We start from the raw sequence: 111,468 nt of genomic DNA, 5'->3' as shown, positions 1-111,468 counted from the left end.
CGGGCGAGATCGCCCGCGAGGTCGACGGGGACGACTTCCGCCTCTACGAGCTGATCTGGCAGCGGACCGTCGCCTCGCAGATGGCCGACGCCCGCGGCACCACCGTGTCCGTACGGATCAACGGCACCGCGGCGACCGGCGAGGACGTCGTGTTCGCCAGCTCCGGCCGCACGATCACCTTCCCCGGCTTCCTCAAGGCCTACGTCGAGACGATCGAGGAGGGCTCGGGCGGCCAGGCGGACGACGCCGAGTCCCGGCTGCCGCAGCTCACCGAGGGCCAGGACCTCACCGCCGCCGAGCTCACGCCCGAGGGCCACTCGACGAACCCACCGGCCCGGTTCACCGAGCCGAGCCTGGTGAGCAAGCTCGAGGAGCTGGGGATCGGCCGGCCGTCCACGTACGCGTCGATCATCAAGACGATCCAGGACCGCGGGTACGTCTGGAAGAAGGGCTCGGCGCTCGTGCCCTCGTGGGTGGCGTTCGCCGTCGTCGGGCTGCTGGAGCACCACTTCGGCCGGCTCGTCGACTACGACTTCACCGCCGCGATGGAGGACGAGCTCGACGCCATCTCGTCGGGCAACCTCACCCGCAACGCCTGGCTGACCGGCTTCTACTTCGGCGACGGCGGGGGCTCCGAGGGCTCGGTGGCGCGGGCGGGCGGGTTGAAGAAGCTCGTCGGCGTGAACCTCGAGGAGATCGACGCCCGGGAGATCAACTCGATCCCGCTGTTCACCGACTCGCAGGGCCGCGAGGCCGTGGTGCGGGTCGGGCGGTACGGGCCGTACATGGAGCGTCCGACCGGCGAGGTCGACGCCGAGGGCAGGCCGAAGACGCAGCGCGCGAACCTGCCCGAGGACCTGCCGCCGGACGAGCTCACTGAGGAGATCGCCGAGAAGCTCTTCTCGGTGCCGCAGGAGGGCCGCTCACTGGGCACGGACCCGGTGACCGGGCACGAGATCGTCGCCAAGGAGGGGCGGTTCGGGCCGTACGTCACCGAGCTGCTGCCGGAGGATGCGCCGAAGAAGACCAAGCCGCGTACGGGCTCGCTCTTCAAGGACATGTCCCTGGAGACGATCACGCTCGACGACGCGCTGAAGCTGCTGTCCCTGCCGCGCCTGGTCGGCACCGACCCGGAGTCCGGCGAGGAGATCACCGCGCAGAACGGCCGGTACGGGCCCTACCTGAAGAAGGGCACGGACTCGCGGTCGCTGGCCGGCGAGGAGCAGCTGTTCACCGTCACGCTCGACGAGGCGGTGGAGATCTACAAGCAGCCGAAGCAGCGCGGCCGGCGCACCGCCGCCGCGACCCCACCGCTGCGCGAGCTGGGCGAGGACGCCTCGACGGGCAAGAAGATGGTGATCAAGGACGGCCGGTTCGGCCCCTACGTCACGGACGGCGAGACCAACGCCTCGCTCCGCAAGGGCGACTCGGTCGAGGAGATCACGGACGAGCGCGCCTCCGAGCTGCTCGCCGAGCGCCGCGCCAAGGCCCCGGCCAAGAAGAAGGCGCCGGCCCGCAAGCCGGCCGCGAAGAAGGCCCCGGCGAAGAAGGCCCCGGCCAAGTGATCCGGTGAGCGGCGACAGTCGCTCCCGCGGCTATCGCCACTCGCGACCACCGGCTGCACGAACGGCACTTTCGCTCACTAGGACTGAGCGAGAGTGCCGTTCGTGCGTTCCCGGTCCTTCTGCACGAGCGGCGCTGTCGCTCACTAGATGTGAGCGAGAGTGCCGTTCGCTCAGGTCAGCAGGGCCTTCACGGCGGCGGAGAGGCGCTTGCCGTCGGCGCGGCCCTGCGCAGCGGCCTGGGCCTTCTTCATGACCTGCCCCATCTGCCGGGGGCCGGGCTTCTCGCCGGTCTCGGCCTCGACGTCGGTCACGGCCTGCTGCGCGAGGGCGGCCAGCTCGTCGTCGCCCAGCTGCTGCGGCAGGTAGCGGGCCAGGACCTCGCCCTCGGCCTTCTCCTGCGCGGCGAGCTCCTCGCGGCCGGCGGCGGAGAACGCCTCGGCGGACTCGGCCCGCTTCTTGGCCTCCTTGCGGATCACGCCGAGCACCTCGTCGTCGGAGAGCTCCCGGTGCGCCTCGCCGGCGACCTCGGCGTTGCCGATCGCGGTCAGGGTCATCCGCAGGGTGCCCTTCACCAGCTCGTCGCGGGACTTCATCGCCGCGGTCAGGTCCTTCCGCAGCTGCTCCTTGAGGGTGCTCACGGGCGTGCACGCTAGTCGAACGGGGAGGGTCCGTACCCTGGGACACGTGAACAGCCTCGCCCGCCTGGCCATCGGCGCCGTGACCACCGGAGCCGCGGGGATCGCCTACGCGGCCGGGTACGAGCGACGTCGGTGGACGCTGCGCGAGGCCACCGTGCCGGTCCTGCCCGAGGGCAGCCGGCCGCTGCGGATCCTGCACGTCTCGGACCTGCACCTCACGCCGGGCCAGGAGAGCAAGAAGCGGTGGGTCGCCGAGCTCGCCGCGCTGGAGCCGGACCTCGTCGTGGACACCGGGGACAACCTGGCGCACCCGCGGGCCGTGCCGGGCGTGCTGGCCGCGCTCGGGCCGCTGCTGGAGAAGCCGGGCCTGTTCGTGTTCGGCAGCAACGACTACTTCGGTCCCACCCCCAAGAACCCCGCCCGCTACCTGCGCAGCTCGGACCGCCGGATCCACGGCGAGCCGCTGCCGTGGCGGGACCTGCGGGCGGCGTTCGTCGAGCGCGGTTGGCAGGACGCGACGCACCAGCGGCTGTTCCTCGACGTCGACCGCCGCCGGATCGGCGTCGTCGGGGTCGACGACCCGCACCTGTCGCTGGACCGCTACGACAGCGTCTCCGGCCCGATGACGGCCGATCTGCGGCTCGGGCTGACCCACTCCCCCGAGCCGCGGGTGCTCGACGGCATGGCGGCCGACGGCGTCGACCTCGTCCTGGCCGGCCACACGCACGGCGGGCAGCTTCGCCTGCCCGGGTACGGCGCGCTCGTCACCAACTGCGGGATCGACCGCTCGCGCGCCCGCGGCGCCTCCCGCTGGGGCGCCCACACCTGGCTGCACGTCTCGGCGGGGATGGGCACCTCGCCCTACGCGCCGGTGCGCTTCGCGTGCCCGCCGGAGGCGAGCCTGCTGACCCTCGTGCCCCGCCCGGCCGCCGCCGACGCCGCAAGGGCCACCCCCGCGCAGGCCGCCGGAACGGTCGGGTAGAGTTCACCACGGCTCGGCGGGAAGCCGCGGGCCCTCGGGGTGTGGCGCAGCTTGGTAGCGCGCTTCGTTCGGGACGAAGAGGTCGCAGGTTCAAATCCTGTCACCCCGACCAGAATTCGAAGGCCCAGGTCGACAGACCTGGGCCTTCGTCGTTCCCGCGGCTCTCCGGTCGCCGGACGAGGTACCGGTCGACCTCGTGCAGCGGAAATGCCCTCGGCATCCGCGCTCGCGTCCGGCATCGTCGGGGCCGATGGCGAACAAGGTGGACCTGAAGCGGGAGCTGCCGTGCTACACGGCCACGCGCGACTCGCCGGAGATCGTGGACGTGCCGGATCTCCGGTACCTGATGATCGACGGCCACGGCGACCCGAACACGCCGGTGTACGAGGCCGCGGTCGCGGCGCTCTATCCCCTCGCCTACGCGCTCAAGTTCGCCAGCAAGAAGGATCTCGGTCGCGACCACGTCGTCATGCCGCTCGAAGGCCTCTGGTGGGCCGACGAGATGGACCTGTTCACGACGGTCCGGGACAAGTCCCGCTGGCACTGGACCCTCATGATCATGGTCCCGGACTGGATCACGGGTGAGATGTTCGACGCGGCCGTCGCACGGGTGCGCGCGAAGGAGCCACCCGCGCGGCTGGACGAGGTCCGCATGGAGACCCTGGCCGAGGGACGCTGCGTCCAGGCGCTCCACGTCGGTGCGTACGACGACGAAGCGGAGCTGTTGCGGCACATGCACCACGAGTTCATTCCGCAGCACGGCCTGACCATGGTCGGCAGGCACCACGAGATCTACCTGAGCGACCCGCGGCGCGCCGCCCCGTCGAAGCTCCGGACGATCCTCCGCCAGCCGGTGGCCGAGGCCTCCTGACCGACCGTGGTCTCTCCGCAACCACGAGGAGAGGCGCAGATGGGCGACGACGTGATGGCCCGGGTGACCGCCGCCGTGCAGCGTGGGCAGGCCGGCGATCGAGAGACCGCCCGGCGGCAGTTGGAGGCGGCGTGGGCGGAGGTCGAGCAGGCCGGAGGTGACGACTTCCACCGCTGCGTGATCGCGCACTTCCTGGCCGACCTGCAGAAGGACGACCGCGACGAGCTGATGTGGGACGAGCGCGCTCTGGCCGCGGTCGACGGCGTGACCGACGAGCGGGCGCAGCAGTTCGACCGGTCGTTGCAGGTTCGGAGCTTCCTGCCGTCGCTGTACCTGAGCGTCGCCGACGACCACCGCCGGCTCGGTGACGCGGCCCGCGCCGGCGAGCTGCTCGAGAAGGCGCGAGCCACGTCCGACGCGCTGGGCGACGACGCCTACGGCGAGCTGGTCAGGGGCGCTCTGGAGAAGATCGACCGGGCACTGGCCGAGGGCTCCACCGAGCGACTGCCGAGCACCTGACTTCGCGCGCTCGGCCGCCGCGTCTCGTCAGCAATGAGGACGGCCCGGGCGGAGCATCCTCCGCCCGGGCCGTCCCGCCCCGCAGCCCCTCGTGCCCGGTCAGCCCAGCGCGTCGGCGGGGGTGAACTTCTCGCGGTGGATGTGGCGGGGGGCCATGCGGCGGCGTTTGAAGGCCTTCACCCCTGCCTCCACCATCGCGGGCGGGCCGCAGAGCCAGCCCGACCAGCCCCTGGCGGTGGGGATGTCCTCGACGAAGGCGTCCGTCGGGAACCCCGAGCGGTGCTCCGGCGTCGGCTCGTCCGACAGCACCGGCACGAAGCGGAACCCGGGGTACTGCTCCCCGAGCTCGGCGAAGCGGTCGAGATCGTAGAGGTCCGCCGCACCCCGCACGCCGTGGTAGAGCACCACCTCGCGCGAGGGGTGCCGGGCCAGCGCGGTGCGGGCGATCCCGATCAGGGGGGCGAGGCCGGTGCCGCCACCGATGAGGACCATCGGGCCGCCGTCGTCGTCGGACTCGGGCGGGAGGTGGAAGTCGCCGAGCGGGCCGACGGCCCGGACCTCGTCGCCGACGGCGACGCCGTCGAACAGCCAGCCCTCGGTCGCCACCCCGCCCGGCACCCGCCGGACGTGCAGCTCGAGCACCTTGTCCTCGTCGGCCGTGTTGGCCAGCGAGTACTGCCGCCGCGCCCCCGACCCCGGCACGACCAGCTCGACGTACTGCCCCGCCGAGAAGGCCAGCGGCTCGGGCAGCCCCAGCAGGATCCGGCGCGTGTCGCGGGCGATGTCCGCGACCTCCAGCACCGTCGCCGCGAGATCGCGCAGCGGGTGGGTGGTCCGGGCCGAGCCGGCCCCGCCCACCTCGACGTCGGACAGCGGGCGCGCCTGGCACGCCAGGGCCATGCCCGCCGCCCGCTCCTCCGCGGTCAGGGTGTCGGACGGGGAGTCGCGGTGGTCGACCTCCCCGCCGACGACCTGCAGCTTGCAGGTGCCGCAGGTCCCCTGGTTGCAGGAGTTCGGCATCCACAGCCCGGCGCGCAGGCAGGCGTCGAGCAGGCTCTGGTCGGCGGCGCACTCGACCCGGCGACCGCCGACGGTCACCGCGAAGCCCATCTCAGACCTCCCAGGTGACGTGCAGGCTCGTCGGTCCGCGGAAGCCCCAGCCCCAGAACTCGACGCCCTCGCGGGTGTCGCGCTCGAGGTTCGGGATCGCCTCGAACAGCTCCTCCAGCGCGATCCGCATGACGTGGTTCGCGAAGTAGATGCCGGCGCACGCGTGGCTGCCGGCGCCGAAGGCGAGGTGCGGCAGCGGCGGACGGTGGAGGTCGTAGGTCGACGGCGCGTCGTACACGCCGGTGTCGTGGTTGGCCGACCCGTAGGACAGCATCACCGGCGTGCCGGCGGGGATGTCGACGCCCGCGACGGTGACGTCCGTGGTGGAGATGCGTGCCGTGGCCGACCAGATCGGCGAGGTCCAGCGCATGCCCTCGGAGATCGCCCGCGGGATCAGGACCGGGTCGTCGACGACCTCCTCCATCTGCTCGGGCCGGCTGAACAGGCCGACGAGCGTGGAGGCCATGCCGTGGCCAGGCTCCTGCATCGCGCCGAGCAGGTAGACGTAGATCGTCGGGTAGATGTACTCGCGGTCGCGGGTCTGCCCTGGCGGCATGCCGTCGTGCAGCCAGTGCGAGATCGCGCTGTCGTCCGGCTCGACGATCCACTTGTCGATCAGCGGGTCGACGACCGCGCGGATCTCGGCCTTCGCCTCGTCGCCCTCGCGGAAGCCCTCGGGGTTGGCGAACTCGCCGTCCTCGGTCATGGCGGCGTTGGTGAAGGAGCGGTTGAGCTTGGCGAACCACTCGCGGAGCGTGTCGGAGTCGACCGACTGCAGGCCGAGGAGGTCGCCGAGCGAGCGCACGCTGACCGGCTCGCAGTACTGCGAGACGAGCTCGGCGTGCCCGTCGTTCTCGAACTGCTCGAGGTAGCGGCGGGCGATGGGGCGGACCAGTTCGTCGATCCAGCGGTCGACCTCGACGGGCTGCAGCGCCGGCTCGACCATCGACCGCAGGTCCGCGTGGATGTCGCCGTTGACGCCGATGATCGCGGGGTGCCCGAAGGTCCGCCCGCCGGCCGGGGTGATCACGCCCTCGAAGTCGGGGCTGGTCGCCACCTCGCGGCAGACCTCGGCGGTGGAGGCGACGTACGACCCGAGCACCGGGACGTAGGCCAGCGGGGCCTCGGCCCGCAGCCGCTCGTAGGTCTTGTACGGGTTGCGCTCGAGCTCGGTCATGGTGACGTCGTCGAGCCAGGACAGATCGGGCTTCTCGGTGGTCGTCATCGACCGTCTCCTCCCACAGCGGTGTCCGGGATGGCGTGTCCGGGATGGGACGCGAAGGTAGGCAGCGACGACGGCCGCGGCGACACGCGTCGCGCGGCGCCGGTACGGATCGCGCGGCGAGTTCGTGAGGTCACTCTCGGGTAGGCTCACCTGCATGTCCGCACGGCGCCGTGCAGCTCCCCGGGACTGGGACCAGGCCTCCCGTGCCGTGGCGCAGGCGTACTTCCCGCACGAGCTGACGTTGCTCGGCGGGGGCCGGGAGCCGCGCCTCACGCTGCGCACGCTCGATCTCGGCGCCGTGCTCGTCGGGCACGTCGGCTGGGGGGCGGACGTCCGGATCGAGTGCGACTACCCGGGCTCCTACGAGATCAACCTGCCGTTGACCGGGCACCTGGAGAGCCGCGGGCGGCACGGGCCCGTGGTCTCGCTGCCCGGCCAGGCCACGGTCTTCCGCGCCGACACGCCGTCGCTGATCAGCCACTGGGACGGCACCTGCACCGTGCTCGGGGTGAAGTTCGACCAGGCCTGGCTCGACCGCGAGGCCGAGCGGGTGCTGGGCGACGACCGCGTGACGGTCCGCAGCCTGCTGCCGGACCAGCTGGACCTGGCCGCGGGCCCGGGGCGGGCGTGGCGCCAGCTCGTCGGGAGCATGGCCGCCCACCTGCACGATCCCGATCTCTTCGGCGGCTGCGGTCCGGTGAAGGACCAGTTGGCCGGGGCGATCGCCGCCGGGTTCCTGCTGGCCAGCTGCCCCGGTGCCGGGGACGGGGCGCCGGCGCGGCCGCGGATCGTCGCGCGCGTGGTCGACCGGCTGCACGACGACCCGGGGCGGGCCTGGACCGCGGGCGACATGGCGGCGGTGGCCGGCACGAGCGTGCGGCGGCTGCAGGAGGGCTTCCGGGAGTGGGTCGGGTGCACGCCGACCGAGTACCTGTGCGGGATCCGCCTGCAGCGCGCCCGGGCCGACCTGCTCGCCGATCCCGCGCTCACCACCAGCGAGGCGGCCGCGCGGTGGGGTTTCTCCAGCGCGAGCCGCTTCGCCGCCGCCTACCGCCGCCGCTACGGCCACCCGCCCTCGCAGGCCCGCGGCTAGGCTAGGCCCCCTGGAGGTCCCCGGTCTCCAGCAGCGTCTTCAGATCCGCCAGCAGCCGCGGCCAACCCTGCCCCACCATCTCGACGACCCGGCTGCCGGGCTCGAAGTCCGAGTGCACGACCGTCAGCCGGACGACGTCGCCCTCCGGGTCGATCTCGAAGGTCACCCGCGAGCGGCGCTCGCCGGCGATGCGGGCGCGGGTCTCCTCGTCGATCCCGGCGGCCGCGGCCCACTCCGGGGTGAAGGTGTGCCAGGTGTAGGCGAGCCGGCGCGGCGGGTCCGCCTCCAGCACCACCTGCTCGGGGTCGACGGTCTCGCGGCCGTTCTCCTCCCACACCATCGGCGCCCCCTTCCGCCACTCGGTGCGGAACGCCACGCCCCAGTACCGGCGGGTGAAGGCGGGATCGGTGAGCGCCTCCCACAGGCGCTCCGGGGTGGTGCGGACGTAGGTCGTGTACGTGAACTCGGTCGGTGACACGGGTGCTCCCTCCAGCGCCGCGCGGAGGTCGGCGACGGCCCGGACGCGCTCCCGGGCGTACCGGCCGATCCAGCGCTCGGCGATCAGGTCGATGGGTGCGGCGTCGAGATGGTGCAGCTTCTCCCGTCCCCGGCGCCGGGTCGTGACGAGACCGGCGGCCTCCAGCACCGCGAGGTGCTTGGTCACCGCCTGCCGGGTCATGTCGAGCCCCGCGGACAGCTCGCGCAGCGTCTGCCCGTTGCGCAGCCGCAGCCGGTCCAGGAGCGCGCGGCGGTGCGGATCGGCGAGCGCGCGGAACACCTCGTCCATCTCGCACCTCCCTCGGGCAACCCGACGGTTGCCTTTATAGGCAACCGATGAGTTGCCTGTCAAGGGGCGGTATCAGGAGCGCGCCGCACCCGCTCGGCTCCGGCAAGGAGGGGAGTGACGATGGCCGACATCCGGTACGGGCACCACACCGCGGAGATCGACGGGGACTTCGTGGTCTTCGTGATCGGGGCGCGTCTGTCGCTGCGCCACCCGATCCGCACGTTCCTCGACCTCGGCGGGCGCCGGGGCATGGGGGCGATGCTGAAGGAGCTCAGCCGCGACCCCGGGAAGGGCCTGCTCGGCTACCAGACGGCGGGGCTGCTGATCGTGCAGTACTGGCGCTCGTTCGAGCACCTGGAGGCCTTCGCGCGCGATCCCGGGGACCTGCACCGGGCGGCCTGGCTGAACTACTACCGGCGCGCCACCCGGCACGAGGGCGCCGGGATCTGGCACGAGACCTACCTGGTCCGCGCCGGCGAGTACGAGGCGATCTACCACAACATGCCACCGCACGGCCTGGCCACGGCGGGGCGGATGGTGCCGCTGAAGGAGTCCTCGACGGCCCGGCTGCGGCTACGCCGGGCCGCCGCGAGCTGACCGGGAACCCACGACGGGGGCGGGCCGCACCGGCCCGGCCCCCTGTCGTCGGCGAGGGACGTCAGCCCTTCTCGGACAGCTCCTTCTCGTACTTCGCGGTCATGTGGTCGACGGCGGCGAGCTGGGTCGCGGCGTGCGCCTCGCGAGTGTCGAGGGCGCGCTGCTTCGCGGCGAGCGTGCTCTCGGCCTGGCCCTGGAAGTGCGGGAACACCTGCTGGGCGATGAGCTCGTAGGAGCGCTTGGTGGCCTCCGGGTTCGCCCAGTCGTGCCCCAGGAGCAGCATGCAGCCGAAGCCGCCGTTGCTCTGGTCCCACAGCCGCTGGACCTGGGCGCGGGCGTCCTCGACCGTGCCGATCGCGCCGATCCCGGCCTCGTTGATGAAGTCAATCATGCCCTTGATGTCCGTCGAGTCGCCGACGTCCATCTGCGGGAAGGCGGCGACCTTCTGGAAGTAGTTGAACCAGGGCACGATGCCGAACTCCACGTCCCGGTACGCCTGCTCCTTGGTCTCGGCGATGTGCATCAGCCCGACCAGGCGCCAGCCCGAGCGGTTCGGGGTCGGCTGGCCGAAGTGCGCGGCCCGCTCCTCGACGACGCCCCAGTGGTGGGCCAGGGCGTCGAAGCCGTCCTGGGTGAGGGTGGCGCCGATCGACAGCAGGCCGGCGCCGTAGCGGCCGGCGAGTCGCGGGCCGGTGGGCGAGGCGACCGCGGCGACAGCGATGTCGAAGCACGGGTCGGTGAAGGGCCGCAGCTGGAGCTGGGCGTCGATCAGGTTGTGCGTCTTGGTCTGCTGCGTCACGGACTCGCCGCGCAGCAGCCGCACGATGATGTCGAGGTTGACGTCGAGCAGCTCGCGCGTGTCGGTCGGGTTCAGCCCGATCATCGCGGAGTCGGTCGGCAGCGAGCCCGGACCGACGCCCAGCATCGTCCGGCCGCGGGTCAGGTGGTCGAGCATGACCATGCGGTCCGCCACCCACAGCGGGTTGTGGTAGGCGATCGAGGTCACGCCCGTGCCCAGCTTGATGTTGCGGGTGCGCTCGGCCGCGGCCGCGATGAAGATCTCCGGCGAGGCGATGATCTCGCTGCCCGCCGAGTGGTGCTCGCCGATCCAGGCCTCGTCGTAGCCCAACCGGTCCAGGTGCGTGACGAAGTCGAGGTCGCGCTGCAGGGCGAGCGTCGGGTTCTGCCCGGGCACGTGGAAGGGGGCGAGGAAGGTGCCGAACCGCAGTCGGGTCACGGGGATGCTCCTGATCGTCGTCGATCCTCACTGCTCGCACCGCGCAGGTGGCGCGGGGAGGGGCACCGTCGATCGTGCGACGCGTCACGCGGGGCGCCGTGTCCGAAAACCGGACACCCCGCATCACGCAGGAGACGACACCCGGGCGAGGGACGGCGTGCCGAACCTCGGCGCGGAGCGTGACCACGGAGTGACCGACACGATGGACACCCGTCCCAGACGGGTGTCTTGATCGTCTACTACTGTCGCCGCCCATGGGACATCGCGAGGACCTGCTGGACGGCGCCGCCGACTGCCTGTACGAGAAGGGCTTCGGCCGGACGACCGCGCGGGACGTCGTCGCCGTCTCCGGCACCAACCTCGCCTCCATCGGCTACCACTTCGGCTCGAAGGAGGCCCTGCTCACCGAGGCCGCGGTGCGCAGCGCCGCGGAGTGGGCGGAGGCCCTCGACGGCGCGTTCGCCGAGGTCGACCCGACCGCGTCGCCGGAGGAGCGGGTCGCGCAGACCTGGACCGCCGTGGTCGACCTGTTCACCCGTGAGCGACGGCTGTGGGTCACCTACGTGGAGTCGCTCGCCGAGTCCGCGCGCTCGCCCCGGTTGCACGACGCGCTGGTGGGCGCACAGCGCCGGACCCGCGAGGAGCTGGCCTCGATGTTCCACGCCCTGCCGGAGGACGCGGCGGAGGCCGACCACCGCGCCCGCGTGCTCGGCGGCTTCTACCAGGCCCTGCTCACCGGGCTGATGGTGCAGTGGGTCGTGGACCCGGAGGACGCCCCGTCCGGCGCCGACGTCGCCGAGGCGATCGGAATGCTCGTCGGCTCCCCCGAGCTGGCCGCGCACTGACCCTGCCATCGGCCGGTTCAGGCGCCGGGCCGCGGCCGCCCGATCCCGAACGCGTAGAGCACCCCGAGCGCGGCGAGCGGCGGCAGCCCGGTCCACAGGAACCACGGGTAGAGCAGCTCGCCGGTGGTGATCGAGACGATCCCCCACGCCACCAGGTTCACCACCGCGATCGTGGTGAAGATGATCGTGAGGACCCGCATCGCCGTGCCGCCGCCGGTGTCGGAGAAGACCCGCCGCCGGGCACCCGGCTCGGGCAGCCGGGCCGGGACCGCCGGCAGGTCCCGGACCAGCCGGTCCAGCTCCCCGCGGGTCCTCGCCTCCCACACGTCCCGGGAGCGGGTGTCGTACTCGCCCAGGTCCAGCAGGCCCTCGCCCTGCGCCCACTGCAGGTGCCGCGCGGCCCGGGCACGGTCGGCGTCGGAGACACGCATGTCCTCAGGGCGCACGGGCTCGCTCACGCCTCCATGCTGCCCGTCCGGGCGGTGTGACGGATCAGGGATCGCCCGGATGCGCGGCGCGATCCATGCTGTGCGCATGACGGGCCCCACCTCCCCGGACCCCCGCCCCGCCACCCGCTCCGCCGGCACCCGCTCCCCGACGACCGCTGCCTTCGACCACCTTCCCCGACCCGACGCCGTCGCCGCCCTGCTCGCGGTCTGCTCCTCCCCCGCGTGGGCCGAGGCCGTGGTCGACGGCCGGCCCTACGACGAGCTCGACGCCCTCCTCGCCGCCGCCGACGCCGAGCTGGACCGGCTCGACGCGGGCGGGATCTCCGACGCCCTGGCCGGGCACCCGCGCATCGGCGAGCGGGCGATCCACTCGGCCACCTCCGCCCGTGAGCAGGCCGGGATGTCCGCGGCCCCGGACGAGGTCCGCGCCGCCGTGGCCGAGGGCAACGCCGAGTACGAGCGCCGCTTCGGGCACGTCTACCTCGTGTGCGCCTCCGGCCGCAGCGCCGACGAGCTGCTGGCCGTGCTGCGCGAGCGGCTGGGCAACACCCCCGAGGAGGAGGCCCGGCGCACCCGCGCCGAGCTGGCCGCGATCAACCGCCTGCGGCTCACCGGGCTCATCGTGCAGGATCGGTGAGGTGAGTACGGCAGTCCCGGGCCACCCCGCCGCGCCCGTTCCCGAACGGCTCTTCGACGACGAGCGCGAGCAGCGCTGGCGCGCCCGCTTCACCGCGGTCCGCATGTCCCGGCCCGCCTGGGCGCTCGACGCGCCGGACCGCAGCGTGTACTCGTCGAACGCCAGCGGCACCACCCAGGTGCACACCTGGGACCGGGCGACGGGCCTGCACCGGCAGGTCACCGACCGGCCCGCCGGCACCCACTTCGCCACCCTCCCGCCGGACGGCGAGCACGTCTGGTGGTTCGCCGACACGGACGGCGACGAGTTCGGCCACTGGGTCGCCGAGCCGTTCGCGGGGCTGCCCGCCGGGGACGAGCCCGCGAACCCGTTGCCGGGCGTCGAGGACGGCTACCCCGCGGGCCTCGACATCGGCCGGGAGCTCGTCGTCGTCGGCACCTCGACGGACGACGGGACCAGCATCTGGCTGCACCGCCGCGGCTCCACCGAACCCGCGACCCGGATCTACCACCACGCCGAGGACGCCGGCGTCGGCGGCCTCTCCGAGGACGAGACCCTGGTCGCGATCAGCCACTCCGAGCACGGCGACTCCCGACACCCCGCCCTGCGCGTCACGACCGTCGACGGCGGGCTCGTCGCCGAGAAGTCGGACGGGCCGGGCAAGGGCCTGAGCCCGATCGCCTTCGCACCGGTGCGCGGCGACCAGCGGCTGCTGGTGGGCCACGAGCGCCGCGGCCGCGAGGAGCTGCTGATCTGGGACGTCGTCGCGGACACCGAGACCGAGCTCGACCTGGGCCTGCCCGGCGAGGTCGACGCGGACTTCTACCCCGACGCCTCGGCGCTGCTGGTCTGGCACACCCACGCCGCCCGCACCCGGCTGCACCGCTACGACCTGGCCACCGGCGAGCTGACCGAGCTCCCGACCGCGCCGGGCTGCATCGGGTCGGCCGACGTCCGGCCCGACGGGACGGTGGAGTACTCGAGCTCCTCGGCCGCCACGCCGTCGGCCGTGCGGGCGCTGCACCCGGACGGCACGGACCGGCGCCTGCTCACCCCGCCCGGGGAGCCCGCGCCGGACTCCGTCGCGGTCGAGGACCTGTGGGTGGACGGGCCGGGCGGGAAGGTCCACGCCCTCGTCGCCCGACCGGCCGGAGAGGGCCCCTTCCCCGCGGTGTTCGCGCTGCACGGCGGCCCGCACGCCGCGGACGAGGACCGCTTCTCCGCCGCCCGCGCGGCGTGGGTCGACGCCGGATTCGCCGTCGTCGAGGTCAACTACCGCGGCTCGACGGGCTACGGCTCGGCCTGGCGGGACGCGATCGAGGGCAGGCCGGGCCTGACCGAGCTGGAGGACGTCGCCGCGGTGCACGACGCCGTCGTCGCCGCCGGGCTGGCCGATCCCGCCCGCACGGTGGTCGAGGGCTGGTCGTGGGGCGGCTACCTGGCGTTGCTGGCCGCGGGCACGCAGCCCGAGCGGTGGGCCGCCGCGCTCGCCGGGGTGCCGGTCGCGGACTACCTCGCCGCGTACGCGGACGAGATGGAGCAGCTGCGCGCCTTCGACCGCGCCCTGTTCGGGGGATCACCCGAGGAGGTGCCGGAGCGCTACCGGCAGGCGTCGCCGCTGACCTACGTCGGCGAGGTGCGCGCCCCGGTGCTGGTGCTGGCCGGGGAGAACGACCCGCGCTGCCCGATCCGGCAGATCGACAACTACCTCGACGCGCTGCGCGAGCGCGGTGACCTGCCCTACGAGGTCGCGCGGTTCGACGCCGGGCACGGCTCGCTCGTCGTCGCCGAGACGCTGCGGCACGTGGCCACCGAGATCGACTTCGCGCGGCGGGCGCTGGAGAGGATCACAGTCGCGCGCACCTAGGCGTCACGCCCGTGTAGCGAACCCGTAATGCGTCGCCGCCACGATGGGGTCGATTCGGCAAGGAGGCGGTCACGGTGGCGCTATGGCGCGTGCACGTGGAGCTGGAGGATCGACCCGGCCGGCTCGGCGAGCTGGCCACCGCGGTCGGCCGCTCCGGGTGCAACATCCTCTCGCTGCACGTGGTGGGGGAACCGGCCGACGACGGGTCGGTCACGGACGAGCTGCTGGTCAAGATCCCGGACGGGATCGAACCGGCGAGCATGGTCGCCGCGGTGGAGCAGGCCGGGATCCCGTGCACCCTGCTCGTGCGGGCGGACGCGACGGAGCTCGCGGACACCGCCACCACCGCGCTCGCCCTGGCCCGGATGGTCGCGGCCGATCCGGGCAGCGCGCCCCAGGCCGTCGCCACGCTGCTGCGGGCGCGGATCGTGGAGCCCGGTGCGCCGGTCCGCGGCGGGCACGTGCACACGCTCCGGGTCGGCACCTCGCAGGTGCACCTGGGCCGCTCCTGGCCCTTCACCGCCACCGAGCTGTCCCGGGCCGCCGCGCTGCTCGAGCTCGCGGCCCAGCTCTCCCTCAGCGGGGCACCGTCGCGGATGATCACGCAGCTGGACCCGATCCTGCTGCTGGTCGACGGTTCGGAGGTCCGGGTGCGCACCGCCACCCCGACGGACCTCCCGCTGGTCGCGGCCCTGCACGCCCGCTGCTCGCCGGAGACGCGCAGCGCCCGGTTCCTCTCCTCCTCCCCGCGGCTGGACCCGGACGAGCTGGACACGCTCGTCGGGGCGCCGCACACGGTCTTCGGGCGCGGGGCGCAGCGCACGGTCCTCGCGCTCACCACGGACGGCGGCAGCGCGGTCGGGATGGTCAACGTCGAGCGCACGGCCGCCGCCGCGGCCTCCTTCGCCGTGGTCGTGGAGGACGCCTGGCAGGAGCGCGGGCTGGGCACCGCGCTGGTGCGCCGCGCCGCGGAGGTGGCCGTGGAGCAGGGCAGCGAGGAGCTGGTGGCGACCACGCACACGCAGAACATGCGGGTGGTCAAGCTGCTGCGCCGGGCCGGCCTGCGCCCGACCGCGGAGATCACCGGCGGGATGTTGCACGTCCGGGCCCCGCTCAGCCCGGTCGTCACCCGCGTCGGCTAGCCGTGAGCGGCAACTGCCGCTCCAGGGCAGTTGCCACGCACGTCCGTCAGAGCAGGTCGAGGACCTTCTCCGGCGGACGACCGACCACGGCCCGGTCCCCGACGACGACGATCGGCCGCTCGATCAGGATCGGGTACGCGGCCAGGGCGTCGATCAGGGTGTCCCGGTCCGCGTCGGCGAGCCCGAGCTCCTTGTAGAGCTTCTCGCCGGTCCGCACGATCGCCCGCGGGTCGTCCGTGCCCAGCTGCGCCAGCACGCGTTCCAGGGCGGCCCGGTCGGGCGCGTCGTCGAGGTAGCGCACGACGGCCGGGTCCACGCCGCGCTCGGTGAGCAGCGCCAGCGCACCGCGGCTCTTCGAGCAGCGCGGGTTGTGCCAGATCGTCACGGGGTCCTGAGGCCCGGCATCGGTCATGCGCCGAGCCTAGATTGGCGCCCATGACGCCTCCCACCACCGGCGTGCTGGTCTTCGACGGCCGCTGCGGCTTCTGCACCCGCACGGTCGGCTGGCTGCGCCTGCTCGACCGGGACGCGCGGATCACCACGCTCCCCTACCAGCAGGCGGGGGCCCCGGAACGGGCCGGCGCGACGACCGCGGCCTGCGCCGACCGGGTCCACTTCGCCGCCGACGGGCGGACGGTCACGGGGGCGGCGGCGGTCAACGCGGCGCTGGCGGTCGCGCTGCGCACGGACCTGCCCGAGCGGCTCTACTCCCGGACCGCCCCGGTGCAGGACCGCGTGTACGGGTGGATCGCGCGGCACCGCGGCCGGCTCCCGGGCACCACGCCCTGGTGCGAGCGCCATCCCGAGGTGTGCGGGCCCTGACGCGGGTCAGCCCCCGCACCCCGGGAGGAGGTGCGGGGGCCGACCGCCGTGGTGGGAACCGCGCCCGTACGTCCACTCGACCACGTCTTCTGGACACAGTCAAGTTTCCGACCCGGCCCGGGATCCGTCGCACCACCTGAAGCCACGCTGAGTAAGCGAACCGGTGGCGGCCGGTGCTCGGGCAGACTGGTCCGCGATGAGCGAGCCGAGCGAGTCCCCGACCCCGCACCGCTCCGGCGGGTCGCGGTGAGCGCGCCCCCGGGGCCCCACCCGCCCGCCGTCCCCGCTGCCCGCAAGCGCTCCGGCCCGCCGCCTCCGCGCATCCCCGAGCCCGGTCACGGCGGCGGTCGCCGGGCCCGGCGCGGCTCGGGCGGGCGGATCGTCGGCGCGGTCCTGCTCGCGCTCGCCGCGTCCGTCTTCACCGTGCCGGACCTGTGGTTCGGACTCGACCGGTGGAGCCCGTTCACCCAGATCGTCGCGTTCCGGGCGATCCTGCTGGTGGCCGTGACCGTCGTCGCGCTCGCGCTGGTGCTGGTCACGTTCGGGATGCGCCGTGCCTGGCCGTTCCCGCTGGCCATGCTGGTCGTGGTCGCCGTCACGGCGTCGACGATGGTGCCCCGGCTCTCCGCCGACCCGCTCCCGACGGCGGGCACCCCGGTGAAGGTGCTGTCCTTCAACGTCTACACGGGCGACGCGGACGTGCGCGCCCTCGCCGACGTGATCCGTCGCGAGCGGCCGGACCTGATCGCCCTGCCCGAGGCCGGGGAGCGCTACCGGCAGAAGCTCGCGCCGCTCGTCGAGGACCTCGGCTACCGCACGGAGGCGTCCGTCGACCGCCGCTCGCAGGACGTCAACGGTGTGGTCGCGGCGGTGTCGCCGCGGTTCGGCGACGTGACCTTCGACGTCGGCCGGATCACGCCGGACTCGCCCTTCCCGTACGTCCGGGTCTCCGGCGGGGAGATGGGCGACCTGACCTTCGTCGCCTTCCACTCGGTCGCGCCCACCGCGGGCTCGGTCGCCCAGTGGCGGCAGGACCTCGGCGGCGTGGCGCAGTGGTGCTCGGCGGCCTCGCCCGCGATCGTGGCCGGCGACTTCAACGCGACGCTCGACCACTCCGTCCTGCGCGAGGCGACCGCGAACTGCGGCGACGCCGCCTCGCAGCGCGGCTCGGCGCTCACCGCGACCTGGCCCGCCTCGCTCCCGCGCTGGCTGGGCACGGAGATCGACCACGTGTTCGCCAACCGGGGCGCGACGGCCGAGTCCTTCGAGGTGCTGGACCTGCCCGGCAGTGACCACCGGGCGGTCCTCACGACGTTGCGGCTGACCTGACCTCGGCCGCATCGTCGCCGACGAACACCTCGTCGAGTACGAACTGCTCGATGTCGAGCACGAACCCCCGGACCCGCGTCTCCGGGTGCAGGAACGGGTCGTGCCGCAACTGTGCGATTCCCCGCGCGACGCTCTGCGCCACGTCCTTGAACGCGAAGGTGCGCCACGACGGGCGCATCCCCGTCTCCTCGGCGAGCTCCTCGGTGAACTCCTCGTCGGAGAAGGTGTTGAGGCCGCAACCGCTGTGCTGGACGAGCAGCACGTCGCGGGTGTGCAGTTTGCGCTGGCTGATGGTCAGCGAGCGGATGACGTCGTCGGTGACGACGCCACCGGCGTTCCGCAGCACGTGCACCTCGCCGAGCTTCAGCCCGAACAGGGCGAACACGTCGATGCGCGAGTCCATGCAGGTGACCACCGCCGTGTGCAGGGCTGGCGGAACCGCCAGGCCCTCCGCGTTGGCCTTCGCCAGGCGCCCGCCACCGGCTTCGTACCGCGTCAGCAGCTCGTCGTAGCTCACGGCGCCAATACTCTCGGACGGACCGGGCCACCGGCAGGTCGGGACGGCCCCATGGGGCGCATCTCACGCTCCGGACGGACGAACGGCACCCTCGCTCACTAGATGTGAGCGAGAGTGCCGTTCGTTCAGTGGATCAGCCAGGGATCAGACCTGGTCGGCGATGGTCTCCGCGATCTCGTAGGTGTTCAGCGCGGCGCCCTTGCGCAGGTTGTCGCCGCAGACGAACAGCTCGAGGGTGTTCGGGAAGTCCAGCGCCTGCCGGACCCGGCCGACGTGCGTCGGGTCCTGCCCGACGACGGCGGCGGGCGTGGGCCACACGCCGGCGGCCGGGTCGTCCTCGAGCACGATCGTGGGCTGCGTGGACAGCACCTTGTGCGCCGCCTCGACGGTGACCTCGCGGGAGAAGGTGGCGTGCACCGCCAGCGCGTGGGTGGTGATCACCGGCACGCGCACGCAGGTCGCCGACACCCGCAGGTCCGGGATGCCCAGGATCTTGCGGGACTCGTTGCGGACCTTCAGCTCCTCGGACGACCAGCCGTCGTCCTTGAGCGAGCCGGCCCACGGGACCACGTTCAGCGCCAGCGGCGCGGGGAAGGGCGAGTCGCCGAGGTCCGCGACCGCGGCGGCCACGTCCCCGGCCTTCTTGCCGACGTCCTTTCCCGCCACCGCGGACAGCTCGGCCTGCAGCCGGTCGATACCGGGCTGCCCGGCGCCCGACGCCGCCTGGTATGAGGCCACGACCAGCGCCTCGAGCCCGAACTCGCGGTGCAGCGCGCCCATCGCGGCCATCATCGACAGCGTGGTGCAGTTGGGGTTCGCGATGATCCCCTTGGGCCGGTTCGCGGCGGCCTCGGCGTTGACCTCCGGCACCACCAGCGGCACCTCGGGGTCCATCCGGAAGGCGCCGGAGTTGTCCACGGCCACCGCGCCGCGGGAGGCGGCGACCGGGGCCCACTCGGCGGAGATCTCGTCCGGCACGTCGAACAGGGCGATGTCGACGCCGTCGAACACCTCGGGGGCGAGGGCCTGCACGGTGACGTCCTCACCGCGGACCTTCAGCACCTTGCCGGCGGACCGCGCGGAGGCGATCAGCCGGATCTCGCTCCACGGCACGGACTCGCGGGCGTCGATGATCTCGATCATGGTGGTGCCGACGGCACCGGTGGCGCCGACGATGGCGAGCACAGGTCCGGCCATGGTTCAGCGCCCCGTCCCGGCCGCGACGACGGCCTCTTCCTCGGAGTCGAGCTCGAACGCGGCGTGCAGCGCGCGGACGGCCTCGTCGAGCTGGTCCGACTTGCAGATCACCGAGATCCGGATCTCGGAGGTGTTCATGGTCTCGATGTTGATCCCGGCGTCCGAGAGGGCTTCGCAGAACTTGGCCGTGACGCCGGGGTGGTTGCGCATGCCGGCGCCGACCAGCGAGACCTTGCCGACCTCGTTGTCGTAGATCAGCTCGGCGTAACCGATCTGCTCCTTCGACTTCTCCAGCGCCGCGACGGCGGCGGGGCCGTCCGAGCGGGGCAGGGTGAAGGTGATGTCGGTCTTCTTGTCCGACGCGTTGGAGATGTTCTGCAGCACCATGTCGATGTTGATCTCGGCATCGGCCACGACGCGGAAGATCCGGGCGGCCATGCCGGGGGTGTCCGGCACGCCCGTCACGGTGATCTTGCCCTCGGACCGGTCGTGCGCGACCCCGGTGATGATGGGGTTCTCCAACGGAATCTCCTCGATCGAGCCGGCGACGAGCGTGCCGGGCTTCTCGTTGTAGCTGCTGCGGACGCGCAGCGGGACGTTGTAGCGGCGGGCGTACTCGACGGCCCGCAGGTGCAGCACCTTGGCGCCGCACGCGGCGAGCTCGAGCATCTCCTCGTAGGTGACGGTCTCGAGGTGCCGGGCCTTCGGCGCGATCCGCGGGTCGGCGGAGAAGATGCCGTCGACGTCCGTGTAGATCTCGCAGACGTCCGCGTCGAGCGCCGCGGCCAGCGCGACGGCGGTGGTGTCCGAGCCGCCGCGGCCGAGCGTGGTGATGTCCTTCGAGTCCTCGTTCATGCCCTGGAACCCGGCGACGAGCACGATCTGCCCCTCGGCCAGCGCGCTGCGCAGCCGGTGCGGGTTCACCTCGACGATCCGCGCGTCGCCGTGCTTGTTGGTGGTGAGCATGCCGGCCTGGGAGCCGGTGAACGAGCGGGCCTCGGCACCGAGCGAGTGGATCGCCATCGCGACGAGGGCGTTGGAGATGCGCTCGCCCGCGGTGAGCAGCATGTCCATCTCGCGCGGCGGCGGGGCTCCGGTGGAGACCTGCTCGGCGAGGTCCGTCAGCTCGTCCGTCGTGTCGCCCATCGCGGACACGACGACGACGACGTCGTGACCCTCCTTGCGGGTGCGGACGATGCGCTCGGCGACCTTCTTGATCCGCTCCGCGCTCTCGACCGACGATCCGCCGTACTTCTGCACGACGAGGGCCACTCCGACCTCCTGTCCGGCGCCGGTCCGGCGCCCTGGTCCTCCGCCTCGGGCGTGTTGCACCGCTCTCCGGGCGCTGGTCGGAAGCCGAGGGTACCGGCTGCGACGTGCAGGGTTAACGTGTTTGACCGATGCCACAGAGGCCCACGCCACGTTTGGGCCCGGGACCTGTGGGCACGGCACGCGGCTGGCGCCGGGGAACCACCCCCTCGGGTGCCGGTGCGGGGCCCGGCGCGGGGGCGGAGCCGGCAGGAGATCATGCACCGATGAGCGCAGCGGGCGGCGACGGGGGCGCGGAGGTGGTCCGGGGTCCGGATCCGCTGTCCGCCGAGGTCCCGACCGAGCCGCTCGGACGGATCCGGGCCCGCCGCGGTGCGATCTCCCGGGCGGTTCCCCGGGCGGTCCCGTGGGCCCGGGTCGGGCGCGCCCTCCTCCCGGCCGCGCTCTTCCTCGGCGTCCGCGCGGTGGGGATCGTGGTGCTCGCCATGGTGGCGACCCGGCAGGATACCCGGCTCGGCGAGGAGCTCGGCTCGTGGGACGGGCAGTGGTTCCTCGGCCTGGCCCAGGGCGGCTACGACGGGGTCCCCGCCGGGCTGACCGACGCCTACGGTCACCGCAGCGGCGAGACCCCGCTCGCGTTCTTCCCCGGCTACCCGGCCACCGTGGCCGTCGTCCGGTTCCTCACCGGCCTGCCGCTGCTGCCCGCCGCGCTGACGGCAACGACGCTCGCCGGGATCGTGGCCGCCTACGGCGTCGCCAGGCTCGGCGAGCTGGTGCCGGGCGGATCCCGGCGGGCGGGCCTGGTCCTGGTCGTGCTGTTCGCGAGCACGCCGCTGGCGGTCGTGTTCTCCATGGCCTACTCCGAGGCGCTGTTCTGCGCGGCAGCCGCGTGGTCGCTGGTGTTCCTGCTGCGCCGGCAGTGGGTCGCCGCGGGGCTCGCGGCGGCCGCGGCCGGGCTCGTCCGACCCACGGCGGCGGCGCTGGTCGCGGCGGTCGGACTGGCCGCGCTCGCCGCCGTCGTCGCCCGGCGGGAGGGCGCGCGTCCCTGGTGCGCGATCCCCCTCGCGGCGGCCGGACTGCTCGGCTACCTCGGCTACGTCGCGACCCGCACCGGCTCGCTCACCGGTTGGTTCGTGCTGCAGCAGCGCGGCTGGGACTCCCGGTTCGACGGCGGCCGGGCGACCGCCGAGTTCGCCGCCGACGCGCTCGCCGACGCCCGCTCGGTCATGGAGGTCGCGACCGTCGGGATCCTGCTCGGCGCGATCGCGCTGCTCGCGGTCTCGGTGGCGCAGGCCGTCCACGGCCGGCTGCCGTGGCCGCTCGTCGCCTACTCGGCGGTGGTGCTGCTGATGGACGTGGGCAGCAACGGCCTCATGGGGTCCAAGGCGCGGCTGCTCGTGCCGGCGTTCACGCTCCTGCTGCCGGTGGCCGTGGGCCTGTACAGGCGCAGGCCGGGCACCCGGGTGGCCGTGCTGGTGGCCGCGGTGCTGGTCTCGGCCTGGTTCGGGGCGTACGCGCTGGCCGACTGGCCCTACGCGATCTGAGGACCGCCCGCCGACCCGTCGCCGGGGCTGCGGGACATCGGCTTCGTTTCGTCCGCACGCCGGAGGGGGCCGAGCGGCTGCCGGCGGACCACCGGATCTTCGCCGAGATCCTCGACCGGCCCGAGGCCGAGCTGGAGCGGTACCGCCGACCGGACATCCACCATCTCCGGGGCTACACGCCGCTGGGTGCCGAGACCGCCGCGGCATACTTCCTGGAGCGGCTCCGCCGCGTCGGGCTCGACCGTCCGCCCGCGGGCGACACCTCGGTCGGGCTCAGCCGATCCGGCGGATCAGCCGGGTGAGGACGGCGGTGATGATCCCCCAGATGATCGCGGCGGTGCCGTAGTTCAGGGTCACGGCGAGCTTCGGCTCCGCGGGCAGGAACAGGTTCCCGAGCCCGAGGTTGAAGTACTCCGCGAGGTCGCCGACGAAGATCGTGAAGCTGTTCTCCGGGTTCGCGTCGAGCAGGGTCAGCACGATGTGGATCACCAGGACGGCCACGATCAGCATCCCGACGATCCGGACCAGGGAGGCCAGCAGGCCTGCCCCGCGACGCACGGTCGTTCCCACCGCCATTGTGTTCCCTCCACGGCACGAGTTCCGCGCATCTTCTCAGACCGGGGGCCGTTCGGCGGGGTCGGCGCGCTCCCCCTAACGGGTGGCCGCACGTCACCGGGTGTGGCCGCGGTCATCGCGACGGGGGGCGGGGTTGCCGTGGCCCCGGGGAGGGGGGTTACAGTCGAATGCATGGCGCGCCTGCTCCTTCGCCGCCGCGGCGGGGTCTGACCGACCGGCCCCTCGTCGCGGGTTCTGGCGTGCCGCCGGTCGACACCTCCCGGTAGCACCCCCGAAGGAGCACGATCCCCGTGTCCATGTCGCCCGACGCCTACACCGCCTCCTCGGCCAGCAGGATCCGCACGCCCTCCGTACCGGCGCCCGCGGGCCAGCCCGTGTGGAACCCCCAGAAGGGCTCCCATATGCCGATCGGGCGGTACAAGCCGTTCCACGAACTGGTGGAGCCGGTCTCGCTGCCCGACCGCACCTGGCCCGACACGCGGATCACGAAGGCGCCGCTGTGGTGCGCCGTCGACCTGCGGGACGGCAACCAGGCCCTGATCGACCCGATGAGCCCGGCGCGCAAGCGCCGCATGTTCGACCTGCTGGTCCGCATGGGCTACAAGGAGATCGAGGTCGGCTTCCCGGCCGCGAGCCAGACCGACTTCGACTTCGTCCGCGAGATCATCGAGCAGGACGCGATCCCGGAGGACGTCCGGATCCAGGTCCTCACCCAGGCCCGTCCCGAGCTGATCGAGCGCACCTTCCAGGCCTGCGAGGGCGCCCCGCGCGCCGTCGTGCACCTGTACAACTCCACCTCGGTGCTGCAGCGCCGGGTGGTGTTCCGCTCGGACCGCGCCGGCATCACCAAGATCGCCACGGACGGCGCGGAGCTGGTCCAGCAGTTCGGCGAGAAGTACCCGGACACCGACTGGCGGTTCCAGTACTCGCCGGAGTCCTACACGGGCACCGAGCTGGAGTACGCCGTCGAGGTGTGCAACGCCGTCAGCGAGATCTGGCGGCCCACGCCCGAGAACCCGATGATCGTCAACCTGCCGGCGACCGTCGAGATGGCCACCCCGAACGTCTACGCGGACAGCATCGAGTGGATGCACCGCAACCTGGCGCGCCGCGAGGGGATCATCCTGTCGCTGCACCCGCACAACGACCGGGGCACGGGCGTCGCGGCCGCCGAGCTGGGCTACCAGGCCGGCGCGGACCGCATCGAGGGCTGCCTGTTCGGCAACGGCGAGCGCACCGGCAACGTCGACCTGGTCACCCTGGGCATGAACCTGTTCACCCAGGGCATCGACCCGCAGATCGACTTCTCGGACATCGACGAGATCCGCCGCACCGTCGAGTACTGCAACCAGCTGCCCGTGCACGAGCGGCACCCGTGGGGCGGCGACCTGGTCTACACCGCCTTCTCCGGCAGCCACCAGGACGCGATCAACAAGGGCTTCGACGCCATGAAGGCCGAGGCCGCCGAGGCCGGGCACACGGTCGACGAGCACCCGTGGGAGGTGCCGTACCTGCCGGTCGACCCGAAGGACATCGGCCGGACCTACGAGGCCGTCATCCGGGTGAACTCGCAGTCCGGCAAGGGCGGCGTCGCCTACATCATGAAGACCGAGCACCAGCTGGACCTGCCGCGCCGGCTGCAGATGGAGTTCTCGAAGGTCGTCCAGGAGGTCACCGACTCCGAGGGCGGCGAGGTCTCGCCCAAGGAGATGCGGGACGTCTTCGAGACCGAGTACCTGACCCGCGAGACCCCGCTCAAGCTGATCCGCCACCGGCTGACCAGCGACGGCGAGGGCCGGGACGAGATCGTCGCGACCGTCCGGGTCGAGAGCGAGCTGCACGAGATCACCGGCAGCGGCAACGGCCCGCTCGCGGCCTTCGTCGACGCCCTGGCCGGAATCGGGTTCGACGTCCGGGTCCTCGACTACCACGAGCACGCGATGGGCGGCGGCGATGACGCCCGCGCGGCCGCGTACGTCGAGTGCGCCATCGAGGACACCGTCCTCTGGGGCGTCGGGATCGACTTCTCGATCGTCGCCGCCTCCTTCAAGGCGCTGGTCTCGGCGATCAACCGCGCCCTGCGCTGACCCCGTGAGTGCGAACTGCCGCGAGAAGGGCAGTTCGCACTCACGACCCCGCCCCACCTGCGGCTTTGTTCATGTCGCGGGTCGGGCGGTCGTGCGACGCCGTACCAGGCACGCCGACGTCGGGCCGGGCCACCGCTGCGCAGGGGCGCATCGCGGGCCGTAGGGCGAGTCCGGCCGGTCAGGCGGCGCCGTAGGCGGTGAAGGCGGTGTGCAGGACGAAGGCCCTGGGGTCGTCGGTGTCGAGCCGCGCCCGCGCGTCCTGGACCGCGTCGGCCATGGTCGCGCCGCGGGCGAGCATCCGGTGCAGGTCCAGCGAGAAACCCACGGTCTCGGCGTCCCCGATCGGGGCGGTGCTGGCGGCCACCGCCGCGGTTCCCCGGGACATCAACGCACCGACCAGGCCGAGTACCTCGTCACCCTCGACCGGGACGCCCGCCGCGGACTGGCAGGCGGCGAGGACGGCCCGCCGCGGTGCGGCCCCGGTCGTCGAGCTGGTGCAGCGTCAGGTCGCCGTCGGCCAGCCGGAGCGCGGAGAAGATCGGGTTGTCCGTCCGCAGCAGACCGTGGCAGGCGAGGTGCACGAGATCCGCTCCACCGAGCGCCTCGGCGACCGCGCCGACCGTCGCGGATGGCGGGACGAGCACTCCTGCAGCCGGATGTTCCGCAGCCAGCGCACGGACCTCCGCGTCGGCGCCGGGCAGGCCGGGGCCCACGACGAGGACGGTGGACCCTCCGGCCGGCCCGCTGCGGGCTGTCCGGGCCCACAGCGACATGGAGGGGGCGACGGCGGTCGGCCCCGGATGGAGCGCGGACCACGGCACGTCGCGCGTGACCGGATCGGGGATCACCACGAGCGGATCGCGCGGGTCCACACCGAGCGGCGTGACCAGGACCGCCCGGAGTCGGTGGAGCGTGTGCTGGGCGGCCGCGCGCGCCGCGACGTGGGCCGTGCGCCCGCGAGCGGGTCGGCACAGCCGACGGAGAGCGGACCCGAGCGCTTCCGTCTCGATCTGGATCTCGCGGGGGTCGCCGAGGTGGACGAGCCTGGTCCGCCGCGCCTCGAGCACGACGGCGAAGACCCGCTCGCCGTCCGTGCCGTACCCGACCAACGGCCGGCCTCCGAGCAGCCGGCGGACCTCCGGCACCCCGACGGGTGTGGATCGGCTCGGGTGCCCGCCGGGGACGCGCCAGGCGGCTCGCCGCACTCGGCTCTCCAGCTCGCTCTGCTCGGCCAGCAGCGCCATCGGCTCCGGCTCCCCCTCGCGGCGGAGCCGGGCCAACTCGGCCTGCACCGCGGCGAGCGCAGCCTGGTGCGGGGCGATCGCCTCGCCGGACGGTGGCGCCGACGTCAGCAGGGCGGCGGCCCGGGTGCGCTCCAGCCAGGCCAGCACGTCGGCCGGGGAGGCCGAGCGCAGGAGGGCGCCCAGCCCGAGCCGGCCCAACTCGGCGCCGTGCCCGGTGGCCAGGGCCCGCAGCTCCGTCGAGCCCAGGGTGTCCCGGTGCCGGCCGAGGTCGGTCAGCCCGGCGCGGGCGTGCCGGACGACCCCGCCGTCGTCCCCCACCGCCGCGGCCGCGTGCGCGCCCGCGACCCGGCCCTGCAGCCGCACCAGCACCGCACCCCGCCGCGCCCCGTCGCGCGCGGCCACGAGGTGATCGACGGCGGCCCGCTTCCGGCCCAGCGCCAGCGCGACCCGCCCCGCCACCAGGTGGGCGTCGACCACGGAGGACCGCTGGCTCCCGCGTTCCAGCTCCCGGACGGCGCGACGGGCCGCGGAGAGCTCCGCCGGGCCGGCTCGTCCGGACTCGAGGAGCACGGCGATCCGCGTGATCTCGGCACGTGCCACCCAACCAGGGCGTCGCTGCGCGCGGAACTCCGCGGCGGCGGCCGCCGCCGGGCCGAGCGCCGATTCCGGGTCCCGGCTGCGGGCCGCGACCTGCGCGAGGCGCAGCAGCGCCTCGGCACCCATCAACCCGACCCCGCCCTCCCGCAGCGCGGCTCCGGCCCGCTCGGCCAGCGCCCGCGCCTCCGCCGTCAACCGAAGGTCGAGCAGCGTGTCCAGCTGCTCGAGGTAGAGCTCGGCCGGGGCCAGCCCCACCTCCCGGTAGCGCCTCTCGGCGCGGTCGAACTGCCGCAGGCTCTCCGCGAGCAGGCCTGCGCGGGCGAGCACCCAGCCGCGGCTGCAGGCCACCAACGCGCCGAGCGCCGGACCGGCCAGCGCCTCGGCGCGGTCGAGAAGCTCCAGCGCCGTGTCCGGCCGGGCGAGCTGGGCCTCCAGCAGGGCGAGGTTGTTGGTGACCTTGGCCTCGGTCTCCCGGGACGTCCGGGAGTCGGCGAGGATCCGTCGGCAGACGCGGGCCGCCTCGCGCAGCCGCCCGACGTTGTAGAGGACGGAGGCCCGCTGCAGCTCGAGCTCCGGGTCACCGCCCGGCCCGGCCCGCTCCGCCGCGTCGAGATCCCGGGCCGCCGCCCCGAACCGGCCACGCTCCAGCTGGACGACCGCCCGGGACACGAGCACCTCGTGCAGTCGCTCGGGCAGACCGGCCGCGCGGGCCAGCCGGACGGCCTCGTCGAGCAACCGCTTCGCGCCGTCGTGTGCCATCCGCGAGCGCTCGTAGACGGCCTGTGCACGGAGCGCCACCACCAGCGCCTCCCGCGCCACCGCGTGCCGTCTCGCCTCCGCCACGAGCGTCGTCGCCGCGGGGCCCACCGACCCCGGGTCCGCCACGACGTCCGCGTGCAGGCTCTCGGCACGTATCACGAGTTCCGCTGGCCCGTCCTGATTCATGACACCGCCTGCCCCCGGGGTGGAGGCAGGATAACGACGGCCCGTACGCGGAGGCATCGATGCGATTGGGTAACCACGATCCGCGCTGGTTCGACGGCGAGTTCGTCGTCCGTGAGGAGGAGGTGGCGTTCGAGCGTTCAGCGGACCAGCGGCTGGAGGACCGCAAGGGGGTGACGGCGCAGGCCGCCTACTTCACCGATGCCGGTGTCGGTGCCTACCAGGCCGCGCTGCTGCGCGAGATCAACGAGCGCGCCGGGCGGCGGGACGAGGGCCAGGTCGCCTGCACCGTCTGCCGTGGCGGCCGCGAGGTCCTCGCCGCGCCCGACGAGCTGCTGCTGCGCAGTGAGCAGCTCACCCCGGAGACCACCGTCGTGTTGATGAGCCTCGGGTTCGCCGCCGACCGCGCCGGGACGGTGCTCGGCGGCCGGGTGGCCGTGGTCCGCGCCCTGGAGCCGGTGCCCCCCGAGCGGCTCGACGAGACGCTGCTGGTCCTGCAGGCACGCGGGGTGCAGGCGTCCCTGAACCACCTCACCCCGCTCGGTCCGTGGGCGAAGGGCCAGGGCGGCCCGGAGCCGACCGAGGGCGGGGTCAGGTGGGAACCCGACGCCGTCGACGGCCCACCGTTGGTGGCCGTGGTCGACACCGGGGTCTCCGTCGCCGAACGTCAGGACAAGTGGCTGGCAGGTCTGGCCGACACCGACAACACCGACCCGCTGGACGTGTTCGGGGGCGACGGCAGACTCGACTTCGCCGCGGGCCACGGAACCTTTGCGACGGGAATCGTCCAGCAGGTGGCGGGCGCAGCGCCGGTCCGGGTGTACCGGGCGCTCAACTCGGACGGCATCGGCACGGAGGTCGACGTCGCGAGCGCGGTCCTGAAGGCGGCCGATGACGGCGCGAAGATCATAAATCTGTCGCTGGGCACGCGCACCCTCGACGACCAGCCGCCCGTTGCCATCGACGTCGCGCTGGAGCACCTCCCCGCCGACGTCGTCGTGGTGGCCGCCGCCGGCAACTACGGCGACGAACGGCCGGTCTGGCCCGCCGCGTTCAGCCGCGTCGTGTCGGTCGCCGCGCTGACCGCGACCGGCCAGGGCGCGTCCTGGTCCACCCGCGGGTTCTGGGTGGACCTCTCGGTGGTGGGCGAGGGGATCGTGTCCACGTACGTCAAGGGCACCGAGTCGGCGATCATCGACCCGTTCCCGGACACCTTCGATCCGGCCGGTTGGGCCGTGTGGAGCGGAACCTCGTTCGCCGCCCCGCAGATCTCGGGCCTGCTCGCCCGGCTCGTGCTCGGTCGCGGGGTGTCCGCGCAGGAGGCGCTGCGCGCGATCACCGCTGCCGGTATCCGGCGACCCGACTACGGTCGCGCCCTGCGCATCCTGCCCGGCACGTGAGCGATCGGACCGCCCCGTTCAGATGGCGAGCGGGGCGGTCCGCACCGGATCGGAGCCGGGCACCCTGACCGCGAGCGCGACCGGCACCCGTGCTTCCGGCAGATCGACGGCGAACCTGCCCAGCTCGTCGGCCGGCACGGTCACCGTCCGATCACCCACGACGACGTCGACGTCGGCGGGGGTCGGCGGGGCGAGACGGCCGACCAGGCGACGGCGGTCCGCACTCGGGAGGACCTCGATCTCGATCTCGAGGTCCTCCGACTCGAACGCCAGGGCGCGCGGGCCGTGGCCCGACCGGACGGCGGCCTGCTCGTCGTCGAGCAGGGAGTCGAAGGTCAGCGCCGCCAGCTCGCTGTCGATCGTGCGCCAGGTCAGCAGCCCCTTCGCCGCGTCGACCACCTCGCGCGGGGCGCGCAGCTCGGGGAAGGCGGCGACCAGCTCGGCGGCCGTCGCATCGGGGTCACTCATCACGGTCGACCTCGTCCGCGAGCAACGCACGAAGCCGCTGGAGGCAGCGCGCCCGGGTCGGGCCGATGCTGCCGATCGGCATCTCCAGCATGCGCGCCACCTGCGTGTACGGCAGAGCCAGGATGACGACGAGCTCGAGCAGTCGGGCACACCGCTCGGGAAGCCGGCCGAAGGCCTGCCGCACGACCCGAGCCCGTTCCCCGACGAGGGCGCGTTCCTCCGGCCCGGGATCGACCGCACCGGCATCCAGGTCCGCGGTCGACTCCGTGGGCACCTCCTTGGCGACCCGTCGGGAAACGCGCCAGGCCTCCCGGCGCGCGGTCGTCGCGAGCCAGCCGCCGAGGGCCTCCGGCTCCCGGAGCCGCCCCAGGTTCTCGACCAGACGGAGGAAGGTCATCTGCACGGCCTCGCCGGCATCGGGCCGGCTCAGTCCCTGGCGCAGCGCGACCGACCAGACCAGGGAGGAGAAGGATTCGACGAGCTGATGCCACGCCGCCTCCTCGCCACCGGCAGCCCGGTGCACCACTGCCGCGACGTCGCCCTGGTCCACGCTCGACCGGCCTCCCCCACCCGTGATGGCGAGGACTCAACCTAGCCGACCGGCCCTGGCCCATGACACACCTTCCGCAGCGTTCTCGGGGTGAGGAGGCACGACGATCGGCTTCGGATACGCGGCCGGCCGAGGCTCGCCAGGTGGTGAGTGGCGGCTGCCGCCCTCGCGGCAGCCGCCACTCTCGCGGGTCAGCGGCCGAGGATCTCCGTCACCGAACCGGCGTGCTCCGGGGTTCCGACGGCGAGGTTCGCGGCCTCGTCGACCATCGTCGCGTCGACCTCGTGCGGTCGGATCCGGCCGTCCCGGATCTGCTCGGCCCAGTGGCAGGCCACCCGGTGCCCTGACGCCGCGCCCTCGAGCTGCCGCAGTGCGGGCCGCTCGGTGTCGCACCGCTCGGCCTGCTTCCACGGGCAGCGGGTGTGGAACCGGCAGCCGCTCGGCGGCGCGGCCGGCGAGGGCAGGTCACCGGCCAGCAGGATCCGCTCCCGCCGGTCCTCGGCCTCCGGGTCCGGCAGCGGCACCGCGGACAGCAGCGCCCGGGTGTAGGGGTGCTGCGGGTCGGCGTAGAGATCCGTCGACGGCGCCTCCTCGACGATCCCGCCCAGGTACATCACGCCCACCCGGTCGCTGACGTGCCGGACCACCGCCAGGTCGTGCGCGATGACCAGGTAGGTCAGCCCGAGCTCGCGCTGCAGCCGGGACAGCAGGTTGAGCACCTGGGCCTGCACCGACACGTCGAGCGCGGACACCGGCTCGTCGGCCACGATCAGGTCGGGCTCCACGCACAGCGCCCGCGCGATCCCGATCCGCTGCCGCTGCCCGCCGGAGAACTCGTGCGGGTAGCGGCGCAGCGCCCCCTTCGGCAGCCCGACGGCGTCGACCAGCTCCTGCAGCCGCTTCCGGTCGGCCTCGGGGCCCTTCGACAGCCCGTGCGCCTTCATGCCCTCGGTGAGCAGCGACTCCACGGACTGGCGCGGGTCCAGGCTCGACATGGGGTCCTGGAACACCATCTGGAACCGCCGCCGCGCCTTCCGCAGCTCCTCACCGCGCAGTCCGGCGATGTCCCGGCCGTCGAACCGGACCTCGCCGCGCGTGGGCTCGGTCAGCTTGAGGATCGCCCGGCCCAGCGTCGACTTGCCGCAGCCCGACTCGCCGACCAGCCCGTACGTCTCGCCGCGGCGCACGGTGAGCGAGACGCCGTCGACGGCGTACACGTGTCCCACCGTCCGGCCCCGGAACACGCCCTGGGTGATCGGGAAGTGGACGGCGAGGTCCTCGACCTCCAGCAGCGCCGGGGCGGCGCCGTTCGTCGCGGGGTCCGCGTGCTCGCTCATACCGCTCCCTCCGCGTCGGGCACGGGGTTGTGGCAGCGCAGGACCCGGGTCCCGGTCTCCTCCGCCGCCGGGGTCACCCGGGCGCAGACCTCGAGGGCTCGCGGGCAGCGCGGGGTGAACGCGCACGCCCCGCCGTCCGGCGACGCCCAGGGCATATTGTCGTTGACCGAGCCGCTGATCGCGGCGAGGTCCTCCCCCGGCGCCCCGTCGAGCCGCGGGATCGAGCCCAGCAGCCCGTGCGTGTACGGGTGCCGCGGGCTGCGGAAGAGCTCGTGCCGGTCCGCGCGCTCCACGATCCGGCCCGCGTAGAGGACGTTGACCCGGTCGCACAGCCCGGCGACGACGCCGAGGTCGTGCGTGATCATCACCAGCGCGGTCCCGGTCTCCGCGACGAGCTGCTTGAGCAGGTCGAGGATCTGGGCCTGGATGGTGACGTCGAGCGCGGTCGTCGGCTCGTCGGCGATCAGCAGCCGGGGCGTGCAGGCCAGCGCGATCGCGATCAGCGCACGCTGCCGCATGCCGCCGGACATCTGGTGCGGGTACGAGTCCAGCCGCCGGCGCGGGTCGGGGATGCCGACGCGCTCCAGCAGCTCCGCGGCCTCCCGGCGCGCGGCGTCCTTCTTCATCCCGCGGTGCCGGGTGAGCACCTCCGTGACCTGCAGGCCCACCGGGATCACCGGGTTCAACGAGGACAGCGGGTCCTGGAAGATCATCGACAGGTCGCGCCCGCGGCGCTCGCGCATCGCGGAGTCCGACAGGGCCAGCAGGTCCTCGCCGTCCATCCGGATCGAGCCGGTGACCCGGTTGCCCCGCTCGGGCAGCAGCCGCATCACCGCCAGCGAGGTCACCGACTTGCCGCAGCCGGACTCGCCGACCAGCCCGACGATCTCGCCGGGCCGCACGTCGAAGCTCACCCCGTCGACGGCGACCGTGTCGGGCTCGCCGCGCCGGGTGAACGCCACCCGGAGGTCCTCGACCTCCAGCAACGGGGTCATCAGCGCCGTCCCTTCGGGTCGAGCGCCTCGCGCAGGGCCTCGCCGAGCAGCGTGAACCCGAGCGCGACCAGGATGATCGCGATCGCGGGCCAGAACGCCAGCGCGGGCCGGACGTCGAGGTAGGCCTGGGCGTTGGCGAGCATGAGCCCCCATTCGGCGCGGGCCGGGTCGCCGTCGCCCAGCCCGAGGAAGGACAGCGCGGCCGCGTCGAGGATCGACGTCGCCAGGGTCAGCGTGGCCTGCACGATCACCGGCCCCATCGCGTTGGGCAGCATGTGGCGCAGCACGATGGCCCGCCGCGGCACCCCGAGCGAGGTGGCCGCGAGGACGTGGTCGCTCTCCCGCTGCGCGAGCATCGAGCCGCGCAGCAGCCGGGCGAAGATCGGCACGCTGACCAGGGCGACGGCGATGATGACCGTCGTCTGGCTGGGCCGGGCCGCCAGCGCCGCGATCGAGATCGCCAGCAGCAGCGACGGGATGGACAGCAGCACGTCCGTGACCCGCATGAGCACCGTGTCGACCCAACCGCCGAAGGCGCCCGCGAGCGCACCGATCAGCACGCCGAAGACGAGTCCGATCAGTGTGGCGAGCACGCCGACCAGCAGGGTCTGCCGGGAGGCCAGGATCATCCGGGAGAAGAAGTCCCGGCCGTTCTGGTCCGAGCCCAGCGGGAAGCCCGGCTGCGCGCCCGGGATGGAGTCCGGCCGCAGCGTGCGCTGCAGCTCGGGGAAGGCGGTCGCGGCGTCGTGCGGGGCGATCCACGGCGCGAGGATCGAGACCAGCACGAACAGGGCGACGATCACCGCCCCGACGATCGCGACCGGGTTGCGGCGCAGGCGGAGGAAGGCGTCGGCGGTGAGGCTGCGCCCGCTCGCCTCGGCGAGCTCGTCGACGCGCCGGCGGCGGCGTTCCAGGAGGGAGGTCATCGCACCCTCACCCTCGGGTCGATGATCGCGTACGAGAGATCGACCAGCAGGTTCACGATGACGTAGACCAGCGCGCCGAGCAGCACCACGGCCTGCAGCCGGGGGTAGTCGCGGCGCTCGATCGCCTGCGCGAGCAGGGTGCCGAGGCCGCCCCACACGAAGACCTTCTCGGTGAGCACCGCGCCCGCCAGCAGCAGGCCGGTCTGCAGGCCGATGGTCGTCGAGACCGGCAGCAGCGCGTTGCGCAGCACGTGCCGCTCGCGGACGGTCCGCGGGGCGAGGCCCTTCGAGTTGGCCGTGCGCACGAAGTCCGAGCCCATGACGTCGAGCACGGAGGCCCGGGTGATCCGCACGATCACCGCGAGCGGGATCGTGGCCAGGGCGACCGCGGGCAGCACCAGGTGCACGAGGGCGTCCCAGCTGGCGTCGAACTCGCGGGTGAGCAGGCCGTCGAGCACGGCGAAGCCGGTGACGTGCGTGGCGTCGATGTCCACGGCCTGCCGGCCCGAGGGCGGGAACCAGCCGAGGTCCACGGCGAAGAACTGCTTGAGCAGGTAGCCGAGGAAGAAGACGGGGACCGCGACGCCGACGAGCGTCGCGATCACGGTGGTGGTGTCGAGCGGGCGGCCGCGGTAGCGGGCCGCCACGTAGCCGAGCGGGATCCCCAGCACCACGGCCAGGAGGAGCGCGGCGATCGAGAGCTCGATGGTCGCGGGGAGGGCCCGGGCGATCTCGGTGGTGACCGGTTCGCCGGTGACCAGGGAGTTGCCGAAGTCGCCGGTCACGGCGCGGCCGAGGAAGCGGAAGTACTGGACGGGGATGGGCTGGTCGAGCCCGAGCACGGTGTTGAGCTGGGCGATCTTCTCCGGGGTCGCCTTGTCGCCGAGCAGCGCGGCCGCCGGCCCGCCGGGCAGCGAGCGCAGCCAGGCGAACAGCAGGACGGACAGCAGCAGGAGCGTCGGGACGACCTGGATCAACCGCCGCACGATGAAGCGCAGCATGGCGGGTCCTTCCACACCGCGGGCCGGCGGCGCCGGGTGGGCGCCGCCGGCCGCACGGTGACGGGCGTCAGCTCTGGGTCTTGCTGACGGTGTTGAAGCGCTCGTCGGTCAGCGGGCTGGGCACCAGGCCCTGGATCGCGCCGGAGACGACGATCGCGGGCGGGCTGCTGCTGATCGGCACGGCCGGCAGGTACTTCGCCATCAGGTCGCGGTTGGCCTGCTCGTACGCCGCGGCGTGCTTGGCGGGGTCCGGCTCGGCGTCGGCCGCGTTGATCTGCGCGTACATGGCCGGGTCCTCCGGCCCGAACTCCGGCTTCTCGCGGCCGAAGAACGTGCCGATGAAGTTGCCGGCGTCGTTGTAGTCGCCGGTCCAGCCGAGCAGGTGGAGGTCCTGCTTGCCCGCGGTCTGGACGTCGTCCTTGAAGCCGCCGTTCCAGGGGCGCGGCACCGCGTTGACCGTGATCCCGACCTGCTTGAGGTTCTCCGAGATCAGCTGGAAGAGGTCGGTCGGGTTCGGCATGTAGGGCCGGGTGACCTCGGTCGGGTAGTAGAAGTTCAGCGTCAGGTTCGACGCCCCGGCCTGGGCCAGCAGGTCCTTCGCCTTCTGCGGGTCGTACGGGTACTGCTGGACGTCGTCGGCGTACCCGGCGACCGTCTTGGGCATGAACTGCGTCGCGACCTCGGCGCCCTCGGGGAGCTTGGTCTGCACCAGCGCCTGCCGGTCGATCGCGTAGGCCAGCGCCTGGCGCACCCGAATGTCCTTGAGCGCCGGGTTGTTCTTGGTGTTGATGCCCATGTACAGCACGTTGAACGGCTGGCGGATCAGCACCTGCTGGCCTGCCTGCTTGAGCGCGTTGTAGTCCGCGGGCGACGGGTAGTCGTAGCCGTCGATCGTGCCGGCGGTGAGCTCCTGCTTGCGGGCGTTCTCGTCCGGGATGATCTTGAAGACGAGCTTGTCCAGCTTGGCCTTCTCACCCCAGTACTCGTCGTTGCGGACCAGGGTGATCGTGTTCGCGGTGCGGTCGTAGCTCTCGAACCTGAACGCGCCGGTGCCGGTCGGGTGGTCCGTGGCGTAGGCGGGGTAGGAGAACGAGTCGCCGCTCTGGGTGACGTTGTCCGCGTCGTACTGCTGCAGCGCGGCCGGGCTGGAGATCGACAGCGAGGTCAGGCCGAAGGCCGCGGGGAAGGCGCCCTTGTACTTGCTCAGGGAGACGGTCGCCTTGTCGCCGTTCGCCTGGCAGGACTGGTAGATCCCGCCGGAGTTCCGGAAGCCCTCGAAGACGTCCGCGTAGTAGATCATGTTGCTCTGCGCGGCCTCGCTGGTCGTGTTGGCCCAGCGGTCGAAGTTGGTGCACACGGCGGCGGCGTCGAGCGGGGTCCCGTCGTGGAACTTCACTCCCTGGCGGATCGTGAAGGTCCACTGCTTGCCGTCGGGGCTGGACGACCACTCGGTCGCCAGGCCCGGCGCGAGGTCCGTGGTGCCCGGCTTGTACGTGACCAGCGTGTCGTACATCTGACGGATCGGGCGGAAGCTCTCGCCGTCGTCGTTGAAGATCGGGTCGAAGTTCTTCGGCGCGCCGGCGGCACCGAAGACCATCGTCCCGCCGGTCGCACCGGCCTGCGTGCCACCACCTCGTTCGGAGGTCGCGCACGCGGCGAGCGAGACGGTGAGCACGCCAGCGGCAACGGTGGCGAGCAGACGTCGTGTGGTGGGCATTCTCAGGGCACCTCGAGGTCGTCGGGGTTCGAGCGATGCCCGGAGACGCTAGTCAAGAGGTTTACCCGTCGGTAGCCCGCAACGTCACAGTTGGGGCACAGCTACCTCAAACGAACCTCAAATGCGTGAGGTGGGCGTAACACTCTCACGCTCCGTGGCGCGAGACCGCCCGAGCGGGTGAAGCGGTCCGCAGTGGAGGGTCCGATCAGGACGGGTCGAACTCGCCCGCCTTGACGCCCGCCACGAACGCCGCCCACTCCTCGCGGGTGAAGGCGAGCGGCGACTGCTCGCGGTTCTTGCTGTCCCGCACCAGGAACTCGCCCGACGCCGACCGTCCGATCTCGACACAGTCGCCGAGACTGCAGAAACTGCTGGTCCTGAACTCGGTCAACGCCCGTCCCTTCATGCCGTGTGGCGGCGAAGATAGCGGACCAGCAACTCCCTGGAGGCGATGGGGTCGAGGGCACGCGCGGACACGTCGGCGTGAATCTCCTTGTAGAGCTTCACGTCCGCCGGCGAGTCCAGATAGGAGTCCCCGGCCGCGCCCTCGATGTAGACGACGTCCGCCAGCCGGTCCCGCAGCTCCAGCACCGTGAAGGGCCCGGCGAGGGCCCGGTGCAGGCCGGCGTCGAACGGGAGGACGCGGACGTCGACGTTGGCCCGCTCGCCCAGCTCGAGGAGGATCCGGAGCTGGCGCCCCATGACCTCGCGGTCCCCGACCTGCCGGTTCAGCAGGGCCTCGTCCAGGACCGCGGCGAGCCGCAGCGGCTCCTCCTCGCGCAGCAGGGCGCGCTGCCGCTGCATCCTGATCTCCACGAGCCGCTCGATCTCCGCCGCGCTGTGGTGCGGCAGCATCTCCGCCATCAGCAGCGTGGCGTACTCGCGGGTCTGCAGCAGGCCGTGCAGGAAGGTCGTGGTGAACGGCCGCACCACGACCGCCTCGGTCTCCAGCGCCGGGTAGCGCCCGGGCGAGTCGAGCACGAACCGCTCCGGGTGCACGCCCTCGACGTACGGCTCCCACCACCCCTGCGTCCGGCCCTCGCGGACCAGCCGGCGCAGCATGTCCTGCTCGGCGTCCGAGGTCACGCCGTAGATCCGGATGAGCTCGTTGACGTCCGGCAGCTTGGGGATGCCCTTGCCCGTCTCCAACCTGCTGATCTTCGAGGTGGAGCAGGTCAGCCGCTCGGCGACCTCCTCGAGGGTCATGTCCGCGTTGAGCCGCAGCCGGCGCAGCTCCGCGCCCAGCCGCCGCCGCGGTCCCGCCGGTCCCTGTTGTGGCGCCATCTCCCTCACCGTCCCGGGTCACCGTCCGGAGCCGACCGGATGCTCCGAGCAGGTGATTCGCAGGTGACGCCCCCCATGCAATTGCACAGTGGGCTGTCCTCCGGCAATCTAAGCACAGCTGGACCCCGAGTGGTTCGCGTCACCTCCACCCGGGGTCCCCGAGGGAAGGAGGACGCCCGTGCTCCCCACGACCGGCTCGCGCCCCGCCCCTCGCACCCGCCGCGCTCCCGCGCCCGTCCCCCTCGTCGGGGACCCCACGACACCCGGCGCCCGCCGGGCAGGAATCCGAAGGGAAGGTGTGACACCGATGATCCACGTCCGAGCCGTTCGCACGCGTGCCGGATCGCCGTCCAGCAAGGTCGCCCGCCGTCGTTCGGGGAGGTGGTCACCGTGACCGTCCCGATCGCCATCGTCCTGGTCGGGCTGGGTGCCCTGGCCGTCATCGGCGTGGTCGTCGGCATCCTCGATGCCGCACAGGCCCGCGCCTGGCGGCGGGTCGCCGCCGAACGCCGTCGCAACTGGGAGATGCGCCAGGCCGCCACGGGCGGCCGGCCCTACGACTCCTGGGGTGACGACGACGGCGACTGAGAACCCGGCGGTCCCCGATCCGGGCCCCCGGACGAGGGGGAGTTCCGCCGATCCGGTTCACGTCTGCGCAGTGCCGGGGGGTTCCTGCGCACGGTGGTCCCGCGGCGGCGGGACCGGCACCCCCGTCGGCCCACCAGGAGGACGGTCCGTCCGGACGGACCGGTCGGGACCTCGGCCCGGCGTCGCGATCCGCGGCACCGGGCCTTTCTCGTGCACGCGGCGATGAGTTCTCGCGCCGCGCGCGGTCACCTCCGTGCCGGCCCGAACGACCAGGAGGCAATCATGACCGAAGTCCACACGCTCGACGTCCCCGGCGCACGCCTGCACTACGAGGTACGCGGATCCGGTCCGGTGCTGGTCGTGGTGGGGCAGCCGATGTCCGCGGCGCACCTGGCGTCGTTGGCCGAGGCCCTCGCCGCCCACCACACCGTCGTCACCACCGATCCGCGCGGGATCGCGAACAGCCCGCTCGAGGACCCCGAGCTCGACGTCCCGGTGGACCAGCGGGCGGACGACGTCGTCGCGATCCTCGACGACCTGGGCGCGGGCACCGCGGACCTGTTCGGCTCCAGCGGCGGCGCGGTCACCGGGCTCTCGCTGGTCACCCGGCACCCGGACCGGCTACGCACGCTCGTCGCCCACGAGCCGCCGCTGCTGGAGCTCCTCCCGGACCGGGAGGCGCAGCGGGCCGCGACGGACGACATCGTGGCGACCTTCCACGCCGAGGGCCCCGGCCCCGCCTTCGGGAAGTTCATGGCGCACGCGGGGTTCGTCGGCGGTGACGAGGGTGCCCCGGCCGGGCCGCCGCCCGGCCCGCCGCCGTCGGAGCAGGACATGCGCGACGCGGCCCGGTTTCTGGCGCACGACCTGCTGGTCACGACCCGGTACGTGCCGGACGTCGAGGCACTGCGCGCGGCGCCGACCCGGATCGTGATCGGGGTCGGTGAGGCCTCCGGACACCTGCTGACGCACCGGACGTCGACCGCCCTGGCCGAGGAGCTCGGGGTGGCGCCGACCTTCTTCCCGGGCGACCACGGCGGCTTCCTCGACGACCCGGCCGGGTTCGCCGAGGTGCTGACGAAGGTGCTGGCCGGCTGATCAGCTGAGGGCGCGGCGGCCCGCGAGGGCGCGGCCGAGGGTCATCTCGTCCGCGAACTCCAGGTCGCCGCCCATCGGCAGGCCCGAGGCCAGCCGCGTGACGCTCAGCCCCGGGAAGTCCTTGAGCAGCCGGACCAGGTAGGTCGCGGTCGCCTCGCCCTCGGTGTTCGGGTCCGTGGCGATGATGACCTCGCCGATCTCGCCCTCGTCCGTCGCCGGACCGGTCCCGCCCAGCCGCGCGAGCAGCTCGCGGATGCGCAGGGACTCCGGCCCGATGCCGCCGAGCGGGTCCAGCGCGCCGCCGAGCACGTGGTAGCGGCCCTTGAACTCGCGGGTGCGCTCGACGGCGAGGACGTCCTTCGGCTCCTCGACCACGCACACGACCGTGGGGTCGCGGCGGGCGTCGGAGCAGAAGCGGCAGCGCTCCTTCTCGGAGACGTTGCCGCACACCTCGCAGAACTGCACGCCCTGCTTGACCTTCTGCAGGACCTCCTGCAGCCGGGTGACGTCCGCGGCGTCGGCGGCGAGCAGGTGGAACGCGATCCGCTGCGCGCTCTTCGGACCGACGCCGGGCAGCCGGCCCAGCTCGTCGATCAGGTCCTGGACAGGTCCCTCGAACACGTCAGACGCCGGGGAGGCCGAATCCGCCGAGGTCGCCGAGGCCGCCGGTCAGCGGGCCCATCTTCTCGGCCTGCAGCTCCTGCGCGGCGCGCGCCGCGTCCTGGATGGCGCCGACCAGCAGGTCCTGCAGGGTCTCGACGTCCTCGGGGTCCACGATCTTCGGGTCGATCTCGACGCTGCGGACCTCGCCCGCCGCCGTCTGGGTGACGCGCACGAGCCCGTTGCCCGCCTGACCGGTCACCTCGGTCTCCGCGAGCTCCTGCTGCGCCGTCATGAGCTGTTCCTGCATCTTCTGCGCCTGCTGCAGGATCATCGACATGTCCGGCTGACCACCCGGTTGCACCAGAACACTCCTCGAGGTCTCGCCCGCGTGTGCGGGGTCGCGACCCAGGGTAGCCGTGACACGCTGTCGGCCGTGTCCGCCCCGCGTCGCGCCCTCGTCCTGACGCCGGCCCTGCTCCTGCTCGTCGCCTGCACGGCCGCCGGACCCGCGGCGCCCACCCCCTCCGTCGCCGTCCCGACCAGCAGTGTGACCGGCTCGCCCGCCCCCTCGCCGCAGCGGACCGTCGTCCTCGACCCGGGGCACAACGGCGGCAACGCCTCCGCCCGCGCCGCGGTCACCCGCCAGGTCCCGGACGGCCGCGGCGGCACCAAGGCCTGCAACACCACCGGCACCTCCACGGACGCCGGCTACCCCGAGCATGCCTTCACCTGGGACCTGGCCGCGCGGGTCCGCGCGCACCTCGAGGCGGACGGCGTGGCCGTCGTGCTCACCCGGACCTCCGACGACGGCGTGGGGCCCTGCGTCGACGAACGCGGGAAGGCGGGCCAGGAGGCCGGCGCGGACCTGCTGGTCTCGCTGCACGCCGACGGAGCCGCGGCCACCGGGCGCGGCTTCCACGTCGCCTACTCCTCACCGCCGCTCAACGAGGCACAGTCCGGCCCCGCCCTCGACCTCGCCCGCGACCTGCGCGACGCGCTGCGCGCCGGCGGCTTCCCGACCAGCGACTACATCGGCCGCGACGGCCTGTCGCCGCGCTCCGACCTCGGCGGGCTGAACTTCGCCACGGTGCCCGCCGCGCTGGTGGAGTGCGCGAACATGCGCAACCCCGGGGAGGCGGCCGTGGTCTCGTCGGCCGACGGCCGGGAGCGTTACGCGACCGCGATCGCCACCGGGATCCGGCGGTTCCTCGCCGGGCTGCCCGGCTGATCCTTTCGTAAGGTCGCCGCGGTGCACGCCGAACAGCTCCTCGCGCTCCCCACCTGGCGGGCCTTCGACGTCGACGACAGCGGCCGCGTCCTGGCCGGCGGCGACGCCTCGGGCTCCGTGCAACTCGTCGAGCTCGCCCCGGACGGCACCGCGACCCCGCTCACCGCGTTCGACGGCCCGTGCCGCGGGCGGTACCTGCCCGGCGAGCGCCGGGTCGTCGTCGAGCACGACCGGGACGGCGACGAGCGGCTCCAGCTCAGCCTGCTCGACCTCGGCTCGGGCGAGCTCACACCGCTGGTCGACGACCCGGAGCACGTGAACCTGCTGCTCACGGTCCTGCCCGGGCGGGTGGTCTACATGACGAACCGGGCCGACGGCGTCGGGTTCGACCTCGTGATCCACGGTGTCGAGGCCGGGGCCGAGGAGGCCGTGCTCACCGGCTGCGGGCCGATCGGCGAGGTGGCGGCCGACGCCGAGGGGCGCCGGCTCCTGGTGACCGTGCCCGGCGAGGCGGCGTCGACCGACCGCCTGCTCGCCGTCGACACGATGCCGGAGACCGAGGGCGAGCGCGTGCACGTGCTCGCCGAGGGCGCGCGGTTCCTGCGGCCGCAGTTCGTCGGCGACCGGGTGGTCGTGAGCACGGACTCGGGCCGGGACCGGATCGGCGTCGCGCTGCTCGGGGAGTCCTGGCTCGCCGCCGAGGACGACGCCGACCTCCTCGGTCTACTCACCCCGGACGGCGGCACGCTGCTGGTGGTGCGGTCGGCCGAGGGCGTCGACACCATCCGGCTGCACGACGCCGCGACCGGAGAGCCGTGGGCGACCGTCGCGCTGCCGGTCGACGGGGTCGTCACGCGGACGCCGCCGGTCTTCTCGCCGTCCGGGCGGTACGCGGCGCTGTCCTTCACCGCGCCGGACACACCGGGCGACGTCGTCCTGCTCGACCTCGCCTCCGGGCGGGCGTCGCCCCTGACCCGCACGGTGGCCGCCTGGGACGGACCGCCGTTCGTGCACCCCGTCGACGTGCGGGTGCCGACCTCGGACGGTGAGCAGGTGCCGTGCGCGGTGTACCGGCCCGCGACACCGGACGGCTCGGCGGTGATCGTGCTGCACGGCGGGCCGGAGAGCCAGGCGGTGCGCAGCTTCGACCCGGCGGTGCAGCTGCTCGTCGCCGCCGGGCACACCGTGCTGGTGCCGAACGTCCGCGGGTCCACCGGGTTCGGCAAGCGCTGGTACGCCGCCGACGACCGGGAGCGGCGGCTCGACGTCCTGCTCGACCTCGCCGCCCTGCACGACGCCCTGCCCGGACTCGGCTGCGACCCCGCCCGCGCCGCGCTGTGGGGGCGCTCGTACGGCGGGTACCTCGTGCTGCTGGGGCTGGCGTTCCAGCCGAAGCGGTGGGCGGCGGGGGTGGACATCGCCGGCATGTCCAGCCTGGTCACGTTCCTGGAGCACACCGCGCCGCACCGGCGGGCCTACCGGGCACGCGAGTACGGCGACGACCCGGCCCTCCTCGCCGCCGCGTCCCCGCTGACCCGGGTCGGCGAGATCCGGGCGCCGCTGCTCGTGGTGCACGGGCAGAACGACCCGCGGGTCCCGGTCTCCGAGGCGCGACAGGTCGCCGACGCCACGGGCGCCGAACTGCTGGTCTTCCCGGACGAGGGCCACGGCCCCGAGAAGCGGGCGAACAAGATCATCGCCTACTCGCGGGGGATGGAGCTGCTCTCGAGGTTGTGAGGGGCGGTGGAGGTGGGGCGCGGGTCGTGGGACGCGATGTGATCGACGGGCTCGCGGGGGGCAGCGCGGCTGACGGGGGCTCGCGGGGGCAGCGCGGCAGACGGGGTCGCGGGGAACAACACGGCAGACGGGGGCTCGAGGGGGACGACGCGGCAGACGGGTCCTCCGGGCGCGATGTCGATGTCCGTCCGGTGTACTCGGCCCTCGCAATGCGCGCGGATCCGCGTGCCGGTCCTGGTGTGATCGGTCCGAGCGTGACGCTGCAGCTGCACGTACAGCAGCCTTGTGCCACTCGCGCTGGTCCTCCGGCGGGTGATCGATCCGAGCGACACGCTGCCGCTTTCACACCAGCGCTCGCGTGACGCCCACAGTGATCATGGTGATCGTCCGGCGTCCTCGGCCCTCGCAATGCGCGCGGATCCGCGTGCCGGTCCTGTGATCGATCCGAGCGTGACGCTGCAGCTGCTCGTACAGCAGCCCTGTGCCACTCGCGCTGGTCCTCCGGCGGGTGATCGATCCGAGCGACACGCTGCTGCTTTGACACCAGCGTTCGGGTAACGCCCACAGTGATCATGACGATCGTCGGTGCACTCGGGCCTCGCAATGCGCGCGGATCCGCGTGCCGGTCCGGTGATCGATCCGAGCGTGACGCTGCAGCTGCTCGTACAGCAGCCCTGTTCCGCTCGCACTGATTCTCCGGCCGGTGATCGATCCGAGCGACACGCTGCTGCTCGGCGCGCCGCATCATCGTGACGCTCGGAATGATCATCGTGCACCGGGTGCTCGTCGCCTGTCCGTGTCGAGTGCCGAGTCGTGAACGCCTGGTCCTGTCGGGCTCGGGGGCCGCGAGCTCGTGCGGGTACCGGCGGGTCAGCGCTGGTCGAAGGCGCGGGCGCCGAGCTCCGAGGAGAGCAGTTCGATGGCAACCTCTTCCGGGTCGCGGCGCACGCTTCGCTCCGCACGGGAGGCGTCGGCCTCGGCGAACATCGCCTCCTCGTCGTCCGGCGGGGGCTCGTCGGCGGGCGGCTCGGGTGGCAGCGGGATGCCGTCCTCGGTGCCGCCGCGGGGACGCTCGGACCGTGAGGGTGCCGGGCGGCGCGGCTCGGGGCGTTCCTGCCGCGCCGGTTCCGGGCGGCTCGGGCGGTCCTCCGCCGGCTCCGGTGCCTCCCGCCGCGACGGGCGCTGGGGAGCGGACCGTTGCGACGCCTGCCGGGGCGGCGGCTGGGCGGGACCGCCACCGTCGCCCGTCTCACAGCGCACCCGCCACTGCACACCGAGCACGGCATGCAGGGCGGCGACGATCACGTCCGTGTTGCGCTGGTCCGACAGCCGGCGGGCCAGGGGTGGCGAGGCGATATTGAGGACCAGCGTGTCCTCCTGCACGGCGCGGACGGTCGCGTTGACCAGCAGCGCCTCCGTGCTGCGGCTGCGCTGGCGGGCGGCGGCCAGGATCTCCGACCACACGCGTCGGACCGCACTCGCGTCCAGGCCGTGGCCCGCGGTCGCGGCAGGCGGAGCGACGGGCTCCGCCGCGGCCGCCGGACGGCTCGTGGCCGGCGGCTGTGAAGGCGCATCGGCCCGGGCGGGCGCCTCGCGGCGCTGTCGGTCGTCACGACGTCCACCTGCCGGTGCATCGCCGCCGGCACCCGCACGACCGGGAGTCACATCCCCAGGAGCCACGCCGGCAGGAGCAGCGGAACCAGCACTCTCGCGATCGGGCCGCTGCTCACGGCCCGGAACCCGAACAGGCCCGGACGCCGCATCGTCGGAGCCGCCGCCGGCAGGAGCCTCGACAGGAGCACCGGCGTCCCCCCGACCAGGTGCATCGCCGCGGGCAGGAGCCTCGCCACGCCCGGGTGCCTCAGCCAGGAGAGCGGCGTCGCGGGCAGCGGTGCCCGCTGCACTACTCGCCTTTACGGGTGGGGTGCTGTCGCCCGGAGCAGCCGGGACTCCGGTCGACGGCGCGCGATCGTCGACCTCGGCCGGAGCGGGGGCATCGGAGCCCGCCGCGCCTTCCGGTTGACGACGGCCCTCGTCCACCTCCGACGGAGCGCTCTCCTGCGCGGCGCTCTGCGGCGCAGAACCCGGGCGCGCAGCGCTTTCCTGGGCGGCAGTCTGCGGCGCGGCACCCTGCGACGCGGCGGTCTGCGGCGCGGCACCCTGCGACGCGGCGGTCTGCGGCGCGGCACCCTGCGGCGCAGCACTCTGCGGCGCGGCACCCTGCGGCGCAGCACTCTGCGGCGCGGCACCCTGCGATGCAGCCCCCTGCGGTGCAGCGCCCTGCGGCGCGACGGGCTGCGGCGCAGCGGTCTGCGGTGCAGCCCCCTGCGCTGCGGCACCACCCTGCGGCGCGGCACCCTGCAATGCAGCGCCCTGCGGCGCGGCCCCCTGCGACTCGGCGCTCTCCGGCGCAGAGCCCTGGGGCGCAGAATTCTGCGACGCAGCGCTCTGCGAGGCGGCACCCTGCCGTGCACCACTCCCCCGCTCGGCCCGCGCCGTCGCACCCGCCGGTGCAGCGCCGTCCATCGTTCGCTGCGAGCGCCGGACGAACCGCGGCGCCCCGCCGGCGACCGCCTCGGCCCCGTCCGGTGCCACCGCACCACCGGGGCCCCCGCCCCCGGACACTCCGCCACTCGACGCCACACCGCCGGAGCCCACGCCGCCGGACACCCCGCCACCCGGCTCGGGCGCAATCGCCTGCCGACGCTCCACCCGCTCCAACCGCTCGAGCAGCCCGGCGTCCGACGTGGTGGCCGCGGGCAGCAGCATCCGCGCACACAGCAGTTCGAGCAGCAGGCGCGGCGCGGTGGCGCCGCGCATCTCGGTGAGCCCCGCGTGCACGATCTCGCCGTAGCGGGTCAGCGTGGCCGGGCCCAGCCGCGCGGCCTGCTCGATCATGCGGGACAACTCGTCGTCGGCCGCCTCGACCAGGCCCTGCTCGGCGGCCTCCGGCACGGCCTGCAGCAGCATCAGGTCCCGGAGCCGCTGGAGCAGGTCCGAGGCGAAGCGGCGGGGATCGTGGCCGGCCTCGACGAGCCGGTCCACGGCCTGGTAGACGGCGGCGCCGTCGTGCGCGCCGAGGGCGTCGACCACGTCGTCGATCAGGGCTACGTCCGTGACGCCGAGCAGCGCCACCGCGCGCTCGTACGTGACGCCCTCGGACCCGGCACCGGCGAGCAGCTGGTCGAGCACCGAGAGCGTGTCCCGCGCCGAGCCGCCGCCCGCGCGGATGACCAGCGGGTACACCGCCGGTTCGACGCGCACCCCCTCGTCCGCACAGATCCGTTCCAGGAGGGCGCGGAGCGTGCCGGGCGGGATCAGCCGGAACGGGTAGTGGTGCGTGCGCGACCGGATGGTGGGCAGCACCTTGTCCGGCTCGGTGGTCGCGAAGACGAAGACCAGGTGCTCCGGCGGCTCCTCGACGATCTTCAGCAGGGCGTTGAAGCCCTGCGTGGTGACCATGTGCGCCTCGTCGACGATGAAGACGCGGTAGCGCGACTCGGCCGGCGCGTAGAAGGCGCGGTCGCGGAGCTCGCGCGCGTCGTCCACACCGCCGTGGGATGCGGCGTCGAGCTCGACGACGTCGATGTTCCCCGGCCCCTCGGGCGCGAGCGCGATGCACGAGGCGCAGCGGCCGCACGGATCCGGGGTGGGCCCCTCCACGCAGTTGAGCGAGCGGGCCAGGATCCGCGCCGACGACGTCTTCCCGCAGCCCCGCGGACCGGAGAACAGGTAGGCGTGGTTGATCCGGCCGGCGGCGAGCGCCGTGCCCAGCGGCTCGGTGACGTGCTCCTGCCCCACCACCTCGGCGAACTTCGCCGGGCGGTACTTCCGGTAGAGAGCCAGCGCCACGCGAGCGAGGCTACCCACCACCCCCGACAGGTTTCGTGAGGGGCGGAGCGGAGGGGGAGAACGAAAGGGGACCCCGCGCACCCGCCAGAGCCCGCTGACCCTTGCTGCCTTCCGGCCCTGGGGGAGTTCACAGGATGGACGCCGCGCGGGGTCCGGTGCCGAGTGTAGCCGCATGCCGCGGGGAGGGTCCCGGGGCGGGGGTCGGAAATCGCGTCGCGTATCGTTCCCGCCGGAGGATTCGCCTAGTGGCCTAGGGCGCACGCTTGGAAAGCGTGTTGGGAGCAATCCCTCAGGGGTTCGAATCCCCTATCCTCCGCCACGACGGTACGAGCGCCGGGCCCAGGCCCGGCGTTCGTCGTTCTCGGCCCGGTCAGGTCGTCCCGGGGGCCGTCACAGCGCCAGCTCGACGCCGGCCCCGGTCCGCTCCGCCGCGGCCAGGACGACGGCCGCGGCCGCCGCGTCCTGCACCGCCACCCCCACCGACTTGTAGACCGTCGGCTGGTCGTCCGCGGTCCGGCCCGGCCGCAGGCCGCAGAGGATCTCCCCCAGCTCGTCGACGGCGTCCGGGTGGATCTTCCCCCGCGCGACGAGCTCGGCGAGGTCGTTCGAGCCGACGGGAAACGGCGCGAGGGCCGTCTCCCGGTGCTCGACCACGAGCTGCGACCGGGTGAGCAGGGCCGGGTCCACCTCGCGCCCCTCCGGGACGTAGCCGACGGAGACGACGTGCGCCCCGGGCGCCACCGACTCCAGGTCCACCAGCGGCCGGAGCGTGCTCGTCGCGGCGCAGACCACGTCGGCGTCCCGCAGCGCGCCGTCGATCGTGCAGCCCCGGGCCACGACGCCCTGCCGCGCGAGGTCCTCGACCAGGTCGGCGACCTTGTGGGGGTCGCGGCCGCCGACGCGGATCTCCTCGAACGGGCGCGTCGGCGCCACGAACAGGGCGTGCGACCGGGCCTGTGGGCCCGTCCCGAGGACGGCCAGGACGCGAGCGTCCGACCGGGCGAGGGCCCGCACGGAGAGGGCCGACGCCGCGGCGGTGCGGTCCGCGGTGACGACGTCGCCGTCCATGAGGGCGCGCAGGCTGCCGTCCTCGGGCGCGAACACGGCGATGACGGCCTGGTGCGAGGGCCGGTCCACCGCCCCGTTGCCCGGGTAGACGGTCAGCAACTTGGCGGCGACCACGCCGAGCGTCCCGCTGTAGGCGGGCATGGCGGCGAGCAGCCCGATCTCGCCGACCCGCGCGGCGACCCGCGGCGGGACGGACGCGCGGCCCGTGCTGAGGTCGATCATCGCGGTCGCGACCGCCTCGACCAACGCGTCCGGGTCGAGCAGGGCCCGGACGGCGGCTCGGTCGAGCAGGCGCATCGCACGATGATCCTGAGGGGCCGCCACGGCGTCAACGCCCGGGAACGACGAACGCCGGGGGGCCCTCGCGGGCCCGCCCGGCGGGTCTGGCGGTAGCGGTGGGATTTGAACCCACGGAGGCGTGAACCTCACGCGCTTTCGAGGCGCGCTCCTTCGGCCGCTCGGACACGCTACCGCCGACAAGGTTACAAGCCCTGCTTCCGCGTCCCGTCAGGCCCCCCGGTGCCCCGCGAAGAACGCCTCCAGGAGGGCCGCGGCCTCGGCGGCCCGGACCCCGCCCACCACCTCGGGACGGTGGCTGAGCCGGCGGTCGCGCAGGACATCCCACAACGACCCGGCCGCGCCGGTCTTGGGCTCCCACGCCCCGAACACCACCCGCTCCACGCGAGCGAGCCCGAGGGCTCCCGCGCACATCGTGCAGGGCTCGACGGTCACGGCCAGCGTGCATCCCTCGAGGCGCCACTCGCCGCGGACCCGGGCGGCCTCGCGCAGCGCGAGGATCTCGGCGTGCGCGGTCGGGTCACCCAGGGCCTCCCGGGCGTTCGCGGCGGCCGCCAGCTCACGACCCGCCGGGTCGACGACCACGGCGCCGATCGGCACGTCCCCGGTCCGCAGGGCACCGGCCGCGACCTCGAGGGCGCGGCCGAGCAGCACGTCGTCGGCCGGGGTGGGCAGCACCCGGCCATCGTGCCCGGTCGGCGCCGATGTTCGCTCCGCAAGCTCCGCTCGGCGCCGATGTTCGCTCCGCAAGCTCCGCTCAGCTGCCGACGAGCTTCGCCAGCTCCTCGCCGAAGCCGCAACGACGGCCGATCACGGCCAGCTGCTCGTCCGGGTACAGCTCGAAGTCGCCGGCGAGCACGTTCAGCTCCTCGGCCGGCAGCCCGAGATCGGCGAGGATGGCGAGGTCGCCCTCGGGCCACGGGTCGTCGTCGAGCGCGTCCTCGTCCGGGGGGAGCTCCACCCGCAGCAGGTCCAGCACGTCCGCCGCGACGTCGTAGTCCAGCGCCGCCGCGGCGTCGGACACCATCAGGGACACCCCGCCCGGGACGGGCCGGAGGAGGACGAAGAACTCGTCGTCGACGTCGAGCAGCCCGACGACCGCGCCGGTGGACCGCAGCCCGCGCAGCTCGGTGATCGCGGCGTCGAGATCGACCAGGGCGTCGGGATCCAGGCGCACGCACCGCCACCGTCCCTCCTCCCGGATCGCGGCGACCGCGAACCCGGGCAGCGAGGAACCACGTGCCTCCGTGGGCGCCTCCACCGTCTGCACCGGCATGCGGACCACGGTAGGCGCGATCCGGCTGTGTCACAAACCACAATTCGGGTGGACGTCGCCGCGGTGCCAGGATCGGGGAGTGCCCGACCTCGCGACCGCCCCCGCCACCCTCCTGGGCGCCGCCCGGTCGCTGCAGCCGCGTGCCGTCGCGCTGCGCCGGGCCCTGCACCGCCGACCCGAGGTGGGCCTGGACCTGCCGCACACCCGGGACGCCCTGCTCGCCGACCTGGCCGACCTCCCGCTGCGCCTGCACCTCGGCCGGGAGCTGAGCTCGGTCGTCGGGGTGCTGGAGGGGGCCCGGCCCGGCCGCACCGTGCTGCTCCGCGCGGACATGGACGCCCTGCCGCTGCGGGAGGACGTCCCGGTCCCCTTTCGCTCCGAGGTCGAGGGCGTGATGCACGCCTGCGGCCACGACCTGCACGTCGCGATGCTGGCCGCGGCCGCGCGGCTGCTGTGCGAGCGGCGCGACCAGCTCGCCGGGCGGGTGGTGCTGATGTTCCAGCCGGGCGAGGAGGGCTTCCACGGTGCCCGTCAGATGATCGACGAGGGGCTGCTGGAGCGCCGCGGACCAGGCGGCCGGCCGGACGCCGCCTACGCCTTGCACGTCAGCGCCACGATGCCGAGCGGCGAGGTGCACACCCGACCGGGACCGATCATGGCGGCGGCGGACGTCGTGCGGGTCACGGTGACCGGCCGCGGCGGGCACGCGTCGGCCCCGCACCACGCCGTGGATCCCGTGCCGGCCGCGGCGGCGATGGTCGGCGCCCTGCAGACCATGATCACCCGAAAGGTGGACACCCACGACCCCGCGGTGCTGACCGTGAGCCGGATCAGCGCCGGAACCACCGACAACGTCATCCCGGAGACCGCGGAGCTCGAGGGCACGCTCCGGACGATGTCCGAGAGCGTGCGGCGGGCGGTGCGGGCCGAGATCGAGCGCGTCTGCACGCACACCGCCCTCGCGCACGACTGCACCGCACGGGTCGAGATCGAGCCGGGCTACCCGGTGACCGTCAACGACCCGGCCGCCACCGCCCGGTTGTCCGACGTCGCACGCCGGCTGCTCGGCGACGCCCGCGTCGGCACCCTGCCCACGCCGATCATGGGCGCCGAGGACTTCGCCTACGTGCTGGGCCGGGTGCCCGGCGCGCTGGCGTTCCTGGGGGCCTGCCCGCCCGGCGTCCCGCCGCACGAGACCCCGCCCAACCACTCCAACCGGGTCCGGTTCGACGAGTCCGTGCTGCCCGCGGGCGCCGCCCTCTACGCGGCGCTGGCCCTGCTCTGACGGACCGGCCCTGACGGGATGGCAGGCTGGGTCGGTGACCAGCCTGCGCGATCTCTCCCTGGCCCTGCGCTCCGGCGAGCTCTCGCCCGTGGAGCACGTCCGGGACGTCCTGGACCGGCTCGCCGCCGACGAGCACGCGGCCGTCGTCACCCTCGACGCCGAGCGCGCGCTGGCCACCGCCGAGGAGCGCGGCGCGGAGCTGGCCCGGCACGAGTGGCGCGGCCCGCTGCACGGGGTCGCGGTCGGCGTCAAGGACCTGTTCGACGTCGTCGGGCTGCCCACGCGGGCGGGCTCGGCGGTGCTCGCCGACGCCCCCGCCGCGACCACCGAGGGCCCGGTCGTGGCGCGGCTGCGCGAGGCGGGCGCGGTGATCGTCGGGAAGCTGGCCACGCACGAGTTCGCCTACGGCCCGACCGGCGACGTCTCGGCCACCGGCCCCGTCCGCAACCCGCACGACCCGACCCGGATCACCGGCGGGTCGTCGTCCGGCTCGGCGGCGGTGGTCGCCGCCGGACACCTGCCGGTCGCGCTCGGCACGGACACCGGGGCGAGTGTGCGGACGCCCGCCGCGCTGTGCGGGGTGGTCGGGCTCAAGCCCGTGTACGGCACACTCTCGATCGACGGCGTGTTCCCGCTGGCCGAGACCCTGGACACGGTCGGGATCCTGGCCGCGGACACACACTCGGCCTCCGTCGCGTGGGACGTCCTCTCGCGGCCGGGCGGCACGGGCGGCGGCATCCAGCCGCCCGGGATCCGCGGCGCGCACGTCGGGGTGCTGGTCGACGACTACTGGCAGGCCGCCGACCCTGTGCTGGCCGAGGCCGTGCGCGAGTCCGTGCGGCTGCTGGAGAAGGCGGGCGCCGAGATCGTCGAGATCCGGACGCCGTTCATCGGCGAGCTGGCCGCGTCGTACGCCGAGATCGTCGGCGCCGAGGCCTACGCGACGCACCGGGACTGGCTCGCGACCCGGCGGTCGGACTACCAGCCCGAGACCGTCGAGCGGCTGGAGATGGTCGCGGACCGGCCCGCGCACGCGTACGTGGCGGCGCAGCGGACCCGCAGGCGGCTCACCACCGAGTTCCGGGCCGCGGTCGCGGACATGGACGTGCTGGTCAGCGCCACGACCCGGCTCCGCGCCACCCCGATCGGCGAGCGGACGGTCGACGGCGTGTCCGTGCGCTCGGCGATGCTCGCGCTGACCAGCCCGTTCAACCTCACGAAGTGGCCGTCGGTGTCGGTGCCCGCGCCGGTCCCGCCGGGTGAGCTGCCCGGGGGTGTGCAGATCACCGGGGTCCGGCTCGAGGAGCGGGGCATCCTGCGGGTGGCGCGGGCGCTGGAGCGGGACTGAGAGCCCGCGGGGACTGCGGGGCCCGGCGGCCCGGGGGTCGGCTAGCCTGCTCGCCCATGCGAGCGGTGTGCGTGGTGGGGACCGGGCTGATCGGCGGGTCGCTGCTGCGCGCGGTGACGGACGCGGGCCGGGAGTGCTGGGGCGTCGCCGCCTCCGACGGCACCGCGCAGGCCGCCCGCGCCGACGGCTTCGACGTGACCACCGATCTCGACGCCGCCCTCCGCCGGGCCGGCGAGGCCGACGCGCTGGTGGTGGTCGCGGTGCCGCTGCCCGCGGTCGAGGGCGTGCTGAGGCGGGTCGACGCGGTGGCGCCGACGGTCCGGCTGACCGACGCCGTGAGCGTCAAGGTCGCCGTGGCCGACGCCGTCGCCACCTTCGCCCCGCGGGCCCGGTACGTCGGCGGGCACCCGATGGCCGGCACGGCCGAGTCCGGCTGGGCCGCGGGGGGCGGGGAGCTGTTCCGCGGGGCCGCATGGGTGGTGAGCGCCGACGACGGCGCGGACCTCGACGTGTGGCGGGACGTCGCCGAGCTGGCGTGGGCCTGCGGCTCGCGGGTCGTGCCGGCGGCGTCGGACGAGCACGACCTCGCCGTCGCCCGGATCTCCCACCTCCCGCACCTGTTCGCCGCCGTGCTGGCGACGGTCGGCGCCGGCGAGCCGGACGACGACCTGGCCCTCGCCCTCTCCGCGGGCTCCTTCGCCGACGGCACCCGGGTCGCCGGCACCCGTCCCGAACTGACCCTGGCCATGTGCGAGGGCAACCGGTCGGCGCTGCTCGCCGCGGTCGACGAGGCCCTCGGCCGGCTCGGCGTGATGCGCGGGGCACTGGCCTCGACCGGCGGGCTCAAGGCCACCGTCGAGTCCGGGTACCTCGCGCGGCAGCGGTGGGCCTCGACGCGCGAGCCGCTGGCCCTGGACGTCTCGCTCGACGGGCCCGACGCCCTCGCCGAGCTGCGCGAGCTCGGCCGCCGGGGAGACGTGGTCGGCGGCTGGAAGTAACCGGACGCCCCCGCCTCAGCCCTCCCAGGTGTGGTGCACGGCCTCGACGTTGTTGCCGTCCGGGTCGCGCAGGAACACCGCGTAGTACCCCGGGTGGTACTCCGGCCAGACCCGTGGTGCGTGCAGCACCTCGGCGCCCGCCTCCTGCGCGGCCTCGTGCACCGCGTCGACGCACTCGCGGGACGGCGCGGCGAGCGCGAGGTGCACCGGCCGGTTCTCCCCGCCCTCGACGAGCGGGCCCAGCCAGAGATCCGGCGCGCCCTCCGGCCCCGCCAGCCCGACGACCGGTCCCTCGTCCTGCGGGAAGCGCATGGCCTCGCGCAGCCCAACCGGACCGAAGACGCGCAGGTAGTAGGCGGCCGCGGCCTCGACGTCGGCGCACTGCAGCCCCAGATGGTCCAACATGGGCGCAGGGTAGCGCCGACCACCGACGGAAACGGTCAGCCCTGCGTGGCCGGCTCCGCCCGCTCGTTCGACACCAGTGCGGCGAGCCCCGGGTACGACAGCACGAACCCGTCCGCGTCGACCTCGAGCTCGACCCGGGTCTCGGCCCAGGAGAACTCGACCACCGCCGGCGAGTTCCCCTCGGCGACCCGGACCGTCCGGTAGCGCTGCCTCGTGGTGGTCACTTCCAGGTGCGGCAGCGAGACGAAGACCAACGGGAGCTCGGCGTCGATGCGCTCGCGGTGCGCGTTCAGGCGGCGGATCGGCAGGGCGTTGAACAGCGGGCTGAAGGCCAGGCCCACGTCGGCGCCGTCGTAGTCGCGGCGTGCGCTGCCCGACCCGTCGTCGAAGAGCCAGAAGCCCTCGGTCCGGCTGATCGTCAGGTGCTTCTCCGACCCGGTCGTGGCCGAGCTGACCGAGAGCCGGCCGAGCGTGCCGTCCTCGCGGACGACCAGGCTGTACGACGCCGTGAAGTCGCCCTCCGGGTCCGGCCGGACGATCCGGCCGTGCGCGCGGAACCCGGCGGGCTCGGGTCCGAAGTGCACGCGGGTGCCCTCGAGGCCCGGGCGGCCGTCGGCCTGCCAGGTGAGCATTGTCGTCATCGACACCACCGTAGGGAGCGGGGACGGACGTCCTCGCGGGGACGCCCGTCGTCGGGCGGGTGAGCTACGGGGAGGGCGGCTGGGCCCGGTCCCCGGTCGGTGCGGCGGGGAGGGACCTCGGCCGTCCGTCGTGTCCGGTCGGTGCCCGGCCCGCCGGTTCGTGCGTCTCCACGGTGGGTGCCCCCTTCTCGACCATCGCCCTCCGCGTCATCCAACACCTCCGTGGCGCGGGTTTCCAGACGTGTCGCATCAGCCCTCCCGTCGCACGTCGGCGGGATCGACGTCGGCGCGGACCCCGCGGAACGCCGGCTGGCGCAGCCGCCCGTCCGAGGTCCAGCCGTGGTGCGCCACCTCGACCGCGACGACCGGCTCGCACCAGTGCGCCCCGGCGGCCTCGGCGCGGGGCGGCCGGCCGCGGAAGGGCGGCGCGTCCGTCTCCAGGTCCGGGACCAGCTCGCCGAGCACGCGCTGCACCGCCGCCCCGGCCAGGGCCACGCCGACCCGGCCCGCGTAGACCAGGTCGCCGCCGTCCGGCACCCCGAGCAGCAGCGCCGCGATCCGGGTCCCGGACCGCTCGGGCCGCCAGCCGCCGACCAGACAGGTCTGGGTGTGCCGGTGGGTCACCTTCACCCAGGCGGGGCTGCGCCGCCCCGGCCGGTACTCCGACTCCCGGCGCTTGGCGAGGATGCCCTCCATCCCGCGCCGCCCCGTCGCCTCGAACAGCGCGCGGCCGTCCGTGTAGAGCGGCGAGAGCTGCAGCGCCGGGACCGCGGAGGTGGTGAGGCGCTCGAGGGTGGCCCGGCGCTCGTGCAACGGCCGCTCCAGCAGCGGGACGCCGTAGAGCCGCAGCACGTCGAACACCATGAACGTGACGGGCCGGGCCAGGGCGCGGGCGCGCGTCACCGGCCGGTGCACCCGGTCGGCCAGCGCGGCGAAGCTCGGGACGCCCTCCTCGAGCAGGACGACCTCGCCGTCGAGCACGAGGTCCGGGGCGATCGCGGTCAGCCCGGACAGCTCCGGGAAGGTCGCGGTGACGTCCTGACCGGCCCGCGTGACCAGGTGAACCTCACCGTCGGTGACCTCCGCGAGCAGCCGCATGCCGTCCCACTTCACCTCGTAGACCCATTCCGGCCCCGTCGGGAGCGGTCCGGGAGTGGCGAGCATGGGCTGCACACCGTCATGCTGTCACCCGACGGGCCGTCACGGACGGCAACCGGTGCGGAAGGGACGGGCCTCGATGCGCGCGATGTGGAGCGGCGCGGTGTCCTTCGGACTGGTCAGTGTGCCGATCAAGCTGTACTCGGCCACGACCAACCACGACATCCGCTTCCACCAGGTGCACGGCGCCGACGGCGGCCGCATCCGGTACAAGCGGACCTGCACGGTGTGCGGCGAGGTCGTGGAGTACGCGGACATCGTCAAGGGCTACGAGACCGAGGACGGCGAGCTCATCACGCTCGACGAGGCGGACCTCGACTCGCTCCCGGTGGCGAGCGGGCACGAGATCGACGTGATCGAGTTCGTGCCGGCGGACCAGATCGACCCGCTGCTGTTCGACAAGAGCTACTACCTCGAGCCGGAGACCAAGGCGGCGAAGCCCTACGCGCTGCTGCGCGAGGCGCTGGCCGAGACCGACCGGATGGCGATCGTGCGGTTCGCCCTGCGGCAGCGGGAGAGCCTGGCGCTGCTGCGGGTGCGGGACAAGACGATCGTGCTGCAGACGATGCTGTGGCCGGACGAGGTGCGCGAGCCGGACTTCGACGTCCTCGAGCAGGACATCGAGCTGCGGCCGCAGGAGAAGCAGATGGCCGCGTCGCTGATCGAGAGCATGGGCGCGGACTTCGACCCGGCGGAGTTCCACGACGAGTACCGGGACGCCGTCGTCGACCTGATCGAGTCGAAGAAGGAGCACGGCGACACCAAGCCCGCCCCGGTCGAGCAGAAGCGCGAGGACGAGGGCGACTCGATGACGGACCTGCTCTCGGCGTTGCAGGCCAGCGTCGAGGCCGCGCGGGGTTCGTCCGGGAAGAAGGCCGCGACGAGGGCCGGCGCGGAGCCGCAGGAGACCGAGGAGCCGGAGGAGAAGCCGGCCCGCGCCCGCAAGACGGGCACCCGCCGCAAGAAGGCCGACGAGGGCGAGGACGGCGCCGAGAAGAAGACCACGACCCGCAAGCGCCGCACCGCCTGACCCGTGGGTGCGTACTGCCGCTGGAGGGGCAGTACGCACTCACGAGCGCAGGGGACCTGCGGGGACGCGGTCAGGGGCCGAGCGAGCTCTGCGCCGGCGTCTGGTCCTTCTGCAGCGAGCCGAACAGGGCGCCGGCCCGGGTCTTGTCCCACCGCACCACCGACTGCCCGCCGATCGTCGGCGTGCTGCCGACCGGTGCCGTGGTCGCGATGCCGCCGTTGGTGACCCCGCGCATCGCCAGGCCGAGCTGGGCGACGTTCCAGATGTGGTCGTCGTCGTCGACGGTCACCAGGCCCGTCATCGCGTCGGCCAGCGGGACCACGCGGAACGGGTTGACCAGCGTCCCGACGCTCGTCGCCTTGGCGATCAGGGCGGAGAGGAACTCGCGCTGCCGCTGGACGCGGTCGAAGTCCGAGCCCGCCGTCGCGCGGGTGCGGACGTACCCCAGCGCGGTCTGCCCGTCGAGCTCCTGGCAGCCGGCCTGGATGTCCAGCGCCGCCTTCGGGTCCTTGATCGCCTTCGGGACGCACAGGTCGACGCCGCCCACCGCGTCGACGGCGTCGACGAACCCGCCGAACCCGATCTCCGCGTAATGGTCGATGTGGAGGCCGGTGGCGGCCTCGACCGAGCTGATCAGCAGCGGTGCCCCGCCGAAGGCGTAGGCGGCGTTGAGCTTGTTCGAGCCGTGCCCCGGGATCGGCACGTAGGAGTCGCGCGGGAGGCTGACCAGCACCGAGCCCGAGCTGCCGGAGTGCAGCAGCATGATCGTGTCCGTGCGCTGGCCGGCGGCGTCGCCGGTGCCGAGCCGCTCCTCGTCCTCGGCGGAGAGGTCGGCGCGGCTGTCCGAGCCGACGATGAGCCAGTTCGTGCCGGACGACTCGGCGGTGCTGTCCGCGGGCAGCGCCGCAACCCGGTTCAGGTTCTGGTCCAGGTAGACGCCCCAGCCGAGCAGCGCGACGAGGACCAGCGCGAGTGCGATCTTGATGCGTCTCCCCCGGTGTCCGGGACGGCGGGTCCGGGGCTGCCTCGGAGGCTTCGGCGGCCGGGTCCGGACGGGCGGGCGGTACGTCTCCGGTGCAGGTGCCCCGGACGGCATCATCCGGGTGCTCTGCGGCGGCGGACCCTGCCGCGGAGGTGGCCCCGTCGGCCGTCCGCCGGGGGGCATCGGACGGCCCCGGGGCGGCGGCCCGGGTCGGCGCTGCGGCTGGGCGGTCCAGCCCGGCCCGCCGCCGCGCCGCGGTGGCGGGGCGCGCGGGCCGGGCGGCGGCCCGGCCGGGCCGCGTCGATCACCGTTCATCCGTCCCTGCACCGTCCCGTCGGTGTCGAGGCTCGCTCCGCAAGCTCCGCTCGAGGCGATGCTCGCTGCGCAAGCTCCGCTCGGCGAGTCGCCGGTCCGCTCCTGACGCGGACCACGGTAGCGAGGGGCCGTACCGGTCCCTCACCCCTGGGACGCGCGGGAGCGGCCGAGGTTGCGCGACGGTCCCGGACCCGCGCCGGTCGGTGCCGGCGGCGGGCCGGAAGGATCATCGGGCGGGTCTACTTCAGGAGCTCCTCGCCCTCGAACTTCCCGAGCTCCTCCCGGTAGAACTCCAGCCCGACGCCGTTGGGGTCCCGGATGTAGAGGCTGTTCTCGACGCCGCGGTCCGGGCCGAGGTAGTCGATGCCGGCCTCGTCGAGGCGGGCCTTCGCCCTGTCGAACTCCTCCGCCGAGGTGGACAGCGCGAGGTGCTGCACGGCGCCGATCGTCTCGGTGAACTCCGGGTGGTCGTGGCCCGGGAAGTCGAAGAAGCCCAGCAGGTTGCCGTGACCGATGTCGAAGAAGAAGTGGCTGGAGCCGCGGTAGTCGCGGTTCTCCACGAGCTCGACGAGCGGGAAGCCCAGCAGGTCCTGGTAGAACCGGATGGTCTCCTCGACGTCCTTGCAGATCAGTGCGAGGTGGTGGACACCCTGCACGGTGGTCGGCTTCCGGTCGGCGGGCGCCTGCAGGTACTTCTCGCGCAGGGCGGCGCGTCGGGCGCGGACGGCCTCGAGCTCGGCTCCCTCGGGCTGCGGCATCGGAATCCCCTCTCCGTCGGTGGTGCCCCGTCCAACGATTGTTGAGCGTGCAACATTCCGTCCCTGCTTCGGGAAACGGTAGCGCCGCGCGGCATGATCGGCCCGTGGATGCGCTGCCCCTTTCCGAGGACGACCTGGCCGATCCGGGGGTCCTCGAGCCACACCGCGTCGTGCCGCGCCGGCTGCGGCTGCCCGAGGCCGCGGTGCTGTGCTTCTTCCCCGAGGTCGTGGCCGCGGTGCCCGCGGTCCGGACGGTGCACCTGACCTCCGAGCTCGGGCCGTGGCCGGTGCACGAGATCGAGCGGGACGGGCGGCGGCTGGCGGTGATCCAACCCGGCGTGGGCGCGCCGCTCTCGGCGATCTTCCTCGAGGAGCTGATCGCGCTCGGCGTACGGGCGGCGGTGGCCGTCGGCGGAGCGGGCTCGCTCGTGCCGGAGCTGACCGTCGGCCACGCGGTCGTGGTCGACAGCGCCCTGCGGGACGAGGGCACCTCCTTCCACTACCTGCCCGCCGCCCGGGTCGTCGAGGCCGATCCCGCGGGCGTCGCGGCGCTGACCGCCACGCTCGACACGGCCGACGTCCCGTACGTCACCGCCCGCGCCTGGACCACGGACGGCGTGTTCCGCGAGACGCGGGGTCGGGTCGCCCGGCGCGTTGCCGAGGGCTGTGCGGTGGTGGACATGGAGGCGTCGGCGTTGATCGCCGTCGCCAGGTACCGCGGCATCCGGCTCGCCCACCTGCTCTTCGCCGGGGACTCCCTCGCGGGCGACGAGTGGGAGCACCGGGGCTGGACGACCGCCGCCGAGATCCGCGCCGCCCTCTTCGAGCTGGCCGCCGATGCGGCCGTGCGCCTCGACGTCCAGGACGTTCCCGCAGCTCACCGAGGATCGTGAGGGGAAAGTGCCGTTCTGGGGGCAGTTGCCGCTCACGGGGTGCGCAGGGCCTCCACCAGGCCGGCGAAGCGGGCGGGGCCGGAGGTGTCGCCCGGGCGGTTGAAGCGGACCCGATGGGCGAGTGAGCCGTAGCGGCGGCGGAGGGCGGCGGCGACCTCCTGCTCCGTGCCGACCGAGCACATGCTCTCCAGGATCTCGTCGGTGACGAGCGGGACCATCTCGTCCCACCTCCCGCGCTTGGACAGCGTGTTGAGGTCGGTCTGCAGGTCGCCCCAGCCGTGCAGCTCCAGCACCGGGCGGTAGGCGGGTGTCGAGCCGTAGAAGGAGATCTGCCGGCGGACGGCCTCGACGTCGGCCTCGTCGAGCGCGACGAACGCCGACAGTGCGATCTCCAACGGCGCCATGCCCTCACCGCGGTGGGCCTCGACCTCGGGCAGGATCACCTCCCGCAGGTACCTCTCGGTGAGGAACGGGTGGGTGAACAGCCCGTCGGCCACCTGCGCGGTCGCCCGGAGCATGTGCGGCCCCACGGCGGCGAGGAACACCTTCGGCGGCCCGTACGGGTTCTCCGGCGGCACGAAGTTCGGCGTCATCAGCGTGTGGTCGTAGAACTCGCTGCGGTGGTGCAGCCGCTCGCCGGTGTCCCAGGCGTGCCAGATCGCCCGCAGCGCCAGCACGAAGTCCTTCATCCGCGCGGCGGGCTTCGACCAGGGCATGGAGAACCGCCGCTGGACGTGCGGGCGGATCTGGCTGCCGAGGCCCAGCACGAACCGGCCGCGGGAGAAGCGCTGCAGGTCCACGGCCTGGTACGCGACGGTCATCGGTGTCCGGGCGAAGGCGATCGCGACGGACGAGCCCAGCTCCAGCCGGGTGGTGTGCTCCGCGCCGACGGCGATCGGCAGGAACGCGTCGGCCCGGTTCTCGCTGTTCCACGCGCCGTGGAAGCCGATCTCCTCGGCCACCCGGGCGTCCTCCGCCACGTGCTCGAGGCCGTCCCGCAGCCGGGCGTCGATCTTCACGGGCCCCGACTCTGCCCCGCGGCCGGCCCGCGGGTCAACGCCGCCCCTGCCCACCCGCGCGTCGGGCCGCAGGCGCTCAGGTGGCGGCACCCAGCCGCCCCGCCAGCGCCTCGTGCCGGCGCGCGCTGTCGGCGTTCATCCCGGTGATCGTCACCTCGGTCCCGCGGGCCGCGTACTTCTGCACGACGGCGTCGAGCGCGGCCACCGTGGAGGCGTCCCAGACGTGGGCGCCGGACAGGTCGATCGTCACGTCCGCGGGATCGTCGGCGTAGGCGAAGCGGAGCACGAGGTCGTTGCTGGAGGCGAAGAACAGCTGGCCGCGGACCCGGTAGACGGCGCGCTCCCCCTCGACCTGGCGGTCGACCTCGACCAGCCGCGCCACCCGCCGGACGAAGAGCAGCGCGGCGACCACGATCCCCACGCCGACCCCGTAGGCGAGGTTGTGCGTGGCGACGGTGACCACCACGGTCGAGAGCATCACCGCGGTCTCGCTGCGCGGCATGCGGCGCAGCGTGCGGAGGCTGTGCCAGTCGAACGTCCCGACCGCCACCATGATCATGACGCCGGCGAGGGCGGCCATCGGGATCCGCGCGACGACCGGGCCGAGGACCACGCACAGCACCAGCAGGAACGCCCCGGCGAGGAAGGTGGACAGCCGGGTGCGCGCACCGGCCCGGACGTTGACCATCGTCTGGCCGATCATCGCGCAGCCGCCCATCCCGCCGAAGATCCCGGTGACGACGTTGGCCACGCCCTGGCCCCACGACTCGCGGCGGGCGTCCGAGCGGGTGTCGGTGATCTCGTCGACCAGGCGCGCGGTCATCAGCGACTCGAGCAGTCCGACGAGCGCCATGCCGACCGCGTACGGGGCGATGATCCGCAGCGTCTCCCAGGTCACCGGCACGTCCGGCAGGCCGGGCACCGGGAGCGTCGACGGCAGGGCACCCTGGTCGCCGACCGTCGGCACCGAGATGCCGGCGCCGACCGTCACCGCGGTGAGCACGACGATCGCCACGAGCGGCGCCGGCACCGCCGTGGTGATCCGGGGCAGCACGACCATGATCACCAGGCCGGCGGCCAGCAGCGGGTAGACGGCCCACGGCACACCCCACACCTGCGGGAACTGGGCCGCGGCGACGAGGATCGCGAGCGCGTTGACGAAGCCGACCATCACGCTGCGGGGCAGGAAGCGCATCAGCTTCGCCACCCCGAGGAGCCCGAACACCACCTGCAGGACGCCGGCCAGGAGCACGGCGGCCACCAGGTGGGGCAGTCCGTGGTCACGGACCAGCGGTGCCACCACCAGGGCGACCGCGCCGGTGGCGGCGGAGATCATCGCCGGCCGGCCGCCGACCACGGCGATCGTCACGGCCATGGTGAAGGAGGCGAACAACCCGACCCGGGGGTCGACGCCGGCGATGATCGAGAAGGCGATCGCCTCCGGGATCAGCGCGAGCGCGACCACCAGGCCGGACAGCACCTCGGTGCGCAGGACGGCCGGCTTCCTCAGGGCGGACGGGGTGGACGGGGCAGGACGGGACACGGGCGGCCTTCACGGTCGTCGCCGGGCAGCGGTCGGCGACGGTGCGGAGGCTGCGGCGGGGAGTACGGGGAGCGCGCGGACGGCGCAGGGGTGACGCTAGGGGCGCTGCGGGCGTTGCGGGCGAACCGCTGTGACCGATCCGACGCCTCCCCCGCGTCCGTCCGGCCCTGAACGATCGATAAGAAGACCCTTGAGTGTGACGTCGCCGTCATGTGAGACTCGCGCGGTCGTCCGAGACCCCCAGCGTCGGAGGAAAGCGTGAAGACCAAGGGTGCCCTGCTGTACGAGCCGAACACCGACTGGGAGGTCGAGGAGATCGAGATCGGCGACCCGGTCGCCGGCGAGGTGCACGTCCGGCTGGCCGCGACCGGCCTCTGCCACTCCGACGAACACGTGCGGACCGGGGGAAACACCGTGCCCGTGTACCCCGTGCTCGGCGGGCACGAGGGCGCCGGCGTGGTCACCAAGGTGGGCCCCGGCGTCGTCGGACTGGAGGAGGGCGACCACGTCGTCCTCGGCTTCATCCCCGCCTGCGGCGTCTGCAAGCCCTGTTCCAAGGGCATGCAGAACCTCTGCGACCAGGGCGCGAACCTGCTCACGGGCAAGGCGATCGCCGACGACACCTTCCGGATCACGGCGTCGGGCAACCCCGTCTCGCCGATGTGCCTGCTCGGGACGTTCTCGCCGTACGTCTGCGTGAACCAGTCGTCGGTCATCAAGATCGAGAAGGACGTCGACCTGGCCACCGCGGCCCTGCTCGGCTGCGGCGTGTCCACCGGCTGGGGCTCCACCGCCTCGATCGGCGGGACCAAGGCGGGCGACGTCGTGGTGGTCGTCGGCGTGGGCGGCGTCGGGATCAACGCGGTGCAGGGCGCCGCGGCGGCCGGCGCGCGCATGGTCGTCGCGGTCGACCCGGTGGCCTACAAGCGCGAGTGGGCCCAGGAGTTCGGCGCCACCCACACCTTCTCGTCGATGTCCGAGGCGCTCGAGCCGCTGCGCGACCTCACCTGGGGCACCATGGCCGACACCGTGGCGCTCACCGTCGGCGAGCTCGAGGGCGACATGATCCAGCCGGCGCTGGACCTCACCGCCAAGGGCGGCCAGGTCGTCGTCACGGCGATCGCGGACATGCAGCAGATCGACGCCAAGGTCGGGCTCTTCGAGCTGGCCCTGCTGCAGAAGCGGATCCAGGGCGCGATCTTCGGCGGCATCAGCCCGCGCACCCAGATCCCGCGGCTGCTCGACGAGTACCGCGCCGGCCGGCTCAAGCTCGACGAGCTCGTCACCCGCACCTACAGCCTGGAGGAGATCAACCAGGGCTACCAGGACATGCGCGACGGGAAGAACCTGCGCGGAGTCGTCCGCTACACCGAGGCCGACTGGTAGGCCCCGGTCAGGCACGCTCTCCTCCGGCGGCGGGCGCTCCCGCCGCCGGAGGACGACCCACGTCCAGGCGACCTCAGGAGAACGATGACGTCCCCGCGACTGCCCGGCAGCGGCCTGCACTGGATCGCGCAGATCGACCGGCACGCCCACCAGACGCCCGACCGCGCCGCCCTGGTCTTCCGCGGCGAGCGGATCACCTGGACGCGGCTGCGGTCGCGGGTGCGGGCGCTGGCCGGGGCGTTGGCCGAGCAGGGGGTCCGCGAGGGCGACCGGGTGGCGGTGCTGATGAGCAACCGCCCGGAGTTCCTCGAGGCGGTGCTGGCCGCGAACGCCCTGCGCGCCATCGCGGTGCCGGTGAACTTCCGGCTCTCGGCCGAGGAGGTCGCCTTCATCCTGGAGGACAGCGGCTCCGTCGCGCTGGCCGTCGACGCAGACCTCGCCCCGCTCGCCGCGCAGGTCCGCGGCACGCTCGCGGGCCCCGGCGTCGTGCTGGTCACCGGCACCGACCCGGCCGAGGCCGGCCCCGGCTCGTTGTCCCTGGACGAGCTGGCCGGCGGACCCGAGCGTCCGCTGCCCGAGGTCGCGATCGACGAGCACGACCCCGCGCTGATCATGTACACGTCCGGCACCACCGGGCGGCCCAAGGGCGCGGTCCTGTCCCACCTCAACCTGTCGGTGCAGACCCAGACACTGATCCGCTACTGGCGGCTGTACCGGGACGACGAGGTCAACCTCTGCGCCTCGCCGATGTTCCACATCGCCGCGATCGGCGGGATCGCGCCGCTCATCGCGACCGGCGGCACCACGGTGATCCTGCCCAGTGGCCAGTTCGACCCCGACGCGCTGCTCGACGTCCTGGAGCGCGAGCGGGTCACGCACGTCTTCCTGGTCCCGGCGCAGTGGCAGGCCGTGGTCGGCGTGCCCGAGGCCGGCAAGCGTGCCGGCCACCTGCGGGTCATGTGCTGGGGCGCGGCCCCGGCGTCGGTCACCCTGCTGGAGCGGATGGCCGAGACCTTCCCCGGCGTGCCCAACGTGTGCACCTTCGGCCAGACCGAGATGTCGCCGGTCACCACGGTGTTGGAGGGCGAGGACGCGATCCGCAAGATCGGGTCGGTCGGCAGGCCCGTGCCCGCGGTGTCCATCCGGATCGTCGACGACGAGATGAACGACGTCCCGCAGGGCGCCGTCGGCGAGATCGTCTACCGCGGCCCTAACCTGATGCAGGGCTACTGGAACCTGCCCGAGGCCACGGAGGAGTCCTTCGCCGGTGGCTGGTTCCACTCCGGCGACCTGGTGCGGGAGGACGAGGAGGGCTTCCTCTACGTCGTCGACCGCAAGAAGGACATGATCATCTCCGGCGGGGAGAACATCTACTGCGCCGAGGTGGAGAACGTCCTGGCCGGGCACCCGTCCGTGGCCGACGTCGCCGTGGTCGCCGCGCCGCACGAGAAGTGGGGCGAGACGCCGGTCGCGGTGGTCGTGCCGACGGACCCGGCCGCCCCGCCGACGCTCGACGACCTCACCGAGTGGTGCCGCACCCGGCTCGCCTCCTACAAGAAGCCCACCCGGCTGCTCGTGCTCGACGCGCTGCCGCGCAACGCCTCGGGGAAGGTGCTCAAGCCGGTGCTGCGCCAGACCGTGCGCTGAGTGCCGGACGGGTGTCCGACCAGCGCCCGATGAGTTCGGCGTCCGGCGGCGGTCGGCAGGACATGCTGATCGTCGCCGGACACCTCGTCGTCGACCCCGCCGAGCGGGACGCCTACGTCGCCGGGTGCGCGCAGGTGGTGGAGCTCGCCCGGGCGGCCGAGGGCTGCCTGGACTTCGCCATCACCGCCGACGTGCTCGACGCCGGGCGCATCAACGTCTACGAGCGCTGGACCGCGGAGGAGCCGCTGCTCGCCTTCCGCGGCAGCGGCCCGCCCGAGGGCCAGCAGGCGCAGATCCTCGACGCGGACGTGAAGCGCTACACGATCTCCGAGGTCGGCGACCCGTAGGACTACTTCCGGCCGCCGCCGAGCAGGCCGCCGAGGAGGTCGCCCAGGCCGCCGCCGAGAATCCCGCCCTGCCCGGACCGGCCTCCCGCGCCGCCGAGGATCCCGCCGAGCAGGTCCCCGAGCCCGCCGCCCGAGCCGGCGCCGGAGCCGGGCAGCCCACCCGTGCCCCCGGAGCCGCCGGTCAGCTTCTTGGCCAGGTAGGACATCACGATCGGGGCCAGGATCGGCAGCAGCTTCGCGATCAGGCCGGAGCCGTCCTGCCCGCCGAGCGCACCCTGCGCACCCGGGGCCGCGGCCGCTCCGCCACCTCCGCCGAGCGGTCCGATCCCGCCGAGCTGGTTGACCACGAGCGGGCGCTGCTCGCCGAACACGTGCCCGACGATCCGGTCGCCGTCCGCGGTGTCGACCTGCCCGAGGTCCACCCCGCCGTCGATCAGGCCGGAGTCGTGCTGCTGCACGGCCTGCGCGAGGGAGGCGGCCCGGGCCGGGTCCTCCGCGTTGGCCTGCATGCCGCCGAGCAGGGCGGGCAGCGCCTGGCGGGCGGCGTGTTCCGCGGTGGCCTCGTCGACGCCCAGGCGGGCGGCGAGGTCTCCGAGCGGAACCTGGGCGAGGATCTCGTCGACCGGACTCATGCGGCGGAGACTAGCGCCGACCGGCCCGGCCGCGCCCTCCTCGGACGGGGTCGGTGACCAGGCCCCGGGTAGGTTCGCCTCGAGACACGAGGAGGCGTCATGCGGCTGGGGTTCCACATCGGCTACTGGTCCTCGGGCCCGCCGCCCGGCGCCCAGGAGGCCGTGCTGGCCGCCGAGCGGCTCGGTTACGAGTCGGTGTGGTCGGCCGAGGCGTACGGCTCGGACTGCCTCACCCCGCTGGCCTGGTGGGGCGCCGCGACCAGCCGCATCACGCTGGGCACCAACATCCTGCAGATGTCGGCCCGCACGCCGACCGCCGCCGCGATGGCCGCACTGACCATGGACCACCTCTCGGGTGGCCGGTTCGTCCTGGGCCTGGGCGCGTCGGGCCCGCAGGTGGTGGAGGGCTGGTACGGGCAGCGCTACCCGCGGCCGCTGGCCCGCACCCGCGAGTACATCGCGATCGTGCGGAAGGTCCTGGCCCGCGAGGAGCCCGTGTCCTTCGACGGCGAGTTCTACCGGCTCCCGGTCGACGGCGGCGCCGGGCTGGGCAAGCCGCTGCGCTCCACCGTGCACCCGATCCGCGCGGACCTGCCCATCTACCTCGCCGCCGAGGGCCCTAAGAACGTCGCGCTCGCCGCCGAGATCGCCGACGGCTGGCTGCCGCTGTTCTTCTCCCCCAGGACGGACGCCTTCTACCGCGAGGCCCTCGCCGAGGGCTTCGCCCGCCCCGGTGCCCGCCGCACCCCCGAGGACTTCCGGGTGCAGGCCTCCCTGCCGGTGATCGTCGATGCGGACGTGGAGCGCGCCGCCGACCACGTCCGTCCCTTCCTCGCCCTCTACGTCGGCGGCATGGGCGCCAAGGACGCCAACTTCCACAACCAGGTCTTCGTGCGCATGGGCTGGGAGGCCGAGTGCGCCCGGATCCAGGAGCTGTACCTGGAGGGCCGGAAGAAGGAGGCGGTCGCCGCGGTGCCCACCGCGATGGTCGAGGACGTCGCGCTGGTCGGGCCGAGGGACAAGATCCGCGCCGAGCTCGCCGCCTGGGAGGAGACGGTCGTCGACACGATCCTCGTCCAGGGGGACTCCCGGGGCCTCGAGGCCGTGGCCGACGCGTTCTCCTGAGCTGCGCGAGCGGCGCGTTCGTTCAGTAGGTGTGAGCGAGAGCGCCGTTCACCGGGGTCGGAAGCGGGGTCGGAAGCGGGGTCAGAAGCGGTAGCGGGTCTGCCCGTAGGTGCCCTTGGCGAAGGCCCACACGGTCTCGGGGGCGACGGCGAAGACCAGCGCCGGGCCGCCGTCGCCGATGAACGTGCCGTCCTCGGCGACGTCGAAGTGCCACTCCTGGCCGTACTTCGCCACGTAGGCGGCGGCGACGGCCTGCAGCCGAGCGGCGTCCGTGACGCGCAGGGCCTCGCCCTCGACCACGACGTCGAGCCCGCGGTCCAGGTCGTTGCACCCGGTCGTCACCACGCAGCCGGCGGTCTGCGCGAGGTTGCGCGCCTTGCGCTCCCCGGCGCCGGTGCAGAAGTGCAGCGCCTCCTCGTGCCACACCGCGATCAGGGGCGTGACGTGCGGGCGCCGGCCGCCGGGGCGGACCGTCGAGACCCAGTAGAGCGGCGCATCGGCGAGCCGGGCCCGCGTGGTGCCCCACGGCGCGGGCTGCGCGGCGGGTTCGCTGTAGCGGCCGTCGAACTCGGTCACGGGCTCGAGCGTGCGGGTCGTGCGGGGCGTGCGGGTCATGGCCGACCTCCGGGTCTCGTCGCAGGACCGACCGGCCGCGCGCCCGGAACTCATCGCCTACCGTGGTCCCGGGGGTGGTTCCCGTGCGCTACGAGTCCGCCGTCGAGAAGGCCATCCGCGAGGCCGTGGAGCGCGGCGAGTTCGACGACCTGCCCGGCAAGGGCAGGCCGCTGCCGAACCTGACCGACGCGGACGAGAACTGGTGGATCAGGGGCTATCTGCGGCGCGAGGGCGTCCCGTCCGACGCGCTGCTGCCCACCCCCGTCCAGCTGCGCAAGGAGGTCGAGCGGCTCCCGGAGACCGTCCGCGACCTGCCGACCGAGCAGGCCGTGCGCGATCTCGTCGCCGACCTCAACGCCCGCATCGTCGCCTACCTGCGCGCCCCCGACGGTCCCCGGTTGCCGCTGCGCCGGGCCGATCCCGAGGACGTCGTCGAGACCTGGCGGGTCCACCGCGAGGCGCGGACGGAGGCGCTGCGCCGGGCCCGCGCGCAGGAGCCGCCGGCGCCGTCCCGCCGGCGGTGGTGGCGCCGGAGGGCAGCGCCGAACTAGCGTCCTCGGAAGATCACCGTCGCTCGTGGAGGTATCCCGTGCCCGATCGCTGGGGCATCACCCTGCCGTTCTCCGGTCTCCCGCTCCGCGAGCAACGCGCCGTGATCGAACGGCTCCCCGACCTCGGCTACACGGACGCCTGGAGTGCCGAGGCGGACCGCACGGACGCGTTCACCCCGCTGGTGCTGGCCGCGCAGTGGGCGCCCGCCCTGCGGCTGGGCACCGCGATCGTCCCGGCCTTCACCCGCGGCCCCGCGCTGCTGGCCCAGTCCGCGGCGACCCTCGCCAACCTGGCGCCCGGCCGTTTCGCGCTGGGCATCGGCAGCTCGTCGGACGTGATCGTGGAGGGCTGGAACGGCATCCCCTTCACCGAGCCCTACGCCCGGGTGCGGGACACCCTGCGGTTCCTCCGGGCGGCGTTCGCCGGCGAGCGGGTGGCGGAGGACTGGGCCTCGTTCTCGATCCGCGGGTTCCGGCTGGGCGAGGTGCCCGAGCAGGTGCCGCCCGTGCTGGTCGCGGCCCTGCGGCCCGGGATGCTCCGGCTCGCCGGCCGGGAGGGCGACGGGGCGATCGTCAACTGGCTCACCGCCGACGACGTCCGGGCCGTCGCCCCGCACGTACGCGAGTACGGCAAGCCCGACGCGGAGATCGTGGCCCGGATCTTCGTGCTGCCCGACGTCGAGCCGGACGAAGCCCGCGCGATCGGCCGCCGGCTCGCCGCCGCGTACCTGAACGTGCCGGTGTACCGGGCGTTCCACCAGTGGCTGGGCCGCACCGAGCTCGGCCCGATGTGGAAGCTGTGGGCGGACGGGGACCGGCGCGGCGCGTTGGAGGCGATCCCGGACGACGTGGTCGACCGGCTGGTCCTGCACGGTCCCGCCGCCGCGGTGCGCGAGCAGGTGGAGTCCTACGTGAACGCGGGGGTGACCACGCCGGTGCTGGCCCCGCTGGGCGGCGGGGACCCGGCCGCGACCGTCGAGGCCCTGGCTCCCCGGTAGCTCAGTCCCGGGGACGCAGCCCGTCCATCACCAGGTCGAGCAACCGCCCGGCCTGGTCGCGCTGCTCGGGGGCACCCGCCGAGAGCGTGATCCCGGACAGCGCGGCGATCACGTCCCCGGGGTCGACGTCCGCGCGCAGGGTGCCCTCCTTCGCGCCGGCCTCGAGGAAGCTCCCGACGGCCTCGCGCATCCGGGCCTTCGTCTCGGCGTACGGGTTGCCGCCGGTCGCGACGATCGCCCGCAGGGTGTCCGCCATCCCGCGCTTGGCCGTCATGTAGTCGACGAAGCGGTCCATCCAGGTGCGCATCGCGCGGTCCGGCGGCTCGGCCTCGAGCAGGCCGGGCACGGCGTCGCACAGCCGGGCCACCTCGCTGCGGTAGGCGGCCTCGACCAGCGCCTCCCGCGTGGGGAAGTGCCGGTACAGGGTGCCGATCCCGACGCCCGCCGCCTTCGCGATGCCCTCCAGCGAGACGTCCCGCCCGGGCTGGGAGAAGGCCTCGACGGCCACCTGCAGCAACCGCTCGCGGTTGCGCCGCGCGTCCGCGCGCAGCGGCCGTCCCGACTCCCCCACGACGCCGCCTCCTGACGTGACCCGCGTCACACTTCTGAACCAAACGGAACAGCCTCCGGTTGGTCCGGGGTTCGGACCGGAGGCAGCTCCGGTTGCACTCTACGCGCCCGGGCATCCGTGCCGGGCGCGCCACGACCGCGGAAGGGGTTCCCATGACCACCACGTTCACCCCCTCGATCTCCCGCCCCTTCACCGGCCCGTTCGGGGCCGACACCACCGCCACCGAGGTCGTCGCCGGCCTGGACCTGGGCGGCCGCCGCGCCGTGATCACCGGCGGGGCCTCCGGCATCGGCCTGGAGACCGCCCGTGCCCTCGCCTCCGCGGGTGCCTGCGTGACCCTCGCCGTCCGCGACCTCGACGCAGGCGTCGCCACCGCCGCCGAGATCACCCGCACCACCGGCAACGAGCTGGTGTCCGTCGCCCGGCTCGACCTCACCGACCGCACGTCCATCCGGGCCTTCGTGGCCAACTGGGACGGCCCGCTGCACATGCTGGTCCTCAACGCCGGGGTCATGGCCGCGCCGCTGACCCGGACCGCGGAGCGGTGGGAGCTGCAGTTCGCGACCAACCACCTCGGGCACTTCGCCCTGGCCACCGGCCTGTTCCCGGCGCTCGTCGCCGCGGACGGGGCGCGGGTGGTGTCGGTGAGCTCGGCGGCGCACCTGCGGTCGCCGATCGTGTTCGACGACGTCCACTACCACGGCCGCGCCTACGACCCGTGGACCGCGTACGGACAGTCCAAGACCGCGAACGTGCTCTTCGCGGTGCAGGCCAACCGGCAGTGGGGCGGCGACGGGATCCACGTCAACGCGCTGAGCCCGGGCGGGATCCGCACCGGCCTGCAGCGGCACCTCGGCGCCGCGGACCTCGCCTCACTCGAGGAGCGGGGCGCCGCGACGGGCTGGAAGACGCCGGAGCAAGGGGCCGCGACCTCCGTGCTGCTCGCCGCGTCGCCGCTGGTGGAGGGCATCGGCGGGCGGTACTTCGAGGACTGCGTCGAGGCCGGGCCGCACGTGCCGGGCACCTATCGGGGCGTGGCGGACCACGCCGTGGACCCGGAGTCCGCCGAGCGGCTGTGGGACGTCTCGACGGCGACCCTCAGGGCGTGACGGTCGGCCCACGGTCGGGTCCGCCCCGGCCGCCGACCGTCGCCCCGCGAGCTGCGCCTCAGGCGCCGAAGACGCCCACCCGGTCCAGGTGGGCCCGCAGCAGCTCCCCGATGTGCAGCATGTGGTCGCGCATGGCCGCCCGCGCCGCCTCCGCGTCCCGGGCGGCCAGCGCCGCGAGCACCGGGCCGTGGTCGCGGACGGAGGCCTCGACCCAGCCGTCGACCCGGCCGTAGTGGCTGCGCGGCAGGTACTTCAGCGACATGGTGAGCTGGGTCTGCAGCCGCGCCGAGAGGCCCGGCCGGTTGATCGCCGAGTGGATCTCGTGGTTGGTCCGGAAGACCTCGTCCGGGTCGCCCTGCCGCGCGGCGTCGGCCAGCACCGCCTGCAGCTCGTGCAGCCGGGTCACCTCGGCGTCGGGGAGCAGGTCCACGGCCCGCGCCGCCAGCTCGCCCTCGATGAAGGCGGCGACGGCGAACATGTCCACGACGTCCCGCTCGGTCAGCGGCACCACCCGGAACCCGCGCCGGGGCTCCCAGCGCACCGCGCCCTCGCTGTGCAGCACCATCAGCGCCTCGCGCACCGGGGTGGCGCTCACCCCGAGGCGCTCGGCGAGCTGCTCGGTGCGCAGGTAGTCCGCCCCGCGGAGCTCCCCGGACATGATCGCCTCGCGGACGACCATCGCGACGTGCTCGGACAGCTGGCGCCGCTCCGTCCCCACCGGGACGCCGCCCGCGATCGCCATCGGGGCAGCCTAACGGTCAGGCGGGGGCGGGGTCGGCGGGCGCGGGGTCGGCGGGCGCGGCGGGCGCGGCCGGGGTCGCCGGGCCCAGCCCGTGCCGGGCGAGGAAGTCCAGCGCCAGGTCCGCGGTCCGCCGCCAGGTCGAGTCGACGACGTACGAGTGGCCGGCGTCGGGGAAGGCGGCCCACTCGGTGACGCCCGGGCTGCGCGAGAGGATCCTGTACGCCGCCCGGCTCGTCGCCTCGGGGACCGTGCGGTCCTTGCCCGCGCCGACCACGAGCACGGGACCGCGGTCGCGGTGCACGTCGACCGAGGCCTCGCTGTGCAGCACGAAGTTCGCGGTCGCGGCCTGGAACAGCGGCTTCATCGGGGAGGGGACGGCGTAGGCGTCGTAGAGGGCGTCGGACTCCTCCCGGCCGATGCCGTTGGCGAAGCCGGCGTGCCAGGAGTCCTTCGAGTGGATCCAGCTGCGGGTGCGCAGCCTCGGCCTGCTCAGCACCGGGAACGCGGTCCTGAGCTGGGCCGGCGGCAGGGCGAGGTTGCCCTTGAACTGGGCGGGCGACAGCGCGACGCAGGCCCGCGCGCAGCCCTGGCCCAGGAGCTTCTCCGCGATCAGGCCGCCGAACGAGTGGCCGATCACGATCGGCTTGGCGGGCAGGTCGGAGATCAGGGACGCGAAGTGGTCCGTGACCCGGGCGATGCCGCGATTCGCGACCGCGTCCGGGTCGGCGCGGCACGCCTCGGCCGTCGGCGCCTCGCCGGGCCAGCCGGGGGCGACGGGCGCGTAGCCGCGCTCGGTGAACAGCTCCACCCACGGCGTCCAGCTCGTCGCGTGCAGCCAGAGTCCGTGGACGAAGACGACGGGGATCGGTCCGGGTGCGGGGATCGACACGTGTCCTCCGTGGATGGTCGGGAACGGCAGCGTAGGGCGGTTCCGGAGCACGGTCGATCGCCCGGATGCCGGAGCGGGCGTGATCACCCGTCGCCCCCAAGCGTGATCACCACTGGCGGTACCTGACGGCCGCGCACGGCCGTGGACCGCAGGACCGTCCATGTCCGGGTCCGCCGCCACGACGAGTACGAGCCGCGCATCGGGGTGGCCGGGCGCGAGTACGGGTCGATCACCTGGGGCAGACTGCCGGTGTGGAGGACTTCTACTCGGCCTACCGGCACGGCTTCCTGCGCACGGCCGCCTGCACGATCCGCACGACGATCGCGGACCCGCCGGCGAACGCCGCCGCCGTCCTGGAGACGGCCCGGGCGCTGGACGGGGACGGGGTCGGTCTCGCGATCTTCCCCGAGATGACCCTGTCCGGCTACTCCATCGAGGACATCTTCCTGCAGGACACGCTGCTCGACTCGGTGGCCGAGGCGCTCGACGAGGTCGTGGCCGGCTCGGCCGACCTGCTGCCGGTACTCGTGGTGGGCGCGCCCCTGCGGCACCGGCAGCGCGTGCGCAACTGCGCCGTCGTCATCCACCGGGGGCGCGTCCTCGGCGTCGCGCCGAAGTCCTACCTGCCCACCTACCGGGAGTTCTACGAGCGGCGCCAGATCGGCCCGGGCGACGACGTCGCCGGCACGATCCGGATCGGCGGCCAGGAGGTCCCGATCGGCCCGGACCTGCTCTTCGAGGCCACCGACGTGCCGGGCTTCGTGCTGCACGTCGAGATCTGCGAGGACATGTGGGTGCCGGTCCCCCCGTCCGCCGAGGCCGCGCTCGCGGGGGCGACGGTGCTGGCCAACCTCTCCGGCAGCCCGATCACCGTGGGCCGCGCCGAGGACCGGAAGCTGCTCTGCCGCAGCGCGTCCTCGCGATGCCTGGCGGCGTACCTCTACGCCGCGGCCGGGGAGGGCGAGTCGTCGACCGACCTCGCGTGGGACGGCCAGACGATGATCTACGAGAACGGCGTGCTGCTCGCCGAGACCGAGCGCTTCCCGAAGGGGGCGCGCCAGGCCGTCGCGGACGTCGACCTCGACCTGCTGCGCGCCGAGCGCATCCGGATGGGCACCTTCGACGACAACCGCCGCCACCACGCCGCCCGCACCGAGGCCTTCCGGCGGATCGAGTTCCGGCTCGACCCGCCGCGCGGCGACCTCGGCCTGCGCCGCGAGGTGGAGCGCTTTCCGTTCGTGCCGGCGGACGAGACCCGGCTCGAGCAGGACTGCTACGAGGCCTACAACATCCAGGTCTCCGGCCTGGAGCAGCGGATGCGGGCGATCGGGGACCCCAAGGTCGTCATCGGGGTGTCCGGCGGGCTGGACTCCACGCACGCGCTGATCGTCGCGGCGCGGGCGATGGACCGGGCCGGCCGCCCGCGCAGCGACATCCTCGGATTCACCCTGCCCGGCTTCGCCACCGGCGACCGGACCAAGGGCAACGCCTACCGCCTGGCCGAGGCCCTGGGCGTCACGTTCGAGGAGATCGACATCACCGAGACCGCGCGGCTGATGCTGAAGAACCTCGACCACCCGTTCTCCTCAGGCGAGCCGCTCTACGACGTGACCTTCGAGAACGTCCAGGCGGGCCTGCGCACGGACTACCTGTTCCGCGCGGCGAACCAGCGCAACGGCATCGTGCTCGGCACCGGCGACCTCTCCGAGCTGGCCCTGGGCTGGTCCACGTACGGCGTCGGCGACCAGATGTCGCACTACAACGTCAACGGCGGCGTCCCGAAGACGCTGATCCAGCACCTCATCCGCTGGGTGGTCTCGTCGAAGCAGTTCGACGAGGAGGTGGGCGAGGTCCTCACGGACGTCCTCGACACCGAGATCACCCCCGAGCTGGTGCCGAGCGGGGAGGACGAGGAGGTCCAGAGCAGCGAGGCCAAGGTCGGGCCGTACTCGCTGCAGGACTTCACGCTCTTCTACCACCTGCGCTACGGGCTGCGGCCGGCGAAGATCGCGTTCCTGCAGTGGCACGCCTGGCACGACCCGGCGCAGGGGCCGTGGCCGCCCGGCTTCCCGGAGGACGAGCGCCCGAGCTACGCGATGGCCGACATCCGGCACTGGATCGAGGTGTTCGCCCAGCGCTACTTCTCCTTCAGCCAGTTCAAGCGCAGCGCGCTGCCGAACGGCCCGAAGGTCTCCGCTGGCGGGTCGCTCTCCCCGCGCGGGGACTGGCGGGCGCCCTCGGACATGCCCGCGCGCATCTGGCTCGACGAGATCCGGCGCGAGGTCCCGGAAAGCTAGCGACGTGTGACGACCACTGGCCCGGACGGCGTAACGCCGCGCCGTCGGTGACGACTACCCAGATGGAGATCGTCCGTCCGAGGGAGTCGTCGTGCCCGACCGTCACACAGCGTGGGGAGCATCCGGCTGGGGCTGCAACGCTCGCGAGCCCTGGGCCCCGCCGCTGTTCACCGCCGAACCGACCACCTGGACCACGGCGGACGCGACGGCAGCGGAGCGCGGGCAGGCGGGCCGGGTCGCCCTGGTCGTCGTGGCCGCCCTGACCCTCCTGCTGGCGGGCACCGCGTACGTCTACGCCGCCCTCCACCTGCTCTGACCTGCCCGGACGGCCCTCTCCTGACCGAGGGCGCCGTCCGGGCACGCCCGGGGCGATGAGTTCCCGGGCCGGCGTCGGTCCCCCTTCCGTACACCCTCGGAAGGAGCCCCCGATGAGCACGCCGAGCACACCGACCACCTCGCCCGCGCGGGCGGGCCGCCGGGAGTGGACCGGCCTCGCCGTGCTCGCCCTGGCCTGCCTGCTCTACGTCATGGACCTGACCGTGCTGCAGCTGGCGCTCCCTCAGGTCAGCGCCGACCTGCAGCCGTCGAGCAGCCAGCTGCTGTGGATCGTCGACGTCTACGGCTTCATGGTCGCCGGCGCGCTGGTCACGATGGGCACCCTCGGCGACCGGATCGGCCGGCGGCGGCTGCTGCTCGTCGGCGCGGCCGCCTTCGGGCTGACCTCCGTGCTCGCCGCCTTCTCCACCACGCCGGAGATGCTGATCGCGAACCGTGCGCTGCTCGGGCTGTCCGGCGCGACGATCGCGCCCTCGACCCTGTCGCTGATCTTCCACATGTTCCGCGACCCGCGGGAGCGCTCGCTGGCCGTCGGGATCTGGATCGGCGCCTTCTCGGCCGGCAGCGGGGTCGGGCCGGTGCTGGGCGGCGTGCTGCTCGGCTGGTTCTGGTGGGGCTCGGTGTTCCTGCTGGCCCTGCCCGTGATGGGCGCCCTGTTGGTCGTCGGACCGCGGGTGCTGCCCGAGTTCCGCGACCCCGACGCGGGCCGGCTCGACGTGCTGAGCGCCGCGATGTCCGTCGTCGCGCTGCTGGCCGTGGTGTTCGGCGTGAAGCGGATCGCCGAGCACGGCCCGGGCACGGGCGCGTTCGTCGCCATCGCCGCCGGGATCGTCGTCGGTGCGCTGTGGGTTCGGCGGCAGCGGCGGCTCGCGGAGCCGATGATCGACGTCGGGCTCTTCCGCAACCGCCGGTTCACCGCGGCGCTGGTCGTCAACTTCCTCGCGATCTTCGTGATGATCGGCTACTTCCTGTTCGTCGCGCAGTACCTGCAGCTCGTGCTGGGGCAGGCGGCGCTGGAGGCCGGGCTGTGGTCGCTGCCGTCGGCCGCGGCGTTCGTGGTCGCCTCCCAGCTGGCGCCGCGGGTGCTCGGCGGGGTCCGGCCGGCGCACGTCGTCGCGGGCGGGCTGGCCTGCGCGGCCGCCGGGATGTTCGTGCTCACCACGGTCACGGCACAGCAGGGCCTCGCGGCGCTGGTCCTCGCCTCGGTCGTCATCTCGCTCGGGATGGGCCCGGTGTTCGGCCTGACCACGGAGATCGTGGTCGGCTCGGCGCCGGAGGAGAAGGCCGGCGCGGCGTCGGGCATCTCCGAGACCGCCGCCGAGCTGGGCGGGGCACTCGGGATCGCCGTGCTGGGCAGCATCGGCGTGGCGCTCTACCGGGGCGGGATCGCCGACGCGCTGCCGGCCGGGGTGCCGGCGCAGGCCGCGGCCGCTGCCGAGGAGACGCTGGGCGGGGCCGCGCGCGTGGCGGCCGAGCTGCCGGCGCCCGTCGGCGGCGAGCTGCTCGGGGTGGCGCGCGAGGCGTTCGTGACGGGCATGCAGGTCACCTCGTTCGCCGCGGGTTGCGTCGCGGTGGTGATCGCCGTCGTCGCCGCCGTGGCCCTGCGCACCGCCGCGCCCGCGCCGCAGGCCGGGCCCGCCCCGCAGCCCGAGCCCTGCCCCGCCTGACCGGCGTCGCGCTGCCCGTGCCGGACCATCAGCCGCCGTGCGTGGCGGCGCTCTGGTAGTCCGTGTAGGTGTACGGGTTGTCGAGGATCTTGGTCTCGGGCACGTCGGGGTTCATGCCCTGCGCCCAGGCCTCCTCGCCGAGGGTGGATCGCAGGTGCTCGACGGTCCGCTCCACGGTCGCCCGGGCCGCCGCCAGGTCGACGTCGACCAGCCGGCCGCCGCGCTTCACGATCCGCCCGCCCACCAGCACGGTGTCGACGTCGCCGCGCTGGGCCTGGAAGGCCACGTGCCCGTAGGGGTGGAGCAGCGGGAACATCACCGGCGAGTGCTCGTTGCGGAGCAGCACGACGTCGGCGGACTTGCCCACCTCGAGGCTGCCCAGGTCGGCATCGCGCCCCAGGGCCCGGGCCCCGCCGAGCGTCGCCCACTCCACGACCTGCTCGGCCCGCAGCGCGGCGTGGGTGACGGTGTTGCCCTTGGCGTGGGCCTCCAGGTGCTCGCGCGAGCGGTCCGCGCCGAGGGTGGTGCGCATGGCGGAGAAGAGGTCGCCGCTCCACCACACCGAGGTGTCCATGGACAGCGACACCGGGATCCCGTGGAGCCGCAGGGCCCAGGTGGGCGGGTAGCCCTGGCCGGCGCTCTGCTCGCTCTCGGTGGACACCGAGACGGACCCGCCGGTGGCCGCGATCCGGTGGTAGGAGTCCGCGGAGAGGGTCGCGGCGTGCACGTAGACGGACTCGGGCGTCATGAAGCCGTGCTCGTGCATGAGCCGGATGCCGTCGTCGTTCGTCGCGCCCCAGACCCCGGCGTGCGTGGTGACGGGCGCGCCCAGCTCGCGGGCCACCTCGAAGGCCGGCTTCTCCGGAAAGGCCGGGTCACCGGTCACGTCGAGGGCCATCTGGAAGCCGAACAGGTCGTCCCGGCGGCGGGACACGAAGTCGCGGAACTCCGGCGCGGCGGTCCACTCGGCGGGCGCCTGCTGGATGTTGCCGTAGGCGAGCACGAACCGGCCCGGCACGGACCGCAGCGCGTCGACGGCGGCGTCGGCATGGTCGACCGTCTGCAGGCCGTGCGACCAGTCGACGGTCGTGGTGACGCCGGCGTCGAGCGCCTCGAGCGCGGAGAGCAGGTTGCCCGCGTACACGTCCTCCGGCCGGAAGGCCTTGCCCCACTCGAGGTAGTACCAGACGAAGTACTGGGTCAGGGTCCAGTCCGCGCCGTAGCCGCGCATGGCCGTCTGCCACATGTGGCGGTGCGTGTCGATCATCCCCGGCATGACGATCCCACCGGTCGCGTCGATCTCGACGGTGCCCTCGGGCACCTCGAGGTCCGGGCCGAGGGCCTCGATGCGGTCGCCGGTGACGAGCACGTCCTGGCCGGTGAGCACCCGCTTGTCGCGGTCCATCGTCAGCACGGTCCCGCCGCGGAGGACGATCGGGCGCCCCTCGGTCGACTCGCTCATCGGCTCGCTCCCTCGCGATTCTCGGACCATCGTCCGCCTGTCGGTCAGCACCGCGTGCGGCTACTGTGGTCGAGCCCGTGGGCGGTGTCAATCACCGCCGATCGCCCCGGCCCGGGGCCGCGGGGTCCGCACCGGTGCCGCCCTGTCCGTCCAGCGGACGCGGTCCGGCTACGGTGGGCGCCGCACGCAGCGGGACGGGGGTACGCATGCCACGCGAGGGAACGGGCCCGGACTTCATCGAGGCCCTGGCCCGGGGGCTGGACGTCATCACCGCCTTCCGGCCCGGCCGGCCGGTGATGTCGCTGGCCGAGGTGGCCGCCGCCGCGGACCTGGCCCGGCCCACGGCCCGGCGTATCCTGCTCACCCTCGCCGAGCTCGGCTACGTCCGCGCCGAGGAGCGCGGCTTCGCACTCACCCCGCGGGTGCTGGACCTCGGCGTGGCCTACGTGCGCTCGACAGGGCTGTGGGAGATCGCGCGCCCGCACCTCGAGCGCCTGGTCGCGCGGACCAACGAGTCCTGCTCGATCGCCCAGCTCGACGGCTCGGACATCGTCTACGTCGCCCGGGTGTCCGTCCCGAAGATCGTGTCGCTGGCCGTGCAGATCGGCACCCGTTTCCCCGCGCTGCAGACCTCGCTGGGCAAGGTCCAGCTCGCCGCCCTGCCGCCCGACGAGCTGGAGCGCGTGCTCGCCGAGCCCACCCGGTCCGGGCTCGTCCCCCGCTGGCAGCCCGACCGGGCGGAGCGGGACACGGTGCTGCGCGAGGTGCGCGCCCGCGGCTGGGCGTTGACGGACGAGCAGCTCGCGCCCGGCATCCGCTCGGTGGCGGCGCCGCTGCGCGACGGGTCGGGCCGGGTCGTCGCCGGGGTCAACGTCAACTGCCACGCCGCGGAGACCTCCGTCGAGCACCTGCTCGAGCACCACCTGCCGCTGCTGCTGCACACCGCCGGGGAGATCAGCGCGGACTTCGCCCGGCTGGAGACCGTCCCGCACGTGACGGTCCCCGGGTCGTCCCGCCCCGCTTGACGCCGGTCCGTTCGGGTCGAAGAATCCCGAGCAGGACGGACGGGTGTCCGTCGAGCGGACAGGAGGGCGGCGGATGGGTACTCCCGAGCCCACGGCAGGCGGCCCGCTGGCCGGACTGCTGGTGGCCGACTTCTCCCGGATCCTCGCCGGGCCCTACGCCACCATGCTGCTGGCGGACATGGGCGCCGAGGTGGTGAAGGTCGAGGGCCCGGCCGGTGACGACACCCGGACGTGGATGCCGCCGGTGCGCGAGGGCGTGTCCACCTACTTCCTCGGCATCAACCGGGGCAAGCGCTCGATCGCCCTGGACCTGCGGGACGAGGCCGACCTGGCCGCCGCCCGCGAGCTCGCCCGCCGCGCCGACGTCGTCATCGAGAACCTCAAGCCCGGCGGGATGGCCCGCTTCGGCCTGGACTACGACAGCGTCCGGGAGACCAACCCCGGCGTGATCTACGCGTCGATCAGCGGGTTCGGCGCCGGCGCCGGCAGGGACGTACCGGGCTACGACCTGATGGTGCAGGCCATGTCCGGGCTGATGTCGCTGACCGGGGACGCGGACGGGCCGCCGTACCGGGCCGGGATCTCCGTCTTCGACGTCATGGCCGGCAACCACGCCGCGATCGGCATCCTGGCCGCGCTGCACCACCGCGACCGCACCGGCGAGGGCCAGAACGTCGAGGTCAACCTGCTGTCGTCGGCGCTGACCGGGCTGGTCAACCACAGCTCCGCGTGGGTCGCGTCCGGCACCGTCCCGTACCGGATGGGCAACGCGCACCCCAGCGTCTTCCCCTACGAGCCGCTCCCGACGGCGGACGACGACCTGATCGTCGCCGCGGCCAACGACTCCCAGTTCCGCAAGCTCTGCGGGGTGCTCGGCGTGCCGGAGGTCGCGGACGACCCGCGCTTCGCCCGCAACGCCGACCGCACCGCGAACCGCGAGGAGCTGCGCCCGGTCCTCGTGGAGCGGTTGCGGCAGAAGAGCGCGGTGGAGTGGTTCGACCTGCTCACGGCGGCCGGCGTGCCGTCCGGGCCGATCCAGACCATCGACGGCGGCTTCGCGATGGCCGAGCGGTTCGGCCTCGACCCCGTGGTCGCCGTCGGGGAGGGTGATCGTGCGGTGCCCACCACCCGGCACCCGATCCGGTTCTCCGCCGCCCCGGCGGTCTACCGGCTCCCCCCGCCCGAGCTCGACGAGCACGGCGCCGAACTGAGGAAGTGGCTGAGCGAGGATGCCTGACCAGCACCGCGAGTACCCCACCGCGCTCGGTGCGGCGTCACGGGAGAAGATCACCCTGCTCGGCCAGGACCTGGCCGACGACGTCATGGGCCAGGTCGGGTTCGGCGAGCTCGCCTTCTGGCTCGCCACCCAGCGCCGTCCGAGCAAGGGCGAGACCCGGGTGTTCGAGGCCGTGCTGGCCGCGCTGGCCGACCACGGCTTCACCCCGACCGCGATCGTCACCCGGCTGACCTACCTGTCCGCACCGGACTCCGTCCAGGGCGCGCTCGCCGCGGGGCTGCTCGGCGGCGGGTCGCGGTTCCTCGGCGTGACCGAGGACTGCGGCCGGTTCCTGCACGAGCGGCTGCCGGCGCAGCTCCCGACGGACGAGGCCGGCTGGGACGAGATCGGCCTGCAGGTCGTGCGGGAGCAGCGGGAGGCGAGGAGGTTCGTCCCCGGGCTCGGCCACCACGTGCACAAGGACGGCGACCCCCGCACGCGGCGGTTGTACGCGATCGCCCGGGAGGAGGGCCTGGTGGGGCCGCACCTGGAGCTGTTCGCGGCGATCGGCCGCGTCCATCCCCAGGTGCTCGGGCGGACCCTGCCGCTCAACGGCGCCGGCGTGTGCGGTGCCGCCCTGGCCGACCTGGGCCTGCCGCTGGAGCTGCTGCGCGGGTTCGCCCTGCTCGCCCGCACCGCCGGGCTCATCGGCCAGCTCGCCGAGGAGCTCCGCCACCCCGTGGGCAACGACATCTTCCTGTCCGTCGACCTGAACAACAGGCCGGTCGACCCGGACCCCTACCGACCGTCCTGACGGTCCGGCGAGAGCGGGAGGCAGCGATGAAGCTGGTCACCGAGGAGAACATCACCGACCTCGCGGTGGAGCGCTGGGCCACGGCCCGCGACCCCCGCACCCGTGAGGTGCTCACCGCGCTGGTCCGGCACCTGCACGACTTCGCCCGTGAGGTCCGGCTGACCGAGGCCGAGTGGATGGCCGCGATGCGGTGGCTGACGGCCACGGGGCAGATCAGCGACGAGAAGCGCGAGGAGTTCATCCTCGCCTCGGACGTGCTGGGCCTGTCCATGCTGGTCGTGCAGATGAACAACCGCCTCGACCCGGCGGCCACCCCGGCCACCGTCCTCGGCCCGTTCCACATCGAGGGCTCGCCGGAGCTGGACTTCGGCGGCGACATGTCCGACGGCTTGCCCGGGACCCCGCTCTACATCAGCGGCACCGTCACCGCGCTCGACGGGACCCCGGTCGCCGGCGCCGTGCTCGACGTCTGGCAGTCCGACGCCGAGGGCGTCTACGAGGCCCAGCTCCCCGACGTCGACGAGGCGCGGCTGCGGGCGAAGTACACGACCCGCGCCGACGGCTCCTACTGCCTGCGCACCATCGCCCCGAAGGGCTACACGATCCCGATGGACGGGCCCGTGGGCGACCTGATCCGGACGACCGAGATCAGCCACTTCCGGCCCGCGCACGTGCACTTCCTGCTCGCCGTCGACGGCTACGCGCCGCTGATCACGCACCTGTTCCAGGAGGGCGCGGAGTTCCTGGACAGCGACGTCGTGTTCGGGACGAAGGAGGAGCTGGTGGTGGCCTTCTCCGAGCGCGAGCCCGGCCCGACGCCGGACGGCGGCAAGTGCGACGTGCCCTGGCTCGAGGCCCGCTACGACTTCCGCCTCCAGCCCGTCTGAGCCGTGCGCGCCGCGGAGATCCCCGCACCCGGCCGGCCGCCCGAGATCACGGACCGCGAGCCGCCCGAGCCGGGGCCGGGCGAGGTCGTCGTCGCGGTCCGGGCTGCGCCGATCACCCCGCTCGACCTGCTCTGCGCCTCCGGGACCTCGTACTTCGGCGTGCCGCGCACCCCGTACGTGCCGGGGGTGCAGGGCGTCGGCACCGTCGACGGGCGGGCGGTGTGGTTCCCGACCTCGGCCGGGATGACGCCGGGCGACGGCAGCATGGCCGCGCTCGCGTGCGTGCCCGAGGCCGACCTGGTGGCCCTGCCCCCGGACGTCGACCCCGTCCGGCTGGCCGCGCTCGGCCTGTCCGCCGTCGCCGCCCACCGCGCGCTGACGAGCACGGGTGGCCTGACGGCCGGTGAGACCGTGATCGTGCTCGGCGCGGGCGGGGTGGTCGGCCAGGTCGCGGTGCAGCTCGCCCGCCTCGCCGGTGCCGCCCGGGTCGTGGCCGGGGCCCGCTCGGCGGCGGCGCAGGAGCGGGCGCGCTCGGCGGGTGCCGACGCCGTCGTCGCCCTGGACACCAACGACGTCGCCGAGCTGGGCGCCCGGTTCGCCGAGGCCGCGGGAGGCGCCGCCGACCTGGTGCTCGACCCGCTCTACGGCGTGCCGGCCGCCGCGGCGGCCCGGGCGCTGGGTCCCGGCGGGCGGCTGGTCAACCTCGGCGGCTCGGCCGGCGAGACCAGCCCGCTCGACTCGTCAACGCTGCGCAGCCGCTCGCTGCGAGTGCTCGGCTACACCAACAACGCCCTGACCCGCGAGGACCGGGCGGAGTCGATCACCCACCTCGCCGCCGCCCAGAGCCTGAGCGTCGCCCACGAGCGGGTGCCGCTCGACGAGGCGGCCGCGGCGTGGGAACGCCAGGCCGCGGGCGGCGCCGAGGGCCGGATCGTCCTCGTCGTCTGACGTCGCCCGAGCCGTGGAGCCACCCCGAAGTCGTCCACCCCTGGAGGAGCCCGTGTCGCTGCCGCTGCTGCCCACCTCGCTGGTCGGGAGCTACGCCCAACCCGAGTGGCTGATCGACCGGGCGAAGCTGGCCGGCCGCTTCCCGCCCCGCGTCCGCGCCCGCGAGCTCTGGCGGATCCCGCCGGAGCACCTCGCCGAGGCCCAGGACGACGCGACGCGGGTCGCGATCCGGGAGCAGGAGGAGGCCGGGCTGGACATCGTGACGGACGGCGAGATCCGGCGGGAGAGCTACTCGAACCACTTCGCTACGGCGCTCGAGGGCGTCGACGTCGACACCCCCGGCACCGCGCTGGACCGCAGCGGGCACCCCAACCCGGTGCCGCGGATCGTCGGGCCGATCGCCCGGCCGAAGCCCGTCCAGGTGGCGGACCTGCAGTTCCTGAAGGCGCACACCGACCGCACGGTGAAGATGACCGTGCCCGGGCCGTTCACCATGTCCCAGCAGGCGCAGAACGACCACTACCCGGACCTCGAGTCCGCGGCCATGGGGTACGCCGCCGCCGTGAACGCCGAGGTCGAGGACCTGTTCGCGGCCGGCGCCGACGTCGTGCAGATCGACGAGCCGTACCTGCAGGCCCGGCCCGAGGCGGCCCGCGCCTACGGGCTCGCCGCGCTGAACGCCGCGCTGGAGGGCGTCACCGGCACCACTGTCGTGCACCTCTGCTTCGGCTACGCCGCGATCATCCACGAGCGCCCGGAGGGCTACTCGTTCCTGCCCGAGCTGGCCGGCTGCACCGCCGACCAGATCTCGATCGAGACCGCGCAGTCCGGGCTGGACCTCGGGGTGCTCGCCGACCTCGCGGACAAGACGATCCTCCTCGGCGTGATCGACCTGTCCGACCACGCCGTGGAGAGCGTGGAGACGGTCGCGGCGCGGACCCGGCGCGCCTTCGACCGCCTCCCGCCCGAGCAGATCGTGATCGCCACGGACTGCGGCATGAAGTACCTGCCGCGCGACTCGGCCGCCGGGAAGATGCGGGCGATGGCGGGCGCCGCGGCCCTCCTGCGGGAGGAGCTCGCGTGATCCGGCGCGGGTCGGTCAGCCCAGCGAGTCCCGCCAGGCGATCCAGTCCTTGAGCAGCGAGAGGTCGTAGTCCGGGCCGCCGGCGCCGACGGTGAACAGCGAGACGCCCGCGTCGAGCAGGTCCTGCCCCGTCTCGGCGGGAGGCGTTCGTACGCCGCACGACCGCGTGATCTCCGCCGGGTCCCGGCCGATGTCGCGGCAGTGCCCGTCGAGCACCGCGCACTTGTGCCGCACGGTCTCGACGTCCCCGAAGCCGTGCCAGATCGCGGCGTGCTCGGCCGTGTAGCGCAGCGTCTTCTTCTCCCCGCCGCCGCCGATGAGGATCGGGATGTCGCGGGTCGGGGCCGGGTTGAGCTTCGACCAGCGGTCGCGGATCCGGGGTAGGGCCGCGCCGAGGTCGTCGAGCCGCCGGCCGGCCGTCTTGAAGTCGTAGCCGTACTCGGTGTAGTCCTTCTCGAACCAGCCGGAGCCGATGCCGAGGATGAGCCGGCCGTGGGAGATGTGGTCGACGGTCCGCGCCATGTCGGCGAGCAGCTCCGGGTTGCGATAGCTGTTGCAGGTCACGAGCGCGCCGATCTCGACCCGGGAGGTCGTCTCGGCCCAGGCGCCGAGCATGGTCCAGCACTCGAAGTGCTTGCCGTCGGGGTCGCCGTAGAGCGGGAAGAAGTGGTCCCAGTTGAAGACGACGTCGGCGCCGGCCTCCTCGGCGGCGAGCAGCGTGTCGCGGATGCGGCCGTAGTCGGCGTGCTGGGGCTGGAGCTGCAGCCCGATGCGGACGGGGGCGGTCATGACGCCATCGTGCTCCCGATCTCCGGGCCGGACATCCCGGGGCGATGAGTTCGGCGGGTAGGGGCGGTCCACCGCTCGTCGACCCCGAGGAGGCACACCGTGATCAGTGGCATCCACACCGTGGCGCTCACCGTGCGGGACCAGGACCGCGCGCTGGAGTTCTACGTCGGCGTGCTCGGCCTGGAGAAGCGGAGGGACGCCCCGTTCGGCGAGGGCCGGTGGATCGAGGTCGCCCCGGCCGGCTCGGCGACGTCGATCGCCCTGGTCGCGGGCGAGCCGGAGCCCGGCGGGCTGGGCACCGCGATCCGGCTCGCCAGCCCGGACGCCGACGCCGCCCACGCCGAGCTGCGGGGGCGCGGCGTCGACGTCGATGCCGAGGTGCTGCGGATGGGCGAGTACGCGCCGCCCATGTTCACCCTGCGCGACCCCGACGGGAACGTGCTCGTCGTGGTGGAGGTCACCCAGTAGCGGTCAGAGCTGACTGTTACTGTCCGGGCGTCCCCAGCGCAGAGGAGAAGCCCGTGACCGAGCAGGACGCTCTCGCCGGCCGCACGATCCTGATGTCCGGCGGCAGCCGCGGCATCGGGTTGGCCATCGCCGTCGCCGCCGGCCGGCACGGCGCCAACGTCGTCATCCTGGCCAAGACCGACCACCCGGACCCGAGGCTGCCCGGCACCGTGCACACCGCCGTGGCCGAGATCGAGCAGGCCGGCGGGCAGGCCCTGGCCGTGGTCGGCGACGTGCGCAAGGAGGAGGACGTCGAGCGCGCCGCCGCGCAGGCCGTCGGACGGTTCGGCGGGATCGACATCGTGGTCAACAACGCCTCGGCGCTGAACCTCACCGGCACCGAGGAGCTCAGCGTCAAGCGCTACGACCTGATGCAGCAGATCAACTCGCGCGGCACGTTCCTGCTGTTCAAGGCCGCGCTGCCGCACCTGCGCAAGTCCGACCGTCCCCGGGTGCTCACGCTGTCCCCGCCGGTCACGATGGCGCCGCACTGGCTCGGGAAGTTCCCGGCCTACGCGCTGTCCAAGTTCGGGATGACGATCCTGACGCTGGGCTGGGCGGCCGAGTTCGCCGAGGCCGGGATCGCCGCGAACTGCCTGTGGCCGGAGACGGCGATCAAGACCGCGGCGGTGCAGAACCTGCTCGGCGGCACCGACACCGTCGAGCGCGCGCGTGACCCGGAGATCATGGCCGACGCCGCCGTCGCCGTCCTGTCCCTGCCGCCGGAGCGCACCGGTGAGACCGTCATCGACGTGCAGATCCTGCGCGAGACCGGGGTCACCGACTTCACCCGCTACGGCGGCGGCGACGACCCCGAGCTCGACTTCTTCGTCGACGAGCTCAGCGCTCCGGCATCCGAGTAGGGCGTCCGAGCAGGGGCGTCTCAGTAGGGCGGGAGTACTTCGGCGGACGCGCCCGGCGAGCAGCCCTCCCGGTGACCATACTGACCGGGGACCCGGGCCCGGGCGCCCCCGCGGCGCTGGCTGCCCTCGGTGCCTGGCACCTGCTGTGGGCGGCGCTGGGTGTCGCGGTGCTCGCCGAGACCCGTACGGAGAGCGCGTGCCGGCCTGACGCTTGCCCGGGCCGGTCCCCCGGACGACACTGCTCCCGGTCGCGCCGCGGGCGCGGAGGGGGTGCGGGAGCGGTGCCGTCCGGGCTGGTGGGTCGCGACCGCGAGCTGACCGCGCTGACCGGCATGCTCGCGGCCGCGCTCGCCGGCGACCCCCGGCTCGTGCTCTGTGGCGGCGAGCTCGGTATCGGCCGGACCCGGCTCGTCACGGAGCTCGCGGGGCGTGCCGCGGCGGACGGCGTCCCGGTCGCGTGGGGTGCCGGCGCCGGACCCGACGCCGCGCCGCCGTTCCTGCCGTGGCGCCAGGTCCTGCATGGGCTCCCCGGTCCCGCTCGACCGGTCGACGGGCCCGATCTCACCCCGCTGACCGACGGCGCGTCGGCCGTCGAGGAGGACCGGTTCCGGCTGTTCGACGCGGTCCTCCGGGTGCTGCACACGGCGGCAGAGCCCGCCGGGCTCCTCGTCGTGCTCGACGACGTCCACCGGGCCGATCCCGCGTCCCTGCGGCTCCTGCACCACGTGGCCGCGCAGCTGCGCGGCGGCCGGCTGCTGCTCGTCGCCACGCACGACGACGCCGCCGGACCGCCGTCCCTGCCCCGCGGGCCGGCGGTCGAGCGCCTCGCGCTCCGCCGGCTCCCGCCGCAGGCCGTCGCGGCGCAGCTGGCGGGCGTCGTCGGGGCCGCGGTGCCCGCCGAGCAGGCCGAGCGGGTGCACGAGCTCAGTTCCGGCAATCCCCTCCTCATCGCCGAGCTGGGCCGCGACCTCGCCGAGGGCCGCCCGATCGGCGTCCCGGCCGGGGTGCGCGAGGCCGTCGGGCGGTGGCTGGGCCGACTCTCCCCTCGGTGCCGCCACGAGCTGCGCGTCGCGGCGGTGCTCGGCCCGTCCGTCGACCTCGTCGTCCTCGCCGCCGTCGTCGGCCGGCCCCTGCTGGAGTGCCTGGACCCGATCGACGAGGCGGCGGCCGCCGGCCTGCTCGAGCCGGCCGACACACCCGGCCGGTACCGGTTCGTCCACCCCCTCGTCCGGGACGCCGTCGAGGCCGGCCTCCCCGGCGGCGAGCGGGTCCGGCTGCACCGGGCCGCCGTCGACGCGATCCTGCGCCACGCCGGCGACCGGGTCGATCCCCACCTCGCGGACCTCGCCCGGCACTGGGCGGCCGCGGCCGTGGCAGGCGAGCGGGCCGAGGCGGCGGCGTGGATCGAGCGGGCGGCCGCCGCCGCCGTGCGCGCGCTCGCGTTCGAGGAGGGCGTCCGGCTCTACCGGCTCGCCCTCGACGTCGGCGACTCCGCGGTCGACGCCGGGGCGCGCCACCGCCTCCTGACCGGCCTGGCCGCGGCCCGGTTCCGCGCCGCGGATCCGGCCGGGGCGCTGGCGGCGGCCGGTGAGGCGGTCGCCGTGGCCCACGGACCGGACCGGGCCGGGCTGGTCGCCGACGCGGTGCTCACCCTGGGCTGCACCAACGAGCAGGGCCTCGACCGCACCGTGCGCGCCCTGTGCGAGGAGGCGCTCGCCGGACCCGTCGGGGGACCGCGCCGGGCCCGGCTGCTCGCCCTCCTCACCGAGACCGACATGTACCTCGAGGACGTCGCGCGGGCCGAGTCGGCCAGCCGGGAGGCGCTCGTCGCCGCCGAGGGCTGCGGGGACACGTCCGCGCTGGTGGCGGCGCTGCGGGCCAGGCAGCTGGCGCGCAGCGGGCCCGACGGCGTCGAGGAGCGGACCGTCCTGGCGCAGCGCCTGCTCGCCGCGACCACGGCGCGGGACGCGGCCCGGCTGTGGGCGCACCTGTGGCTCATCGAACGCGCTCGTCGAGCGCGGCGAGCTGTTCGACGCCGCCGCCGAGCTGGACCGGCTGGAGTGGGTCGCCGGGCGGTACGGCGGGGCGACCGCCCGGTGGCACGTGCTGAAGGTCAAGGCGATGCTGGCCCAGGCCCACGGCCGGCTCGCCGAGGCGGCCCGGCTGGGCGGGGAGGCCTTCGCCGCCGCCCCGGGGAACGGGACGGGCGGCGCCGTGGGATCGCGGCTCGCGCTGCTCACCGCCGTGGACCACCACGCCGGCACCGCGACCGCACTCGAGGCGCTCGCCGCGGCCGGTGGTCCCCTCGCGGCCGGCTCGGGCTACCGCATCACCTTCACCCTGGGTCCCGCGCTGATGCTCACGGACGCCGGGCGGCTCCCCGAGGCCGGCGCGCTGTACCGGTCGCTCGGCCCGCCCGCCCGCTGGCGGCCGGCCCCGTTCTTCCTGCTGACGGTCCTCGCGGCCGGCGTCGTCGTGGCGGGTGCACAGGGCGCGACCGCCGACGTCGCCGCCCTGCGCGGACTGCTGCTGCCCCACCGCGAGCGGCACGTCGGCTCCGGCGCGGGCGTCGCGAACTACTGCGGACCCGTCACGCTCCATCTGGGCTCGGCCGCCGCGCACCTCGGCGAGCTCGACACGGCCGTCGACGAGCTGCGGTCGGCGCTGGCGACCTGCCGCGCGAGCGGCGCCGCCGGGTACGCCGTGGAGGCGCAGACGGAGCTCGCGACCGTGCTCGCGCGCCGCGGACGCGTCGACGACCTGGCCGAGGCGGCGGCGCTGGTCGCCGAGGGGCGAACCGCGGCGGAGGGACTGGGCATGCCCGGGTTCGCGGCCCGGCTCGCCGCCCTCGGCGAGCGGCTGCGCCGCGCCCCGGCCGCCCTGCTGACCGCGCGCGAGCGGGAGGTCGCGGCGTGCGTCGCGCGCGGGATGAGCAACCCGCAGATCGCCGCAGCGCTCGTCGTCTCCGAGCGCACAGCGCAGAACCACGTCCAGCACATCCTCACCAAGCTCGGGTTCTCCCGCCGCAGCCAGATCGCGGTGTGGGCGGTGCACAACCTCGGCACCCGGACCTGAGTAGGCGGCGGAGTATTTCGGCGGACGCGGGGCCCGGACCCGCCCGCCTAGCGTCGACGCGTCCGGACGTCACGAGCCAGAGGAGGCCGCCATGGCGTTCGCCACCATCACCGCGATCCCGGCCGGGACGCTGGCCGGGTACCGGGAGATCGCCGCGCTCGTCGCCGGCGCCGGCCGACCGGACGGGTTGCTCGTGCAGGTCGCGGGCGAGTCCGAGCAGGGCCTGCAGATCGTGTCGGTCTGGGAGTCGGGCGTGCAGCACGACCGGTTCGTCGCGGAGCGGCTGCACCCGGCCCTGCGCCGGGCCGGCCTGTCCGCGGACCCGGGGCCGCGGCATGTGGAGTTCGAGGTGGGCGAGCTCGGCATCGCGGCGGCGCTCGCGCCGTCCGGCTCGTGAGCGCCGTCGCGGCCGTCCGCCCCGCAGGGGGTCGGGGCGGGCGGTCGCCGGTGCTGGTCGGCGCGGTGTGCGGGCTGGCCTGGGCCGCCGCGCTGCGCGCGGTCATGGTCGAGATCGCGGGCCCGGCGTCGGCGTTCGGGTGGGTCGGGACGTTCGAGGGGATCCTGCTCCCCGGTGCGGTCGCCGGGGGCCTGCTCGGGTGGGCCGAGCACCTGCGGCGCACCGGGCGCGGCCGGCGGTGGCTCGCCGCCGCACCACTGGTGTTCCTGCTCTTCACCCCGTGGGCCGTCGTGTCGGTGTTCGTCGACGGCCTGGGCGGGGGTGCCGTCGCGGTGCCCCTGTTCGGCATGGCCGGCGGCTACGCGCTGTCCGGGCGCGGCCCCCGTCCGGCCCGCTGGGCGGCCGGGGCCCTCGCCCTCCTGCCGGTCCCGGCGTGGCTGGTCGCGCTGGGGGTCGCCGGACTCGGGCCGGCACCGGGCAGCGCCCGCGCCGCGTGGACCGGCGTCCTGTTCCTGTCCCTGCTCGCGGTGCTCTCGCTCGCGTGCGCGATCCCGCTCCGCGGCCGTCCGGACCCGTCCCGGCCGGCGTGGCGGCTGGTGGTGGCCGGCGCGGTGTGCGGACTGGCGTGGGGCGCAGGGCTGCGCGGGTTCATGGCGGCCGCGGCAGGCCCGGCGTCGTCCGTCAGCTGCTCGGGACCTTCGGTGTGATCCTGCTACCCGCCACCGTCGTCGGGGGCCTGTTCGGCCTGGCCGAGCACCGGCGTCGCACGGGAGGGCAGGGCCGGTGGCGCCGGCTGGCGCTCGCGCCGCTGGTGTTCGCGATCGACCCGGCCGCGCTGATGCTGGTGCTGCCGGCGATGGCGGGCGGCTACGCGGTGTCCGGACGAGGGTCCCGCAGGGCCCGGTGGGCGACCGGGGCGGCCGCCCTCCTGCCCCTCCCGGCGTACGTGCTCGCGGTGGCCCTCCTCGACGACCTCCGCTCGCTCGCCACCCCGCGCGGCGCCTGGACCGCCGTCCTGCTCTTCTCCTGCTACGCGGTCCTGGTCGTCGCGTGCGCGATCCCGCACCGGCCGGTCGGGCCGGACGTCGGCGCCGCCGCGCCGGCCGTACCCGCCGGGGCGACGCCGACGGGCCCGGGCGAGCCGTCCTAGAACCCGATGGGCAGGCCCGCGTAGTTCTCGGCGAGGCCCATGCGGCCGGCCTCGCTGGCCGCGACCCAGCGCAGCTGGGAGAGCTGCAGCTGGGCGTCGAACGGGTCGCCGGACTGGTGCAGCATCGTCGTCATCCACCAGGAGAAGTGGGTGCAGCGCCAGACGCGGCGCAGGGCCGTGTCGGAGTAGGCGTCAGCCAGGGCCGGGTCCTTGTCGCGCAGCAGCGCGGCCAGCGCCGGGGCGAGCAGGGCGACGTCCGCGACGGCGAGGTTCAGCCCCTTCGCGCCGGTGGGCGGAACGATGTGGGCGGCGTCGCCGGCGAGGAAGAGCCGGCCGTGCCGCATCGGCTGTTGCACGAAGCTGCGCATCGGCAGCACGGACTTCTCCGTGACGGGGCCGGGGGTGAGCGTCCAGCCGTCCTGGCCGTGGCCGAGACGGGTGGCCAGGGCGTCCCAGATCCGGTCGTCGGACCACTCGTCGATGTCGGTGCCGTTCGGCACCTGCAGGTAGAGCCGGGAGACGTGCTCCGAACGCATGGAGTGCAGCGCGAAGCCGTCCGGGTGCCAGGCGTAGATCAGCTCGTCGGTCGACGGCGCGACGTCGGCGAGGATGCCCAGCCAGGAGTACGGGTAGACGCGCTCCCAGGTCTGCTTGACCGCGTCGGGCACGGCGGCGCGGGAGGGGCCGAAGGAGCCGTCGCAGCCCACGACCACGTCGGCGTCGAGGCGCTCGGCGGTGCCGTCGGGGCCGGTGAAGGTGACGTACGGCTGCTCGGTCTCCAGGTCGTGCACCGCGGTGTCGGTGACCTCGTAGCGGATCTCCTGGCCCGCGGCCCCGCGCGCCTTCCCGAGGTCCTTGGTCACCTCGGTCTGCCCGTAGACGGTGACGCTGCGCCCGACCAGGTCGACGAAGTCGAGGTGGTGGCGCTCGCCCGGCCATTGCAGGTAGATGCCGCGGTGCTCGTCGCCCTCCCGGGCGAGCCGCTCCCCCAGCCCCACCTCGTGCAGCAGCTGCACGGTGGAGTGCTCCAGGATCCCGGCGCGGATCCGGGCCTCGACGTACTCGCGGGAGCGGGTCTCGACGATCACGGACTCGACGCCCGCGCGGTCGAGCAGGTGGGACAGCAGGAGCCCGGCGGGGCCGGCGCCGACGATGGCGACCTGGGTGCGCATGGGAGGAGTGTGTCCGGCCGGCCGCCCCGCGCCTAGCCCGGGCTTTCACTGAGTGGAAGCGAGCGCCCGATACCGGCGGCAGCGACCTGCAGGGCCGCGACCAGCCGGGCCCGGCCGCGGCGCAGGTCGGGGACGACGAGCCCGAGCGCGGCCACGACCTCCCCGTCGGACCCGCGCCGGACCGGGACCGCGACGGAGCACGCGCCCGGGCTCATCTCCTCGACGGTCTGCGCGAACCCCTCGCGGTGCACCCGGCGCAGCTGCTCGCGCAGCCGGCCGGGCTGGGTGATCGTGAACGGCGTGACGCGCACGAGGTCGGCGAGCACGGCCCGCTGCACCTCGTCCGGGGCGAAGGCGAGCAGCACCTTGCCGACCCCGGTGGTGTGCAGCGGGAGCCGCCCGCCGACCCGGCTGACCACGGGCACGGTCGCGCGGCCGGAGAGGCGGTCGAGGTAGAGGACCTCGGTGCCCGCGCGCTCGGCGAGGTGCACGGTGGCGTGGGTGGCGGCGTAGAGGTCGTGCAGGAAGGGCGCGGCCACCTGCCGCAGCTCGGCCTGCACGGACGCGAGCAGCCCCAGGTCCCACACCCGCCGTCCGACGACGTACCGGTCGCCCCGCCGTTCCAGCCCGCCCAGCCCGACCAGCTCCCCCGCCAGCCGGTGCGCGGTCGCGAGCGGCAGCCCGGCCCGCTCCGCCAGCGCGGTCAGCGACAACGCCCGGTGCTCGGCGTCGAACGCCCCGAGCAGCGCGAACACCCGCGACGCCACGCTCGCCCCGGGGGTCGACAAGTTCCCCGCCACGCCCCTATCCTCCCACTGAGCGGAAAGCCGTCCCGACGAGTCGCGCCCCGGGCCCCGGGCCCCGCGAGTCGCGCTCCGAGCTTCCGCGAGTCGCGCTCCGAGCTCTCGCGAGTCGCGCTCTGGGCTCCCGCGAGTCGCGCTCTGGGCTCCCGCGAGTCGGGGGTTCCGGCAGCGCGGGTCGCCGACCGGGACAAGTCAGGCGACAAGACGTCGACAGGTCGGCTCAAGCGGGCTCCCGCCGTCAGCGCACCCCGAGGAGGAGAGCCACGACGACCGGGCCGAGCACCGCGACCCGGACGTCCACGGCGACAGTCAACCCGATCACCCCAGGACCGCTCGGATCGGGGACAGAAACAGTCGGTCGTGCCGGGAACGGCGGGCCCGCCGACTACCCTCGGGGCATGGCCGCACCGACCCCGCGTCGCACCCAGGGCGAGCGCCGGGCGAGCAGCCACGCGCTCATCCTCGACGCCGCCGTGCGCAGCCTGGTGGAGGACGGCTACTCCGGCGCCACGACGGTCACCATCCAGGAACGCGCCGGGGTCTCCCGCGGCCGGCTGCTGCACCACTTCCCCTCCCGCTCGGCGCTGCTCGTCGCCGCGGCCCAGCACCTGGCCGTCGAGCGGATCACCGCCATGGAGAGCTGGCCGCACGCCACGACCAGCGGCGCCGAGCGCATCGACCGGGCGGTGGAGCTGCTCTGGGAGACTTTCCGTCAGCCCTACTTCTGGGCCGCGATGGAGCTGTGGACGGCCGCGCGCACGGACGAGACCTTGCGCGCCGAGCTGCTGCCGGAGGAGCGTCGGCTGGGCCTGGCGATCCAGCACGTCGTGGCCGCGCTGTTCGGCCCGGTGCACTCCACCCACCCCGCGTTCGACGACGTCCGGGAGCTGCTGTTCACCAGCATGCGCGGCGTCGCGCTGACCTACGCGATCGACCCGCGGGACCCCACCACCGACCCGCACCTCGACCTGTGGAAGGGCACCGCCCGGCGGATGCTCGGCGACTGACGCGCCGGCGTGCGGCGCCGCACATCCCGGCATGCCGGCCCGGCCCACGGTGTTGACCTGGGCATGGACCCGCGCCCCCTCCGCTTCGCCGTGCTCGGTGACTCCCTCGCCTTCGGCACGGCGCCGCGCGTCCCGCGGACGCGCTGGGCCCCCGACTCACCGCCGCGCTCGAGGCCACCGGCCGGACCGTCGAGCTGCACGTCGTCGCCGTCCCCGGCGCCTGCTCGGCCGACCTCGCCGCGCAGGTGCGCCGGGCCGCGCCGTTCGGCGCCGATCTCGCCCTGATCGTCGTCGGGGCCAACGACCTGGCCCGGCTCGTCCCGCCTGACCGGGCCGCCGCAGCGCTCGGCGAGGCCGTGCGGCACCTGCGCAGGAACGGCACCACCGTCGTCGCCGCGACCGCGCCGGACCTGTCCTGGGTGCCGGGCGTGCCGCCGGCGCTGCGCGGGCTGGTGCAGGCCGCGAGCACGGAGCTGCAGCACCGCCAGGCCGCCGCCGCGGAGGCCGCGGGCGCCGTCGTCGCCGCGGTCGGGGCCGAGCTCGGCGAGGCGTTCGCCGCGGAGCCGGGCCTGTTCTCCGCGGACCGCTTCCACCCGTCGTCGGCCGGCTACGCGCGGATCGCCGCCACCCTCGGGCCGTACGTCCTCGACGCGGCCGAGCCCGAGGCCGCCTGAGGCCCCCTTGCGGTCGGGCGTGACCGTTAGGGTGCGCCGGGGACGTCACCGAGGAGGACCGATGGAGTTCACGGCGCTGACCGTCGAGCACGCCGACGGGGTCGCGCACCTGCGGCTCGACCGGCCCGCCCAGGCCAACGCGCTGAACCGCGCGCTGTGGTCGGAGCTGCGCGAGGCGGTCGACGCGCTCGACGCCGACCCGACCGTCCGCGTCGTCGTGCTGTCGGGGAACGGGAAGCACTTCTGCGCGGGCATCGACCTGGAGATGCTCGGCAGCCTCCGGGCCGGTGCCGGGGCGGACTGCGCGGGCCGGGCGTCGGAGGCCCTGCGCCGCACGATCCTCGACCTGCAGGACGTGATCACCAGCGTGGAGCGGTGCCGGGTGCCGGTGATCGCGGCCGTGCACGGCGCGTGCATCGGCGCCGGCATGGACCTGGCCACCGCCTGCGACCTGCGCTACGCGACCGAGGACGCGCGGTTCGTGGTGAAGGAGATCGACATGGCGGTGGTGGCGGACGTCGGCGTGCTGCAGCGGCTGCCCCGGATCGTCGGCGAGGGCGTCACCCGCGAGCTCGCCTACACCGGCCGGACCGTGAGCGGCGGCGAGGCGCTGAGCCTGCGGCTGGTCAACGGCGTGTTCCCCGACGCCGGGTCGCTCGGCGCCGGCGTCGCCGAGGTGGCCGCGTCGCTCGCCGCCAAGCCCCCGCTCGCGCTGCGCGGCACCAAGCACGCGATCACCTACGCGCGCGACCACACGGTGGCCGACGCGCTGGAGCAGGTCGCCACCTGGAACGCCGGCATGCTGATCTCGGCGGACCTCGACGAGGCCCTCGCCGCGGCCATGGAGCGACGCCCCGCCGTCTACCGCGACTGACCCATGAGCGAACGGCGCTCTCGCTCATCCCTAGTGAGCGAGAGCGCCGTCCGTTCAGTCGGATCAGAAGTGCACGTACTCGTACTCGAACGGCTGGCCGTTGATGCCGTTCGTCGGCGGCGCGATCCAGCCGGCGATCTTCCCGGGCTCGTAGACCGGGCGCATCAGGTTCTGCACGTGCGCCTTGTCGCCGGCGCTGGGCAGCCAGGAGTCCTCCTTGGCCTTCCACGCGTCCTCGCCGACGACCTCGCCCGACGGCGTGACGTAGTGCTCGGAGAACAGCCCGACGTGCCGGTTGAAGCCGACGTGCGGCAGGTAGAGCGACTCGTCGAAGCCGTTCTTGGCCAGGATCCGGTTCCAGCGCTTGAGGCCGGACTGGCAGTCCTTCACGTACTCGTTGCGCAGGTCGAGGTTGAGCGCCAGCAGCGCGGACACCTCGTCGGACACGATCCGGCCGTCCTTGACGGTGTCGATCGTGAACGCGTCCTCGGTGAGCCGGTGGTCGTCCTTGCGGCGCTCCTCCTGCCAGCGGCCCTTGAGGCCGGCGGTGAAGTAGTTCGCCGCGTTCGTGGACTGCTCGGAACCGAAGAGGTCGAGCGACACCGAGTAGTGGAAGTTGATGTACTTCTGGATCACGTCCAGCGGGATGCCGCCGTGCGGGGCGATGTCCTCGGTGTCGTGCTCGCGCATCAGCTCGCAGGTCCGCGTGACCACCCGGTCGACGCCGGTGGTGCCCACGAACATGTGGTGCGCCTCCTCCTTCAACATGAACTCGCAGGTGCGCGAGAGCGGGTCGAAGGCGGACTCCTTCAGCGTGCCGAGCTGGTACTTGCCGTCCCGGTCGGTGAAGTACGTGAACATGTAGAACGACAGCCAGTCCGGCGTCTCCTCGTTGAACGCCCCGAGGATGCGCGGGCTGTCCAGGTCGCCGGAGTTGCGCTGCAGCAGCGCCTCGGCCTCCTCCCGGCCGTTGCGGCCGAAGTAGGCGTGCAGCAGGTACACCATCGCCCAGAGGTGGCGGCCCTCCTCCACGTTGACCTGGAAGAGGTTGCGCAGGTCGTACAGGGACGGGGCGGTCTCGCCGAGCCGGCGCTGCTGCTCCACCGACGCCGGCTCGGTGTCGCCCTGGATCACGATCAGCCGCTGCAGGTCGGAACGGTACTCACCGGGCACCTGCTGCCAGACCGGCTCGCCCTTCTGCTCGCCGAACGCGATCCGCCGGTCGTCGCCGCGCTCGGCGAGGAACACGCCCCACCGGTACTCCTCCATCGCGACGTGGCCGAACTGCGCCCAGCCCTCCTTGCCGACGCTGACCGCCGTGCGCAGGTAGACGTCCTGCGTCGGGACCGCCGGGCCCATCGTCTTCCACCAGTTGAGGAAGTTGGGCTGCCAGGACTCCAGCGCCCGCTGCAGCTTGCGGTCGCTCGCGAGGTCGACGTTGTTGGGGATCTTCTCGCTGTAGTCGATGCTCATCTCACACCCGCTTGCGGTCGAAGTCGGCCTTGCGTCCCGTGCCGTAGCGGCGCAGCGCCCCCTCCGGGCCGGAGGCGTTGGGCCGCACGAAGATCCAGTTCTGCCAGGCGGTGAGCCGGCCGAAGATGCGCGTCTCCATGGTCTCGGGCCCGACGAACCGATGGTTGGCCTCCATGCCGGTCAGCGCGTCCGGGGACAGCGACGCCCGCTCCTCCAGCATGATCCGGATCTCGTCGTCCCAGTCGATGTCGTCCGGCGCGTCCGTGACCAGGCCCAGGTCGAACGCCTCGCGGGCCTCGATCCGCCGGTCGGTCTCCTGCCGCAGCTTCGCCACGTGGTCCGCGTCGCCCCAGAACCTGCTGGCGAGCCGGGAGATCCCGTTGCCCATCGGGAAGGCGCCGAAGTTGCTCGCCGAGAGCATGATCTGGGCCTCGTCACCCTGTTCGGAGTCGTCCTCGTCCAGCGTGCCGTCGAGCATGTACTGCCGGTCGCAGGCCAGCGCCAGCTCGAGCAGCGCACCGGCGAAGCAGGAGCCGGGTTCGATCAGCGCGACGAGCGACCGTGAGGTCACGTCCAGCCGCTTGAGCACCCGCTTGAAGTAGTGCCGGATCTCGTTGACCAGCCAGTCGTCCTTCGAGTGCGCGGCGATGAGCCGCTCGAAGGCCAGCGCGTCCTCGACGTCTCCCCTGGTCCGGAGGATCCAGGTGCCCAGCTCGAGCTCGTTGGACCGCAGCCGCAGGATCAGGTCGTCGAGCTCGCGGGTCATGGCCAGCGGCCAGAACGCCTCGCCGAGCTCGTGCACCCGCTCGAGCGACTCGGGCACCCCGCCGTCCGGCCCGAGGACGGTGATCTCCACCAGGCCGCGGGCGCGGTCGAACTCCGCCTTGACGTGCCGGTACGCGATCCCGTCCGCCGTCACGGCCGGCTCGAGCGGCGGCAGCGCGACACCCTTCGCGTCCGTGGGGCGGGACGACGCTGCGGCGGCCTCCCGCGCCCGCTCGGCCACCGTCTCGGCCCACACCCGCTTCGGGATCGCCTCGTCGACGAGCTTCCACTCCACGGCCTGCTTGCCGCGGATCCCCTCGGCGCGGGTGGCGAACACGTCCGCCCGGTCCTTGCGCACCCTCCGCTTGTCCGTGACCCGGGTCAGCCCGCCGGTGCCCGGGAGGACTCCGAGGAGCGGGACCTCGGGCAGCGAGACGGCCGAGGAGTTGTCGTCGATCAGCAGGATCGTCTCGCAGGCCAGGGCCAGCTCGTAGCCGCCGCCGGCCGCGGTGCCGTTGACCGCCGCGATCCAGGTCTGCCCGGAGTGCTCGGTGGCGTCCTCGATGCCGTTGCGCGTCTCGTTGGTGAACTTGCAGAAGTTCACCTTCCACGGGTGCGAGCTCTGCGCCAGCATCCGGATGTTCGCGCCCGCGCAGAAGTTCTTGTCCTTCGCGCTGGTCACGACCACCGCGCGCACGCCCGGGTGCTCGAACCGCAGCCGCTGCGTGGCGTCGTAGAGCTCGATGTCCACGCCCAGGTCGTACGAGTTCATCTTCAGCTCGTAGCCCGGCACGATGCCCTCCGTCTCGTCGACGTCGAGGGTCAGCGTGGCGACCTCGCCGTCGACCTCGAGCCGCCAGTGCCGGTACTCCGCCGGCGACGTCGCGAAGGAGACCTCCGGCTGCTCCTCGCCGGCCGGGTCGGACGCGTCGCTCATGCCGGGCCTCCTGTCGTCGTTGCCAGGTCGGGAAGGGATACCTCGTGCGATGGTACCGAACACTCTACAACGCTGAGGCTGAGCGTCAACGATATGTGGAACGTCCGATCGGCACCCCCGAGGACCCCCGCGGCCGGACATCACGGGACGAACCATGGCGTCGGGGACGGGCGGCGTGGACGTTCGCACCGGACGTGGTCGAATGGAGGCCGTGGGTGACGAGCGCACACGGACCGGGCCGGAACAGCTCCCGGCGCCGGAGGCCCTCCTCGCCGCGCCGGGGTACGTCGCGCGGCGGCTGCACAGCGCCTACACCGCGGCCTGGCAGCGGCACGTCGACCCGCTCCTCACCGGCCCGCAGTTCGCGGTGCTCACCGCGGTCGACGCGTACCCCGGGGCGGAGCAGGGGTCGCTGGCCCGGGCCGTCGCGCTCGACCGGTCGACGATGGCGAGCATCGTGCGCCGCCTCGAGGACCGCGGCCTGATCACCCGGGTCACGCCGCCCGAGGACGGGCGGAAGCGGCTGCTGCACCTCACGGAGGACGGCTCGACGACCCTGCACCAGGCCTACGACAAGGCCCGCGCGCTCGACAAGTTGCTGATGCGCGGGATCGAGAAGGACGACGAGTCCGCCCTCCTCACCCGGCTCAACGGCATCGCCGAACACTGGGAGTCCCTGGTCGAGGACTGATCCGCGAGGCGGCAGATCCGACAGCGCGAGTCGCGAGAACCGACAGCGCGAGTCGGGAGACCGACAGCGCGAGTCGGAGCGAGCTTGCCGTAGCGCCCGACTCGCGCTGCCACAGCTCCCAGCTCGCGCCGCCACAACTCCCTACTCGCGGGCCGGGCCCGGCCCACAGGGTGTTGCCGACCCGTATTTCTCGGTTTCTGACGCGTTACAGCTTGCGTCACCCCTTGCGTTCCGGGATCGTCAGTGTTCGGATTATCTCTGCCGGGCGGCGCACGCACCGCCCTGAGCTGCCGGATCACGGCGGCACCGGCAGGGACGGCGCACCGTCCAGAGTGGATCTAACCCGGGAGGGGCACGTGGCCAGCCAGTCGTTCACGGTCACCGTCGTCGGCGGCGGGCTCGGTGGGCTCACCACCGCGCTCGCACTGCGCCGGCGGGGGCTGCGCACGGTCGTCCTCGAGCAGGCGGCACAGCTCGGCGAGGTGGGCGCGGGCATCCAGACCGCGCCCAACGCCAGCCGCATCCTGTTCGGCCTGGGCCTGCGCAGGAAGATGGAGGCCATCCGGACCGCGCCCGCGGACCAGGTCCGCCGGCGCTGGAAGGACGGCAGCATCATCGCCTCGCTGCCGCTGGGCGAGCGGGTGGTGCGCGAGTACGGCGCCCCGTACTGGCACTACCACCGCGCCGACCTGCACCGGATCCTGCTCGACGCCTGCCTCGACCAGGACGGTCCGGGCCCGGTCACCGAGGTGCACACCGACTCGGCCGTCGCGGAGCTGGACCGGTCCGACCCGGCGCGCCCCGTGGCCGTCACGGCCGACGGCCGGCGCTTCCCCGGCGACGTCCTGATCGGCGCCGACGGCATCCGCTCGCGGGTCCGCGACGCCGCCGGCTTCGACGACACGCTCGTCTTCTCCGGGGAGATGTGCTACCGCGCGCTCATCCCCGGCGACAAGATCGCGGCCGATCCCGCGACCCGCTTCCTGCTGGACCGCTTCCACTCCACGATCTGGTACGGGCCCGAGCGGCACCTCGTGCACTACTTCGTGCGCGGCGGGGAATACCTGAACGTGGTCGCCGTCGTCCCGAACACGCTCGACACCACCGACGCCTGGACCCTGCCCGCGACCGCGGACGAGCTCGTCGAGGCCTTCCCCGGCTGGGACGACCGGGTCGCGGCGATGCTGTCCAAGGCCGAGGGGGACGCGTCGAAGTGGGCGCTCTTCCGCCGCCGCCGCGATCCCGTCTGGGTCGACGGCCGGGTCGCCCTGCTCGGCGACGCCTGCCACGCGATGCTGCCCTACCAGGCCCAGGGCGCGTCCCAGGCCATGGAGGACGCCGCCGTCCTGGCCGAGGAGCTCGGGGCCGTGACCCGCGACGGCATCGACGCGGCGCTGATCCGCTACGTCAACCGCCGGGCCACGCACGCCGGCATGGTCCAGGACGCCTCCCTCGAGAACATGCGCTTCTACCACCTGCCCGACGGCCCGGAGCAGCGCGAGCGCGACGCGCACCTGCAGGATTTCCGGGGCGAGTCCGACGTCTCCTACGACTGGTTGTGGGGCGGTTCGCCGCTGAACGACCCGGACACCGAGTCCCACTCCTACCCGTTCGCCCGCTGATCCCCACCCGACACACGGAGCACACATGCGTACCGGCGACCAGGTCGTGCAGTCCCTCCCCTGGAAGTGGGGGGTGCAGGGCAAGATCTTCGTCATCGGCGGTCTCGGGTACATGTTCGACGCCTGGGACGTCGCCCTGAACGGCTTCCTCACCCCGCTGCTCGGCACCGAGTTCGGGCTCTCGACGGGCCAGCGCGGCCTCGTCGCGACGGCCAACCTGGTCGGCATGGCGGTCGGCGCCATCGCCTGGGGCACGATCGCCGACCGGATGGGCCGCAAGAAGGCCTTCTCGATCACCCTGATGATCTTCGCGTTGTTCTCCGTGCTGGGCGCGCTGTCGCCGAGCTGGGAGATCTTCCTGGTGCTGCGGTTCCTGGCCGGCGTCGGCCTGGGCGGCTGCATCCCGGTGGACTACGCGATCGTCAGCGAGTTCTCCCCGATGAAGCAGCGCGGCCGGGTGCTGGCCGCGATGGACGGCTGGTGGCCGATCGGCACCACCTTCGCCGGCCTGACCGCCACCTTCCTGGTGCCGGTGGGCGGCAACTGGCGCTGGATGCTCGCGCTGATGGTCCTGCCCGCGCTCCTGCTGTTCTGGGTGCGCCGCGGGGTGCCGGAGTCGCCGCTGTACCTGGCCCGCACCGGCCGCGAGGCCGAGGCCCGCGCCGTGATCGACGACATGGTCCGCCGCACCGGCGCCACCCCCGAGCCGTACGTCATCCCGGCCGTCGTGCCGGAGGCCGCCGCGTCCCGCAAGAAGGGCATCTCGGCCGCGTTCGACCAGCTTCGCCTCGTGTGGGCCTACAACCCGAAGGTCACCGGGGTGGCCTGGGCCCTGTTCATCTCGGTCATGGTCGTCTACTACGCGGCGCTGTCCTGGATGCCGTCGATCCTGCGGGCCCAGGGCATGGGCGAGGTGGCGGCCTTCGGCTCCACGACCGTCATGAACGCCGTCGGCATCCTCGGCGTGATCACCTCCGTGCTGCTCGTCGAGGTGGTCGGCCGCAAGTGGGTGATCGGCGTCGCCGCCCCGCTCGCCGCGCTCGCGCTGCTGGTCTTCTCGCTGGTCCTCGGCTCGTCGACGGCCGCCATCGCGATGATCGCGGTGTTCGGCTTCTTCGCCCTCGTGGTCATCCCGGTCATGTACGCCTACGTCTCCGAGCTCTACCCGACCGAGCTGCGCGCCAGCGGCTTCGGCTGGGCCTCGTCGATGAGCCGGGCCGTCACCGGCTTCGTGCCGCTGATCTTCGGCAGCGTGCTCTGGCCGATCCTGGGCCTGCCGCTGACCTTCGCGCTGATGGCGGTCGTGGTGGTCGGCGCCGTGATCTACATGGCCGTCGGCGCGCCGGAGACCAAGGGCCGCGAGCTCGACCGCATCACGGGCTCCGAGGAGGTCACCGGGACCGAGGCGCCCGCTCCGTCCACGGGGGCCGTCCGGCCGTGAAGCCCGCCGCCTTCGAGTACCACCGCGCCCGCTCCGTGGCGGGCGCGGTGGGGCTCCTCACCGAGCTCGGCGACGACGCGAAGATCGTCGCCGGCGGCCAGAGCCTGGTCGCGATGATGAACTTCCGGCTGGCCCGCCCCGAGCACCTGGTCGACATCACGCACATCGACGGGCTCTCCGGGATCCGGCGGGAGGGCGACACCCTGCGGATCGGGGCGCTCACCACGCACCGCGCGGTCGAGAAGGCGGAACTCGGGGACTTCGGGGTGCTGTCGCGGGCGATGCGCTGGGTCGGCCATCTGCCGATCCGCACCCGCGGCACGGTGGGCGGCAGCATCGCGCACGCCGACGCCACCGCCGAGTGGTGCCTGCTCGCCGTCCTGCTCGACGCCCGGATCGTCGCCGAGGGCCCGGCGGGCCGCCGGGAGATCCCCGCCGGCGAGTTCTTCCTCGGCCCGTTCACCACCGCGCTGGAGCCCGACGAGCTGATCGTCGAGCTCGTGTTCCCCCGCCCGGCACCCCGGGCCGCGCTGACCGAGTACGCCGACCGCAAGGGCGACTTCGCCCTGGTCGCGGCCGCCGTCGACGTGGACGCGGGCCGGGTGGTGCTGGGCGGCGTCGGTCCCACCCCCGTGAGCGCGAACTTCCCCTCCGGCGGCACTTCGCCCTCACGACCCCCGGTGACCTGGGCCGACACGGCGGCGGAGATCGCCGCGTCCCTGGAGCTTCGGGACGAGCCCGGGATCAGCGCGCACTACCGGCGCGGACTGGTCCGCACGCTCGTCGAGCGCGCCTGCGAGGAGGCCTCCCGTGGTTGAACCCCACTTCCGGCGGGACGGCGCCTGGGTGGGCGCCTCCGTCCCGCGCCGCGAGGACCCGCGGCTGCTGGCCGGCCGCGGCCGGTTCGTCGACGACATCACCCTGCCCGGGATGCTGCACGCCCAGTTCGTCCGCAGCACCGAGGCGCACGCCGAGCTGCTCGCCGTCGACCTCGACGAGGTCCGCACGGTCCCCGGCGTGGTCGCCGCGTACACCGCGGACGACCTCGACCTGGGCGACATCACCGCGCTGCTCGACCGGCCGCCGCACGAGTTCGTGCCCACCGCCATGCCGGTGCTGGCCCGAGGCAAGGTGCGGTACGTCGGCGAGCCGATCGCGATCGTCGTCGCGAAGGACCCGTACGCGGCCGAGGACGGGGTCGAGGCGGCGGTCGTCGAGTACGCGCCGCTCCAGCCGGTCGTGAGCGACACGGCGGCGCTGGCGGAGGGCGCACCGCTGGTGCACGCCGAGGCCCCGCGCAACACCCTCGTCGACGTCTCGCTCTTCGCCACCGAGGGCATCGACGACGTGTTCGCCGAGGCCCACACCGTCGTCGAGGTCCGGACGAAGACCGGGCGGCAGAACGCGCTGCCGCTGGAGACCCGCGGGGTGGTCGCGGACTGGGACGACCGGGACGAGCAGCTGCGCGTGCAGACCTGCTCGCAGGTGCCCCACCAGGTGCGGACCGTGCTCGCGAAGTGCGTCGGGCTGGACGAGAAGCAGGTCCGCGTCACCGTGCCGGACATGGGCGGCGGGTTCGGGCAGAAGTGCGTGGTCGGGCGCGAGGAGATCGCCGCCGCGGCCGTCGCGCTGCGGCTGCGCAGACCCGTCAAGTGGATCGAGGACCGGCGCGACGCCCTGACCGCCGCCTTCCTCGCCCGCGAGCAGCGGTACGTCGTGCGCGCCGCCTTCTCCGCCGACGGCGAGATCCTCGGCCTGGACGCCGATGTCGTCTGCGACATGGGGGCCTACTCCTGCTACCCGTTCACGGCGGGCATCGAGCCGCTGATGGCCTCGGCCGAGATGCCGGGCGTCTACCGCGTGCCGGCCTACCGGGTGCGCGGCCGGGCCGTCACCACGAACAAGGCGCCGACCGCGCCCTACCGCGGGGTGAGCCGCCCGCAGTACGTCATGGTCGTCGAGCGGGTCTTCGAGAAGGCGGCCCGGGCGCTCGGGATGGACGCCGTGGAGCTGCGGCGGCGCAACCTGATCACCGTCTTCCCGTACAAGGGCGTCAACAACATCACCTACGACCCGGGCTCGTACCTCGAGTCGCTCGATCTGTGCGAGAAGACGCTGCGCGACGAGGGCTGGTTCTCTCGTCGGGACGACGAGAACGGCGGCGACAGGGTGATCGGGATCGGGTTCGCCTGCTTCTCGGAGCGGACCGGCTACGGCTCCGGCGCCTTCGCCCAGCGGAAGATGCAGGTCGTGCCGGGGTTCGACATCTCCGAGATCACGATGGACCTGAACGGCACCGTCTCCGTCACCACGGGCACGCTGTCCCACGGGCAGAGCCACGAGACCACGATGGCGCAGATCGTCGCCGACCGGCTCGGCATCGCCTACGACCGCGTGAAGATCGTCCAGGGCGACACGGACCGGATCACCTACGGATGGGGCTCCTTCGCCTCCCGGTCCATCACCATCGGCGGCAGCGCGGTCGCGGCCGCGTCGGTGAAGCTCGGCGACCAGCTCCGCGAGATCGCGGCGCACCTGCTCGCCGGGGATCCCGAGGCGGCGGTGCTGGAGGACGGCGGCGTACGCGTCGGGGACCGGTGGATGTCCTTCGCGGACATCGCGGACGTCGCGTACCTCAAGGCGCACCTGCTGCCCAAGGACGTCGGGCCGGGGCTGTCGGCCATCGCGAGCTTCGACGTCGGCGGCGACGGGACCTTCTCCAACGCGACGCACGGCTGCGTCGTCGAGCTGGACCCGGGCACCGGCGGCGTGGAGATCCTGCGGTACGTCTGCGTCGAGGACTGCGGGGTGGCGATCCATCCGCAGGTCGTCGAGGGGCAGGCACGCGGTGGGATCGCGCAGGGCATCGCGGGGGCGTTGTTCGAGGAGGTCCGGTACGACGACGGCGGCCAGCCGCTCGCGCCGAGCTTCATGGAGTACAAGGTCCCGACCGCGATGGAGATCCCGGACGTGCGCATCGAGCACCTCGAGACGCCGTGCGCGTTCACCGAGAACGGGGCCAAGGGCGCCGGCGAGGGCGGCACCATCGGCGCGCCAGCCGCGGTGCTGAACGCCGTCAACGACGCCCTGCGGCACACCGGCGTCGAGCTCGACGACACGCCGATCCCCCGCGAGTCGATCTTCCGCGCCCTGGAGGTGGCCCGATGATCCAGCTGGTCGAGCTCACGGTGAACGGCGAGCGGCACGAGCTCGCGATCGAGCCGCGCCGCACCCTGGTCGACGTCCTGCGGCACGACCTGGGCCTCACCGGCACCCACGTCGGCTGCGAGCACGGGATCTGCGGCGCGTGCACCGTCCTGGTCGACGGCGCGCCGGTGCGGGCCTGCCTGCTCTTCGCGGCACAGGTCGAAGGCGCGGAGATCCGGACCGTGGAGTCGCTGGCCGCTCCGGACGGCACGCTGAACGACCTGCAGCAGTGCTTCTCCGAGCACCACGGCCTGCAGTGCGGCTTCTGCACACCGGGGATGCTCATGCTGGCCGAGGGCTTCCTCGCCGAGGAACCGGAGCCGACGACGGAGGAGATCCGTGAGGTCGTCGCCTCGAACCTCTGTCGCTGCACGGGCTACCAGACGATCGTGGAGGCGATCGACGACTGCGCCTCCCGCCGCCGGGCGGCGTTCCAGCAGCAACTCGACGGGAGCAGGGTATGAGTCTGCACGGGTCCGAGACGGACGCGACCTACGACCGGGCCGGCTTCGGCGCGCCCGTGCGCCGCGGGGAGCGACCCGCGATCGTGGTCGTCGACCTGACGAAGGGGTTCACCGACCCGGCCTACCCGACCGGTGCGGACCTGACCGAGGTCGTCGCCGCGACGTCGCGGCTGGTCACGGCGGCGGCGGCCGCGGAGGTCCCGGTCGTCTACACGACCATCGGGTACACGCCCGCCGAGCTGGACACCGTCGTCTGGCTGGACAAGGCGCCCGGCATGCGCGCCCTCGCCGTCGGTTCCGAGGCGGTGGAGATCGACGACCGCCTGCCCTGCTCGGACGCCGATCACCTCATCATGAAGAAGGGCGCGTCGGCGTTCTTCGGGACCGGGCTGGCGGCGCTGCTGGCGTCGGTGAAGGCCGACACCGTGATCGTGTGCGGCGCCACGACCAGCGGGTGCGTGCGCGCCACGGCGGTCGACGCGCTGCAGAGCGGCTACCCCGTGCTGGTGCCGCGGGAGTGCGTGGGCGACCGGGCCTCCGGGCCGGCCGAGGCCAACCTGTTCGACATCCAGGCCAAGTACGGCGACGTCATCTCGCTCGACGACGCCCTGGCCTACGTGGGAGGACTCAAGTGACACGCCCCGACGTCCGCACTGTGCGGCAGGACGCCCTGGCCGATCTGGCGGACGTCCCCGCGACGTCCCGGTGGGTGCGCAACGGATCCGTCCGGCTGCACCTGCTCGACTACGGCGGGTCCGGGGTGCCGCTGGTCATCGTCCCGGGGATCACCAGCCCGGCGATCACGATGGACTTCGTGGCGCGGACACTCGTCGACGTGGGCCGGCCCGTCGTGGTCGACGTCCGGGGGCGCGGGCTGTCGGACTCCGGGGACTCGTACACGCTCGGGGACTACGCGGGCGACGCCCTGGCCGTCCTCGACCTGTTCGACGACCCGGTCCTGATCGGGCACTCGATGGGCGCCCGGATCGCGGCCGCGACGGCGGTGCGCCGGCCGCTGCGGGGCACGGTCCTGGTGGACCCCCCGATGAGCGGGCCCGGTCGCGGCCCCTACCCGACCACGCTCGAGGCGTTCCTCGGCCAGCTCGACGAGGCCGTCCGGGGGACGGACGCCGACGAGGTGGCCCGCTCGTGGCCGCGGTGGCCGCGGCGGGAGCAGGAGCTGCGGGCGCGGTGGCTGTCCAGCTGCGACCGCGAGGCGATCGTCGCGACGCATCAGGGCTTCGAGACCGAGGACTTCTTCGACGTCTGGCCGTCCGTCCCCGCCCCGACCACCCTGCTCTACGGCGCCGACTCCCCCGTGGTCACGGCGGACGGGGCGGAGGAGGCGGCGAAGGCCAACCCCGGTGCCTCGCTGGTGGAGATCCCGGACGCGGGGCACATGGTGTTCTGGGACAACCCGTCGGGGTCCCTCGCCCTCCTCCGCGACGCCCTCCACCCCCTCACCTGCTGACCCCGCGAGTCGCGCCCTGAGCTTCCGCGAGTCGCGCCCTGGGCTTCCGCGAGTCGCGCTGTGGGCTTCCGCGAGTCGCGTAGGCCGTGTGCGAATACGGGATGCGGCTCGCGAGGCCGGGCGCCTAGCGTGACCACGCCCTGCTCCCCGAGAACCCGGACCGCACGATGACCACCGACACCCGCATCCGCCGCGCCCTGGCCAACTGCTCGAAGGGCGAGGCCGCCCGGCTGGCACTGCCTCCCGATGTTCGTGACCTCGACCTCGACGTGCTCGACGACGTCGTCGGCTTCCGGGACGCGAAGGCGCCGGACCGCGCGGTGCTGCTGGTCCCGGGCGCCGACGAGCCGGTCGCGATCCTGCTCCGCGCCGCGTCGAACGCCGTCGGCGCCACCGCGATGTGCGCCCTCTGCCGCACCACCCACAGCGCGGGCGGCACGACCCTGTTCACCGCCGCCCGCCGCGGCAGCAGGGGCCGCGACGGCAACACGGTCGGGACCTACGTGTGCGCCGACCTCGGCTGCCGCCACCACGTGTGCGTCGAGAAGGCGACGGCGGCGCTGCGCCCCGCGCCGGGCATGACCGTCGACGAGCGCCGCGCCGGCCTGCGCGAGCGCGCCGCGGCGTTCGTCGGCGAGGTCGTGCGGTGAGCGCTCCGGTCATTGAGCGGGAGCTCAGGGTCGGCTGATCATGCCGCCGGAGCCCCGAGCTCCTGATGATCATGCGGTGAACGGGTAGGTCGCGATCGGGTTCCACGGGCCGCCGCGATAGCGCCACAGCCCGAGTGCGACGACGGCGGTGGGCTCGGGCGCCTGGTCGGACAGCGCGGCGTGGAGGGCCCGCGCCTGCTCCGGGGCGACCTTGTTCTGGACGGTCACGTGCAGCTCCCGCTTGCCGCGGTCCTGCCTGGTCAACGCCGTGTCGAACCTCCCGGCGAGGTCGGCGCGCAGGGCGAGCAGGTCCGGTGAGTCGATCCGGAACGCGACTCCCCGGCCGAGCAGCCGAGCCTCACCTACGACGGCCTTCGGCGGCTCGCGCCGTGCAGCCTCTGCCAGGACCGCCGCGACCTCGGCCTCCTGTTCGCCGGGCAGCGCGTGGAAGAGCGTGACATGAGCGTCGAGATGGTTCCGCTCGGACGGGAAGTGCCGGCGCCGCAGCGCGTCGAGCCGGGACTGCGCGGGCTCGTCCAGCACGGCCGTGACGACGAGCGGGTCCACGTCTCCACCCTGCCCGCTCCTCCGCCGGTACGCGCGTCGGCCGCATCGACGCGTACGCTCGGTGCATCTCGGTGACCTGAACTGCCGACTCGCGCTACCAGAACTGCCGACTCGCGGAACCCACAGCCCGACTCGCGGGAACCCACAGCCCGACTCGCGCAAGCCCACAGCGCGACTCGCGGGGTCACAGCCCTCCACCCCCGGTTCGAGGTCCGAGGTCCCACCGCAGGCGGACGCCCGCGGGCTCGGCCGTGCCCAGCGTCGGCGGCATGCTTCGAGGACCGGTGCGCCGGGCCGATCTCGTGCTCGGGATCGCGGCACCGATCGTGACCTACCGGTGCTCACCGCACTCGGTGCGGCCGACCGCCCTGGCGTGGGGCGCCCTGTTCCCGCTGGCCGGGGTGCTGCTCGGGATCGTCCGGGAGCGGCGGGTCGACGTGCTGGCGGCCCTCTCGCTCGGTGCGATCGCCGTGAGCCTGGCTGGCGGCCTGCTCCTGCACAGTGCGACGTTCCTGCTGGTCAAGGAGTCACTCGTGACGCGTGTGATCGGGCTGGGGTTCCTCGGCTCGGTCCTCGCGCGCCATCCCCTGCCCGTCGTGCTGCTGCGCGGCCGGCCGGGCGCGGCGGAGGCCATCGAGGCCCGAAGGCGGATCCGGGGTTCCGTCGGGCGCTGCGGGGGATCACGATCGTGTGGGGGTGCGCGCTGCTCGCCGAGGCGGGCCTGCGCGTCGTCCTGGCCCTGTTCGTGCCACCGGGGGTGCTGATGGTCGTCTCGCCGCTGCTCGCGGCCGCCGTGCTCGGCCCGGTCGCGCTGTGGACCGCCCGTCGCCGCGCCGCCCTGCGCCGCACACCGGTCCCCGTTCCCGCCTGACGACCCACCCGAGGAGGACCGATGACCACCACGATCCCGCAGCTCCCCTTCGACCGGCCCGGGGTGCTGGACATCGCGCCGCTCTACGCCGAGCTGCGCGAGCGCACCCCGATCTGCGCGGTGCGCACCGCGACCGGTGACCCGGCGTGGCTGGTCACCGGGCACGCCGAGTGCCGGGCGCTGTTCGCCGACCCGCGCCTGGGCCGCTCGCACCCCGAGCCCGAGCGCGCCTCCCGGGTGTCCGGCTCCGCGATCCTGGGCGGGCCGATGATGGGCGATCCGGAGACCGAGCGCGAGCAGCACGCGGTGATGCGCAAGCTCCTGACCCCGGCCTTCTCCGCCCGTCGGATGCTGCGGCTCCGCGAGCACGTCGATGAGCTGGTCGCCCGCTCGCTCGACGGGCTGGCCGCCGCAGGCCCACCCGCCGACCTGCACGAGCACCTGGCCCTGCCGGTGCCGATCCTCGTCATCTGCGAGCTGCTCGGCGTCCCGTACGAGGACCGGACCCGGTTCCGCGCCTGGTCGGAGGGCGCCGGCCGGCTCGACGACCGCGAGGCGGCCCAGCAGTCCCTGCAGGCGCTGGTCGGGTACGTCCACGGACTGGTCGCGCGCAAGCGCGAGGAGCCGGGCGAGGACGTGCTCAGCGACCTCGCCGCCTCCGGCCCGGAGCACGACTGGCAGAGCGCCGCCCTGGCCGCGGCCCTGCTCTTCGCCGGGCACGAGACCACGGTGACCCGCATCGACGTCGGCACGGTGCTGCTGTTGCAGCACCCGGAGCACTGGGCCGCGCTGGCCGCCGATCCCGCGCGGGTGCCGGACACCGTCGAGGAGATCCTCCGGCTCGCGGCGCCCGGCGGCAGCGGGCTGCCCCGCTACGCGCACGCCGACGTCGAGATCGGCGGCGTGACGATCCGGACGGGCGACTGTGTGGTGCTCGCCCCGGCCGCCGCCAACCGCGACCCGGACGCCTTCGCCGACCCCGAGCGCTTCGCCCCGGGCCGGGAGGACGCCCGGGCCCACCTCACCTTCGGCCACGGCCCGCGCTACTGCATCGGCGGTAGCCTCGCCCGCGTCGAGCTGCAGGCCGTGTTCACCGCGCTCCCGGCCCGTTTCCCCGGCCTGCGCCTGGACCGCCCGGTCGAGGCCCTGCCGTTGCGGGCCGACCTGCTCACCGGGGGCCTCGACGCCCTGCCGGTCACCTGGTGACGGGACCGGACCCCGTCCGCCCAGGTCATCCGAGGTCGTGAGCGGCAACTGCCCGTAAAAGGGCAGTTGCGGTCACTGGGACAGGAGGCGGCCCGCGTTCGGGACCTGAGGCGGAAGGCCCAGCTCCTGGAGGATGCGGTACGTCGTCGCGGTGGCGGCGGAGAGGACCGGGATGCCGATCTCGTCCTCGACGGGCTGGATCGCGGGCAGCGAGGGCATCTGCACGCAGCAGCTGAGCACCAGTGCCTCGGCCCGCGACAGGTCGAGCTCGGTGTGGTGCTTGCGCAGGTCGGCCGGGTCGAGCCGGGCGACGGCGAGGTTGTCCGGCACCTCCAGCGACAGCGAGTCGACGACCTCGACCCCGGCCGCCTCGAGGTACTCGATCACGGCCTGGGTCAGCGGCTTCATGTACGGCGTGATGATCGCGACCCGGGTGACCCCCAGGGCGGCGATGCCGTCGAGCAGCGCCCCGGCCGAGGAGATCACCGGGGCCTGGGCGCCCTCGGCCCGCAGCGCCGCGGTGATGGAGTCCTCGGCGGTGCAGTGGTAGCCGGGTCCCTGCGCCATGATCGCGACCAGGCAGGCGGTGGCGACGACGTCCGGGCGGGCGTCCGCGAGCTCCGTCGCGGCCCGCTCCGCCTGGGCGTTCATCGCGCGCAGCTGCTCGGGGGTGACGTGCTGCATCCGGGCCCGCGCGGAGTGGAAGACGAACCGGTTGGCCGGGTCGACCTCCTCGCGGGCGCGCAGCATCCGCGGCAGCTCCGTCTCCATCGTCAGGTTGGAGCTCGGGACGATCATCCCGACGTGGTGATCCCTGCTCATCGCCCGAGTCATCGCTTGGCCGCCGGGCGCATCTCCGGGACGGTGAGCTCACCGGCGTCGACGATCAGCTCGTCGTCGAGGTAGAGGCTGTTGCCGCGCATCGGGATGTCGAAATGACACGCGGTGTCGTTCGG

108 protein-coding genes, 3 tRNA genes, 1 other RNA gene and 3 pseudogenes (1 of these 115 only partly in view) are annotated in these 111,468 nt (G+C 73.9%); 64 read left to right on the top strand and 51 right to left on the bottom strand.

What is annotated here, in order from left to right; all coding sequences use genetic code 11:
• Positions 1-1,565 carry the 3' portion of a type I DNA topoisomerase gene (gene topA / locus ABD990_RS24995; protein ID WP_425569656.1) on the top strand. 1,285 nt of this gene lie to the left of the window's left edge, so only the last 1,565 of its 2,850 coding nucleotides appear in the window; its start codon lies beyond the left edge, outside the window; its stop codon occupies positions 1,563-1,565.
• Between the two features lie 170 nt (positions 1,566-1,735).
• Here topA and ABD990_RS24990 read toward each other — a convergent pair whose 3' ends face one another.
• Complete coding sequence (locus tag ABD990_RS24990; RefSeq protein WP_345383178.1) at positions 1,736-2,203, bottom strand: GatB/YqeY domain-containing protein; 468 nt, start codon at positions 2,201-2,203, stop codon at positions 1,736-1,738.
• Between the two features lie 46 nt (positions 2,204-2,249).
• Between ABD990_RS24990 and ABD990_RS24985 the strand changes: the two genes are divergently transcribed.
• The 4 genes from ABD990_RS24985 to ABD990_RS24970 all read left to right on the top strand — a co-directional run bounded on the left by ABD990_RS24985 (position 2,250) and on the right by ABD990_RS24970 (position 4,575).
• Positions 2,250-3,185: a metallophosphoesterase gene (locus ABD990_RS24985; protein WP_345383177.1), complete on the top strand. Its 936-nt coding sequence runs from the start codon at positions 2,250-2,252 to the stop codon at positions 3,183-3,185.
• Between the two features lie 35 nt (positions 3,186-3,220).
• Positions 3,221-3,297 (top strand) — tRNA-Pro (locus tag ABD990_RS24980).
• 138 nt (positions 3,298-3,435) lie between these two features.
• Positions 3,436-4,056, top strand: a complete 621-nt coding sequence (locus tag ABD990_RS24975) for a GyrI-like domain-containing protein (RefSeq protein ID WP_345383176.1) — start codon at positions 3,436-3,438, stop codon at positions 4,054-4,056.
• Positions 4,057-4,095: 39 nt separating this feature from the next.
• On the top strand, positions 4,096-4,575 hold the full coding sequence (locus ABD990_RS24970; protein ID WP_345383175.1) for a hypothetical protein: 480 nt from the start codon (positions 4,096-4,098) through the stop codon (positions 4,573-4,575).
• 99 nt (positions 4,576-4,674) lie between these two features.
• Here ABD990_RS24970 and ABD990_RS24965 read toward each other — a convergent pair whose 3' ends face one another.
• The gene (locus ABD990_RS24965; protein WP_345383174.1) at positions 4,675-5,685 is read right to left on the bottom strand and encodes a 2Fe-2S iron-sulfur cluster-binding protein; all 1,011 of its coding nucleotides are present in this window, start codon (positions 5,683-5,685) and stop codon (positions 4,675-4,677) included.
• 1 nt (position 5,686) lies between these two features.
• The gene (locus ABD990_RS24960; RefSeq protein ID WP_345383173.1) at positions 5,687-6,910 is read right to left on the bottom strand and encodes a cytochrome P450; all 1,224 of its coding nucleotides are present in this window, start codon (positions 6,908-6,910) and stop codon (positions 5,687-5,689) included.
• A gap of 154 nt (positions 6,911-7,064) precedes the next feature.
• On the opposite strand from ABD990_RS24960, the gene ABD990_RS24955 reads away from it, so the two are divergent.
• Positions 7,065-8,003, top strand: coding sequence for an AraC family transcriptional regulator (locus tag ABD990_RS24955; protein ID WP_345383172.1), 939 nt, complete (start codon positions 7,065-7,067; stop codon positions 8,001-8,003).
• A gap of 1 nt (position 8,004) precedes the next feature.
• Here ABD990_RS24955 and ABD990_RS24950 read toward each other — a convergent pair whose 3' ends face one another.
• Positions 8,005-8,790 carry an ArsR/SmtB family transcription factor gene (locus ABD990_RS24950; protein ID WP_345383171.1) on the bottom strand — a complete coding sequence of 262 codons (786 nt, stop codon included), beginning with the start codon at positions 8,788-8,790 and terminating at the stop codon, positions 8,005-8,007.
• 120 nt (positions 8,791-8,910) lie between these two features.
• Here ABD990_RS24950 and ABD990_RS24945 point away from each other — a divergent pair, with 120 nt between their 5' ends.
• Positions 8,911-9,387, top strand: a complete 477-nt coding sequence (locus ABD990_RS24945) for a DUF4188 domain-containing protein (RefSeq protein WP_345383170.1) — start codon at positions 8,911-8,913, stop codon at positions 9,385-9,387.
• Positions 9,388-9,448: 61 nt separating this feature from the next.
• Here ABD990_RS24945 and ABD990_RS24940 read toward each other — a convergent pair whose 3' ends face one another.
• Positions 9,449-10,624 carry an LLM class flavin-dependent oxidoreductase gene (locus ABD990_RS24940; protein ID WP_345383169.1) on the bottom strand — a complete coding sequence of 392 codons (1,176 nt, stop codon included), beginning with the start codon at positions 10,622-10,624 and terminating at the stop codon, positions 9,449-9,451.
• A 254-nt stretch (positions 10,625-10,878) separates the two neighbouring features.
• Here ABD990_RS24940 and ABD990_RS24935 point away from each other — a divergent pair, with 254 nt between their 5' ends.
• On the top strand, positions 10,879-11,469 hold the full coding sequence (locus ABD990_RS24935) for a TetR/AcrR family transcriptional regulator (RefSeq protein WP_345383168.1): 591 nt from the start codon (positions 10,879-10,881) through the stop codon (positions 11,467-11,469).
• A 17-nt stretch (positions 11,470-11,486) separates the two neighbouring features.
• Here the strand turns inward: ABD990_RS24935 and ABD990_RS24930 are convergent, their stop codons facing one another.
• A complete protein-coding gene (locus ABD990_RS24930) occupies positions 11,487-11,927 on the bottom strand; it encodes a DUF1707 SHOCT-like domain-containing protein (RefSeq protein WP_345383167.1) in 441 nt (146 codons plus the stop codon).
• A gap of 76 nt (positions 11,928-12,003) precedes the next feature.
• Between ABD990_RS24930 and uraD the strand changes: the two genes are divergently transcribed.
• From uraD to ABD990_RS24915, 3 genes are all read left to right on the top strand, one after another.
• Positions 12,004-12,555 carry a 2-oxo-4-hydroxy-4-carboxy-5-ureidoimidazoline decarboxylase gene (gene uraD, locus ABD990_RS24925; protein WP_345383166.1) on the top strand — a complete coding sequence of 184 codons (552 nt, stop codon included), beginning with the start codon at positions 12,004-12,006 and terminating at the stop codon, positions 12,553-12,555.
• A gap of 1 nt (position 12,556) precedes the next feature.
• Positions 12,557-14,422 (top strand): S9 family peptidase, encoded by a 1,866-nt coding sequence (locus ABD990_RS24920; RefSeq protein WP_345383165.1) that lies wholly within the window; start codon positions 12,557-12,559, stop codon positions 14,420-14,422.
• Between the two features lie 74 nt (positions 14,423-14,496).
• Complete coding sequence (locus ABD990_RS24915) at positions 14,497-15,564, top strand: GNAT family N-acetyltransferase (protein ID WP_345383164.1); 1,068 nt, start codon at positions 14,497-14,499, stop codon at positions 15,562-15,564.
• 46 nt (positions 15,565-15,610) lie between these two features.
• Here ABD990_RS24915 and arsC read toward each other — a convergent pair whose 3' ends face one another.
• Complete coding sequence (gene arsC, locus ABD990_RS24910; RefSeq protein WP_345383163.1) at positions 15,611-15,976, bottom strand: arsenate reductase (glutaredoxin); 366 nt, start codon at positions 15,974-15,976, stop codon at positions 15,611-15,613.
• Positions 15,977-15,999: 23 nt separating this feature from the next.
• On the opposite strand from arsC, the gene ABD990_RS24905 reads away from it, so the two are divergent.
• Both ABD990_RS24905 and ABD990_RS24900 read left to right on the top strand, forming a co-directional pair.
• Positions 16,000-16,386 carry a thiol-disulfide oxidoreductase DCC family protein gene (locus tag ABD990_RS24905; RefSeq protein ID WP_345383162.1) on the top strand — a complete coding sequence of 129 codons (387 nt, stop codon included), beginning with the start codon at positions 16,000-16,002 and terminating at the stop codon, positions 16,384-16,386.
• A gap of 246 nt (positions 16,387-16,632) precedes the next feature.
• The gene (locus ABD990_RS24900; protein ID WP_345383161.1) at positions 16,633-17,715 is read left to right on the top strand and encodes an endonuclease/exonuclease/phosphatase family protein; all 1,083 of its coding nucleotides are present in this window, start codon (positions 16,633-16,635) and stop codon (positions 17,713-17,715) included.
• On the opposite strand, the gene ABD990_RS24895 is transcribed toward ABD990_RS24900, so the two are convergent.
• The 3 genes from ABD990_RS24895 to ABD990_RS24885 all read right to left on the bottom strand — a co-directional run bounded on the left by ABD990_RS24895 (position 17,693) and on the right by ABD990_RS24885 (position 20,701).
• The gene (locus ABD990_RS24895; protein WP_345383160.1) at positions 17,693-18,232 is read right to left on the bottom strand and encodes a beta-class carbonic anhydrase; all 540 of its coding nucleotides are present in this window, start codon (positions 18,230-18,232) and stop codon (positions 17,693-17,695) included. The genes ABD990_RS24900 and ABD990_RS24895 overlap by 23 nt on opposite strands.
• A 144-nt stretch (positions 18,233-18,376) precedes the next feature.
• Complete coding sequence (locus ABD990_RS24890) at positions 18,377-19,429, bottom strand: aspartate-semialdehyde dehydrogenase (RefSeq protein ID WP_345383159.1); 1,053 nt, start codon at positions 19,427-19,429, stop codon at positions 18,377-18,379.
• 3 nt (positions 19,430-19,432) lie between these two features.
• Positions 19,433-20,701, bottom strand: a complete 1,269-nt coding sequence (locus ABD990_RS24885) for an aspartate kinase (protein ID WP_345383158.1) — start codon at positions 20,699-20,701, stop codon at positions 19,433-19,435.
• Positions 20,702-20,964: 263 nt separating this feature from the next.
• Here ABD990_RS24885 and ABD990_RS24880 point away from each other — a divergent pair, with 263 nt between their 5' ends.
• The gene (locus ABD990_RS24880; RefSeq protein ID WP_345383157.1) at positions 20,965-22,242 is read left to right on the top strand and encodes a hypothetical protein; all 1,278 of its coding nucleotides are present in this window, start codon (positions 20,965-20,967) and stop codon (positions 22,240-22,242) included.
• A 273-nt stretch (positions 22,243-22,515) separates the two neighbouring features.
• Here ABD990_RS24880 and ABD990_RS24875 read toward each other — a convergent pair whose 3' ends face one another.
• The gene (locus tag ABD990_RS24875) at positions 22,516-22,818 is read right to left on the bottom strand and encodes a hypothetical protein (RefSeq protein WP_345383156.1); all 303 of its coding nucleotides are present in this window, start codon (positions 22,816-22,818) and stop codon (positions 22,516-22,518) included.
• 296 nt (positions 22,819-23,114) lie between these two features.
• Between ABD990_RS24875 and leuA the strand changes: the two genes are divergently transcribed.
• The gene (leuA, locus tag ABD990_RS24870) at positions 23,115-24,905 is read left to right on the top strand and encodes a 2-isopropylmalate synthase (RefSeq protein ID WP_345383197.1); all 1,791 of its coding nucleotides are present in this window, start codon (positions 23,115-23,117) and stop codon (positions 24,903-24,905) included.
• Between the two features lie 178 nt (positions 24,906-25,083).
• On the opposite strand, the pseudogene ABD990_RS24865 reads toward leuA, so the two are convergent.
• Positions 25,084-25,317 (bottom strand): annotated as a pseudogene (locus ABD990_RS24865) (CHAT domain-containing protein); the annotation flags it as partial.
• A gap of 1 nt (position 25,318) precedes the next feature.
• Complete coding sequence (locus ABD990_RS24860) at positions 25,319-27,664, bottom strand: CHAT domain-containing protein (protein WP_345383155.1); 2,346 nt, start codon at positions 27,662-27,664, stop codon at positions 25,319-25,321.
• An 86-nt stretch (positions 27,665-27,750) separates the two neighbouring features.
• On the opposite strand from ABD990_RS24860, the gene ABD990_RS24855 reads away from it, so the two are divergent.
• Positions 27,751-29,088, top strand: a complete 1,338-nt coding sequence (locus tag ABD990_RS24855) for a S8 family serine peptidase (RefSeq protein WP_345383154.1) — start codon at positions 27,751-27,753, stop codon at positions 29,086-29,088.
• Between the two features lie 18 nt (positions 29,089-29,106).
• Here the strand turns inward: ABD990_RS24855 and ABD990_RS24850 are convergent, their stop codons facing one another.
• From ABD990_RS24850 to ABD990_RS24810, 9 genes are all read right to left on the bottom strand, one after another.
• On the bottom strand, positions 29,107-29,556 hold the full coding sequence (locus ABD990_RS24850; RefSeq protein ID WP_345383153.1) for a hypothetical protein: 450 nt from the start codon (positions 29,554-29,556) through the stop codon (positions 29,107-29,109).
• Complete coding sequence (locus tag ABD990_RS24845) at positions 29,549-30,106, bottom strand: RNA polymerase sigma factor (protein WP_345383152.1); 558 nt, start codon at positions 30,104-30,106, stop codon at positions 29,549-29,551. Before ABD990_RS24845 ends, ABD990_RS24850 begins: the two co-directional genes overlap by 8 nt.
• 191 nt (positions 30,107-30,297) lie before the next feature.
• Positions 30,298-31,443: an ABC transporter ATP-binding protein gene (locus ABD990_RS24840; RefSeq protein WP_345383151.1), complete on the bottom strand. Its 1,146-nt coding sequence runs from the start codon at positions 31,441-31,443 to the stop codon at positions 30,298-30,300.
• Positions 31,440-32,438, bottom strand: a complete 999-nt coding sequence (locus tag ABD990_RS24835; RefSeq protein WP_345383150.1) for an ABC transporter ATP-binding protein — start codon at positions 32,436-32,438, stop codon at positions 31,440-31,442. Before ABD990_RS24835 ends, ABD990_RS24840 begins: the two co-directional genes overlap by 4 nt.
• Positions 32,438-33,364 carry an ABC transporter permease gene (locus ABD990_RS24830; RefSeq protein ID WP_345383149.1) on the bottom strand — a complete coding sequence of 309 codons (927 nt, stop codon included), beginning with the start codon at positions 33,362-33,364 and terminating at the stop codon, positions 32,438-32,440. The genes ABD990_RS24835 and ABD990_RS24830 overlap by 1 nt, the downstream gene beginning before the upstream one ends.
• Positions 33,361-34,365, bottom strand: coding sequence for an ABC transporter permease (locus ABD990_RS24825; protein ID WP_345383148.1), 1,005 nt, complete (start codon positions 34,363-34,365; stop codon positions 33,361-33,363). The genes ABD990_RS24830 and ABD990_RS24825 overlap by 4 nt, the downstream gene beginning before the upstream one ends.
• Before the next feature lie 67 nt (positions 34,366-34,432).
• Positions 34,433-36,082, bottom strand: coding sequence for an ABC transporter substrate-binding protein (locus ABD990_RS24820; protein WP_345383147.1), 1,650 nt, complete (start codon positions 36,080-36,082; stop codon positions 34,433-34,435).
• A 205-nt stretch (positions 36,083-36,287) separates the two neighbouring features.
• Positions 36,288-36,473 carry a DUF397 domain-containing protein gene (locus ABD990_RS24815; protein WP_345383146.1) on the bottom strand — a complete coding sequence of 62 codons (186 nt, stop codon included), beginning with the start codon at positions 36,471-36,473 and terminating at the stop codon, positions 36,288-36,290.
• 11 nt (positions 36,474-36,484) lie between these two features.
• Positions 36,485-37,366, bottom strand: a complete 882-nt coding sequence (locus tag ABD990_RS24810; protein ID WP_345383145.1) for a helix-turn-helix domain-containing protein — start codon at positions 37,364-37,366, stop codon at positions 36,485-36,487.
• 390 nt (positions 37,367-37,756) lie between these two features.
• Between ABD990_RS24810 and ABD990_RS24805 the strand changes: the two genes are divergently transcribed.
• Complete coding sequence (locus ABD990_RS24805; RefSeq protein WP_345383144.1) at positions 37,757-37,954, top strand: hypothetical protein; 198 nt, start codon at positions 37,757-37,759, stop codon at positions 37,952-37,954.
• Positions 37,955-38,236: 282 nt separating this feature from the next.
• Positions 38,237-39,052, top strand: a complete 816-nt coding sequence (locus ABD990_RS24800; protein ID WP_345383143.1) for an alpha/beta fold hydrolase — start codon at positions 38,237-38,239, stop codon at positions 39,050-39,052.
• On the opposite strand, the gene recR is transcribed toward ABD990_RS24800, so the two are convergent.
• Together recR and ABD990_RS24790 are read right to left on the bottom strand one after the other, a co-directional pair.
• Positions 39,053-39,673 carry a recombination mediator RecR gene (gene recR, locus ABD990_RS24795; protein WP_345383142.1) on the bottom strand — a complete coding sequence of 207 codons (621 nt, stop codon included), beginning with the start codon at positions 39,671-39,673 and terminating at the stop codon, positions 39,053-39,055.
• Position 39,674: 1 nt separating this feature from the next.
• On the bottom strand, positions 39,675-40,019 hold the full coding sequence (locus ABD990_RS24790; RefSeq protein WP_345383196.1) for a YbaB/EbfC family nucleoid-associated protein: 345 nt from the start codon (positions 40,017-40,019) through the stop codon (positions 39,675-39,677).
• 69 nt (positions 40,020-40,088) lie between these two features.
• Here ABD990_RS24790 and ABD990_RS24785 point away from each other — a divergent pair, with 69 nt between their 5' ends.
• Positions 40,089-40,883, top strand: coding sequence for an N-acetylmuramoyl-L-alanine amidase (locus ABD990_RS24785; RefSeq protein ID WP_345383141.1), 795 nt, complete (start codon positions 40,089-40,091; stop codon positions 40,881-40,883).
• 21 nt (positions 40,884-40,904) lie between these two features.
• Positions 40,905-42,620: a S9 family peptidase gene (locus ABD990_RS24780; protein WP_345383140.1), complete on the top strand. Its 1,716-nt coding sequence runs from the start codon at positions 40,905-40,907 to the stop codon at positions 42,618-42,620.
• 2,154 nt (positions 42,621-44,774) lie between these two features.
• Here the strand turns inward: ABD990_RS24780 and ABD990_RS34555 are convergent.
• Together ABD990_RS34555 and ffs are read right to left on the bottom strand one after the other, a co-directional pair.
• Positions 44,775-46,472: pseudogene (locus ABD990_RS34555) on the bottom strand (DNA polymerase III subunit gamma and tau); the annotation flags it as partial.
• Between the two features lie 62 nt (positions 46,473-46,534).
• Positions 46,535-46,629, bottom strand: an RNA gene (ffs, locus tag ABD990_RS24770) — signal recognition particle sRNA small type.
• A 74-nt stretch (positions 46,630-46,703) separates the two neighbouring features.
• On the opposite strand from ffs, the gene ABD990_RS24765 reads away from it, so the two are divergent.
• Positions 46,704-46,791, top strand: a tRNA-Ser gene (locus tag ABD990_RS24765).
• A 71-nt stretch (positions 46,792-46,862) separates the two neighbouring features.
• On the opposite strand, the gene ABD990_RS24760 is transcribed toward ABD990_RS24765, so the two are convergent.
• The 4 genes from ABD990_RS24760 to ABD990_RS24745 all read right to left on the bottom strand — a co-directional run bounded on the left by ABD990_RS24760 (position 46,863) and on the right by ABD990_RS24745 (position 49,113).
• Positions 46,863-47,837, bottom strand: coding sequence for an ornithine cyclodeaminase family protein (locus ABD990_RS24760; RefSeq protein ID WP_345383138.1), 975 nt, complete (start codon positions 47,835-47,837; stop codon positions 46,863-46,865).
• Between the two features lie 87 nt (positions 47,838-47,924).
• A tRNA-Ser gene (locus ABD990_RS24755) sits at positions 47,925-48,012 on the bottom strand.
• 35 nt (positions 48,013-48,047) lie between these two features.
• Positions 48,048-48,515, bottom strand: a complete 468-nt coding sequence (locus ABD990_RS24750) for a nucleoside deaminase (protein ID WP_345383137.1) — start codon at positions 48,513-48,515, stop codon at positions 48,048-48,050.
• Between the two features lie 79 nt (positions 48,516-48,594).
• Entirely contained in the window at positions 48,595-49,113 is a 519-nt protein-coding gene (locus tag ABD990_RS24745; protein ID WP_345383136.1) for a tRNA adenosine deaminase-associated protein, read from the bottom strand.
• Positions 49,114-49,192: 79 nt separating this feature from the next.
• Between ABD990_RS24745 and ABD990_RS24740 the strand changes: the two genes are divergently transcribed.
• From ABD990_RS24740 to ABD990_RS24730, 3 genes are read left to right on the top strand one after another with little or no spacing between them, the layout of a single operon-like run.
• Positions 49,193-50,398 carry a M20 metallopeptidase family protein gene (locus ABD990_RS24740; RefSeq protein WP_345383135.1) on the top strand — a complete coding sequence of 402 codons (1,206 nt, stop codon included), beginning with the start codon at positions 49,193-49,195 and terminating at the stop codon, positions 50,396-50,398.
• Between the two features lie 34 nt (positions 50,399-50,432).
• Entirely contained in the window at positions 50,433-51,746 is a 1,314-nt protein-coding gene (locus tag ABD990_RS24735) for an amidase (RefSeq protein ID WP_345383134.1), read from the top strand.
• Positions 51,747-51,802: 56 nt separating this feature from the next.
• The gene (locus tag ABD990_RS24730) at positions 51,803-52,744 is read left to right on the top strand and encodes a prephenate dehydrogenase (RefSeq protein ID WP_345383133.1); all 942 of its coding nucleotides are present in this window, start codon (positions 51,803-51,805) and stop codon (positions 52,742-52,744) included.
• A gap of 15 nt (positions 52,745-52,759) precedes the next feature.
• Here ABD990_RS24730 and ABD990_RS24725 read toward each other — a convergent pair whose 3' ends face one another.
• From ABD990_RS24725 to ligD, 3 genes are all read right to left on the bottom strand, one after another.
• Positions 52,760-53,149, bottom strand: coding sequence for a VOC family protein (locus tag ABD990_RS24725; RefSeq protein ID WP_345383132.1), 390 nt, complete (start codon positions 53,147-53,149; stop codon positions 52,760-52,762).
• A gap of 35 nt (positions 53,150-53,184) precedes the next feature.
• Entirely contained in the window at positions 53,185-53,790 is a 606-nt protein-coding gene (locus ABD990_RS24720; protein ID WP_345383131.1) for a putative glycolipid-binding domain-containing protein, read from the bottom strand.
• Between the two features lie 249 nt (positions 53,791-54,039).
• Positions 54,040-54,954 (bottom strand): non-homologous end-joining DNA ligase, encoded by a 915-nt coding sequence (ligD, locus tag ABD990_RS24715; protein ID WP_345383195.1) that lies wholly within the window; start codon positions 54,952-54,954, stop codon positions 54,040-54,042.
• A 73-nt stretch (positions 54,955-55,027) separates the two neighbouring features.
• On the opposite strand from ligD, the gene ku reads away from it, so the two are divergent.
• Positions 55,028-55,978: a non-homologous end joining protein Ku gene (gene ku / locus ABD990_RS24710; RefSeq protein WP_345383130.1), complete on the top strand. Its 951-nt coding sequence runs from the start codon at positions 55,028-55,030 to the stop codon at positions 55,976-55,978.
• 70 nt (positions 55,979-56,048) lie between these two features.
• Here ku and ABD990_RS24705 read toward each other — a convergent pair whose 3' ends face one another.
• Both ABD990_RS24705 and ABD990_RS24700 read right to left on the bottom strand, forming a co-directional pair.
• Entirely contained in the window at positions 56,049-57,077 is a 1,029-nt protein-coding gene (locus ABD990_RS24705; protein WP_345383129.1) for an LCP family protein, read from the bottom strand.
• Positions 57,078-57,514: 437 nt separating this feature from the next.
• On the bottom strand, positions 57,515-58,033 hold the full coding sequence (locus tag ABD990_RS24700) for a VOC family protein (RefSeq protein WP_345383128.1): 519 nt from the start codon (positions 58,031-58,033) through the stop codon (positions 57,515-57,517).
• A 104-nt stretch (positions 58,034-58,137) separates the two neighbouring features.
• Between ABD990_RS24700 and ABD990_RS24695 the strand changes: the two genes are divergently transcribed.
• The gene (locus tag ABD990_RS24695) at positions 58,138-58,926 is read left to right on the top strand and encodes a nucleoside phosphorylase (protein WP_345383127.1); all 789 of its coding nucleotides are present in this window, start codon (positions 58,138-58,140) and stop codon (positions 58,924-58,926) included.
• 32 nt (positions 58,927-58,958) lie between these two features.
• Here ABD990_RS24695 and ABD990_RS24690 read toward each other — a convergent pair whose 3' ends face one another.
• Positions 58,959-59,945 (bottom strand): TIGR03617 family F420-dependent LLM class oxidoreductase, encoded by a 987-nt coding sequence (locus ABD990_RS24690; RefSeq protein ID WP_345383126.1) that lies wholly within the window; start codon positions 59,943-59,945, stop codon positions 58,959-58,961.
• 76 nt (positions 59,946-60,021) lie between these two features.
• Positions 60,022-61,488, bottom strand: a complete 1,467-nt coding sequence (locus ABD990_RS24685) for a SulP family inorganic anion transporter (RefSeq protein ID WP_345383125.1) — start codon at positions 61,486-61,488, stop codon at positions 60,022-60,024.
• A gap of 258 nt (positions 61,489-61,746) precedes the next feature.
• On the opposite strand from ABD990_RS24685, the gene ABD990_RS24680 reads away from it, so the two are divergent.
• The 3 genes from ABD990_RS24680 (at position 61,747) to ABD990_RS24670 (ending at position 64,868) form a co-directional block, all read left to right on the top strand.
• On the top strand, positions 61,747-62,874 hold the full coding sequence (locus ABD990_RS24680; RefSeq protein WP_345383124.1) for an NDMA-dependent alcohol dehydrogenase: 1,128 nt from the start codon (positions 61,747-61,749) through the stop codon (positions 62,872-62,874).
• 84 nt (positions 62,875-62,958) lie between these two features.
• Positions 62,959-64,521 (top strand): long-chain-fatty-acid--CoA ligase, encoded by a 1,563-nt coding sequence (locus ABD990_RS24675; protein ID WP_345383123.1) that lies wholly within the window; start codon positions 62,959-62,961, stop codon positions 64,519-64,521.
• Positions 64,522-64,550: 29 nt separating this feature from the next.
• The gene (locus tag ABD990_RS24670; protein ID WP_345383122.1) at positions 64,551-64,868 is read left to right on the top strand and encodes a putative quinol monooxygenase; all 318 of its coding nucleotides are present in this window, start codon (positions 64,551-64,553) and stop codon (positions 64,866-64,868) included.
• Positions 64,869-64,870: 2 nt separating this feature from the next.
• Here ABD990_RS24670 and ABD990_RS24665 read toward each other — a convergent pair whose 3' ends face one another.
• A complete protein-coding gene (locus ABD990_RS24665; RefSeq protein ID WP_345383121.1) occupies positions 64,871-65,500 on the bottom strand; it encodes a DUF937 domain-containing protein in 630 nt (209 codons plus the stop codon).
• Between the two features lie 99 nt (positions 65,501-65,599).
• Here ABD990_RS24665 and ABD990_RS24660 point away from each other — a divergent pair, with 99 nt between their 5' ends.
• Positions 65,600-66,625, top strand: a complete 1,026-nt coding sequence (locus ABD990_RS24660) for an LLM class F420-dependent oxidoreductase (protein WP_345383120.1) — start codon at positions 65,600-65,602, stop codon at positions 66,623-66,625.
• A gap of 81 nt (positions 66,626-66,706) precedes the next feature.
• Here the strand turns inward: ABD990_RS24660 and ABD990_RS24655 are convergent, their stop codons facing one another.
• Positions 66,707-67,240 carry a pyridoxamine 5'-phosphate oxidase family protein gene (locus ABD990_RS24655; protein ID WP_345383119.1) on the bottom strand — a complete coding sequence of 178 codons (534 nt, stop codon included), beginning with the start codon at positions 67,238-67,240 and terminating at the stop codon, positions 66,707-66,709.
• Positions 67,241-67,323: 83 nt separating this feature from the next.
• Between ABD990_RS24655 and ABD990_RS24650 the strand changes: the two genes are divergently transcribed.
• Both ABD990_RS24650 and ABD990_RS24645 read left to right on the top strand, forming a co-directional pair.
• Entirely contained in the window at positions 67,324-67,791 is a 468-nt protein-coding gene (locus tag ABD990_RS24650; RefSeq protein ID WP_345383118.1) for a DnaJ family domain-containing protein, read from the top strand.
• Positions 67,792-67,829: 38 nt separating this feature from the next.
• Positions 67,830-68,789 carry an LLM class F420-dependent oxidoreductase gene (locus ABD990_RS24645; protein WP_345383117.1) on the top strand — a complete coding sequence of 320 codons (960 nt, stop codon included), beginning with the start codon at positions 67,830-67,832 and terminating at the stop codon, positions 68,787-68,789.
• A 1-nt stretch (position 68,790) separates the two neighbouring features.
• Here ABD990_RS24645 and ABD990_RS24640 read toward each other — a convergent pair whose 3' ends face one another.
• Positions 68,791-69,360 (bottom strand): TetR/AcrR family transcriptional regulator, encoded by a 570-nt coding sequence (locus tag ABD990_RS24640; protein ID WP_345383116.1) that lies wholly within the window; start codon positions 69,358-69,360, stop codon positions 68,791-68,793.
• Positions 69,361-69,512: 152 nt separating this feature from the next.
• Between ABD990_RS24640 and ABD990_RS24635 the strand changes: the two genes are divergently transcribed.
• Entirely contained in the window at positions 69,513-70,469 is a 957-nt protein-coding gene (locus tag ABD990_RS24635) for an SDR family NAD(P)-dependent oxidoreductase (protein WP_345383115.1), read from the top strand.
• 58 nt (positions 70,470-70,527) lie between these two features.
• Here ABD990_RS24635 and ABD990_RS24630 read toward each other — a convergent pair whose 3' ends face one another.
• Positions 70,528-71,211 (bottom strand): GntR family transcriptional regulator, encoded by a 684-nt coding sequence (locus tag ABD990_RS24630; RefSeq protein ID WP_345383114.1) that lies wholly within the window; start codon positions 71,209-71,211, stop codon positions 70,528-70,530.
• Between the two features lie 16 nt (positions 71,212-71,227).
• Entirely contained in the window at positions 71,228-72,100 is an 873-nt protein-coding gene (locus ABD990_RS24625) for an alpha/beta hydrolase (protein WP_345383113.1), read from the bottom strand.
• Between the two features lie 251 nt (positions 72,101-72,351).
• On the opposite strand from ABD990_RS24625, the gene ABD990_RS24620 reads away from it, so the two are divergent.
• From ABD990_RS24620 to ABD990_RS24610, 3 genes are all read left to right on the top strand, one after another.
• Complete coding sequence (locus tag ABD990_RS24620; RefSeq protein WP_345383112.1) at positions 72,352-74,397, top strand: NAD(+) synthase; 2,046 nt, start codon at positions 72,352-72,354, stop codon at positions 74,395-74,397.
• Positions 74,398-74,488: 91 nt separating this feature from the next.
• Entirely contained in the window at positions 74,489-74,713 is a 225-nt protein-coding gene (locus tag ABD990_RS24615; protein ID WP_345383111.1) for a hypothetical protein, read from the top strand.
• Between the two features lie 112 nt (positions 74,714-74,825).
• Positions 74,826-76,400 carry an MFS transporter gene (locus tag ABD990_RS24610; RefSeq protein WP_345383110.1) on the top strand — a complete coding sequence of 525 codons (1,575 nt, stop codon included), beginning with the start codon at positions 74,826-74,828 and terminating at the stop codon, positions 76,398-76,400.
• A gap of 28 nt (positions 76,401-76,428) precedes the next feature.
• Here ABD990_RS24610 and ABD990_RS24605 read toward each other — a convergent pair whose 3' ends face one another.
• Entirely contained in the window at positions 76,429-77,862 is a 1,434-nt protein-coding gene (locus ABD990_RS24605; RefSeq protein ID WP_345383109.1) for an amidohydrolase family protein, read from the bottom strand.
• A 206-nt stretch (positions 77,863-78,068) separates the two neighbouring features.
• Between ABD990_RS24605 and ABD990_RS24600 the strand changes: the two genes are divergently transcribed.
• The 6 genes from ABD990_RS24600 (at position 78,069) to ABD990_RS24575 (ending at position 83,836) form a co-directional block, all read left to right on the top strand.
• Positions 78,069-78,887, top strand: a complete 819-nt coding sequence (locus ABD990_RS24600; RefSeq protein ID WP_345383108.1) for an IclR family transcriptional regulator domain-containing protein — start codon at positions 78,069-78,071, stop codon at positions 78,885-78,887.
• Between the two features lie 73 nt (positions 78,888-78,960).
• Complete coding sequence (locus ABD990_RS24595; protein ID WP_345383107.1) at positions 78,961-80,124, top strand: CaiB/BaiF CoA transferase family protein; 1,164 nt, start codon at positions 78,961-78,963, stop codon at positions 80,122-80,124.
• Positions 80,117-80,917 (top strand): citryl-CoA lyase, encoded by an 801-nt coding sequence (locus ABD990_RS24590; RefSeq protein WP_345383106.1) that lies wholly within the window; start codon positions 80,117-80,119, stop codon positions 80,915-80,917. Before ABD990_RS24595 ends, ABD990_RS24590 begins: the two co-directional genes overlap by 8 nt.
• A 26-nt stretch (positions 80,918-80,943) precedes the next feature.
• Positions 80,944-81,804, top strand: coding sequence for a dioxygenase family protein (locus ABD990_RS24585; RefSeq protein WP_345383105.1), 861 nt, complete (start codon positions 80,944-80,946; stop codon positions 81,802-81,804).
• Between the two features lie 3 nt (positions 81,805-81,807).
• Complete coding sequence (locus ABD990_RS24580) at positions 81,808-82,752, top strand: quinone oxidoreductase family protein (protein WP_345383104.1); 945 nt, start codon at positions 81,808-81,810, stop codon at positions 82,750-82,752.
• A 52-nt stretch (positions 82,753-82,804) separates the two neighbouring features.
• Positions 82,805-83,836, top strand: a complete 1,032-nt coding sequence (locus ABD990_RS24575; protein ID WP_345383103.1) for a 5-methyltetrahydropteroyltriglutamate--homocysteine methyltransferase — start codon at positions 82,805-82,807, stop codon at positions 83,834-83,836.
• A gap of 15 nt (positions 83,837-83,851) precedes the next feature.
• Here the strand turns inward: ABD990_RS24575 and ABD990_RS24570 are convergent, their stop codons facing one another.
• Positions 83,852-84,625 carry an LLM class F420-dependent oxidoreductase gene (locus tag ABD990_RS24570; protein WP_345383102.1) on the bottom strand — a complete coding sequence of 258 codons (774 nt, stop codon included), beginning with the start codon at positions 84,623-84,625 and terminating at the stop codon, positions 83,852-83,854.
• Positions 84,626-84,724: 99 nt separating this feature from the next.
• On the opposite strand from ABD990_RS24570, the gene ABD990_RS24565 reads away from it, so the two are divergent.
• The 7 genes and pseudogenes from ABD990_RS24565 (at position 84,725) to ABD990_RS24535 (ending at position 90,617) form a co-directional block, all read left to right on the top strand.
• Positions 84,725-85,093: a VOC family protein gene (locus tag ABD990_RS24565; RefSeq protein ID WP_345383101.1), complete on the top strand. Its 369-nt coding sequence runs from the start codon at positions 84,725-84,727 to the stop codon at positions 85,091-85,093.
• A gap of 53 nt (positions 85,094-85,146) precedes the next feature.
• Positions 85,147-85,995, top strand: coding sequence for an SDR family oxidoreductase (locus ABD990_RS24560; protein WP_345383100.1), 849 nt, complete (start codon positions 85,147-85,149; stop codon positions 85,993-85,995).
• A 332-nt stretch (positions 85,996-86,327) separates the two neighbouring features.
• Positions 86,328-86,699, top strand: a pseudogene (locus ABD990_RS34550) (ATP-binding protein); the annotation flags it as partial.
• A gap of 1,399 nt (positions 86,700-88,098) precedes the next feature.
• On the top strand, positions 88,099-89,070 hold the full coding sequence (locus ABD990_RS24550) for a helix-turn-helix transcriptional regulator (RefSeq protein ID WP_345383098.1): 972 nt from the start codon (positions 88,099-88,101) through the stop codon (positions 89,068-89,070).
• Between the two features lie 91 nt (positions 89,071-89,161).
• Positions 89,162-89,467 (top strand): hypothetical protein, encoded by a 306-nt coding sequence (locus tag ABD990_RS24545; RefSeq protein ID WP_345383097.1) that lies wholly within the window; start codon positions 89,162-89,164, stop codon positions 89,465-89,467.
• A complete protein-coding gene (locus tag ABD990_RS24540; protein ID WP_345383096.1) occupies positions 89,464-90,174 on the top strand; it encodes a hypothetical protein in 711 nt (236 codons plus the stop codon). The genes ABD990_RS24545 and ABD990_RS24540 overlap by 4 nt, the downstream gene beginning before the upstream one ends.
• Positions 90,171-90,617, top strand: coding sequence for a hypothetical protein (locus ABD990_RS24535; RefSeq protein ID WP_345383095.1), 447 nt, complete (start codon positions 90,171-90,173; stop codon positions 90,615-90,617). The genes ABD990_RS24540 and ABD990_RS24535 overlap by 4 nt, the downstream gene beginning before the upstream one ends.
• On the opposite strand, the gene ABD990_RS24530 is transcribed toward ABD990_RS24535, so the two are convergent.
• Together ABD990_RS24530 and ABD990_RS24525 are read right to left on the bottom strand one after the other, a co-directional pair.
• The gene (locus tag ABD990_RS24530) at positions 90,614-91,789 is read right to left on the bottom strand and encodes a 4-hydroxybenzoate 3-monooxygenase (protein ID WP_345383094.1); all 1,176 of its coding nucleotides are present in this window, start codon (positions 91,787-91,789) and stop codon (positions 90,614-90,616) included. The two genes, ABD990_RS24535 and ABD990_RS24530, sit on opposite strands and share 4 nt — an antisense overlap.
• Before the next feature lie 32 nt (positions 91,790-91,821).
• Positions 91,822-92,589: an IclR family transcriptional regulator gene (locus ABD990_RS24525; RefSeq protein ID WP_345383093.1), complete on the bottom strand. Its 768-nt coding sequence runs from the start codon at positions 92,587-92,589 to the stop codon at positions 91,822-91,824.
• A gap of 401 nt (positions 92,590-92,990) precedes the next feature.
• Between ABD990_RS24525 and ABD990_RS24520 the strand changes: the two genes are divergently transcribed.
• The 3 genes from ABD990_RS24520 to ABD990_RS24510 all read left to right on the top strand — a co-directional run bounded on the left by ABD990_RS24520 (position 92,991) and on the right by ABD990_RS24510 (position 95,147).
• Positions 92,991-93,599, top strand: a complete 609-nt coding sequence (locus ABD990_RS24520; RefSeq protein WP_345383092.1) for a TetR/AcrR family transcriptional regulator — start codon at positions 92,991-92,993, stop codon at positions 93,597-93,599.
• A gap of 143 nt (positions 93,600-93,742) precedes the next feature.
• A complete protein-coding gene (locus ABD990_RS24515; RefSeq protein ID WP_345383194.1) occupies positions 93,743-94,273 on the top strand; it encodes a GDSL-type esterase/lipase family protein in 531 nt (176 codons plus the stop codon).
• Between the two features lie 61 nt (positions 94,274-94,334).
• Positions 94,335-95,147 carry a crotonase/enoyl-CoA hydratase family protein gene (locus ABD990_RS24510; protein WP_345383091.1) on the top strand — a complete coding sequence of 271 codons (813 nt, stop codon included), beginning with the start codon at positions 94,335-94,337 and terminating at the stop codon, positions 95,145-95,147.
• 63 nt (positions 95,148-95,210) lie between these two features.
• Here the strand turns inward: ABD990_RS24510 and boxB are convergent, their stop codons facing one another.
• Both boxB and boxC read right to left on the bottom strand, forming a co-directional pair.
• Positions 95,211-96,620, bottom strand: a complete 1,410-nt coding sequence (boxB, locus tag ABD990_RS24505) for a benzoyl-CoA 2,3-epoxidase subunit BoxB (protein ID WP_345383090.1) — start codon at positions 96,618-96,620, stop codon at positions 95,211-95,213.
• Between the two features lies 1 nt (position 96,621).
• Complete coding sequence (boxC, locus tag ABD990_RS24500) at positions 96,622-98,322, bottom strand: 2,3-epoxybenzoyl-CoA dihydrolase (protein ID WP_345383089.1); 1,701 nt, start codon at positions 98,320-98,322, stop codon at positions 96,622-96,624.
• Between the two features lie 202 nt (positions 98,323-98,524).
• Here boxC and ABD990_RS24495 point away from each other — a divergent pair, with 202 nt between their 5' ends.
• The 9 genes from ABD990_RS24495 to ABD990_RS24455 all read left to right on the top strand — a co-directional run bounded on the left by ABD990_RS24495 (position 98,525) and on the right by ABD990_RS24455 (position 107,868).
• A complete protein-coding gene (locus ABD990_RS24495; RefSeq protein ID WP_345383088.1) occupies positions 98,525-99,013 on the top strand; it encodes a MarR family winged helix-turn-helix transcriptional regulator in 489 nt (162 codons plus the stop codon).
• Positions 99,014-99,369: 356 nt separating this feature from the next.
• The gene (locus ABD990_RS24490) at positions 99,370-100,635 is read left to right on the top strand and encodes an FAD-dependent monooxygenase (RefSeq protein ID WP_345383087.1); all 1,266 of its coding nucleotides are present in this window, start codon (positions 99,370-99,372) and stop codon (positions 100,633-100,635) included.
• A gap of 25 nt (positions 100,636-100,660) precedes the next feature.
• Complete coding sequence (locus ABD990_RS24485) at positions 100,661-102,076, top strand: MFS transporter (protein WP_345383086.1); 1,416 nt, start codon at positions 100,661-100,663, stop codon at positions 102,074-102,076.
• The gene (locus tag ABD990_RS24480; protein WP_345383085.1) at positions 102,073-102,894 is read left to right on the top strand and encodes an FAD binding domain-containing protein; all 822 of its coding nucleotides are present in this window, start codon (positions 102,073-102,075) and stop codon (positions 102,892-102,894) included. Before ABD990_RS24485 ends, ABD990_RS24480 begins: the two co-directional genes overlap by 4 nt.
• Positions 102,887-105,244 carry a xanthine dehydrogenase family protein molybdopterin-binding subunit gene (locus tag ABD990_RS24475; protein ID WP_345383084.1) on the top strand — a complete coding sequence of 786 codons (2,358 nt, stop codon included), beginning with the start codon at positions 102,887-102,889 and terminating at the stop codon, positions 105,242-105,244. Before ABD990_RS24480 ends, ABD990_RS24475 begins: the two co-directional genes overlap by 8 nt.
• A complete protein-coding gene (locus tag ABD990_RS24470; protein ID WP_345383083.1) occupies positions 105,241-105,747 on the top strand; it encodes a (2Fe-2S)-binding protein in 507 nt (168 codons plus the stop codon). The genes ABD990_RS24475 and ABD990_RS24470 overlap by 4 nt, the downstream gene beginning before the upstream one ends.
• Positions 105,744-106,382, top strand: a complete 639-nt coding sequence (locus ABD990_RS24465) for an isochorismatase family protein (RefSeq protein WP_345383082.1) — start codon at positions 105,744-105,746, stop codon at positions 106,380-106,382. The genes ABD990_RS24470 and ABD990_RS24465 overlap by 4 nt, the downstream gene beginning before the upstream one ends.
• Positions 106,379-107,218 (top strand): alpha/beta fold hydrolase, encoded by an 840-nt coding sequence (locus ABD990_RS24460; protein WP_345383081.1) that lies wholly within the window; start codon positions 106,379-106,381, stop codon positions 107,216-107,218. Before ABD990_RS24465 ends, ABD990_RS24460 begins: the two co-directional genes overlap by 4 nt.
• Positions 107,219-107,385: 167 nt before the next feature.
• On the top strand, positions 107,386-107,868 hold the full coding sequence (locus ABD990_RS24455; protein WP_345383080.1) for an FBP domain-containing protein: 483 nt from the start codon (positions 107,386-107,388) through the stop codon (positions 107,866-107,868).
• A gap of 69 nt (positions 107,869-107,937) precedes the next feature.
• Here ABD990_RS24455 and ABD990_RS24450 read toward each other — a convergent pair whose 3' ends face one another.
• The gene (locus ABD990_RS24450; protein WP_345383079.1) at positions 107,938-108,435 is read right to left on the bottom strand and encodes a 2'-5' RNA ligase family protein; all 498 of its coding nucleotides are present in this window, start codon (positions 108,433-108,435) and stop codon (positions 107,938-107,940) included.
• Between the two features lie 269 nt (positions 108,436-108,704).
• Here ABD990_RS24450 and ABD990_RS34545 point away from each other — a divergent pair, with 269 nt between their 5' ends.
• From ABD990_RS34545 to ABD990_RS24440, 3 genes are read left to right on the top strand one after another with little or no spacing between them, the layout of a single operon-like run.
• A complete protein-coding gene (locus tag ABD990_RS34545; RefSeq protein ID WP_425569654.1) occupies positions 108,705-109,199 on the top strand; it encodes a VC0807 family protein in 495 nt (164 codons plus the stop codon).
• Entirely contained in the window at positions 109,124-109,306 is a 183-nt protein-coding gene (locus tag ABD990_RS24445; protein ID WP_345383078.1) for a hypothetical protein, read from the top strand. The genes ABD990_RS34545 and ABD990_RS24445 overlap by 76 nt, the downstream gene beginning before the upstream one ends.
• Before the next feature lie 21 nt (positions 109,307-109,327).
• Entirely contained in the window at positions 109,328-110,512 is a 1,185-nt protein-coding gene (locus tag ABD990_RS24440; RefSeq protein ID WP_345383077.1) for a cytochrome P450, read from the top strand.
• Positions 110,513-110,584: 72 nt separating this feature from the next.
• Here the strand turns inward: ABD990_RS24440 and ABD990_RS24435 are convergent, their stop codons facing one another.
• Positions 110,585-111,334, bottom strand: coding sequence for a maleate cis-trans isomerase family protein (locus ABD990_RS24435; RefSeq protein ID WP_345383076.1), 750 nt, complete (start codon positions 111,332-111,334; stop codon positions 110,585-110,587).
• A gap of 8 nt (positions 111,335-111,342) precedes the next feature.
• Positions 111,343-111,468, bottom strand: a 126-nt coding sequence (locus ABD990_RS24430) for a 2,5-dihydroxypyridine 5,6-dioxygenase NicX family protein (RefSeq protein WP_486362908.1), incomplete at its 5' end; no start/stop codon positions are given.

It is taken from the genome of Pseudonocardia yuanmonensis (assembly GCF_039542425.1).
In the GTDB taxonomy this organism is placed as follows: Bacteria; Actinomycetota; Actinomycetes; order Mycobacteriales; family Pseudonocardiaceae; genus Pseudonocardia; species Pseudonocardia yuanmonensis.
The sequence above is the reverse complement of the archived record's forward strand: the minus strand, read 5'-3'. Positions and strand labels throughout refer to the sequence as shown.

Bases quoted from the DNA above. Each gene is read 5' to 3' on its own strand.
- ABD990_RS24590 (WP_345383106.1), top strand. From the start codon at position 80,117: ATGCCTGACCAGCACCGCGAGTACCCCACCGCGCTCGGTGCGGCGTCA.
- ABD990_RS24935 (WP_345383168.1), top strand. From the start codon at position 10,879: ATGGGACATCGCGAGGACCTGCTGGACGGCGCCGCCGACTGCCTGTAC.
- ABD990_RS24510 (WP_345383091.1), top strand. From the start codon at position 94,335: ATGGAGTTCACGGCGCTGACCGTCGAGCACGCCGACGGGGTCGCGCAC.
- ABD990_RS24570 (WP_345383102.1), bottom strand. From the start codon at position 84,625: ATGACCGCCCCCGTCCGCATCGGGCTGCAGCTCCAGCCCCAGCACGCC.
- ABD990_RS24545 (WP_345383097.1), top strand. From the start codon at position 89,162: ATGGCGTTCGCCACCATCACCGCGATCCCGGCCGGGACGCTGGCCGGG.
- ABD990_RS24880 (WP_345383157.1), top strand. From the start codon at position 20,965: ATGAGCGCAGCGGGCGGCGACGGGGGCGCGGAGGTGGTCCGGGGTCCG.
- ABD990_RS24465 (WP_345383082.1), top strand. From the start codon at position 105,744: ATGAGTCTGCACGGGTCCGAGACGGACGCGACCTACGACCGGGCCGGC.
- ABD990_RS24520 (WP_345383092.1), top strand. From the start codon at position 92,991: ATGGCCGCACCGACCCCGCGTCGCACCCAGGGCGAGCGCCGGGCGAGC.
- ABD990_RS24875 (WP_345383156.1), bottom strand. From the start codon at position 22,818: ATGGCGGTGGGAACGACCGTGCGTCGCGGGGCAGGCCTGCTGGCCTCC.
- ABD990_RS24955 (WP_345383172.1), top strand. From the start codon at position 7,065: ATGTCCGCACGGCGCCGTGCAGCTCCCCGGGACTGGGACCAGGCCTCC.
- boxB (WP_345383090.1), bottom strand. From the start codon at position 96,620: ATGAGCATCGACTACAGCGAGAAGATCCCCAACAACGTCGACCTCGCG.
- ABD990_RS24825 (WP_345383148.1), bottom strand. From the start codon at position 34,365: ATGCTGCGCTTCATCGTGCGGCGGTTGATCCAGGTCGTCCCGACGCTC.
- ABD990_RS24585 (WP_345383105.1), top strand. From the start codon at position 80,944: ATGAAGCTGGTCACCGAGGAGAACATCACCGACCTCGCGGTGGAGCGC.
- ABD990_RS24700 (WP_345383128.1), bottom strand. From the start codon at position 58,033: ATGCCGCAGCCCGAGGGAGCCGAGCTCGAGGCCGTCCGCGCCCGACGC.
- ABD990_RS24605 (WP_345383109.1), bottom strand. From the start codon at position 77,862: ATGAGCGAGTCGACCGAGGGGCGCCCGATCGTCCTCCGCGGCGGGACC.
- ABD990_RS34545 (WP_425569654.1), top strand. From the start codon at position 108,705: ATGCTTCGAGGACCGGTGCGCCGGGCCGATCTCGTGCTCGGGATCGCG.
- ABD990_RS24950 (WP_345383171.1), bottom strand. From the start codon at position 8,790: ATGGACGAGGTGTTCCGCGCGCTCGCCGATCCGCACCGCCGCGCGCTC.
- ABD990_RS24905 (WP_345383162.1), top strand. From the start codon at position 16,000: ATGACGCCTCCCACCACCGGCGTGCTGGTCTTCGACGGCCGCTGCGGC.
- ABD990_RS24840 (WP_345383151.1), bottom strand. From the start codon at position 31,443: ATGAGCGAGCACGCGGACCCCGCGACGAACGGCGCCGCCCCGGCGCTG.
- ABD990_RS24720 (WP_345383131.1), bottom strand. From the start codon at position 53,790: ATGACGACAATGCTCACCTGGCAGGCCGACGGCCGCCCGGGCCTCGAG.
- ABD990_RS24810 (WP_345383145.1), bottom strand. From the start codon at position 37,366: ATGGCGCCACAACAGGGACCGGCGGGACCGCGGCGGCGGCTGGGCGCG.
- ABD990_RS24975 (WP_345383176.1), top strand. From the start codon at position 3,436: ATGGCGAACAAGGTGGACCTGAAGCGGGAGCTGCCGTGCTACACGGCC.
- ABD990_RS24730 (WP_345383133.1), top strand. From the start codon at position 51,803: ATGCGAGCGGTGTGCGTGGTGGGGACCGGGCTGATCGGCGGGTCGCTG.
- ABD990_RS24655 (WP_345383119.1), bottom strand. From the start codon at position 67,240: ATGACCCGCACGCCCCGCACGACCCGCACGCTCGAGCCCGTGACCGAG.
- ABD990_RS24970 (WP_345383175.1), top strand. From the start codon at position 4,096: ATGGGCGACGACGTGATGGCCCGGGTGACCGCCGCCGTGCAGCGTGGG.
- ABD990_RS24600 (WP_345383108.1), top strand. From the start codon at position 78,069: ATGCCACGCGAGGGAACGGGCCCGGACTTCATCGAGGCCCTGGCCCGG.
- ABD990_RS24495 (WP_345383088.1), top strand. From the start codon at position 98,525: ATGGAGGCCGTGGGTGACGAGCGCACACGGACCGGGCCGGAACAGCTC.
- ABD990_RS24820 (WP_345383147.1), bottom strand. From the start codon at position 36,082: ATGCCCACCACACGACGTCTGCTCGCCACCGTTGCCGCTGGCGTGCTC.
- ABD990_RS24800 (WP_345383143.1), top strand. From the start codon at position 38,237: ATGACCGAAGTCCACACGCTCGACGTCCCCGGCGCACGCCTGCACTAC.
- ABD990_RS24960 (WP_345383173.1), bottom strand. From the start codon at position 6,910: ATGACGACCACCGAGAAGCCCGATCTGTCCTGGCTCGACGACGTCACC.
- ku (WP_345383130.1), top strand. From the start codon at position 55,028: ATGCGCGCGATGTGGAGCGGCGCGGTGTCCTTCGGACTGGTCAGTGTG.
- ABD990_RS24530 (WP_345383094.1), bottom strand. From the start codon at position 91,789: ATGCGCACCCAGGTCGCCATCGTCGGCGCCGGCCCCGCCGGGCTCCTG.
- ligD (WP_345383195.1), bottom strand. From the start codon at position 54,954: ATGCTCGCCACTCCCGGACCGCTCCCGACGGGGCCGGAATGGGTCTAC.
- leuA (WP_345383197.1), top strand. From the start codon at position 23,115: ATGTCGCCCGACGCCTACACCGCCTCCTCGGCCAGCAGGATCCGCACG.
- ABD990_RS24470 (WP_345383083.1), top strand. From the start codon at position 105,241: ATGATCCAGCTGGTCGAGCTCACGGTGAACGGCGAGCGGCACGAGCTC.
- boxC (WP_345383089.1), bottom strand. From the start codon at position 98,322: ATGAGCGACGCGTCCGACCCGGCCGGCGAGGAGCAGCCGGAGGTCTCC.
- ABD990_RS24830 (WP_345383149.1), bottom strand. From the start codon at position 33,364: ATGACCTCCCTCCTGGAACGCCGCCGCCGGCGCGTCGACGAGCTCGCC.
- ABD990_RS24660 (WP_345383120.1), top strand. From the start codon at position 65,600: ATGCGGCTGGGGTTCCACATCGGCTACTGGTCCTCGGGCCCGCCGCCC.
- ABD990_RS24745 (WP_345383136.1), bottom strand. From the start codon at position 49,113: ATGCCGGTGCAGACGGTGGAGGCGCCCACGGAGGCACGTGGTTCCTCG.
- ABD990_RS24670 (WP_345383122.1), top strand. From the start codon at position 64,551: ATGAGTTCGGCGTCCGGCGGCGGTCGGCAGGACATGCTGATCGTCGCC.
- ABD990_RS24890 (WP_345383159.1), bottom strand. From the start codon at position 19,429: ATGGCCGGACCTGTGCTCGCCATCGTCGGCGCCACCGGTGCCGTCGGC.
- ABD990_RS24850 (WP_345383153.1), bottom strand. From the start codon at position 29,556: ATGAGTGACCCCGATGCGACGGCCGCCGAGCTGGTCGCCGCCTTCCCC.
- ABD990_RS24835 (WP_345383150.1), bottom strand. From the start codon at position 32,438: ATGACCCCGTTGCTGGAGGTCGAGGACCTCCGGGTGGCGTTCACCCGG.
- ABD990_RS24630 (WP_345383114.1), bottom strand. From the start codon at position 71,211: ATGGCGATCGCGGGCGGCGTCCCGGTGGGGACGGAGCGGCGCCAGCTG.
- ABD990_RS24595 (WP_345383107.1), top strand. From the start codon at position 78,961: ATGGGTACTCCCGAGCCCACGGCAGGCGGCCCGCTGGCCGGACTGCTG.
- ABD990_RS24485 (WP_345383086.1), top strand. From the start codon at position 100,661: ATGCGTACCGGCGACCAGGTCGTGCAGTCCCTCCCCTGGAAGTGGGGG.
- ABD990_RS24675 (WP_345383123.1), top strand. From the start codon at position 62,959: ATGACGTCCCCGCGACTGCCCGGCAGCGGCCTGCACTGGATCGCGCAG.
- ABD990_RS24705 (WP_345383129.1), bottom strand. From the start codon at position 57,077: ATGATGCCGTCCGGGGCACCTGCACCGGAGACGTACCGCCCGCCCGTC.
- ABD990_RS24945 (WP_345383170.1), top strand. From the start codon at position 8,911: ATGGCCGACATCCGGTACGGGCACCACACCGCGGAGATCGACGGGGAC.
- ABD990_RS24435 (WP_345383076.1), bottom strand. From the start codon at position 111,334: ATGAGCAGGGATCACCACGTCGGGATGATCGTCCCGAGCTCCAACCTG.
- ABD990_RS24455 (WP_345383080.1), top strand. From the start codon at position 107,386: ATGACCACCGACACCCGCATCCGCCGCGCCCTGGCCAACTGCTCGAAG.
- arsC (WP_345383163.1), bottom strand. From the start codon at position 15,976: ATGACCGATGCCGGGCCTCAGGACCCCGTGACGATCTGGCACAACCCG.
- ABD990_RS24610 (WP_345383110.1), top strand. From the start codon at position 74,826: ATGAGCACGCCGAGCACACCGACCACCTCGCCCGCGCGGGCGGGCCGC.
- ABD990_RS24665 (WP_345383121.1), bottom strand. From the start codon at position 65,500: ATGAGTCCGGTCGACGAGATCCTCGCCCAGGTTCCGCTCGGAGACCTC.
- uraD (WP_345383166.1), top strand. From the start codon at position 12,004: ATGACGGGCCCCACCTCCCCGGACCCCCGCCCCGCCACCCGCTCCGCC.
- ABD990_RS24855 (WP_345383154.1), top strand. From the start codon at position 27,751: ATGCGATTGGGTAACCACGATCCGCGCTGGTTCGACGGCGAGTTCGTC.
- ABD990_RS24440 (WP_345383077.1), top strand. From the start codon at position 109,328: ATGACCACCACGATCCCGCAGCTCCCCTTCGACCGGCCCGGGGTGCTG.
- ABD990_RS24760 (WP_345383138.1), bottom strand. From the start codon at position 47,837: ATGCGCCTGCTCGACCGAGCCGCCGTCCGGGCCCTGCTCGACCCGGAC.
- ABD990_RS24635 (WP_345383115.1), top strand. From the start codon at position 69,513: ATGACCACCACGTTCACCCCCTCGATCTCCCGCCCCTTCACCGGCCCG.
- ABD990_RS24725 (WP_345383132.1), bottom strand. From the start codon at position 53,149: ATGTTGGACCATCTGGGGCTGCAGTGCGCCGACGTCGAGGCCGCGGCC.
- ABD990_RS24965 (WP_345383174.1), bottom strand. From the start codon at position 5,685: ATGGGCTTCGCGGTGACCGTCGGCGGTCGCCGGGTCGAGTGCGCCGCC.